The organism is Psychromonas ingrahamii 37 (assembly GCF_000015285.1).
Classification (GTDB): Bacteria; Pseudomonadota; Gammaproteobacteria; order Enterobacterales; family Psychromonadaceae; genus Psychromonas; species Psychromonas ingrahamii.
Genome location: NC_008709.1, coordinates 922,741 through 1,038,083, shown reverse-complemented (window position 1 = coordinate 1,038,083; position 115,343 = coordinate 922,741). Strand labels below are relative to the sequence as shown.

The window sequence follows — 115,343 nt, the reverse complement described above, 5'->3', positions numbered from 1 at the left end:
TGATTAGCCAACCTTCGTACTCCTCCGTTACTCTTTAGGAGGAGACCGCCCCAGTCAAACTACCCACCAAACAGTGTCCCAAACCCCGATTCAGGGGCCATGGTTAGAACTCAAAACATACAAGGGTGGTATTTCAAGGTTGGCTCCACGTCATCTAGCGACAACGCTTCAAAGCCTCCCACCTATCCTACACATGTAGGCTCTAAGTTCACTGCTAAGCTGTAGTAAAGGTTCACGGGGTCTTTCCGTCTAGCCGCGGGGACGCAGCATCTTCACTGCGATTTCAACTTCACTGAGTCTCGGGTGGAGACAGCATGGCCATCATTACGCCATTCGTGCAGGTCGGAACTTACCCGACAAGGAATTTCGCTACCTTAGGACCGTTATAGTTACGGCCGCCGTTTACCGGGGCTTCGATCAAAAGCTTCGACCTGAGTCTAACCTCATCAATTAACCTTCCGGCACCGGGCAGGCGTCACACCCTATACGTCATCTTACGATTTAGCAGAGTGCTGTGTTTTTAATAAACAGTTGCAGCCATCTGGTATCTTCGGCCTCCAACAGCTTAGAGAGCAAGTCTCGTCACCGTCGGAGGCGTACCTTCTCCCGAAGTTACGGTACCATTTTGCCTAGTTCCTTCACCCGAGTTCTCTCAAGCGCCTTAGTATTCTCTACCTGACCACCTGTGTCGGTTTGGGGTACGATCCTCTATTATCTGAAGCTTAGAGACTTTTCCTGGAAGCATGGCATCAATGACTTCATCACCTTGGTGACTCGACATCGTGTCTCAGCGTTAAAAGAAACCCGGATTTACCTAAGTCTCCCGCCTACGCACTTGAACCTGGACAACCATCGCCAGGCCCACCTAGCCTTCTCCGTCCTCCCATCGCAATAATAAAGGGTACGGGAATATTAACCCGTTTCCCATCGACTACGCCTTTCGGCCTCGCCTTAGGGGTCGACTCACCCTGCCCCGATTAACGTTGGACAGGAACCCTTGGTCTTCCGGCGGGGAGGTTTTTCACCTCCCTTATCGTTACTCATGTCAACATTCGCACTTCTGATACCTCCAGGATGGTTTACACCTTTCCCTTCGACGGCTTACAGAACGCTCCTCTACCATGCCTATAAATAAGCATCCGCAGCTTCGGTGATATGTTTAGCCCCGTTAAATCTTCCGCGCAGACCGACTCGACTAGTGAGCTATTACGCTTTCTTTAAAAGATGGCTGCTTCTAAGCCAACTTCCTAGCTGTCTGAGCCTTTCCACATCGTTTCCCACTTAACATATACTTAGGGACCTTAGCTGGCGGTCTGGGTTGTTTCCCTTTCCACGACGGACGTTAGCACCCGCCGTGTGTCTCCCGTGATTGCACTTGTTGGTATTCGGAGTTTGCATGGGGTTGGTAAGTCGGGATGACCCCCTAGCCCAAACAGTGCTCTACCCCCAACAGTGATACACGAGGCGCTACCTAAATAGCTTTCGAGGAGAACCAGCTATCTCTTGGTTTGATTGGCCTTTCACCCCCAGCCACAAGTCATCCCCTAATTTTTCAACATTAGTGGGTTCGGTCCTCCAGTTGATGTTACTCAACCTTCAACCTGCTCATGGCTAGATCACCAAGTTTCGGGTCTAATCCCAGCAACTATTCGCCTAGTTAAGACTCGGTTTCCCTACGGCTCCCCTATTTGGTTAACCTTGCTACTGAAATTAAGTCGTTGACCCATTATACAAAAGGTACGCAGTCACGGAACACAATGTCCGCTCCTACTGCTTGTACGTACACGGTTTCAGGTTCTATTTCACTCCCCTCACAGGGGTTCTTTTCGCCTTTCCCTCACGGTACTGGTTCACTATCGGTCAATTAGGAGTATTTAGCCTTGGAGGATGGTCCCCCCATATTCAGTCAGGATTTCTCGTGTCCCGACCTACTCGCTTTCACTGTAAAGAAGTTTTTGTGTACGGGGCTATCACCCTGTATCGCGGCACTTTCCAGAGCCTTCCACTAACTTTTAAACAGCTTAAGGGCTGTTCCAATTTCGCTCGCCGCTACTATCGGAATCTCGGTTGATTTCTTTTCCTAAGGGTACTTAGATGTTTCAGTTCCCCTCGTTCGCTTCGTTAAGCTATGTATTCACTTAACGATGACACTAAGTGCCGGGTTGCCCCATTCGGAAATTCCAGGATATAACGCTTGTTATCAACTCCCCTGGACTTATCGCAGATTACCACGTCCTTCATCGCCTCTAATTGCCTAGGCATCCACCGTGCACGCTTATTCACTTAACCATACAACACCTAAAAGGTGTCACTTTAAGCGTTTTTATGAATGTTAATAACATTCAAAAAACACATAAGATAACAAAATCTAGATTTTGCATTTATTTGAGTTTCCAAGACGCTTGCGATTTCTCATATTTTACAATACAAAAAACAACATTCGTTTTTCGTGCACCTAAGAATGATTGAATTAACAATCACTCAATAGATACGTATATTATCCAAAGTATCAGTTTGAATAATATTTATTTTTGCTTGATTCATTTACTAACACCTAAGTGTTAATAAACGAGAACTGTTTATATTTCACTATGTCAAATATAAACTTTTCGTTTAATTTATCACACCAATCAACACCTGAGTGTCATTGTTATTGTGTGATAAAAAGAACTTTTATCAGCTTTCCTAATTGTTAAAGAGCAGTGTTAAAAAAACACTTATTAATTATTCTTTATAAAGAACAGTTAATAAGTGCGTCATTATAGGCAGGTTCAATTTCCTTAAATACATAAAATTAATTTGCGGAGCAAATATAACTTTTATTTATTTAAATAAAAAGTGGTATCCCCAAGGGGATTTGAACCCCTGTTACCGCCGTGAAAGGGCGGTGTCCTAGGCCTCTAGACGATGGGGACATAGAAACTACTTGCGCTTTATCATTCTAATCAAACAATCTGTGTGAACACTCAATTATTATTTGCGTAGCAAATAGTGATGCCGGAAGGTGAATTTGCAGAGCAAAATCGCCGAAAGGCTTGTACTGTGAAGCACTTGCAAGCAAGTCTTCAATGTATTAATTCGCAAGCGAATTAACTGATGTGTCTCTTTACGTAAGGAGGTGATCCAGCCCCAGGTTCCCCTAGGGCTACCTTGTTACGACTTCACCCCAGTCATGAACCACACCGTGGTCATCGCCATCCCCGAAAGGTTAAGCTAATGACTTCTGGTGCAGCCCACTCCCATGGTGTGACGGGCGGTGTGTACAAGGCCCGGGAACGTATTCACCGTGGCATTCTGATCCACGATTACTAGCGATTCCAACTTCACGGAGTCGAGTTGCAGACTCCGATCCGGACTACGACAAACTTTATGAGATTCGCATACCTTCGCAGGCTAGCAACCCTTTGTATTTGCCATTGTAGCACGTGTGTAGCCCATCCCGTAAGGGCCATGATGACTTGACGTCGTCCCCACCTTCCTCCGGTTTATCACCGGCAGTCTCCCTAGAGTTCCCACCATTACGTGCTGGCAACTAAGGATAAGGGTTGCGCTCGTTGCGGGACTTAACCCAACATTTCACAACACGAGCTGACGACAGCCATGCAGCACCTGTCTCAGAGTTCCCGAAGGCACTCTACTATCTCTAACAGATTCTCTGGATGTCAAGGGATGGTAAGGTTCTTCGCGTTGCATCGAATTAAACCACATGCTCCACCGCTTGTGCGGGCCCCCGTCAATTCATTTGAGTTTTAACCTTGCGGCCGTACTCCCCAGGCGGTCTATTTAATGCGTTAGCTTTGAAACCCACGGCATATAGCCACAAACTTCTAATAGACATCGTTTACTGCGTGGACTACCGGGGTATCTAATCCCGTTTGCTCCCCACGCCTTCGCGCCTCAGCGTCAGTCTTTGTCCAGGTGGCCGCCTTCGCCACTGGTATTCCTTCAGATCTCTACGCATTTCACCGCTACACCTGAAATTCTACCACCCTCTACAAAACTCTAGTTAACCAGTTTCAAATGCAGTTCCAAGGTTGAGCCCTGGGCTTTCACATCTGACTTAATTAACCGCCTACGCGCGCTTTACGCCCAGTAATTCCGATTAACGCTCGCACCCTCCGTATTACCGCGGCTGCTGGCACGGAGTTAGCCGGTGCTTCTTCTGCGAGTAACGTCACAGATATTGGATATTAACCAATACCCTTTCCTCCTCGCTGAAAGTGCTTTACAACCCGAAAGCCTTCTTCACACACGCGGCATGGCTGCATCAGAGTTTCCTCCATTGTGCAATATTCCCCACTGCTGCCTCCCGTAGGAGTCTGGACCGTGTCTCAGTTCCAGTGTGGCTGGTCATCCTCTAAGACCAGCTAGGGATCGACGCCTTGGTAAGCCATTACCTTACCAACTAGCTAATCCCACTTGGGCTCATCTTGTCGCGATAGCATATAAATAGAGGCCACCTTTGGTCCGGAGACATTATGCGGTATTAGCAGTCGTTTCCAACTGTTGTCCCCCGCAACAAGGCAAATTCCCAAGCATTACTCACCCGTCCGCCACTCGTCAGCAAAATAGCAAGCTATTCTCTGTTACCGTTCGACTTGCATGTGTTAAGCCTGCCGCCAGCGTTCAATCTGAGCCATGATCAAACTCTTCAATTTAAAGTTTAATTTGCAGCTTGCGCTGCGACTCAATATAACTGACTAAAACTAATTACTCTTATATCAATACCTAAGTATAAAAACTTCAGTATATAAATAATGAATAACTTATTATTCTGAATAAATAAATTTATTCGTGTGTCACTTTTATTGATGAGTAAGCTATTTACGAAGTAAAAAGTTACTGCCTTTACAAGAAAGGACTTTGATTTTTTTGAAATCACATCAACAATAAGTGTCCACACAGATTGTTTGATTAAATTGTTAAAGAGCGTGCCTTTCGGCGAGGTGCGTATATTACGCTACCTGTAAACGATGTCAATGATTAATTTATCTTTCTAATCAACGTGATACGTTATTAGAAGCTTAATCTTTTTCGTTCTGAGTAACCGGACTGACTTGCGTCTTTCCCGTTTCTGTGGGGCGCATTATAGAGATTTTATGAACCTTGGCAAGGCCTTTATAAGAAAAAACGCCAACTAATTAAAACCTTTATATTTACGCTTATAAAACAAACAAAAATCATTAGTTTTTGATTTTTGTTATCATTCACACCAGCGTTTACCGATCTTGTGTGCTATTTCCAGATGGTCTAATACTCTCGCGACCATAAAATCCTGTAAATCAGCAATAGTTTTAGGCTGATGATAAAAACCTGGGGCTAATGGCATCACTGTCACCCCTAATTCGGACAGAGTAAGCATGTTTCGTAAATGAAGAGTGGAAAAAGGGGTTTCTCTTGGCATGACAATCAATTTCCCGCGTTCTTTTAAAATAACATCCGCAGAACGTTCGATTAAATTGTTAGATAAACCGTGGGCAATAGAGGCTAATGTTCCACAACTGCATGGACAAACAATCATTTTATTTGGCGCTGATGAGCCCGAGGCGACGGGTGAAAACCAATCTTTTGCAGCTAATACAACTATCTGCTGCTGTTTACTCTGATATTTATCCTGTAAAAAAACATTTAGTTGAGTCACATCTGCAGGCCAATCTTCATTTTCTTCTGTTTTTAATACAATTTTAGCCGCATCAGAAAGTAATAGATATATTTGTATATCTGTATTAACCAATGCCTGTAATAGCCTTAAGAAGTAACCGCTACCCGATGCACCTGTTACCGCTAACGTAATCCTATCTTTAAAAAAAACATCTTTAGACATATTAAACCTTCTTTTTCAGGGCGAGTTGCCCCAGTAACTTGTTATGGATATTACCAAAACCACCATTACTCATAATGAGTATATGAGCGTTTCGCTCTGCTATTGATACTAACTTAGTGCATAACTCATCAATATCATGGGATATATCAACGGCTTTACCTTGCTCTGCAAACAGTTCTTCAATTGACCATTTAATATCTTCTGTTTCAAAACAGTAAACACTGTCAGCGGCGGCTAATGCATTGACTAATGCCTCTTTATGGACACCTAATTTCATCGTATTAGAACGCGGCTCCAGAACAGCAATAATTTTTTCATTGCCTACTTTTGCACGTAACCCCGCTAAGGTTGTTTTAATGGCGGTAGGATGATGAGCAAAATCATCATAAACAGTAATACTATTAACTTTGCCTTTAACTTCCATTCGACGTTTGATATTTTTAAATTCAGCGAGTGCTTCAATCGCAATTTCCGGCGTAACACCAACGTGGCGCGCAGCAGCTATGGCAGCAAGTGCATTATTCACATTATGGTCACCCATCAATGACCAAGCCACCTGCCCCTGTTTTTGCTGATTTAGATAGACGTCAAAAATTGAAGCATCTTCTTTGATTTTTTTGCAAGACCAGTTTTTCCCCAGATATTCAACTTCACTCCAACAGCCCATGCGCTGGACATCGATCAGAGCTTGATCCTGATCGGGTATAAAAATACGCCCTGTTGCAGGAACAGTACGAACTAAATGATGAAATTGTTTTTTAATGGCATTTAAATCTTCAAAAATATCTGCATGGTCAAACTCTAAGTTATTTAAAACCAGCGTTCGAGGGTGATAGTGAACAAATTTGGAACGTTTATCAAAAAAAGCACTGTCATACTCATCTGCCTCTATCACAAAAAATGGGGTTTCACCTAACCTGGCTGACAGACCAAAGTTCTCCGGTACACCACCAATTAAGAAACCCGGTTTCATATTGGCATATTCTAAAATCCAAGCCAACATGCTTGCAGTGGACGTTTTACCGTGTGTCCCGGCAACAGCTAATACCCAACGATCTTTTAAGACATGCTCTAATAACCACTGTGGACCCGAAATATAAGGAATTTGTTTATCCAGAACAGCTTCTACACAAGGATTCCCACGACTCATTGCATTCCCAATAACCACAAGATCAGGATTTGAATCTAATTGGTCTGGATCAAAACCTTGAATTAATTCAATCCCTTGCTCTTCTAATTGGGTACTCATCGGAGGATAAACGTTTTTATCTGATCCTGTGACTTTATAACCCAAGGATTTGGCGAGAATAGCAAGGCCCCCCATAAATGTGCCACAGATGCCAAGAATATGAATATGCATAAAACCTCAATAGGAAAGTGTATTTAATTGTTATACCCAAAATCACCTGAACATGAAAGGTAAGAAAGTGTCTTTAATTGTTAACCCTAAATTACCTGATGATGCAGGAATCAGCAATAAAAAAGGCGAACACCCTTAGATGTTCGCCTTTATAGCATTTAAAATTTTAGATAAATGCTAAAGCAGATGTTTTGGACGCTTATAAAAAAAGGAAGCCGCAGCTTCCTTTTTTTGAGTCAATGACCGCAGTCATTACTTTATTTTTTACCAATCAAGGTATTATTCAGCTGTTGTTTTTTCAGCAGCTTCTTTGATGCTTAAGCGCACACGGCCCTGGCGATCAACTTCTAATACTTTAACTTTCACTTCCTGACCTTCTTTAAGGTGATCAGACACTTTCTGTACACGCTCTTCACAGATTTGCGAGATATGTACTAGACCATCTTTACCGGGAAGGATATTAACAAAGGCACCGAAATCAGCTAAACGTACCACTTTACCTGTGTAGATAGTACCCACTTCAACTTCAGCTGTGAGTGCTTTAATACGGTTAATTGCGTCATCAGCTTGCTCACCAGAGGTCGCTGCAATTTTAACAGTACCGTCATCTTCGATTTCAATTGTAGTACCGGTTTCTTCACATAGAGAGCGGATAACAGCGCCGCCTTTACCAATAACATCACGGATTTTATCAGTGTTGATTTTGATAGTATGAATACGTGGAGCGAATTGAGAAATATCAGCGCGACCTTGTGGAAGTGCTTGGTCCATTACGGTCAAAATGTGCAAACGTGCAGCTTTTGCCTGATTTAAAGCAATCTGCATGATTTCACGCGTGATCCCTTCAATTTTGATATCCATCTGTAGTGCAGTAATACCTTCGGTAGTACCGGCAACTTTAAAGTCCATATCACCAAGATGATCTTCATCACCTAGAATATCAGAAAGCACAACAAACTCTTCGCCTTCTTTTACAAGACCCATCGCGATTCCCGCAACAGAAGCTTTAAGAGGAACACCCGCATCCATTAATGCTAGCGATGCACCACAAACAGAAGCCATTGAAGATGAACCGTTTGATTCAGTGATTTCAGACACAACACGTACTGTGTATGGGAATTCTTCAAGCGAAGGCATAACAGCCAAAACACCACGTTTAGCAAGACGGCCATGGCCAATCTCACGACGTTTAGGAGAGCCAACAAAGCCAGTTTCGCCTACACAATAAGGAGGGAAGTTGTAATGTAATAAGAAGTTATCTTTCTTCTCACCCATTATACTGTCAATGATTTGCGCATCACGCTGAGTACCAAGGGTCGCCGTCACTAATGCTTGAGTTTCACCACGGGTAAACAATGCACTACCGTGAGTACGAGGTAACACGCCAGTACGGACATCTAATGCACGAATACTTTCAGGATCGCGACCATCGATACGCGGCTCACCTTTAATAATGCGCGTACGTACCACTGTTTTTTCTAGATCGTGTAAGTATTCACCGATTTGCTTAGCTTCTAATGTTTCATCAGATGCTAATAATTTTTCTTTAACTTCAGAGGTGATAGCTTTAATCGCATCGTAACGATCGCCTTTATCACTGATCTGGTAAGCTTGTTCAAAACGCGCTTGTGCTTCAGTTGCAATAGCCGCATCTAATGCTTCGTTACGTGCAGGGGCAGCCCAGTTCCATGCTGGACGAGCAACCTCTGCAGCGAACTCTTTGATTGATTCAACAACAATTTGTTGCTGATCGTGACCAAATACAACCGCACCAAGCATAACGTCTTCGCTTAGAATACCGGCTTCAGATTCAACCATTAAGACAGCGTTATCTGTACCAGATACAACAAGGTTAAGATCACTTGTTTCTAATTCAGTTTTGGTTGGGTTAAGCAGGTATTCACCTTCTTTATAACCAACACGTGCACAACCGATAGGCCCCTTGAAAGGCATACCCGAGATAGAAAGCGCCGCAGATGTTGCAATCATTGCAACGACATCCGGGTTAACTTCAGGGTTGATAGAGACAACAGTTGCAATCACTTGTACTTCGTTTTTGAAACCGGCTGGGAATAGAGGACGAACTGGACGGTCAATAAGGCGTGCAATCAGTGTTTCGTCTTCGCTTGGACGGCCTTCACGTTTGAAGAAACCACCTGGGATTTTACCCGCAGCATAGGTTTTTTCCTGGTAGTTTACCGTCAGCGGAAAGAAATCACGCTCTTGGTTGTCAGCATTTTTACCAACAACAGAAACGAATACACAGGTATCATCCATACTACACATTACAGCGGCAGTTGCCTGACGAGCCATTACGCCCGTTTCTAGAGTGACAGTATGTTCGCCATACTGAAAACTTTTAACAATAGGAGTCATTTTTTTTCCTTTAATAAATTTATATTCTTGTGCTTTTGATCGCGCCGCTAGTATACGTCAACCTTTACGTTTTAAACATTTTTTAATCTGCAGAAACAAAAAAAGAGCCCATAGGCTCTTTTTTTAAATTACGTTTAAGTCGAAATTAACGACGTAGACCTAATTCAGCGATTAATGCTGTGTAAGCAGCAACATCTTTACGCTTTAAGTAGTCAAGTAATTTACGACGTTGACTTACCATGCGCAATAGACCACGACGGCTGTGGTGATCATGGATGTGCTCTTTAAAGTGACCTTGAAGGTGGTCTATTTGTGCTGTGTATAAAGCAGCTTGAACTTCTGAAGAACCAGTATCGTTTTCTGAACGACCATATTTAGCTACAATCTCAGCTTTTTGTTCTGCACTTAGTGACATAACATACTCCGATATTTTATGGTTATGTGTATAACCGATTTAAATTAGTACCGCCGATCACTAATTCAGCGGCAAAGTGAACGACGGATCTTACGGAGGATTGAATCATTAAGCAATACTTATTCGGTAAATTTTAATTAAAAGGATTATCCGCCTAATAATAATTTATCGTCGTCTAACTCTGCACCATCGGTGCGTGCTTGAGCAAATAGATTAAGCAAATCTTTAACTTGATAATTAGCACGCTCTTTGCTTGCCAAATCAAAAATAATATTACCTTCATGAAGCATAATAGTACGCGATCCATGATCTAAGGCTTGCCGCATAGAATGAGTCACCATCATCACAGTTAATTGTTTTTCTTTAATAATTTGTGATGATATATCCAAAATTAAAGCGGCTGTTTTTGGATCCAGCGCAGCCGTATGCTCATCCAGCAGTAAAATGCTGCTTGGCTGTAATGCCGACATCAGTAAGCTGACTGATTGGCGTTGCCCACCGGACAAAAGCCCCATTTCACTGTCCAGACGATCTTCCAGACCCAGATTTAATCGGCTTAACTGCTCCTTGAACACCTTGCGCAATTTATTGTTTAGAGCAAACGCCAGTGTCCCGCGCTTCCCCCGCCCATAAGCAAGTGACATATTCTCTTCAACAGTTAAGTTACCACAGGTTCCCGCTAAGGGATCTTGAAAGACACGGGCAATATCCTTAGTACGGCCCGTGGCTGGCAACTTTGTGACATCCCGATCATCAAAATAAATTTTACCTTGAGTTGATTTTATATCACCGGCAATAGTATTGAGTAAGGTAGATTTACCCGCGCCATTAGAACCAATCACTGTTACAAATTCACCCGATGGTATGGTCAGATCAACTCCCTGTAATGCAAGTTTTTCTGTTGGTAAACCATGATTAAAGGTAACGTGTAAATTTTCACAACTGATCATATTTGCTCCTTGATGGCGCGTTTCGCTTTCCATTCATTACGTAATTTAGGAAACACTAATGCAAGAGCCACCAATACAGCGGTAATCAAGTTTAAATCTGAGGCTTGAAAACCTAAAAAGTCAGCATTTAATGCCATTGATACGGCAAAACGATATAAGACGGAACCCACAATACAGCTCATTACAATGACCAGCATCGAACGACTCGCCAGCAGAGATTCACCAATAATAACAGCCGCTAAACCAACCACTATAGTCCCTATTCCCATGGTTGAATCGGCAAAACCATTGGTTTGTGCAAACAGTGCACCGGCAAGTCCGACCAAACCATTAGAGAGTGCTAAACCCACATAAACTTTTTCAGTCACAACGATACCGTTAGCTTGCGCCATGCGTTTATTAGAGCCGACCGCACGCATCGCTAAACCATATTGGGTACGCAAAAACCAGGCGACCAACAGTCCGCCAACAATAGCGCAGACAGCCACAAAGATAACCTTCATGTACATGTCCGGCAAAATCCCTTCGAAAGGAGAAAGGACCGTTGGCTCCATAATTAAGGCAACATTAGGTTTTCCCATCACCCGTAAATTGATGGTATACAGGGCAGTCATAGTCAGGATACTGGCCAGCAAATGCAGAATATTAAAACGCAGATTTAACCATGCGGTAACTAAACCTGCACAAGATGCCGCAAGTGTTCCGCATAAGGTTGCTAAATATGGGTTTTGACCTGCAACAATTAACGTCGCTGCAACAGCTGCGCCAAGTGTAAAACTACCATCAACCGTAAGGTCTGGAAAATCTAAAATTCGAAAAGTAAGATAGACCCCGATAGCAACTAAGCCATAGATAAGGCCTATTTCTAATGTGCCTAAAAAAGCATAAAGTGACATATTAATAACTACTTATTATTTAATGATTTGGGTTGCTCGAGCAAGCACATCAGCTGGCACTTTTACGCCCATTTTAGCGGCCATAGTAGTGTTAACAAAAAGGCTAGTACCATCGGCCATTTTTACGTCGATATCGCCAGGTTTTTCACCTTTTAGAATACGTATCACGATCTCACCGGTTTGACGGCCTAAATCGCCATAATCATAACCAACGGCAGCAACAGCACCACGTTCAACTGAACCTGTATCAGCAGCAAAAACCGGGACTTGAGCATCGATTCCGACTTTTACAACGGCTTCAAAAGCACTGATAATAGTATTATCTGTTGGGCAGTAAATAGCATCGACTTTACCTATCAGTTGCTTGCTGGCAATCATTACATCGGATGATTTAGGTGCTGGAGACTCAACAATAGTAATCCCCATCTCAACAGCGGCTTCTTTTAAAGCATTAACTATTGCTACCGAGTTAGCTTCACCCGGATTATACGGCACACCCACTGTTTTTAGATTGGGAACAAATTCTTTAATCAAAGCAAGGTGTTGTTTCACGTTAACCATATCTGACAGGCCAGTAACATTGCCACCAGGTTGAATTAAGCGCGGCACAAGCTTGGCACCAACAGGATCCGTGACAGCAGAAAATACCACTGGAATATCGCGACTGGCGCTGACTGCCGCTTGGGCTGAAGGCGTCGCAATAGCCACAATAACATCGGGAGCATCACCGACCATTTTACGTGCAATTTGAGCCGCGATAGCAGGTTGTCCTTGCGCACTCTCATAGGTAAATTTCAGTTGATCACCTGTATATCCATTTTCATTGAGGACCGCTTTAATACCATCGCGAACAGCATCAAGTGCAGGGTGCTCGACAATCGCAGTGGTCGCAACATAAACGGGTTTAGCGTACAGGCTAGTACACAAAACAACTGTTGATAATGCGATTACTTTTAATACCGAATTTAGATTCATGTTAAGATCCTTTGTAATAAATTTACTATTATTTTGTTTTCATAGTAAAACGATTGATGGGTATAGACAGTCTGTCTCTTAGATAACGGCTGACTTTATCAGCAAAATTCAATAAAGTAAAAACACTATTTCTAAAATGTATTACCGGTAACTTTGTGCCTTCTCAGACCGCTTTCAGTGTGGTGATTATCGACATTTTACCGGGGGAGTGATGGCTTTTGACAGTTAACAACGGTCATTTTTTTGAGATCAGCGCCTTACACTAGGGTTTGCAAAGCAGACTGTATTGCCGGGTAATTTAGACCACATTACTTGCTTAAAAAGAAAAATAAATAGTGAGTGCTCACATTAAAAAACAGGCGTAAACAATCAATTTATTGATGTAAATTGGTATGACTACCTTTTCATATGGGTAGCATCTTTTTTTTGCGATATATTGTCAGCTCAAAACCGCTGTACAATTTCAGTTGTATAGCAGCTTATTATCTATATTCAGATTGCTATTACAGTTCTAATTCCAAGGTTATGTTTGTACACCCTTTCTCACAACTAAGACCACTTTTTCCTAACAGCGAAACACTTAATTTAAAAGGTTGTTGGCAGGTTGGACAAAGCACAGTCTCACCTCGGCCTATTTTTTTAATAATATTACGTTGCTCATTAAATGAGTTAGCTGCTGATTTATTGATTGCTGAGAAGTCTAGTTTTGTCATGATTGTTATCTCACTCTGACAGCTACGAAGTTCGCAGCTTTCTTTTACTTACAAGTTCGCCAAACGGGTTGGGGCAATTAAACCTGCCTCGTTCATTTTACCAACACCAATAAAAGTATGAGCCTCACCAACGGTGATCCTAAGGACGGTATTATCAGGCGCACCAAAAACTTGTACCGGTTGACCATGCAAGACATACTCGCCCATCTCATCTGAGATATTAACTTCCGGGTATTTTTTTACTGCAGTATCCATATCAAGTAACAGCGGATCTAATAAATCATAGGGGCTGACATCAGATTCTTTTGCTTGCTCAATCAATGCTTCTAATTGTTCAATAGTGACCATTTTATCGTATGGATAATCGGCAACCTGCGTACGGCGTAACACAGACACATGCGCGCCACAGCCTAATAACTCACCAAGATCATCAACGATAGTGCGGATATAAGTCCCTTTACTAACGTGAATATCTAACTCTACTTCATTACCTTCAAAGCGTAATTGGTTAATTTCATAGACAGTAATAGGTCGTGCTTCACGCTCAATAGTAATACCTTCACGGGCATATTTATAAAGGGGCTGGCCTTTATGTTTTAAGGCAGAAAACATCGACGGTACCTGCATAATATCACCGCGGAAAGTGTCCAGTGCCTGATCAAGCTGCGTTTGAGTAACCTCAACCGGACGCTCGCTAACCACATCACCCTGTGAATCACTGGTGGTTGTGCGCACACCTAAGGTTGCAGTGACAATATAACGTTTATCGGAATCGAGCAAAAACTGAGAAAATTTGGTTGCTTCCCCTAAACAAACCGGCAGCATTCCCGTAGCAAGTGGATCTAACGCACCCGTATGCCCCGCTTTATTAGCAAAGAAAATACGCTTAACACGTTGTAATGCATGGTTTGAGCTGATGTCTGTGGGTTTATCCAGTAAAATGATACCGTTTATTGAACGCCCCTTTCCCCGTCTTGCCATTAGTCCTCGTCCTCTTCCGTTCTGCCTGACGCAGCTAATTTAGTCTTATCAGCTTTTACTGCTCCGCTCACTAATTCTGAAATACGTAAACCTTCGGTTAACGTACTGTCAAAACAGAAGCGTACTTCAGGTACAATACGTAAACGCATCGCTTTACCTAACAGACGGCGAATATATCCCGCTGCCGCGTTCAATCCCTCAAGAGACTCATCATTGGTTTGGTCACCAACGGTTAAAAAGGTCACAAATACTTTTGCGTAAGCAAGATCTCGCGTGACATCTACGCCAGAGATAGTGACCATTCCAATGCGCGGATCTTTCACTTCCTGCTGTAATATACGCGCAAGTTCTTTTTGAACCTGCTGAGATACTCGGGAAGTTCGGCTGTATTCTTTTGCCATTTTTTACTCCTTCATCAGCACACTGATGATTATTCGTTAGAAATAAGAATGGAGGCCTAAGGCCTCCATTCTTTACGTTAAGGCCACTTTGAGATTATAACGTTCGTTTAATCTCAATAGTTTCAAATACTTCTATTTGATCACCGACACGTACATCATTATAGTTCTTAACACCGATACCACATTCCATACCATTACGCACTTCGCTTAAGTCGTCTCTGAAACGACGTAGAGACTCAAGAACACCTTCGTAAATCACTATATTCTCACGTAAAACACGAATTGGATTATTACGTTTGATAGTACCTTCAGTCACCATACAACCGGCAATTGCGCCAATTTTAGGCGATTTAAAGACTTCACGAACGTCTGCAATACCCGTAATTTCTTGTCTATATTCAGGTGCTAATAAACCACTCATCGCTGCACGTACTTCATCAATTAGACCATAAATGATGCTGTAGTAATGCAGATCAACGCCTTCATTCTCGATAAGTTTACGAGCTGATGCATCCGCACGGACGTTAAAGCCAATAACAATGGCACCGGAAGCTGAAGCTAAAGACGCATCTGTTTCAGTAATACCACCAACACCACGACCGATGATGTTAACTTTAACTTCATCCGTTGATAGTTTGTTTAATGACTCGCAGATAGCTTCGAGTGAACCTTGAACATCCGCTTTAAGCACGATATTCAATTCTGAAACTTCACCGGCTTCCATATTGGCAAACATGTTATCAAGTTTCGCTTTTTGTTGACGTGCGAGTTTAATATCACGGAATTTACCCTGACGATATAACGCAACTTCACGCGCTTTTTTCTCATCTTTAACAACAGTTGCTTCATCACCTGCCATTGGCACGCCCGATAGACCTAATACTTCTACAGGAATAGATGGACCCGCCACTTCAATAGGTTTACCGTTCTCATCACGCATGGCACGAACACGGCCGTATTCAAGACCACACAGTAGAATATCGCCAAGCTTCAATTCACCGTGCTGAACAAGGATAGAAGCAACCGGACCGCGACCTTTATCAAGACGAGATTCAATTACCACACCGGCTGCAGGACCTTTCGCCACTGCTGACAAATCTAACATTTCAGCTTGTAGAAGAATACTCTCCAGTAGCCCATCAACACCAGTACCCACTTTCGCAGAAACGTAAGTGAAAATGTTTTCGCCACCCCATTCTTCAGAAATAATATTGTGCTGAGAAAGTTCACTTTTAACTCGGTCGAAATCAGCGCCTTCTTTATCAATTTTGTTAACAGCCACAATCAGCGGCACTTTAGCGGCTTTAGCATGTTGAATTGCTTCAATCGTTTGTGGCATAACACCATCATCGGCAGCAACAACTAAGATAACGATATCCGTTGCTTTAGCACCACGAGAACGCATTGAGGTAAAGGCAGCATGTCCTGGCGTGTCTAAAAAGGAGATCATTCCTTTATCTGTTTCTACATGGTAAGCACCAATATGCTGGGTAATACCACCGGCTTCTCCGTCAGCCACTTTGGCACGACGAATGTAATCAAGTAATGATGTTTTACCGTGATCGACGTGACCCATGATAGTCACAACAGGTGCGCGAGATGTGCGGTCACCACCTTGTTGCGCTTCAGCCATTACCGCTTCTTCTAACTCATTTTCTTTGGTTAGAATAACTTTATGGCCCATTTCTTCAGCAACAATAGTGGCTGTTTCCTGGTCAATTACCTGGTTAATGGTGGCCATTGCCCCCATTTTCATCATCGCTTTAATAACTTCGGTAGCTTTAACGGCCATTTTATTAGCAAGTTCTGCAACCGTAATAGTTTCACCAATTCTCACATTTCGCTCTACAGGCGCAGCAGGTTTTTCAAATGCCTGTTGCAAAGCGGAAGGTGTGGCAGGACGTTGTTTTTTACCACGACGTGTGCGGCGACCTTGAAATTTTTCTTCTACAGGTGCTTTTTTCTTCTTCTTGCGACGAGAAGGTCCCTCAGCTTTAGAATCTAATACATCTTCCGCTGCTTGGGCTTCTTTTGATGAGGTTATATGATAATCCCCACCTTCCGCTGCTTTTTTACGTGCAGTTTCTTCTTCAGCCCAGCGTGCAGAGTTTTCTTCAACGAGTTTTTTCGCATCTGCAGCCTGTTGCGCAGTTTCTTTCTCAGCTTTAGCCGATGCTTCTTGATCAGCTTTTTTCAATAATGCAGCAGATTCTTTTTCTGACGCTATCTGCTCTGCTGTTTTTTCAGATTTAACGGCAGTTTGTTTTTCTTTATTAGCAGCTGCTGCCTTTTTAGCTTTTTCGTCAGCTTCTTTTTTAGCAGCCAGTTTTTCTGCTAGTGCTTTTTCAACGAGTAATTTTTTAGCTTCAATTTCTGCTTGTAATTTATCGTTTGCAGCTTGTTGGTCTGCTAACTCAGCGGCTTGAGTTTCTTGAGTTTCGCTGTCGCTGCGTTTCACGTAAGTACGTTTCTTACGCACCTCAACTTGTACGGCTTTAGCCTGTCCCGTAGAACCTTTTACATTTAGCGTGCTTTTGGTTTTACGTTGTAAGGTCATTTTAGTTTTCGATTCACCGCCATGTTGCTTTTGCAAAAAGGAAGTTAACGTTTGTTTTTCTGCTAGGCTCACTTTATCTGATGCTGATTTTTTAATACCTGCATCGGCGAACTGTTTAACTAAAATTTCTTCTGATTTATTTAAATCTTTGGCAAGATCTTTAAGTGACATATCTGACATTATTATTTCTCCTATCTGATGCTTATTCAGCGTCTTCGCTGAACCAACAGATGTTACGAGCAGCCATGATCAGCTCCCCTGCTTTTGCTTCGTTTAGTTCTTCAATTTCAAGTAAATCATCAACAGCTTGCTCGGCAAGATTTTCAAGGGTAATAATACCTTTGCTTGCTAGCACATATGCTAAATGACCCTCTAAACCCTCAAGCGCTAGAAGATCATCTGCTGGTTTTGTATCTTCTAGGCCTTCTTCATCTACCAGTGCTTTAGTGGCTAAAAAGTCTTTCGCACGGACACGTAACTCATCAATAAGCGCTTCATCTAAACCATCAATAGCCAATAATTCATTCAGTGGAACATAAGCAATTTCTTCTAATGAACTGAAACCCTCTTCCACCAAAACAGCAGCGAACTCTTCATCAATCTCAAGTGCTTCAGTAAAGACACTGATCACGCTCGCAGCCTCAGCTTGATGTTTTTCGCGCAATTGTACCACGGTCATTACATTCAGTTCCCAACCCGTAAGTTGAGATGCCAGACGCACATTTTGACCATTACGCCCAATCGCTTGTGCTAAATTATCTTCTTCAACAGCAATGTCCATGCTGTGAGCATCTTCATCAATCACAACCGAAACAACATCGGCAGGCGACATTGCGTTGATGGCATATTGCGCAGGATTTTCATCCCACAAAATGATATCAACACGCTCGCCACCTAATTCGCTTGAAACAGCTTGTACACGCGCACCGCGCATACCAACACAAGCACCAACAGGATCAATACGTTTATCATTTGATTTCACAGCAATTTTTGCACGCGAACCAGGATCTCGGGCAGCACCCATAAGATCAATCATCTCTTCTGCGATTTCAGGCACTTCTAACCGGAAAAGTTCAATCAGCATTTCAGGTTGTGTACGGGTCACGAAAAGTTGTGCGCCTCGCGCCTCAGGTCGAACTGCAAATAAAAGGCCGCGCAGACGATCGCCCGGACGGAAATTTTCGCGGGGTAACATTTCATCACGGAAGATAACGGCTTCAGCGTTACCGCCTAAGTCCAATAAAATATTATCGCGATTCATACGCTTAACAATACCGGTGATTAGCTCGCCTTCTTGCTCGGCGTACTGCGCGACAACTTGAGCACGTTCAGCTTCGCGTACTTTTTGTACAATCACTTGTTTGGCAGTTTGTGTGGTGATCCGATCAAAGGTTACCGACTCAATTTCATCTTCTATATAGTCGCCAACTTTAATTTCCGGCGTTTCATATTCAGCCGCCTCAAAAGTCATTTCTTTACACGGGTTTTCCATCTTAGCATCGGGTTCTAGCACTAACCAACGACGAAAAGTATCAAATTTACCCGATTCACGGTCGATTTCAACACGTACTTCGATATCGTTTTCATATTTCTTTTTAGTTGCGATCGCTAGTGCGCTTTCTAAAGCTTGAAAAATAGCTTCACGTGGAAGTCCTTTTTCATTAGAGACCGCCTCTACTACAAGTAAAATTTCTTTATTCATCTGTAATCGCCTTAATTATCAAATTTTGGAACAATATTCGCCTTTTGAATATTGCTCAATGAAAAACGCTCTTCTCTGCCTTCTATATTGAGACAAATTATTTCATCTTCGGCAGAAACAATGACACCTTTCCACCTGCGACGGTTTTGAATCGGCATTCTTAATTGTATTTTCACCTCTTCTCCGGCAAAAATTTGATAATGCTCCGCTTTAAATAGCGGACGATTCATACCTGGAGATGAAACTTCAAGCGAATATTCATTCGTAATAGGATCTTCTACATCCATAATTGCACTAACCTGCCGGCTTACTGCCGCACAGTCGTCCACTAAAATGCCTTCATCTTGATCAATATAAACACGCAGAGTTGAATGTTTACCTGCTCTAATATATTCGACACCCACTAATTCGTAACCAAGATCTTCAACACTCGGTGCTAACATCTCAGTTAGACGTTCTTCTAAACTTGCCAAACTTATCCCCTTTCAGAAACAAAAAAAGGGCATACAGCCCTAATTAATTAACAACTTATGTTTATTAAAAACAAACATAAGTTGTCACTTCGCGATACAAGAAATTAAATTTCCACTTCGCAAATAACAAAAAAGCCCCAATAAATTGGAGCTTCATTCATTTTGTTCAATAAATTGAACAAGATATTGTTATTAGAAATACAATATCGAATGTAATGCAATTTTAGGATTTACCTAAAATATTGCCTATCTCTACGGGTTATAAGAAAATTTATCACTAATTAAATTTTATTATACCAGTATTTAGGTGCTTTATTATAACGAAAGCGTTATTTATAAGCAATCATTTTACACTGTAAGTAATGACGCATAAGTTTTCAAACATTTAAATCTACGCTGTTTCCATGTATCTGATGATATATAAAAACATTAAATTATAGAGATGTTAGATTGCCTATGTTTACCTACTTAAATTGGTGCGGATAGAGAGACTTGAACTCTCACGACCTAAGTCATAGCCCCCTCAAGGCTACGTGTCTACCAATTCCACCATATCCGCTTATTTTTTATTCTGGGATATCACCCGATGTGTCTTTTTCAACAGGGACATCAATCACTTTTTCAACTTCAAGATTTGAGAATTTTTGGTCTGCAGTCACTTTGTTCGTTGAAAGGTTACCTAATACCAGGCTTAAACCAAAAAAAACAATAGCCAGTATAGCCGTTGTACGAGTCATAAAGTTACCCGCACCACTTGCGCCAAATACTGTATTTGAAGATCCAGAGCCAAATGAAGCTCCCATTCCAGCGCCTTTACCTTGTTGAATCAATACAAATCCAATTAAGATGATGGCAACAATTAAATAAACAACTAACAGTATTTCATACATAAAAACATACCTAATTTCACTATAAAAACATCATTGAGCTCGTTCGCAGAAGCGGTCGAATATTACCGAAAAGAGTCACTAATCACAAGAGAATAAAGAGACTATTTTCTAATTTTAAACGGACCAGCGCTTGACCGCTTAAAATTCAAACAAAGCCTCGCAATTTCCGCAGGTGATATTGGACTTTTTTACTTTATTAAACCTTGACTTTGTCGGCAATTGACTTCGCGTAACCGCGCACCACTTTTTCACTTTCATCCGCTTCAACCATAATACGAAATACCGGTTCAGTACCGGATTTACGCAGTAAAACACGCCCTTTATCACCAAGTAAGGTTTCAATACGTTTTGCTTCAGCCAGTACATCATTATCCTGTAATGGATCGATTTTATTATCAAAACCTAAATTGAGTAAAATCTGCGGGTATTTTTTTATACCCTGGCGTAATTCATATAATTTCATACGACTACTTTGCATGGCACTAATGACTTGTAATCCAGACACAATACCATCGCCCGTTGAGAGATGATCAGAACATATTATATGGCCTGAATTTTCAGCACCAATGCACCAATTATTTTTAATCATCAGCTCCATTACATGGCGGTCTCCCACATCAGAACGCTCAAAGGGGATACCTAATGTTTTCAGTGACTGCTCCAGCCCTAAGTTAGACATTTTAGTCCCGACAGCGCCGCCTTTTAACGTACCAGAGCGTAATTTATCACGCGCAATAATATACAGCAGCTCATCACCATCCAAAACATAACCGGTATGGTCAACCATCATCACCCGGTCACCATCACCATCAAAGGCAATACCAAAGTCTGCATTTTCTTTAACAACCCGCTCAGAAATTGCCTGCATGCTCGTTGCACCACAGTTTAAATTAATATTCAGGCCATCGGGTTCAACCCCCATCGCTATCACATCAGCACCCAGTTCACTAATAACCAGAGGTGCAATATGGTAAGTGGCGCCATTAGCGCAATCAACCACTACTTTTAAACCATTTAAGTTATATTTTGAAGGAAAGGTACTTTTACAAAACTCAATGTATCGCCCCGCAGCATCTTCAATGCGGTATGCTTTACCTAACTCGCTTGAATCGACACATTTTAATTCTTTATCAATTTCCGCTTCTATTTCCAGTTCAATCTCTTCTGACAATTTAGTCCCTTGATCGGAAAAGAATTTGATACCGTTATCGTAATATGGATTGTGCGAGGCACTGATAACTATCCCTGCGGTCGCACGAAAAGTCTGAGTTAAATAGGCAACGGCGGGTGTAGGCATAGGCCCCATTAATACCGGACGTAAACCTGCCGCGGCAAGCCCGGCCTCCAAAGCGGCTTCTAACATATATCCCGAAATACGCGGATCTTTACCGATTAGCACTTTTTTTGAACCCGATTTAGCAAGAACGCGCCCTGCTGCCCAACCAAGTTTTAAAGTAAATTCAGGTGTAATTAAAGAAGCACCTACTTTGCCGCGAATGCCATCGGTACCAAAATATTTTTTTTTCATTATTATCTCATTTTCTTAACGGGTTTATTTCTGAACAAGTTTATTTTTTAAAAGCGTTTACGGTTTGTAATACTTTAATAACATCGGCGGTTTCTGCAACATCATGCACACGAATAATTTGCGACCCTTGCTGCAGAGCGATTAAAGCTCCGGCAAGACTGCCGGCGAGGCGGTGAGTTACATCACGATTCAGCAATTGCCCAAACATGGACTTTCTAGAGAGGCCGGTCAAAATAGGATAATTTAATTTAACAAATTGATCCGTGGCAGCCAGTAACTCATAATTATCGTTGAGTTGCTTACCAAAACCAAAACCCAAATCTAAAATAATATTTTCTTTTTTGATGCCGGCATTAATACAAATTTCAGCACGTTGTAACAAAAAAGTTTTTACCTCTTCAATGACATTTTCATATTCAGGGGCGCTTTGCATGCTTCTTGGCTGACCCTGCATATGCATCAGACACACTGGCACATTAGCGTTAACCGCAACATCCAGCGCATTATCTTCGCGTAGTGCCCTAACATCATTAATCAAGTCTGCACCCGCATTAACGGCTGCCTGCATCACATTAGCTTTGCTTGTATCAATAGAAATCCAACAATCAAACTCTTGATTTATTTGTTCAATGACCGGTATAACACGATCCAGCTCCTGCTGTTCGCTCACATCGATTGCCCCCGGGCGAGTCGACTCACCACCGATATCCAAAATACTGGCCCCCTGCTCAAGCATTTTTTGAGCTTGCTTAAGGGCATTATCGATATTCGAAAAACGCCCCCCATCGGAGAAAGAATCAGGCGTGACATTTAAAATCCCCATTACCTTAGGCTCGCTCAAATCAAGTATTTTACTGCCGCTTATTAACTGCATAATGCTCCGTTATACTCATCATACCAATAAAAAAACCTAAGCAAGCTTAGGTTTTTTATTGATAATTTATAAAATAAATCAGCTTTGATTATTATTTATCTTTATCTTTTTCGTCCTCTGACCTTTTATCAACTGCTTCAGCGGTTGTATCGTCTTTGCTGAGGTCGACTTCAGAGGATTTATCTTCTTTACTGAGATCGATATCAGACGGTTTATCTTTTTTACTCAAATCAATATCAGACGGTTTATCGCTAGCCTCTGCTTTAACAGAATCTTCCTCAGTCCAATCCGACGGTGGACGAACCACAACCCGTGCCATCAAATCATCAACCTGAGTGGTATCAATCGTTTCATATTTCATTAATGCATCTTTCATTGCATGTAATATGTCGATATTGTCGGTTAAGATTTTTTCAGCCCGCTGGTAATTTTTATCAATAAAGAATTTCACTTCGTCATCGATAATTCTTCCGGTTTCAGGAGAAAGAAGATTAGATCGTAACGTATTGGAATCCACCGTTAATAAAATAGGCCCCAATTTTTCTGAGAAACCCCATTCTGTCACCATCGCACGGGCAATAGCAGAAGCTTGTTTTATATCCTGTGATGCACCGGTTGAGACTTTATCAAGACCATAAATAAGCTCTTCAGCGATACGGCCACCGTAAGCCACTGAAATACTGCTTTCAAGCTCAGTACGATTTTGACTGATCTGATCACCCTCGGGTAAAAACTGAGTAACACCTAATGATCGCCCACGGGGGATAATAGTCACTTTATGAATAGGATGATGCTGTGGCACTAATTTAGCGACAATCGCATGACCCGCTTCATGATAAGCGGTTGATTCTTTATCTTTTTCCGTCATCACTAAACTGCGACGTTCAGCACCCATTAAGATCTTATCGCGGGCCTGTTCGAAATCTTCTGCATTAACGGTGCGCTTATTACTGCGTGCCGCAAACAATGCTGCTTCATTCACTAAGTTGGCCAGATCCGCACCAGAAAACCCCGGTGTACCGCGCGCTAAAACATTGGCTTTAACATCATCAGACAGAGGAATTTTCCGCATATGAACATTTAAAATCTGTTCTCTGCCGCGCACATCCGGTAAAGATACAACAACTTGACGATCGAAACGGCCGGGTCTTAATAACGCGGGATCAAGTACATCGGGTCTGTTAGTTGCAGCAACCACAATAATACCTTCATTACCTTCAAAACCATCCAGCTCAACTAACATTTGGTTTAAGGTCTGCTCACGCTCATCATTACCGCCGCCTGTACCTGCGCCACGTTGGCGACCTACGGCATCAATTTCATCAATAAAGATGATACAAGGCGCTGATTTTTTAGCTTGCTCAAACATATCACGTACACGGGATGCACCAACACCGACAAACATTTCCACAAAATCGGAACCAGAAATAGAGAAGAAAGGTACTTTAGCTTCACCAGCAATGGCTTTTGCAAGCAGTGTTTTACCTGTGCCGGGAGGTCCGACAAGTAATACACCCGTTGGAATACGGCCACCTAACTTTTGAAACTTGGTTGAATCTTTTAAGTAATCCACCAATTCTTTAACATCTTCTTTGGCTTCATCACAACCAGCCACATCGGCAAAGGTTGTTTTGATTTGGTCTTCGCCCATCAACTTGGCTTTACTTTTACCAAATGACATTGCGCCGCCTTTACCGCCGCCCTGCATATTACGCATGAAGAAAACCCAGACGCCGATTAATAACAACATCGGGAACCAGGAAACAAAAATAGACGTTAAAAAGCTTGTTTCCTCCGGAGGTGTACCTTCAACCTTTACATTGTTTTTAATTAAATCGTTCAATAAATCAAGATCGGGTGATGGAATATAAGTAACAAAAGGAGTTTGATTATTTCTAATCCCTTTGACCACTTCGCCATCAATTTGAACTTGCTGAACTTGTCCTCCGCTAATTTCTTTTACGAATGTGGTGTAGTCTATTTTCGACCGTTTTGCATCGTCTTTTCCAAAGCCTTGGAATAAAGACATCAATACTACTGCGATGACTAACCACAATATCAGGTTTTTTGCCATATCATTCAAGATGTAAACCTCTTGTTAAGAAATATAAATATTATAATAGATTACTACAGTTTAAAAAGTGTCGCTAGTAATATACTTAGCGCATTCTGTTACTGAGTCTAACCACACAAAATTATTGTTAATAAATACTGAAAATAGCCCTACAAACCAAGCCGTCATCATTATTACTAAATACTGACAGTGACCCTAGAAACCAAGCCGTCATCATTGTTACTAAATACTGACAGTGACTCTAGAAACCAAGCCGCAATCATTGTTAATAAAGAATAACAGTGGCCCTATAATTCAAGCCTTAATAATTGTTGCTAAATACTGATCCAAGCCGTCATCATTGTTACCCCTTATAACCCGTTGCAACAACATACACTTCTCGTGATCTTGAACGAGATGAGTCAGGTTTGCGGGTTTTTACCGATTTAAAGCATTTACGCGCTTCACTCATAAATAGATCAAATTCACTCCCCATAAACACTTTAACAACAAAACTGCCCTCTTTAACTAATACTTCCTTGCACATTTCTAAGGCAAGCTCAACAAGGTACATTGATTTAGGCTGGTCAATACCCACAGTGCCGGTCATATTAGGCGACATATCAGAGAGAACCACATCAACTTTATGACCTGCAATGCGGGCCAGCAAAGCATTTACAACAGCATCTTCTCGAAAATCCCCCTGCAAAAAATCAACGCCTGCAATCGAATCCATGGGCAATATATCACAGGCAATCACTTTTCCCTTTAAGCCAACGGTATCGACAGCCCACTGTGACCAGCTTCCTGGTGCAGCCCCTAAATCAACCACTGTCATGCCGGAACGAATTAATTTGTCTTTTTTATTGATTTCTTCCAGTTTGAAGACAGCACGGGAACGTAATCCCTTTTTAGTGGCCTCTTTAACATAAAAATCATTTACATGCTCATACATCCAACGCTTGGAGCTCGCCGACGCACTTTTTTTAGGTCCGTTCGGATGGTCTTTTTGTGCCATCAATTTATTCCTTAACGTTAGTTATCTCCTGTGCTTAAAACAATAAACAGGTATAAGTAACAATCAAAATAGTAAAGGTTAATATTTAAGGGTAGAATGCTTTGTTTTCAACCCTTAATCAAAGAAATAAGCATGAAATTATCAAATAAACAAAAGCAATACTTAAAAGGCCTTGCCCATAGCTTAAAACCAGTTGTTCTATTAGGGCAAAATGGCTTAACGGAAGGCGTATTAGCTGAAATAGAAAATGCACTTAGCCACCACGAACTCATCAAAATTAAAGTTTCAAGCGATGATCGCGAAACGAAACAGCTTATTATTGATGCGATTGTGCGTGAAACTGAAGCACTTAACATCACTAAAATCGGCCATATTGTGGTTTTATTCCGACCAAGTGAAGATAAAAAAATAGAGCTTCCGCGTAAATAATGATCAAAAGCATTATTAAAAAGCCCATTTTTAATGGGCTTTTTTGTGCTTTTTTATAAAATCAGGCAATATATTGAACGCTGATAATTTCATAATCAATAGTACCACCCGGTGTGACGATGGAGATTTCATCATCTAGCGTTTTGCCAATCAAACCACGAGCAAGCGGAGAACTAACAGAAATCAAATTTATTTTTATATTAGCTTCGTCATCACCAACAATTTTATAAGTCACTTCTGCATCGGTCTCGACATTCACAATAGTGACCGTAGCGCCAAAAATAACCTTGCCATTATTGGTTATATTAGTGATATCAATAATGCGTGCATTGGATAATTTAGCTTCAATATCCTGAATACGTCCTTCACAAAAACCTTGTTGTTCGCGCGCCGCGTGATATTCCGCATTTTCTTTTAAATCGCCGTGCTCACGAGCCTCCGCAATTGCCTTAACAATACGAGGACGAGTGACTGTTTTTAACTGCTTTAATTCACTGCGTAATTTAGCAGCACCATTAGCTGTCATTGGATATTGAACCATTAAAAATTACCTTTTTTGACACAATGTTTGTGTTTGTACTCTCGGGATTAGCGCCCATTTTACGATAATTTTCAGCTTTAGTCATTGTCTAACGAAAATAATGAACGAGTATTGTTATAAAGTTGCGAGGCTAAACATTTTTTTGATTCACCCCGCAAGAGCGCCAGAGATTCAAATATATGCAACAAATTAAGCGGTGTATTGTCAGGCTGATATTGTTGGTAGATAGGCATACCGGGCGCATCGGTTTCTAAGACTAATGACTCAAGCGGTAATCGTGAAATTGTTTCTCTTGTGGTAACCGAATTTGGATAGGTTATCACGCCGCCAACCCCGATTTTAAAGCCTAATTTAATAAACTCTAAAGCCAGCTCGTAACTGCCTGAAAAAGCATGGTAAACCCCGCCCTGGGTAAAGTTTAATTGCCGTAATATTTCCAGCACCCGGCCCTGTTTTTTTACAACGTGTAAAATAACCGGTAATTCAAGTTGTTGTGCTATTTTCAACTGCTCAGTAAAAATAGACTCTTGAACCTCAATCGGGGTTTTAATAAATTTATCTAAACCAATTTCCCCCAGTGCAACACACTGTCTATTTTTATCTTCAAGCAGTGTTTGTAAATACTGCAAATCACCCAGCTTAAAATAATCAAGAAAATGCGGATGGTACCCTAATGCATAATACAAATTAGGATGGTTTTCACATAACCTGCTTATCTCGCCCCAATTCGCCCTATGGGTCGCCGGAATAATAAGTTTAGTAATATTATTTTGTTGTAATTGTTGCAGCAACATTTCGCGTTGACTATCAAAACACGCAAAGTTCAGATGGCAGTGACTATCAATAAACATAAGACCTCGAAGCTTAGCCAAAAGGTTCATTATAAGCTGTAAATAACATTAAAAAAAGGCGAAGAGCGCACCCTGCGAGCTGCGAGCTGCGAGCTTTCGAGTGTCGAGCTTCGAGCTTCGAGTGTCGAGATTTCAGGCTTAGAGCTTCGGGCTGAATAGCTATCGGTAGGGTGCATTTTATGCACCGCAAGCAGGAAATCGGTGCGCACAGCACACCCTACGAACTGCGTGCCCTTTCCAGTGCCATAGCCACCAGCAAAAAGTAAAGGTCTGCAGTACTCTAACTCGCCGAGTAAAGCCGCGCAGAGCTTAGCCTGTTCATGGGACTGAACTGTCGTAAATGACTTCGGGCGTCCTACCCTACGCCTTTCAGGTCGTTGTCATAAATTCCAACGTTCAAATTTGTTCCTGACAAATTTGTCACTCCTCAACAAAACACTTTGAGGATGACGGAATGGAATACTTTGAGGATGACAAAGTGGAAACCACCCGTCGTTCCCGAGTTGTTCTGTCGGGAATCCCGGATCTAGCAGAGCCATAACTCATTGGTTAAGGGCACACAGAGTCACCAGTACACAATAAGAGCATGCAGAGCCATAGCTCATCGAGTAAGGACACGCAGAGCTTAAGACTGAACTGTCGTAAATGACTTCAGCATCCTGCCCTACGCCTTTCAGGTCGTTGTCATAAATTCCAACGTTCAAATTTGTTCCTTACAAATTTGTCACTCCTCAACAAAACACTTTGAGGATGACGGAATAGAATACTTTGAAAATAACGGAGTGGAACACTTTGAAGATGACGGAGTAGAATACTTTGAAAATGACGGAGTGGAATACTTTAAGAATGACGAAGTCGAAACCGCCCCTGTCATTCCCGAGTTGTTCTGTCAGGAAGTGACAAACCACCAACAATTAAAGTTAATCCAAGCCTTTTTATAAATAAGCCAAACTAATGTGGCTACGAAGATTCCCGTACGTTTTTCTTGTGGTGAACGCCTGTTTTAGCAAGGGGGAACATGGAGGTTTCCCCTAAGTTCGGCTCTGCACAGGGATGTGCTGTCCGGACTGGTGCGTTAAAAACGGGTGGGCAGCGCAAGATAAAAAACGGCTAGGCGAATTAAACGACAGTTTAGGTTCATGAGCAGGACAGGCTCTGCCGTCTCTGTATCGGCTTTTCTCTTACTTACTTCTCTTTGACCGTTCAAAGAGAAGTAAAGTCGCCGTCAAAGGCGAAAGACCAACTAGAGAAGTTAAACCAAGCGCTCACAAGCGAAAGCCTACAAAGAAACAATGCAGCATCAGCAAGCGCCGAGCCTAAAGGCTCAGCTCCAAAAACACAGAAAATGATTGGATTGGCAGGTAATCGGTGCTGAAGCGCACCCTACAAGCTTGATTCTGCTTTCTGAGGCAAAGGCTACTTGACAACGCGCTAAGCCCCAAAAATAAACACAAGTAAATTAATGCTCGCGGGTTTTTCTAAAGCGAATATCCGGATAGCGCTCCATAGCAAGATTTAGATTGACCATAGTCGGTGCAATGTAGGCCAGGTTATTACTGCCGTCTAAGGCTAAATTATCGTAAGCTTTTTTCTCAAATTCGGCCATTTTTAACGGGTTATCACTTTCAACCCAGAGAGCCGTTGCAACACTGATCGCCTCATAAATAGCATCCACTTTGTATTCCGATTTTAAACGCTGTACAACCACTTCAAATTGAAGCACACCGACCGCACCAACGATTAAATCATTACTGCGCAGCGGTCTGAAAACTTGTACTGCCCCCTCTTCAGAGAGTTGCATTAAACCTTTCAACAGCTGTTTTTGTTTAAGCGGATCAAGCAAACGAATACGGCGGAACATTTCCGGTGCGAAATTAGGAATACCGGCGAATTTAAGCGTTTCGCCACTAGTAAATGTATCACCAATTTGAATAGTACCGTGGTTGTGTAACCCGATAATATCACCGGGATACGCCTCTTCGGTGGCGGTTCTGTCACCCGCCATAAAGGTAACCGCATCGGAAATACTGACCATTTTACCCGTACGGACATGATGCATTTTCATGCCTTTTTCATATTTCCCTGCACAAACACGCATAAAGGCAATCCTATCACGATGTCTAGGATCCATATTTGCTTGGATTTTAAAAATAAATCCGGAAAAAACATCTTCAAGGGGCTCAACAACACGTTGTTTTGCGGCGCGGGATAAGGGTTTTGGTGCCCACTCAACCAGGCCATCCAGAACATGATCAACACCAAAGTTGCCCAGTGCAGTACCAAAATAAACCGGTGTTAATTGACCTTTTAAAAACAGCTCATGATCAAATTGATGCGAGGCACCAACAACCAATTCTAACTCTTCACGCAGATCATGAATATGGTTAGGCAGCACACTTTCAAGCTCTGGATTATCCAGCCCTTTAATAATACGCACCTCTTGAATGGTATGCCCCTGACCCGATGAATAAAGTATCACTTCATCACGTAACAGATCATAAATCCCTTTAAATTCTTTGCCCATTCCAATAGGCCAAGTAATAGGTGCACAGGCAATATTTAAGATAGCTTCAACTTCATCCATTAAATCAACCGGATCCCGTGTTTCACGATCGCACTTATTCATAAAGGTGATAATCGGCGTATCACGTAAACGGGTTACTTCCATTAATTTAATAGTACGTTGCTCAACACCTTTTGCAGCGTCAATCACCATTAAACAGGAATCAACGGCCGTTAAAGTACGGTAAGTATCTTCCGAGAAATCTTCATGTCCGGGAGTATCTAATAAATTAACTAATCTGTCTTTATAGGGAAACTGCATTACCGAGGTAGTGATAGAGATACCACGATCTTTCTCCATCTCCATCCAATCAGATTTTGCATGCTGACCCGATTTTTTACCCTTAACGGTCCCTGCTTTTTGTAATGCGTTGCCAAATAATAACACTTTTTCAGTGATCGTTGTTTTACCTGCATCGGGGTGAGAGATGATCGCAAATGTTCTTCTCTTCTCTACATTCTCTATAATGTCTTTACTTGTCATTCTTTATTATCTCTAATTTTGTGCACAAGTTGGTACACAATAATTTTTAAAAGGATTCATGAATATATTTTTGCGATTATAGCAAATTCAGCAAAGCAATTCATTGAATATCAGTAATAGCAATTCCACTAATGAGGTAATCTATTTAGACACCGGAAAAGCGCATGAAAGCACGGCATTGATTGCAGTAATCAGGGCAAGATTACGAATACAGACTTTTATTTTGATTATTAATTGCTCTTTATTTTTACCTTTTATTTTTTAATGTTAGCTGTATCTATATATCTGAATTTACAAAAGGATCACGTTGTAGATCAGTTTTGGTTGTGATCATAACCTTCTTTTTATCTTAAATAGAAACTAGATATGTCCCAAATAACCTTGATAAAGCAGCTCTCAATCATCCGTGATACCCGACAACCGAGGAAAGTGCATCACAATTTAGTTGATGTTTTATTTTTGGCAATTACAGCCGTCATATCAGGCTGTGAGGGTTGGGAAGAAATACAAGATTTCGGCAACGATAAGTTAGATTGGCTGAGAAAGTATTTACCCTTTTCAGGCGGAATACCTACGGACGACACAATTTCTCGTGTTTTTCAGTTGATTGACCCAAAAGAATTTCAAAAGTGCTTTGCTACTTGGATGAAAAGTTGCTGTGAAATGAGTCATGGAGATGTCATTGCCATTGATGGAAAAACATTAAGAGGTTCATTTAATAAGAAAGATAAATCAGATACTATTCATATGGTTAGCGCTTTTGCAGCCGCTAATTCGGTTGTGTTAGGGCAAGTTAAGACAAATGCTAAGTCTAATGAAATTACAGCGATTCCTAAGTTATTAGATTTATTGGATGTACGTGGATGCCTCGTAACTATTGATGCAATGGGATGCCAAACTAAAATAGCTAAAAAAATCGTAGATAAAGGTGGTGATTATCTTTTGCCTGTTAAAGATAACCAAGAACGATTACAAACAGCATTAGACGGTATATTTTCAATTCGCCGATTAGAGTTACCAGAAACAGAAGCCTATACGACTAAAGAAAAAGGTCATGGTCGAGAAGATAGCAGGATGTGTATGGTTGCAGATGCTAACGAAATTGGTGACTTAGTTTTTGAATGGCCAGGCTTAAAAACGCTTGGGTATGTTGTCTCGTTTAGAACTGAGAAAGATATGCAAACAACTATAGCAGTTAAGTTTTATATCAGTTCAGCAAAACTAGATGCTAAGTCTCTATTAGAGGCATCAAGAGCGCATTGGACTGTGGAAAATAACTTGCATTGGCAACTTGATATTTCTATGAATGAAGACTCATGTCGTATTCGCCAGCAGAATTCAACAGAAAATATAGCAACTGTGCGACATACAAGCTTGAACTTGTTAAAGAATGAAAAGTCTTTCGATGGTGGTATCAAGAGAAAGCATAAACAAGCAAATCGCAGTGATAGTTACCGAGAACTAGTTGTTTCAGGACTTTCGTTGTTATAAATGAAGGGTAATTTCAATCTATTTAGATTGATTATGTGAACTAAGTCGTTCGTAATTTCCCCCTGTTGCAGTAATAGCAAAATATCTTAAATTGAGATCTTAATTAAGAGGTAGGAATATCAATTTGGATTAAAAGCTTAAGAATTTATTTTTTGGTATTAATGAATATAGCCGAGCGTGACATATTTTTATCAGTGATCTAGAGAGTGCAAACACTCTGATCAAAAGATTGAATCAACGTCGGAAGTTAATTAATGGAATGGGTATTATCTTATTCGTAGGGTGATTTCTAGCTTCGAGCGTCGGGCTTCGAGCTTTCTAGCGTCCAGCTTTCCAGCTTTCCAGCTTCGCGCACCCTACTAGCTACATCCAATTAAAAAGGCTTTGGCATGGTTAAAAGACAATAATTTGGCCAATTTTGTATTAAGATTATTGAGCAGCTTAGCTGAGGATGGGATAACGTTAAGCATCAGCTAGAACAGGTAAAAACACTCTGCAAAAGTAAATGGGAAAATCTGATCACTTAATTATTTTTCGAGATAAAAGCGTTTTAATCACGACATGTGTGACGCTTAGCCATTCTAATCAAATACTCCGCAACAAAGCCTAACAGGTTGTACTAAAATAATAATATGCAATTTTTAATCATGTAATCAGTAATCACCTTAAAGCACACTTACCCGAATGGAGGCACTATGAACAAAGTCATTGCATTTTTTTTTCTACTGATATCTCTAAATACTCAGGCACAGGGAAATTCCGGTTTTAACAGTGAAATAAGCCATTTTGCAGGCGGAGCTGTTTCAACTGCTGCTGCCGTCGTGATAATAGATAAATATTTTCCTGAACAAAACAGCGCCTGGGTGGGATTTGCACTGAGCAGCACAGTAGATGCATTACTTGAATATCGTCAATATCAGTTAGGTGATAACTCCGCAAGTGCAGCCCTGCTCGATGCCTCATCACATGCATTAGGCGCTGCCGTAGGTGCCTATCTTACGGGTAAATACATTATCACCCCCACCGTCGCATTAGATGCGAATAACAATTTTTATACCGGCATTAATATTGCCTTCGATTTTTAAATCAAACCTTAAGTAATAGTCGATCTCATCCCCCGAAAAAATATAAAAGCGAGAGATCTCGTTTTTATGTCCCTTTCATCATCATCCATCGCTTGGCTGTAAAATCTATTTTTATTCACCCCGGTTAATAACAGGCAGAAATAAAGGCAAATACCTGTTAAAATAATTCACTTAAAATTATTTAATGCAAAAATGGTGAACCATGAAAATATTAGTACGTAACCTTGCTGCGGCAACCACTGAAGAAAAATTAAACAGCTTATTTATAGAATATGGCACCGTGCAGTCTTGCAGCTTAGTACTTGATAAAGTAACAGGAAAATCCAAGGGTTTTGGTTTTGTAGAAATGCCAAAAGTTGGCGAAGCAAAAGCGGCGATGAAAACATTAAACGGTTATAAATTAGCCGGTAATTTTATTCGAGTAAAAAAAGCAGAATCTAAAGTCGAAGCGACCGAAGAGATTAAAGAATAAAAATTAAAAGGCGGAAAGGCCAGAGTGCTTTAAGGCGAGAAGGCTAAAAATTTAAAGCTCTAAGGCGTGAAGGCTAGAAGGCGCGAAAGTGCGAAGGCGGAAAGGCCAGAGGGCTTTAAGGCTTTAAGGCGTTCCAGCCTTCAACTCCCAGCCTTCCAGCTTTGTTCTCAGCTTTCCAGCCTGTTTTATCCTTCCAGCCCTCAAGCCTTGTTATCAGCTTTCCAGCCTGTTTTATCCTTCCAGCCTTCAAGCCTTGTTTTCGCTTTCCAGCTTGTCTTATCCTTCCAGCTTTGTTTTTCACCCTCCAGCCTTATAGCCTTGTTTCCTTAAGCTTTATAAAAACCTTCAACTGCATCAATAAACGAACTTAACTTATCCTTAGGCAGTTTATTAATCCCGGCGGCGGCTGCACGTCCGCCTCCCGTGATAAATTGACTGCAGATATCACCCGCTCCCTGCTTATTGCTAAGCGGTGCGCGTAGTGAAACCAAATAACTGCCATCGGCATTTTCAGTTAAGACAGCATGGGCAGAATCCGGCCCTTGGTTTGCGAGTAAATTGCCATATACCCCGCCGATACGCCGCGCCCAGGCGGCATCAGGTAGAAGATAGACCGAAAGCAGTTCACTGCGATAATTCGCCGGAACTGCTAATGCCTCTTCCATATCCGATTGATAGGCCTGCTGCAATTGCCCGAAGGGAGAAGCCTTATCGGCAATAACGTCCAATGGAGACAGGTACTTCAGCAGCGACCCGTACAAATTGGCCGGATGAAAATGAAGATCATCAATCTTCGCACCATAACCATTATAATTAATAAGCGTGCCAAGCTCTTTGAGCTGCTCAGCTTCGGCTTTAGTCAGCCCCGCATCCGCCGCTAATTGATCGGCTTTAGTTATTAAGTTATCCCCGTAAGCGGCGGTAATAGCCCATTCATGAAACTGCCCTTCCAGTAATTGATCAATAATTAATGCGGTACAAGTATTAGCATCTAAATCAATCATTGCCTGCAGGTTTTCATGCACAGGTATTTCGCCCGAGCGGTGATGATCGGCATAAAAAACCTCAGCGCCGTTAGACAAAGCACGCTTTACCCCGTCGATATTTTTTTCCATCGAAATATCAAGCACAGTTAATTTTTCACCAGCAGCCGCATCAACTTGGCCTACCAGGTTGATATCACGCTTAACCCCCGTTATTAATTTATTTTGCTGCGGGGACGCCAGACGCAATTGCAGCAAAGCAATAATGCCATCAGCATCACCATTGAAAATATCGTAATTCATAAATAATCCTTTTTCGAGACAAGCTGACGGATATCAGCTGTCAGATATCAGCTGTCAGATATCAGCTGTCAGATATCAGCTGTCAGATATCAGCTGTCAGATATCAGCTGTCAGATATCAGCTGTCAGATATCAGCTGACGGATATCAGCTGACGGCCGACAGCTGAAAGCAGAAAGCAGCTTTAAATATATTCCTGCTGTTTTAGATACTGTACAACTTGCTGCGCACATTCTTCTACAGATTTATCTGCAGTTTCTACATGAACTTCAGGATTAACCGGTGCTTCATAAGCTGAGTCTATTCCGGTGAAATTTTTAATCTCACCGGCACGCGCTTTTTGATACAGCCCTTTAGGGTCGCGCTGTTCACAAACGGCTAACGGAGTATCGATAAACACTTCAATAAATTCCCCCTCGGCAAGCAAATCACGCACCATTTGGCGATCGGCATTAAAAGGCGAAATAAAGGCACTCGATACCAGCAAACCCGCATCAACAAATAATTTCGACACTTCGCCAATACGGCGAATATTCTCGATACGCCCTGCATCAGAAAAGCCCAAATCACCGTTTAGACCATGACGGACATTATCACCATCTAACACATAGGTTTTCGCGCCCAATTGATGGAGCATATAATCCACCGCATTCGCAACAGTCGATTTACCCGACCCACTTAACCCGGTAAACCATAATACCGCTGGCTTATGACCATTTAATTTAACACGCGCCTCATGGGAAACCGCAGCCTCGTGCCAAACAACATCTGATGACTTATCGCCATTTACTTCTTTATTACTATAGGGGGTAGACATAAAATTCTCTTTCTAGTTATCAGCTATCAGCGGTCGGCTATCAGCTAATGACGGCGATCGGCTAATGACGGCTAGCGGCTGACAGCTGTCGGTTAAAATTCCTAATTCCCACTAAAACACAGCAGGAGCAATACTTACAGCGATCGGCTGACGGTTATCAGCTAACAGCTGAAAGCAAACCGCTGACGGCTATCAGCTGACAGCAGAAAACTGAAAGCTGACGGCAATCGGCTGATCGCCGATTCATAATCCAAAAACCAGCGTAATCGCAGTGACGGCAACAACACCATAAATAATACTGACGGGTAAGCCGATTTTTACAAAATCAATTAACTTGTATTGCCCGGCGTTAAAGACCATCAGGTTAGTTTGATAACCGTAGGGGCTGACAAAACTACCACTGGCACCAAAGGCGACGGCCATAATAAAGGCCATTGGGTTAGCATCCAGGGTGACCGCCAAACCATAGGCGATAGGAAAAATCAGTGCAGCTGCAGCGTTATTGGTTACCAGCTCAGTTAACAACCAGGTCAAAATATAGATAATAACCAGCGCAAATAACGGTGAGATGCCAAGCGCATAATTGTCCATAAAAACCGAGAAGACATCCAGTAATCCACTATTTTTTAATGAATAAGAAAGCGCCAAGGCAGAGGAGATAATTAACCATAGCTCGGCGGGCAACCTGCGTAATAACTCACCCGATGAGACACTGCCGGTCAAAATCAGTAATCCGAGTAAAATAATCAGACCTTTAAACAGAGTAAAAAGACCCAATGCCGAGCCGAGAATAGCCGCAAAAAAACCTAATATAGCGAGTAACGCCTTGCCACCACTAAGCATTGAATCAAGTTCAACACCGCTGACCAAAATGAAGTTTTTACTGATATTACGCCGTGATTTAAAATCGTCACCAACCGCTAAGACCAGATAATCACCCGCGTTTAAAGTCACTTCACCCAGCTTGCCGGATAAATTTTCCCCATCACGCTTAATGGCAACCACGGCCGCATCAAATAAAGCACGAAACCCGGCTTTTTTTAACGTTCTACCCAGTAAGACACTTTCAGGACGAATAACCACTTCAGTTAGATTATCAAGCCGCAAGCCCTGATGATGAGCAAAAATAGACAAACCATCAAATTGATTTAATTGCTGAACTTTGGCCACATCACCACTAAAAATTAAGCGGTCATTTATCTGCAATACCTCGGTAGGCGGCACCGGGCTAAGCAAATGCTCGGCGCGCACAATCTCAACAAGAAATAATGATTCTAACTGGCGAAAACCATTCTCCTCAATGGTTTTACCCACTAAGGTCGATTTTTCGCCCACTTTCGCATCTATAAAGTAAGTTTTCAGCACTTCAGAATTAACATGATGTTCTGGTAAAAAGCGTGATAAAAACCATAACGCGATGCCACAAGTAATAACCAGACAGATGCCAACCAGGGTGAAATCAAAAAAAGAAAGGGGAGGTAATCCTGCGCCTATCACCAAACTGTTCACAATTAAGTTAGTAGAGGTACCAACAAGGGTCAGCGTACCACCGAGAATAGCGGCATAGGACAGCGGCAACAATAATTTACTGCCAGCATGGTGAGGGTTATTGCGGATCGGTGCCAACATAGTGGATACTACGGCGGTATTATTTAATAAGGCGGAAGATAAAACCGTAAAACTGAACAAATGAAAAAAGGTTTTTCCATAGCTTTTATGAATAACCTTAGTTGCAATCATCCGTAAAAATCGGGTTTTTTCAAGGGCAAGTGAACAAACCAGTAACAGTATTAAGGTCAGCAATCCCTGATTAGCAAAACTTGACACAACCTGTTCAGTACTCACCATATTAGAGACAAACAAAATCAGCAGCGTAATACCAAAAACAAAAGCAGGACGCTGTTGAAACTTAATTAAGCCAATAATCGTCCCGACAAAAACAGATAAAACAAAATAGGAGTCAATATTCATAGAAGTCAGCCATCAGTTATCAGTCATCAGCTATCAGTCATCAGCTATCGACTGAAAACAGACAGCCGACAACCGACAGCCATATAATCAGCAGACAGCCTTGTTTTAGCCTTACAGCTTTGTTATATCCTTGGTTTCCCAATGCGGATAATGCTTGCGGACCAGGGCATTAAATTCGACTTCAAAGGCGCTGTATTCAGGGGCTGTTTTAGCAAGGGCTTCAACCGAGCCGCTAATCATGCCTGCGCCTACCGTTGCATTAGTCAGGCGGTCAATCATAATAAAAGCGCCCGTGGCACGATTTTCACTGTAACGGTCAAAATGAAGCGCTTCAGCAACCTCAAAATTGCAACTGCCGATTTCATTTAATACCAGTTGATTCGCCTCACATTTTTCCATGGTATTAACATCAACTTTATTATTGATAGAAATAACCGAACCAAAAGTAGAGTGCGCGCCCGCTTTAATAATGTATTCACGGTCAACATGTAATGCTTCTTCAGTCATCCAGACCAAATCGGCAACAAAGTTTTTGCTCGACGTGGGTTTTTCATGGGGACGAACAATCATATTACCGCGGCTGATATCAATTTCATCTTCCAGCGTCAAAGTAATCGCCATGCCTGCAAAAGCGCTTTCCAGCTCACCATCAAAAGTAACAATAGATTTAACTTTACTCTGTTTACCCGAAGGCAATGCCTGAATAGTATCGCCAACCCGAATTTCACCCGACGCCACCGTACCGCAGAAACCACGGAAATCTAAATTCGGGCGATTCACATACTGCACCGCCAGGCGGAACTTATCGTTGATATCAGTATCAATTTGAATAGTATTCAGCAGACGTAATAAAGGTGAACCCGGGTACCAGGTCATATTCTCACTTTCATTAACAACGTTATCGCCTTTTAATGCCGAAATAGGCACAAAACGGATATCAGCAATATTTAACTGCTTAGCAAATTCACGGTAATCCGCTTTAATTTTTTTATAAACAGCCTGATCATAATCAACGGCATCCATTTTATTGACCGCAACAACCAGATGCTTAATACCCAATAGCGAACAGATATAAGAGTGACGACGCGTTTGCACCTGCACACCGTAACGTGCATCAATCAAAATAATAGCCAAATCACAAGTCGACGCACCTGTTACCATATTACGGGTATATTGCTCATGCCCCGGCGTATCAGCAATAATAAATTTACGCTGTTCCGTGGCAAAGTAACGATAAGCCACATCAATAGTAATACCCTGCTCTCGTTCAGACTGCAGACCATCAACCAGTAACGACAAATCAAAATCGTTATCAGTGGTATTAAACTTTTTAGAATCTTTTTCAATAGCCGCCATATGATCTTCAAAAATCATTTTGCTATCAAATAACAAGCGACCAATTAAAGTAGATTTACCATCATCCACGCTACCACAAGTGATAAAACGCATAAGATCTTTATTTTCATGAACGCGCAGATATTCTTCGATATCAGTCGCAAGTAAGTTTGAATCGTTTGACATAACAAATCCTTTGAGCTTTTAGCTGTCAGCGCTCAGCTGTCAGATAAAGCTATTCGTTTGACTCTACTGCTTTCATCAAACCGGTTATCATCATTGATATATGATGTGTTTGTTCTAACCAATTTTTACCTTCAGTAGAGGATAAATAACCAATATCAATACCAATGTAAATTTGGGTTCTCGCTTCAGCCAATGACGAGCGAGCAATCTCCAAAAAACGGCATTTTTCTTTTTTACTACTGCGCGTCATACCTTCAGCGATATTACTCGGTACAGATAAACCTGAACGAGTAAGCTGATCTCTAAAACCATAATCTCTTAAATCTGCGGTAGCTTTATATAATTCTGCAGATAAACGTGCTGATTTTTTCCATACATCCAGTTTTTCAAAATTCATAAATTATCCTTTATTAAATTTGATCTCTCTATATGGTCTAGCACATATTAATTGATAAGGTTGTTTAAAAACCGACAGCCGACCGCTGAAAGCCGACAGCTATTTCTAGCGCGGAGCGCTAGAAATATCCCTCCATCTTTTTCTTTTCCATAGATCCCGCAGAGTCATTGTCTATCACTCGGCCTTGGCGCTCGGAGGTGGTGGTTAACAGCATTTCCTGGATAATTTCTGGCAGGGTTGTCGCTTGCGATTCAATCGCACCGGTTAACGGGTAACAACCTAGAGTACGGAAACGGACCATTTTCATTTCCGGCACTTCACCTTCTTTTAACGGCATACGTTCATCATCGACCATAATAAGTGCACCATCACGTTCAACGACCGGGCGTTTTTTGGCAAAGTATAAAGGCACCATTTCGATATCTTCCTGATAGATATACTGCCAGATATCAAGCTCTGTCCAGTTCGACAGCGGGAACACACGAATACTTTCACCGCGATCCACTTTAGCGTTATAAATATTCCATAATTCAGGACGCTGGTTTTTTGGATCCCAGCGATGTTTTTTATCACGGAAAGAATAAACACGCTCTTTTGCACGAGATTTCTCTTCATCACGACGTGCGCCGCCGAAGGCCGCATCAAAACCGTATTTATCCAAAGCTTGTTTTAAGCCTTCGGTTTTCATAATGTCCGTATGTTTAGCACTACCGTGTTCAAAAGGACTGATCCCCATCTCCATGCCGCGCGGGTTTTTATGAACCAGCAAATCAAAATCATATTTTTTTGCTATGTTATCGCGAAATGCAATCATCTCTTTGAATTTCCAGTTGGTATCAACATGCAATAACGGAAACGGAATTTTCCCTGGGTAAAATGCTTTGCGTGCCAAATGCAGTAATACTGAAGAATCTTTACCGACAGAATACAGCATCACCGGGTTATCAAATTCAGCCGCGACCTCACGCATAATTTGAATTGATTCAGCCTCAAGCGCCTTGAGGTGAGTTAATCTATTTTTTTTCATGATATTCCTTCGCGTTAACACTATTTAATTTTATGCATCACACATTATGCATCAATATATTCTGATAATTAAGGGATAAAAAGTTATAAGTAATAAGCGAACGACTGGCAGTGAACAGCTATCGGCTGACAGCTGATGACTGACGGCTCAGGGAGATCGGCTAAAGACTTAAAGCTGGCAGATATAACTGGAGGGGAATTTTATTTGAATAAAGAAGAGCTGAGAAGAAGGCGGTGGATAGGTATTAAAAAAAAGTTAAAAAATAATAGACGATAAGAAAAAAGTATAAAAACGGACGGGTGTCAGAGTGTGCTGACGGCTGAAAGCTGACGGCAGACAACCAACAACCGACAACCGACAGCTGAGGTCTGTCAGTATCGATCTGCTTTTAACTTTTTACGTATTTTTTTGAACTTTGCCAGGCGCTTTAAGGCCATTATTTTTCTGAATGTTTTTAGTAAAACCCAGATGTACGCAAGCGAAGTTTGGAAAATACCGAACAGCGTAATAAAAGCCACTAACTGTATCCAATCGGGTATTGAATAAAGAGTAGTGAATACCCCGATCATACTTAACATTAGGGCCAGACAGGTAATAAAAATCAAGGTTTGTCTGGGAGTAAAACCCGCTCGCATAAAGAGATGATGCAGGTGGTCTCGATCTGCCGCAAAAGGTGAATTTCCCTTTTTAATACGTCGTATTATAATGGCCGTCATATCCATTAAAGGTAAGGCAATAAACCAAACTGCCACGACGGGAGAAAAATAAGGCTCGCTGCCCGATGAATCTCCCTGACTGCCAATTGCCAATAACCAAATCACAGTAAAGCCGATAAACATACTACCCGCATCACCCATAAATATTTTTTTACTGCTAAAGCGGGTTAATTGCAGATTGTGAAGCAGATAAGGTGCTAAGACAACAACACATAACAGGCAGAAAAAGGCCACCTCAATATCGCCTGCCATATAAAAGATAATAGTCAGCGGCACAAAAGTAGCGAAACTAACACCGCCAATCAAACCATCAATACCATCGATCATGTTATAAGCGTTAATTGCCCCTAACACTGCAAGAACAGTAAAAGGATAGGCAAAATAGCCAAGAGAGATTTCACCGATCGATAATAAATCACCCAAATTAAAGAGGACACGATCTGCAACAAACATCATGATTGAAGCTATAAGCACTTGGGCTAAAATGCGGATTCGAACACTCAAATCAAAACGGTCATCTAAGGCGCCGGTAACCACCATCAGCAATGACGCAAAGAGATAAGTCAACAGATCAATGTTTACTGGTTCGACAATAAGGAGTAAAAACCCAGAACAAAACAGACCAATATAAACTGAAATCCCCCCCACTAAAGGAATTTCTCCCCGATGATTCTTTCGTGCATTAGGTTTATCCGTCAACCCAAGTTTTACTGCCAATGGTTTTAATACCTTAATCGCAGAAAATGAAGCAACAAAGGCAAAAATAAGAACAGAAAAATAAAACAGCATGGAATAAAACCCCTAAAAATAAAATGATCAACAAACACTATTAATGAAAATTCAAAACAGTGCAAATTATCTGTTCTTCCAGCAAAAAAATCAATATGGCTAGGCGACATATTTTGAAATACTACCATTCGATTAACTATTGGTGCCATTCCCAGATCATTTAATCAGGAAGTGAAAAATTTGTCAGGAACAAATTTGAACGTTCGAATTTACGACAACGACCTGAAAAACGTATGGCAGGAAGCTAAAGTCATTTACGACAGCAATTCAGTGTCATAATCGGGCTAAGCTCTGCGTGCCCTTTTCCATCGCGATAACCACCAGTAAACAGTAAAGTAAAGGCAACGCAGCACCAGCACTCAAGAAGATTCTCAATAGAGTACTTTTAGGATGATGAAGGGGAATCATTGAGGATAGCAAAGTGGAGAAACTTTATTGACTAAACCCAAGGCCCTAGGGCGTGTTGATCTTTCGAGTATGATTTTTAAACAGCATGGTAAAGCGTTATAATTTATTTCGCCAAAAACTAACTACAACACTAAACCATGCCTAGATTAATGTTAACTGATAAACGATGGGAAATGCTACTTCATTTAATGAAAAGCACAGGTCATATTTATAATAAACCAGAGCACAGAAATACTTTTGAGGGAATTCTCTATCAACTTAGAACGGGTATTCCCTGGCGAGATTTGCCCAAAGAGTTTGGTGGCTGGAGTAGTATCTTCAGGCAGGGGGAAATTACGAACGACTTAATTCACATAATCAATCTAAATAGATTGAAATTACCCTTCATTTATAACAACGAAAGTCCTGAAACAACTAGTTCTCGGTAACTATCACTGCGATTTGCTTGTTTATGCTTTCTCTTGATACCACCATCGAAAGACTTTTCATTCTTTAACAAGTTCAAGCTTGTATGTCGCACAGTTGCTAGATTTTCTGTTGAATTCTGCTGGCGAATACGACATGAGTCTTCATTCATAGAAATATCAAGTTGCCAATGCAAGTTATTTTCCACAGTCCAATGCGCTCTTGATGCCTCTAATAGAGACTTAGCATCTAGTTTTGCTGAACTGATATAAAACTTAACTGCTACAGTTGTTTGCATATCTTTCTCAGTTCTAAACGAGACAGCATACCCAAGCGTTTTTAAGCCTGGCCATTCAAAAACTAAGTCACCAATTTCGTTAGCATCTGCAACCATACACATCCTGCTATCTTCTCGACCATGGCCTTTTTCTTTAGTCGTATAGGCTTCTGTTTCTGGTAACTCTAATCGGCGAATTGAAAATATACCGTCTAATGCTGTTTGTAATCGTTCTTGGTTACCTTTAACAGGCAAAAGATAATCACCACCTTTATCTACGATTTTTTTAGCTATTTTAGTTTGGCATCCCATTGCATCAATAGTTACGAGGCATCCACGTACATCCAATAAATCTAATAACTTAGGAATCGCTGTAATTTCATTAGACTTAGCATTTGTCTTAACTTGCCCTAGCACAACCGAATTAGCGGCTGCAAAAGCACTAACCATATGAATAGTATCTGATTTATCTTTCTTATTAAATGAACCTCTTAATGTTTTTCCATCAATAGCAATGACATCTCCATGACTCATTTCACAGCAACTTTTCATCCAAGTAGCAAAGCACTTTTGAAATTCTTTTGGGTCAATCAACTGAAAAATACGAGAAATTGTGTCGTCCGTAGGTATTCCGCCTGAAAATGGTAAATACTTTCTCAGCCAATCTAACTTATCGTTGCCGAAATCTTGTATTTCTTCCCAACCCTCACAGCCCGATATGACGGCTGTAATTGCCAAAAATAAAACATCAACTAAATTGTGATGCACTTTCCTTGGTTGTCGGGTATCACGGATGATTGAGAGCTGGTTTATCAAGGTTATTTGGGACATATCTAGTTTCTATTTAAGATAAAAAGAAGGTTATGATCACAACCAAAACTGATCTACAACGTGATCCTTTTGTAAATTCAGATATATAGATACAGCTAACATTAAAAAATAAAAGGTAAAAATAAAGAGCAATTAATAATCAAAATAAAAGTCTATATTCGTAATCTTGCCCTGTAGCCAGGGCTTTCATGATTTAGGACTGTAAGACTTCTACTCAATGAAAAAAGAAATAACCAATCACAAAACAACCTGATCTACAACACGATCCTTTAGTCATTGAAGCTCAACAGACTCAAGTCTTATTAATCTAGGAAGCAATAAAACAACATTAAATAAGTAAAAATTAAAGTACACCTTCGTAATTTTGCCCTTGGCATGGAATGTTAAAAACAATAAAAAAATGTAAAAATTAAATTTCAGGAGGACTAAAGCACAATTGAGAATACACTTTCTACTTTAACATTTTTTAAGAGTAGAAATAAATTTCAAAGAAAATTTATAGATTTAAAATTAGTTGCTTATTAACCTATCTATGACTAAATATATTAACTATATCTTTAGCGGCAGACTCAACTGTAAATTCTTTATGTAATAATGCAGTCGCATTATTACCTTTGTTATTACGATATTCATCATCTAAATAGGTGATAGCGGCTTCAAACAGATTCTTATCATCACCATTAATAAATATATCACCGGCATCATATTCTCGAACAATATCAAGCAGATCATTACCTGGATTAACACTTCCTAAAATAGGTAATGACTCGACCATATAACCAAGTAATTTTCCAGGGAAGTTATGGGCTGTGTGGCTATGAGCTAAAGAAAACAAGCCCACGTCGACTTCAGATAATAAATGTTTAAATTCTTCCTGATTTACTGAAGGTAAATAAGTGAAATTATCTAATTTCCAGTCCGCAGCAAGTTTATTAATTAACTCAACTTCATCGCCCTGTCCAACAAACAAGAAATGCGCTTGAGCATATGATTGCATGTCACGCGCTAAACGCATTAAATTTTCCATATCTTGGGCATGACCAATATTACCACCATAAAAATAAATGGTTTTATTGTTAATATTTAATTTTTCCCTATAACTAAAATCAGCATCTTGAAAATTAAATGGGGAAAATGCAGCCCAATTTCTTAAAATATTTGTTTGATAAAGATTGTCAGTTCTATTGTTAAACAAGGTAAGGTTATTCTGAGACATTAAGCCAATATGGTTAGCTGCTTTATAATTTAATTTCTCAAAAAAGCGAAAATATTTTTCAATTAAAGAGCCTTCTTTCATTAGCCCTTCATCAACTGCCCACTGTGGAAACAAGTCGCGCAGCACCAAATAAGACGCACAACCACAAGTCTTTTTTAGCTTTGTTACAAGACGGGAAAAGAAAATAGAAGGCGAGTAATACACTATGCCATCAAAAAAACTCGAGTTCAGCTCTGATTTAATTGCATTCCAAGCACGGGTAGAAAGCATCGTTTCATTGATCGCACGCTTTATTTTTCCAATATCTTTTATTGGACCGCTGTTAAATTTCCAGACGGCAACCCCATCAAGGTCACTTTTTTCTAAAGGATTCTTTTGATTAATGCCAGGGGTTATAACAACAACCTCATGTCCACATTTCACAAACTCACAAGCTAACTCATGAAACATTTTAGCCCCTACACGGGTACTATCAGGCATGTAATCATCAATCAATAAAGCTAAGCGCATTTAATAATTTCCAATAAGGAGGAGAAAGTAGATGAAACAAAATAATTTCATCTACTTTAATTGACGTTAATTATTTTTTCCAAACAAATTTATTAACATAGTCCGTATAACTAGTAATAATACGCACCACTTTATCTGACACATTTGGTGCGACGTAATCAGCAACTATATTTAGTGTTCGTTTTTCACCATCACTTTGATCTTCCAATATGTCAATTGCTTGCAATATCCTATCAATTTCCATACCGGTAAACATAACCGCCCCTTCTTCAAAACCTTCTGGTCTTTCTTGAGCTTCGCGAATATTTAACGCTGAAAAATTCATAATTGAAGATTCTTCAGTGATAGTCCCGCTGTCACTTAAAACCAATTTAGAATCACATTGAAGCTTCACATAATCAGAAAATCCTAATGGTTTTAACAGTTGAACTAATGGTGAAAAATGAAGATTTAATGCTTCAATTTTCTTACGAGTCCTCGGGTGTGTTGAAACAATAATTGGCAAACCAAACTTATCTGCAATTGTATTTAACACGTTAACATATTTGTGAATATTGGACTCTGAGTCAACATTTTCTTCTCGGTGAACACTCACGACAAAGTACTTACCAGATTCAATTTCTAAACGAGAAATAACATCAGATGAATCAATACTATCTTTGTAAAATGATAATACTTCAGCCATAGGACTGCCTGTTTTAATAATAAACTCAGGCTTTAATCCCTCGCGTAATAGGTATTCACGCGCAATATCACTGTAGGGCATATTAACATCAGAAATATGGTCAACTATTTTACGATTTATCTCTTCCGGCACTCGCATATCAAAACAACGATTACCTGCTTCCATATGAAAAATTGGAATTTTTCTACGTTTTGCAGAAATAGCAGAAAGTGCACTATTTGTGTCACCTAGAATAAGTAATGCATCCGGCAGGATATCTTCAAAAACTTTATCTGATTTTCTGATAACCTGTGCCATCGTATCTGCTGCGGTTGCACCCGCGCATTCTAAAAAAACATCTGGCGCACGGATACCTAAATCATCAAAAAAAATCTGGTTTAGCTCATAGTCATAATTCTGACCTGTATGAATTAAGGTGTGATCACAATATTTATCTAATTTGGTGATTGTTCTGGATAAACGGATAATCTCTGGGCGAGTACCAACAATAGTGGCTACTTTTAATTTTTGCATCTGTATTTCTCATATCGATTTTCATAGTCATTATGCATTTCAGAAATAAGCGACTTCCAAGAAGGGATTTCTAAGCTTAATGCATCGCGTAATTTTTTCGAGTTTAATGAACGGTCTATTTTTAACTCTTTTGACTCAATTATTTCTATCTTTTTATTATATATATCAGCAACAAGGTTCAATAATGTGAATTTGTCTATAGGGTCAACACTTAATTGATACAATCCAGATAAGTCACTTGCAGGCAGTATTTTTTCAATAAGTAATCGAGCGATAACACAAGTAGGAAGACCAGAGAATATCGCTTTAGAAAATCCTTTTGTACTGTTTTCTTGTGATAAAAACCAATCAACTAAACTCACAGCCGAATCTAACTCATGACCTATGATTGAAGTTCGAAGCGTAAGATGAGGAGAAGAATCAACTTCACCTAAACATTTTGAGCGTCCATATAAGTCTAGCGCATCAGGTGTATCTTCTTCTGTGTAAAAACCTTTTTTCCCATCAAAAATGCAATCAGTAGAAAAATGAATTAATTTGCAAGAATGACTATCGCATAAACTTGCAAGCTGATGAGGCAACAAACTATTAATAGCCACTGCATCAACATGCTGCTTTGAAATGCTATGTTGTTTAATCAAACCAATACAGTTAATAACAACATCAGGTTTGATTTCCTTAATAACCGCCTCTACTGCCGCTAAATCGCTAACATCAACGCCTTTAAAAAGCCGCTCTTCGCAATCACTAAAGAACGGCTCTTTCCCTTTAATGCTGCGAACTGTTCCATAAACATCTAAATGAGCTACATCACAAAGGTTCTGGAATAGGCTATAACCTAGCATACCTGTTGCACCAATAATCAAAACTTTCATTTATACACCTTCTGGAACAGTTAGATTACCACTCTCGATATCACGCATAAAATCGAGTTTACGTAATAAGGTCTTCATTCCCTCAACATCTAAACGTTCTGTATTGTGTGAGTTATAATCTTCTACGGCAGAGAGGTCTTGTTCACCCTCTTCGAAGTATTTTGAATAATTCAAATCACGATTATCAGCTGGAACTCGGTAATATTCACCTTGATCTTGAGCGACAAACATCTCTTCACGGCTGCATAATGCTTCAAATAGCTTTTCACCATGACGTGTACCAATCACATTCACTTTATGATCTGGTTTTTTCATCAACTCTAAGATTGCTTTAGTTAAGACCTCAATCGTAGCTGCGGGCGCTTTCTGCACAAAAATATCCCCATTCACACCATAAGTAAATGCATGCAATACCAAATCAACGGCATCATCCAAGGTCATCATAAAACGTGTCATCGAAGGGTCAGTAAGGGTAAGTGGCATGCCCTCAATAATTTGACGGATAAACAGAGGAATAACAGAACCACGAGAAGCCATGACATTGCCGTAACGCGTACCACAAATAACTGTGTTGGTGCCTGCTAAATTACGGCTTTTAGCAACAATTACTTTTTCCATCATTGCCTTAGATATCCCCATCGCATTGATAGGATACACCGCTTTATCAGTGCTTAAACAAACAACACGACTTACACCGTGAAAAATAGCAGACTCTAAAACATTCTCAGTGCCTAATACATTGGTTTTTACTGCTTCTAATGGGTAAAATTCACAAGATGGTACCTGTTTTAATGCAGCTGCATGGAATACATAATCAACTCCGCGCATCGCAGTTGAAATACTTTGAGGATCCCGCACATCACCAATATAAAACTTTAATTTATCATTGTTAAATGCTTTGCGCATATCATCTTGTTTTTTTTCATCCCGAGAAAAAATACGAATTTCTTTAATATCCGTATCCAAGAAACGCTTCAAGACTGCATTACCAAATGAACCAGTACCGCCAGTTATTAATAAAACTTTATTTTTGAACATATGTCCCCTTAAAACTCCCATCTACCAATTGAGTATTTATCTCTAAAAAATATATTTTCTTTGTTTCTCGTACTTAAAATATGATTATATAGCTCGTCAGAATCTTCATATAAAAATAACCCCTCAATTTCACCAAACGTGCTTTTCAAACCCTTCACATATTCTTTTTCTAATACAAATGCAGGGCGATTTAATTGTAGTGATTCAAATATAGGCAAGCAAAGGGTTTCAAATTCGGAAGATACTAATATTCCATCATTATTATAAATTAACAAAAGAAAGTCGCCTCGTGACAAATGACCCGTTGCTTTAATATTTGCAGGTAAACCTTGTGGAAGAGTTTCAACCGTAACTAGAAAATTGATGTTATATTTTTCTAATACCTTAGCGAATTGAATGATTTTTTTAAAATTTCTATGGCTATGATTTATATTAGTAATTGGAACAACTAGATTGTAAATACTATTGTTTTTTTTTATAAGGCGAGGTGTAATTATATTTCGAAGAACACCTGGCCATAATATTTTATTCTTAGGTTCAAAATGAAATTCCTTTTTAAATTGTTCCTGTACATATGATGTTTGAAATATGTATAAAGGTTCTTTTTGATTGCACCAAGTTATTATAAACTTGATGATGAAATATTTCACCCCTCCCCCTTTTATAATCAAAAGGTTGTGAAAATATGTCACTTTATTTTTCACAGGAAATATCGTATTAACGTTGGAAAAGCTAATTAATTTATTGCATCTAAAAAAAACACAATAAAACCAAGAAAAAAACAAAGAGAAAAAAAGAGTGTTCAGTCCGCGAGTTTCTTTTTTTATCCATTTATAATTTGTGGGACAAACATCTGGTTTTAGAGGAGATAATATATAATAAAAATTTTCAGCATCATCTTTTTTTGACATTGAAAACTGATTGATGATAGTTAAAGCTCCGCCTTCTCTAGCGGCAGTCCCATTCACTAATATTTTATTCATGTAGTTCTTCTTATCATACAGTTACACCGGTCAAGACCGACAGGCCCCTGACTTTGTAAATTTTCATAGTTAATCGGTGTTAAGTCACCGAGTGCTGTATGAAATCGTTCATGATTATAATAACTTATGTATTCTTCAACAGACACCTCCATCGTTTCATGTATTGATGAGCAATATTCAATAATTATTCATTCTTTAAACTGCCAAAAAATCATCCTAGAACAGTATTATCTAAACAAGAGCCGACACTGCTCCTTGAGGCAGCTATTCTTTATTAATAGTTTTAGCTGACAGGGGGAAATTACGAACGACTTAGTTCACATAATCAATCTAAATAGATTGAAATTACCCTTCATTTATAAAAACGAAAGTCCTGAAACAACTAGTTCTCGGTAACTATCACTGCGATTTGCTTGTTTATGCTTTCTCTTGATACCACCATCGAAAGACTTTTCATTCTTTAACAAGTTCAAGCTTGTATGTCGCACAGTTGCTATATTTTCTGTTGAATTCTGCTGGCGAATACGACATGAGTCTTCATTCATAGAAATATCAAGTTGCCAATGCAAGTTATTTTCCACAGTCCAATGCGCTCTTGATGCCTCTAATAGAGACTTAGCATCTAGTTTTGCTGAACTGATATAAAACTTAACTGCTATAGTTGTTTGCATATCTTTCTCAGTTCTAAACGAGACAACATACCCAAGCGTTTTTAAGCCTGGCCATTCAAAAACTAAGTCACCAATTTCGTTAGCATCTGCAACCATACACATCCTGCTATCTTCTCGACCATGACCTTTTTCTTTAGTCGTATAGGCTTCTGTTTCTGGTAACTCTAATCGGCGAATTGAAAATATACCGTCTAATGCTGTTTGTAATCGTTCTTGGTTATCTTTAACAGGCAAAAGATAATCACCACCTTTATCTACGATTTTTTTAGCTATTTTAGTTTGGCATCCCATTGCATCAATAGTTACGAGGCATCCACGTACATCCAATAAATCTAATAACTTAGGAATCGCTGTAATTTCATTAGACTTAGCATTTGTCTTAACTTGCCCTAACACAACCGAATTAGCGGCTGCAAAAGCGCTAACCATATGAATAGTATCTGATTTATCTTTCTTATTAAATGAACCTCTTAATGTTTTTCCATCAATGGCAATGACATCTCCATGACTCATTTCACAGCAACTTTTCATCCAAGTAGCAAAGCACTTTTGAAATTCTTTTGGGTCAATCAACTGAAAAACACGAGAAATTGTGTCATCCGTAGGTATTCCGCCTGAAAAGGGTAAATACTTTCTCAGCCAATCTAACTTATCGTTGCCGAAATCTTGTATTTCTTCCCAACCCTCACAGCCTGATATGACGGCTGTAATTGCCAAAAATAAAACATCAACTAAATTGTGATGCACTTTCCTCGGTTGTCGGGTATCACGGATGATTGAGAGCTGCTTTATCAAGGTTATTTGGGACATATCTAGTTTCTATTTAAGATAAAAAGAAGGTTATGATCACAACCAAAACTGATCTACAACGTGATCCTTTTGTAAATTCAGATATATAGATACAGCTAACATTAAAAAATAAAAGGTAAAAATAAAGAGCAATTAATAATCAAAATAAAAGTCTGTATTCGTAATCTTGCCCTATTTTAGCTGACCGTTCAGCCAGTCATAAAATTCACTATGACTCACTTGTCGTTATTACATAGGAATTTAATGGTATATTTAGAGTGGCACGCTTGAGTAGACTAGGATACACAAGTTGCCACTGAATGTAAGATATTAAATATTACGTATTAAAATACATGGATAAAATTTAAGGCATAACTCTATAATAAGCCATAGATAAAAATCGACGAAGAGTAAATATTATAAATTTAAATGCATACCTATTATTAAATGATTTATTGTACTTTAGATATAATTTTAAATTATCTAAAGTTTGAGATTTAAAATTTATAGGGTTAGAACTAGCACCATGACTTGCCATTGATGCAATATTTTCAATAACTATCTTTGAGTTTATTTTATTTAAAAAACATCTAATCATAAAATCTGCATCCGCAGAAACATGAAATGACTCATTGAACAATCCTACATCCCTATACACAGAAGAATGTACTAAAATACTTTGATGGCATGGCACATAAGGTCTACCAGAATAAAAACCGTTACAAAGTATACCATTTTTACTGAGTCGTGAAAAAACCCCAGTTGGGGTATAAATCATAGCCCTTCCGTAGATAAGTGGAATATCTTTTAAATCAGCATTAGATAAAAAGCTTAAATCATTTTCAAGACAGTCACCTTCGCCTAAAAAAAAAGTATATACATCTAGGTCTATTATATGATCAACTATTGAGTTAAATGCATTATAAATTCCATTGTCTACACCATATATGAACTCTACATTATCAACTTTCAACTCAAGTTCAGGCTTTACTTTTAACTTAACAACTGCTTTCCATGGTTGACTACACTTATTTAAACTATCTAGAGTCTCTACTAATTCTTTTGAATGATACAATGCGGCTATACAAAAAATAACTTTCATTTTAATTTCTCTCGAAGTAGTAAAATAAAGAGTTTAATCAAATTACCACCAATCTCTAGGTGCCTTCTATTAATAATTCCACCAAATTTATCTTGTTCTACATATGTTGTTATTTTATACCTATTGTCTGATAAAAATGTAAAATGAAAATACTCACTAGCACGATTGATTATCTCGTCTGGAGCTCTTCCATAAGGGAATGCAAAATAGAGACATTCCTCATCAAAATTATGCTTATGGTATTCGATCTGCTTTTCAAATAAATTTACAGATTCTTCTAATGTAACATTAGAGTAATTTTCATGGGACATCCCATGAACTCCAATTTTAATGAATGGATACTTTGATTTGATCGATAACAGATTTTTTTTATTACCGGGTTTAATTGGCTTCGAACTATTAATAGATATATAAGATGACATATCATCAACGCTCAATAAATTAGGGCTATAAAAAATATAGATATTTTTTATACCTAATGAGATTAAGCTTTCTAATAGTTTGTTTTCATCAATATAAAAATCATCAAACGTCACATAGATATTATCTTTATGCAAACCAAAAAAAGACAATAAAATATAAAGGTTACGGAACCACTTTTCTAACTCAACCCTATCAGTACTTAAACTGTATAACGAATGTGCATTGATATATATCAATTTATTTTTGTGTTGTATCATAGCTACCTGGTGTTAAATATAAGTTATTTACATCAATATCATCATTTACTTGGAAAAAAGTTATTGGCCTCAAGGTAAACAATGGCGCTTTAACAAAATTCAATTGATGAACTTTACGAAGAGCATTTAAATTACAACCAAAAAAGTGATACTTCGGAACATTAGTACTTATTAATTTATTACCTTTTAGCACTTGAATAGGAAAAAATTTATGAATTCCGTTAGTTAATTTAACACTAGAGTAATCACCTTCTGTATTATTTATCATGTTATTTTCATCGAAAAAAAAATCCCTATAAGTATCGGCAACGGCTATATTTTGCACATTATAAAATACAATCATATAGTCTAATAATTTGAATCCTGATTTGATATATGGTTTGAATGAGACATCATTCGGAAAATTATAAAATAAATCAACATCACTTTTACATTCTTTTAATGCCCGTTCCCAAATTTTACCAAACAAGCCTCTTCCCCGATATTTATCGTCGGTTATAGTTTCACAACACTGTAAACCCATTATTGTTTTTTTACTTACTTTATTGATGAAGGTACTTTTTAAAAACCTCCTAGAAGCAACAGCTTTCCCTTTAGACCAAGCAATAAAAATTGTTGAGCCAGGCTTTGTGAATTCGTCGACTCTAAATTTAAAGCAGTTTTCTTCTCCTAAAAATAATAAACTTTCAATAATCTCATTATTTAAAGGTGTTATATATTTAATTATTTCAACATCCACGCCAGCACTCCTATCAGTATAAATTTAATTTATATATTTTTTATTGCTAATTCAACAAATAATGACACAGACTGAACGAGAACCTATAGCAGGTGTAAAAGAGTCAAACTTCTCATTATATTCGCCAATAAAAGCATCACGTTATAGCGATTTCACTAATGCAAATAATGTACTATTTTTACCATTAACATGTATGAATCCAAATTTATCTCACTGCTACATTAGGGATAAATAATAAAACCAGGACGAAACAATGAATCGCGGAGAGTTGACTAATTAAAGTTGTTTCAGACATAGGGATTTTCTTAATATAAAAAGCAGTATAAGATCACAAAGCAACGTGAACTACAACGAGGACGTTTACTGATTAAAGATCAAGAGAATCGATTCTACATTTTAAGCAAATAAAAAAGAACATTAAAAATGTAAAATCAAAAGTACAATTTCATAATCTTCCCTTTATTATTTTAATAATCGCAAATCAGATCAGTAAATTATAAATTCAAGTTATGCACTTACTATTTGAATCCAAGCATTAATTAAACTGGTTTCCGTTTAATTAATGATATTTCCCGAAAATTCAATATCAAAGCAAAAAATAAAATAAAGATTACGTTTACAGTTGAAAATAAAAGGGTTCCTGAAAACAAGTATAAAAGATAAAAATTTATTAATGAATTAAAATTAAAAAAAGCATAAACAAAAATACTCACTAAAAATATAATTAATCCTTGAAGTCCAAAATACCCCAAAATCAATGACAAATCAGAATCATAAATATCTTTAATCTCCCTTGACTTTAAAACCTCATTGAAAATTGATATTTTAACTTGGAGGGAATTATCATCACCCGAAATATTAAAGGCTCTAGACTCAGAAAAAAGTTCCATATTAAAATAAACAATTGATAGGAAAACAAAAAAAGACAGAACCATTGCTAGTGACTTTATATTAACTTTTATATAACAAAAAGAAGCTAAAAGCACAAAAATAAATATACCAGTTCGAGACCCCGTCATCGCTAATGCGACGAAAACTAAAATAATACTTAATATATCGAGTCTCCTTATTGACAATACCAGTATAAGATTAAAAATTAAAATTCTTGAAGCAATATTAGGGTTATCAAAAATAGAAAAGGCTCTTTTCATTGGATCGAATGCTTCACGAGAAAACAAAAACTCTAAATTGGGACTAAGATGAAAACCAATTAATTGACCGATAATCCTAGGTATAGTAGGTTCAAAATATGAATATATTATCAGTATTGATTGAAACCAAAGAAAGTATTTAAGGTTTAAAAAAGCCGCATCAGCATCAGCATCAGCATCAGCATTAAAAGTCTTATAGTAAAATAAACATATGAGTATCAATGTAGCTTTAATTATCGTTGAAATAAAGTTAGGCTGATAATAATCAGCATTCAATACAAGAATAATTATAAATGATGTAACTAAAAAAAAACTAAAGGTATATGTTTTTTTATTATTAAGTAACACTTTATTGCAACCTCAAAATTAAAAATTAAAAATTAAAAATTAAAAATATAACTTGGCTTAACCTACCTCAGTCATCGCTGATGATTTATTTTATAACTCCTTCAAAACAACAAAGTAAATGGCAGTCTTACTACTTATAGCTTTGAGTTATTGCGATGCCCATTGTTTTTTTGATTAATAATAGAGTTAATACAAAATAGTTTCGCCAAAAAAATTAAAACTTATACATTAGATAAAGAGGAATATATGTGCTCACAAAGGCAAGATTACGAACCGTTTTAGATAACACTTTTCGCCCAGATTGACACATTTATGAAGAAATCAAAGAAAGTCCTGACACAATCGTTTCTCTATAGTCGTCACTTCTATTCGCTTATTTATGCTTTCTTTTAATTCCACCTTTAAAAGAGATTTTGCATCAAGCTCTGCTGAGCTGATATAAAATTTAAAGGCCATGGTTGTTTTCTCCCCCAGGGGGAAATTACGAACGACTTATTTCACATAATCAATCTAAATAGACTGAAATTACCCTTCATTTATAACAACGAAAGTCCTGAAACAACTAGTTCTCGGTAACTATCACTGCGATTTGCTTGTTTATGCTTTCTCTTGATACCACCATCGAAAGACTTTTCATTCTTTAACAAGTTCAAGCTTGTATGTCGCACAGTTGCTAGATTTTCTGTTGAATTCTGCTGGCGAATACGACATGAGTCTTCATTCATAGAAATATCAAGTTGCCAATGCAAGTTATTTTCCACAGTCCAATGCGCTCTTGATGCCTCTAACAGTCCAATACGCTCTTGATGCCTCTAATAGAGACTTAGCATCTAGTTTTGCTGAACTGATATAAAACTTAACTGCTATAGTTGTTTGCATATCTTTCTCAGTTCTAAACGAGACAACATACCCAAGCGTTTTTAAGCCTGGCCATTCAAAAACTAAGTCACCAATTTCGTTAGCATCTGCAACCATACACATCCTGCTATCTTCTCGACCATGACCTTTTTCTTTAGTCGTATAGGCTTCTGTTTCTGGTAACTCTAATCGGCGAATTGAAAATATACCGTCTAATGCTGTTTGTAATCGTTCTTGGTTATCTTTAACAGGCAAAAGATAATCACCACCTTTATCTACGATTTTTTTAGCTATTTTAGTTTGGCATCCCATTGCATCAATAGTTACGAGGCATCCACGTACATCCAATAAATCTAATAACTTAGGAATCGCTGTAATTTCATTAGACTTAGCATTTGTCTTAACTTGCCCTAACACAACCGAATTAGCGGCTGCAAAAGCGCTAACCATATGAATAGTATCTGATTTATCTTTCTTATTAAATGAACCTCTTAATGTTTTTCCATCAATGGCAATGACATCTCCATGACTCATTTCACAGCAACTTTTCATCCAAGTAGCAAAGCACTTTTGAAATTCTTTTGGGTCAATCAACTGAAAAACACGAGAAATTGTGTCGTCCGTAGGTATTCCGCCTGAAAAGGGTAAATACTTTCTCAGCCAATCTAACTTATCGTTGCCGAAATCTTGTATTTCTTCCCAACCCTCACAGCCTGATATGACGGCTGTAATTGCCAAAAATAAAACATCAACTAAATTGTGATGCACTTTCCTCGGTTGTCGGGTATCACGGATGATTGAGAGCTGCTTTATCAAGGTTATTTGGGACATATCTAGTTTCTATTTAAGATAAAAAGAAGGTTATGATCACAACCAAAACTGATCTACAACGTGATCCTTTTGTAAATTCAGATATATAGATACAGCTAACATTAAAAAATAAAAGGTAAAAATAAAGAGCAATTAATAATCAAAATAAAAGTCTATATTCGTAATCTTGCCCTGTTTTCTCCCCTTTTTCAGTTCTAAAAGAGACTACATAACCAAGTGTTTTTAATCTGGTCCACTCAAAAGCCAAATCACCCATTTCGCTTGCATCAGCAACCATACAATGACGAGTTTCTTTTGCTTCTAAACGGCTAATTGAAAATATGTTATTTAATGCTTTTTGTAATCGTTCTTACAGGTAAAAGATAATCACCAGCCTTATCAACTATTTTTTTAGCTATTTTAGTTTGGCATCCCATTGCATCAATAGTTACGAGGCATCCACGTACATCCAATAAATCTAATAAATCTAATAACTTAGGAATCGCTGTAATTTCATTAGACTTAGCATCTGTCTTAACTTGCCCTAACACAACCGAATTAGCGGCTGCAAAAGCGCTAATCATATGAATGGTATCTGATTTATCTTTCTTATTAAATGAACCTCTTAATGTTTTCCATCAATAGCAATGATGTGTTTTTTAAGTACTTCATCACACCTGAGCTATTCTTTAAATTAGTAAATTTTTTAACTATATTCACTTGACTCTACTTATATTTACTGCAGAAAAATCTACCAGCCCAGGGCTAAATCATGAAAAACTAATAAGAATCGAATCGCCATCATTCATTTTCTAATTTATTTAGATTCACCTCTAAATTTCATTACCTGAAATTTAGAGGTGAATTTATAGGCCTCTTTCAACAATAAGTCCAGTAATAATAATGGATTTCATGATTTAAAGCCGAAGGAAAGATGCAAACTTATTTTTAACTTTTATTAGTAGAAAACTATAATCAATTCTAAAATTTTTATTGATGCAATAAAAATCACTAATATTATTCATGCCATATTTATTAACCTTTCTATATCGAAATAGGCAACTTTTAATTAAGACATTAAATTTTTCGATTAAATCCTGCCGTTTATTCTCTAAAAAAAAAGCTGTTGCTAACGCATAATGTAATGGCAACTTACCATCAATAGAATTAACTGAGATTGAGCCATCATGAGATCTAAATTTAGATAACGTTTTATCAACATAAGCAAATTTTGCATAACTGTTTGCCGTTAATAAAAAAATTAGTAAATCGTTTCCAATTGCATGCATAGAAAAATCACTTTCCACAGAATTGGGTATATCAATTAATAAATTAGATCTTAAATCATTTAATCGAAATAATGCACAGCCTGGCGACACGGGAAATTCACCTCCTAAGATTACACCCTCAATATATTTTTCATTATCATATAATCCAGATTTACCAAGATGATAGTGTTCTGACTTAATCTCTGAACCATCAATAAAAATTTCAGCCTTTGTATATACAAACCCTACATCTTCATTCTTCAGATACGGTAGTGTTTCTTCAATGAACTGTTTGTGAATCAAATCATCAGACCAGAGTATTTTCCCATAAGAACCAGTAGCCTCATCAATACAGCGCTTCCAATTTCTAACGGGGCCTACATTAGACTTATTCTGAAAACACTTTATTCTACTATCTTTGCTGGCAACAGCTTGAACAACTTCCCACGTACGATCTGTACTGCAATTATCAACAACCACGACTTCTATATTACCGTATGTTTGATTTAATGCGCTATAAAGTGTTTCCTCTATCAGAGTTTCACGATTAAAAACAGGAATCAGGATACTTACAAGTTCAGTCATTTTTTACCTTATACAATAATTTATATGATTCATATGGGCCAAAAAAAGCAAATATACTCAACGCTAAAATAGTGCCGAGTACAACACCTTCAACTCCCATGTTAAAATATTTCACAAAAAAAACAGACAATGGGATGTTAATAACAGATGCGACAATTGCAGTTCGCATCTGTAATTTAGTTTCATTTATACCATTTAAAAATATAGCAAAAACATTATTCCAAGTTAGAAAAAAAGTAAAAACGGCTAAGAAGTATATTAATTTATTATCTAGATGAGGTATCTCTCCAACCCATATTTCGATAACAAAAGGTGAAATTAAAGAGAGAACAAGTATCCCCAAAAATATTATGCCGAAAGCTTGCAATTGCTTATTCATCATCGTTCTCATCCAAGTGTAATCCCCACGATGAAATGCATCAGAATATGAAGTCCATAATGGCGCAACAATAATCCCATGAATAATGGTAATAACGGTGAATAATTTGAAGACAACATCATAAGACGTAACGTAAGCAGGGCCTAAAAGTTGCGTGATCATCAATTTATCCGTAGTAAATAATACCACAACTGCAATTTGAATAACAAAAAACCTTAACCCTAATGCTAAAGTATCAACTAATCGATTCTTCCGTACAAAGCTAAAACTGGGTGTGAAATCGGGGTTCGATTTGTAGAACCAAATGCTAAAAATAGAGTTTGAAATAAAAATGGAGATGCCATACGAAAAAGCTAAATACTCCATCGAACTTTCAGTATATAGATAAAGGGCATAAACAAATGTTAACGACAAAACATTTGATAAAAACTGATTAAATATCGTCTGTTCCGCTTTTTGTACCGCATTTAAAACTTGATTAATAAGCGAGAGAAGGAAATTTACAAGTACAAAAAACATTGAAATATTTACAACAAATTTCAATTCTTTATTTGTAATAATTTCAGTATTAAAAACACGATTCCAGGGAATATACTCACTTCCTATGAAAAATAGCCCTCCAATGCACACTGCGCCTAAACCAATCGAAACGTAAGCAGTTGAGATATACTTCCTTACGGAAACGAGATCATTTTTTGCTATTGATTCTGATATTCGATTTCTTAAACCGTTTCCAATTCCAAGGTCAAACATCAGCACCCAGGATAGGATGGACAATAAAGTTGACCAGATTCCATATTTTATTGCACCTAGATATTTAATCATTATTGGTATAATAAGAAATGAGGCCATCAATGCCAACATTTTAAAGACAAAAGCCCCTTTAAGCTGCTTTAGATATCTCTTAGACCTTGCACCAGAAACTTGTGACCCCATTACCATTACTGACTCAGCCACTCGATCATTCGCCCAACACCATCTTCTTTGCTTACTTTAGGCTTCCAGCCAGTTAACGACTCTAATTTTGTAGAATCAGCAACAAAGACCCGTTGGTCGCTAGAGCGAACAGGTAGTTTTTCATAACTTAACTTACATCCCGTAATGCTTTCTAATAGGGAGAACAACTCTAATAACGATAAGCTGTTATCAATACCGCCGCCAACGTTAAATGCTTTACCCGATACTTTTTCTTTGTTATCTAATGAAGAATAATAAAGTGAAATCATATCTTCTGCATGCAATACATCACGAACCTGTTTGCCTGTTCCAGAAATCGTGAATGGGGCGACATCTGGATTTGCTTTTGCATCAAGTGCTTTTTGGCAGAACCAGCCTACCCAACCTTGGTCATAGGTAGCAAATTGACGTCCGCCATACATTGATGAATGTCTAAACACAGTAGTGTTCAAACCAAACAATCTTGCATAATCAAGCATGTACTGATCAGCGGAGCCTTTTGAACAGCCGTAAGGAGAGTGAAAATCTAATCCCACTTTCTCATCAAAACCTGCAGGCAAATCCACACACTGATAACGAGTGGCTGTTTCTTCATACTCAAACTGCTCTAAATCGCCATAGACTTTATTCGTTGATGAATAAAAAATTGCAGTCTCAGGTGAATAGAGACGCACTGCTTCAAGTACATTGATTGAACCACCAATATTAACTTCAAAATCCATATATGGATTTTCAAGTGACGTTGTCATCGCGACCTGACCAGCAAGATGAAACATAGCATCCGGTTTTACACGCTCAATTAAGCGGGTTACATCGTTCTTATTACGAATATCACCATGCACAAACTCAAATTCACCAAAGGTTTTTAACCATGCCAGATTGTCTGTCGTACCTAATCGGGATAAATTATCAAAAACCGTCACTTCATAGCCTTTTTTGATACCATGAGAGGCTAAATTACTGCCTAAAAAACCACATCCGCCAGTGATTAATAACTTCATTATACATTTCCTTTTAATGTGGCCTGAATGCCTGACTCTAAAGAGTATGCAGGTTGCCAGCCTAATTGCTTTAATCTACTTGTATCGGCGCAACTGTACATCAGCTCATTTACTCTCATAGCTACTGCTCCGAAATCAAGCATTGATTTTGAATGACTACAAGAATGGATCATTTCAACTAACTCTCTAACGCTAGGTGCTAGACCGGAGCCAACTGGTACTGTCTCGAAAGAGTCTAATTTGTCTATATTTTCAATAAGCACTTTATACGCATCAACAACATCATTAATATAAATGAAATCACGTTGTTGGAGGCCATTCGTTAAAGCAAGTTTGTTACCGGCAAGGCATGCATTGATAACATACGAAGTAAATTTACTACTGTCATCTTCAGGGCCATAAAAATGCTCTAAAGCAACATTCACAAATTTAAGAGGACTTTCTACATTGAATTGGGCAAGCTTAACAAAGGTGTTTTTTGTTAATGCATAAGGTGAAATGTCATCCGGTAAAGAAGTACCAGTATGAATAAATGCTTTACTCTTATATTTATCTGCTAAAGCTAATAATTGAGTTGGAAAATCAATGTTTGCATTAACCAAGGCAGATAAAGATTCCCCTTTTCGACCATAGAGCGCCGCGGTGTTGATAATTACACCGGGCTGATGCAGTGCAAAAGCTTTTTCTAGTACATCACCTTCATCAATATAAATAACATCAACACCTTCAACGCGTGCCCTTGATGATGACCTACGAATAAGTGCGAAAACTCGATTTTCTTTTGATAATGCTTTAACTAAGTGACTACCTAAATAACCCGAAGCACCAGAAATAAATATAACCATAAACAGATCCTCATTTGGAGGCCAAAGCCTCCCACCCTTTTCAGAAGTTCAAACCAAGAAACTCTTCAAATTTTTCAATAACAAAGTCTAAATGATCTGTCGATAAACCAGGGTATACACCAATCCAGAAAGTATGGTTCATGATAATATCGGTATTAGTAAGATCTCCCACTACACGATATTCAACATTCTCAAAATAGGGCTGACGCGTTAAGTTACCCGCGAATAATAAACGTGTCCCAATTTTGTACTGATCCATGAATTTAAGCAGTTCAACGCGGTCTATACCACTTTCTGGTTTGATTGTAATGGGAAAGCCAAACCATGATGGATCTGAATTTTCAGTCGCTTCGGGTAGAATTAAGAACTCTTCACAAGAGGCCAAGCCTTTTACTAGATATTTAAAGTTATCTTTGCGCGCTTGCACTAACTCTTCAACACGATCCATTTGCGCTAAACCACAAGCGGCCTGCATATCTGTTATTTTAAGGTTGTAACCTAAATGCGAATAGGTGTACTTATGGTCGTAACCTTGTGGCAGTGAGCCTAATTGTTGGTCAAATCGCTTACCACAAGTATTATCACAGCCTGGCGGGCAATAACAATCACGCCCCCAGTCGCGGAATGATTCAAGCAGTTTACGAAGCTCTTTATCTTTAGTAAATACGGCACCACCTTCACCCATAGTAATATGGTGAGCGGGGTAAAAACTTACCGTTGCTATATCACCAAAAGTTCCAACCATTTGTCCATTATAAGTAGAGCCTAACGCATCACAGGAATCTTCAATTAACCAAAGGTTATGTTTATCAGTAACACGTTTCACTTCTGTTAAATCAAATGTATTACCCAAGGTATGCGCAATCATAATCGCTTTAGTTTTATCAGTTACAGCTGCTTCAATTAATTTAGCATTTATGTTGTAAGTTGGAATATCAACATCAACAAATACCGGAATTAGACCATTTTGGATAATTGGGTTTACCGTTGTCGGGAAACCAGCAGCAACGGTAATGACTTCATCACCCGGTTTTAATTGACGATCGCCAAGCTTAGGGGATGTAAGCGCGGTAAGCGCAAGTAAATTTGCTGAAGAGCCTGATGTTGTCGTCATGACATAAGGGACACCCAAGTATTCACCTAAACGCTTCTCAAATGCATCATTAAAACGTCCAGCGGTTAACCAACCGTCTAATGATGCTTCGACCATCATTTTAAGTTCATTAGCACCCAATACTTTACCTGAAGGTGGTACTACTGTTTCTCCACCAACAAACTCTTTTGGTGCATATTCAATTGCCGCGTATTGATCTACTAATTCTGCGATCTGCTTTCTAATTAATTCTTTAGACATTTTTATTTCCCGCTCTTATTGCCATATATTGTTTAATTTCGTTTAATGTATGCTGCTTGATATCTTTACCTTCAAGCCAAGCTTTCTGCCATGTTACGATACGACTTAGTGTTTCTTCTAGATTCCAGACTGGCTGCCAATCCAAGCGTACTTTTGCTTTTGAGCAATCCAATTTCAGATAATGCGCTTCATGTGGATGCTCACCGTCACTTAAATACCAACTCGCCTTATCACCCCATTGTTCAACTAACTTTTCAACAATCCACTGAACAGGTTTTGCATCTTCTTCACGGGGGCCAAAATTCCAAGCTTCCGCAAAATCAGGACCTTGTTCATAAAGATGCTCTGCAATTGTGATATAACCTGATAATGGTTCAAGAACATGCTGCCATGGACGAATCGCATGCGGGCTGCGAATTTCAACCGACTTGTTAGTTGAAAAAGCATTGAGCATATCAGGAATTAATCGGTCAGCAGCCCAATCGCCACCGCCAATCACGTTACCAGCTCTTACAGACGCAAGTGCACAACCATGCTCTTGGTATTTGTCTTTATGAAAGAAAGACTGGCGGTAAGATGAAGCAACCAGCTCGGCGCAGCCTTTGCTGTTACTATAAGGATCATATCCCCCCATCGCTTCATCTTCACGATAACCCCATATCCACTCGCGGTTTTCATAACATTTATCACTAGTGATGTTCACTACAGCTTTTACACCACCGACTTGCTTAACAGCTTCGAGCAGGTAAACTGTGCCCATTACATTAGTTGAATAGGTTTCCATCGGCTCATCATAGGACAAGCGTACCAATGGCTGAGCAGCCATATGAAAAACAATTTCAGGCTTAAATAAACTAATGCTTTCTCGCAAATGCAAAAAGTCTCGTATATCACCTTCTTCGGATAGCATTCCAAAACTTACATTGGCCTCTTCGAATAAGCTTGGTGTTGTGGGCACAGACAAAGAATAACCTTTAACAATAGCGCCCATCTCCTGAAGCCATAATGACAACCAGCTTCCTTTAAAACCAGTATGCCCTGTAATAAATACTCTTTTATCTTTCCAAAAACTAGGATTCATCATTTACTCCCAAATTTTCCAAGGTGCATTGCCTGCTTGCCATAACTCTTCAAGATGCACTTTATCACGCAGTGTATCCATCGGCTGCCAGAAACCTTGATGCTCATAAGACATTAACTCATTTTCTTGTGCTAATGTTTTTAATGGCTCTTGTTCCCATGTGCAGCTATCCCCATCGATGAGTTTTAATACTTCAGGGGAAAGCACAAAAAATCCACCATTAATCAGTGCTCCATCACCTCTCGGCTTTTCCTTGAAGCTATTCACTTTACCCGCAGTAATATCTAACGCACCAAAACGCCCCGGTGGAAATGTAGCTGTAAGAGTTGCTTTTTTGCCGTGCGATTTATGGAATTCGATAGTTTTTGTGATATCAACATCACTTACACCATCGCCATAGGTAAAACAAAAAGCTTCTTCGTCTTTTATGTGATCTGCGACTCGAGCTAAGCGACCACCAGTCATAGAAGCATCCCCTGTATCAATCAATGTCACAGTCCAAGGTTCTGCCCGCTCACAGTGCACTTTCATCTCATTATTTTTCATATCAAAAGTAACATCGGACATATGTAGGAAATAGTTAGCAAAATATTCTTTGATGACATAACCTTTATAACCACAGCAAATAATAAAATCATTGATACCATGAGCTGAATATTGTTTCATAATGTGCCATAAAATGGGCTTACCACCAATTTCAACCATAGGCTTTGGCTTTAAGGAGGTTTCTTCGCTGAGACGAGTGCCTAAACCACCGGCTAAAATGACTGCTTTCATGGATACTCCAAATAGAAATTAAAATTATTTTGCAGGTGTAAATGCATCGGAGAAAAACTGTTCTTTTGATAACTGCTTTTCAATAAAAGATATTTTGGCGGCATTAATCATCAATGGTGAACCGCAAGCATAAACTTGATATTCATTTAGAGACTCAAAATCATCACATACAGCCTGATGTACAAATCCCATTCGCCCATCCCATTGCTCCTCACCAGATAAAACGGGAGTGTAATAAATGTTTGAATTTTCTTCAGCAAACTGCTGTAACTTATCTAAATAGAAAGCACTTGGATTATTCATTCCCCAATAAATATGAATTTCACGCTTACTTTCATTAGCAACAAGATCTTCGATCATTGCTTTAACAGGAGCAATACCCGTTCCTCCTGCGAGGAAAATAATCGGCTTATTTGATTCGCGCACAAAAAAAGTTCCCTTAGGACCTTCTAATCGCATCAGTAAACCTTCTTTTAAACCAGAGAATACAGCCTCTGACATTTTACCTTCTGCTACCTTACGAATATGCAACTCAATACCGTCTGAAACTTGTTTGGCATTAGCAATAGAATAACTGCGCTTGATGCCTTTAAAATTCAAATCAACATATTGTCCAGGCAGAAAATCAAATTTAGCTGTCGGTGGAAATCTCAGTTTAATAACTATAATGTCAGCAGTTACATAATCAAAGCTTGCTACTTTGCTGGGTAATGTTTGTATTTGTTGTGATGCAAGCTCAGGATAATATTTAGCTTTTAATATGGCGTCAGATAATGCTCTAGATTGACAAGTCAGAATAGCCCCTTGACTAACTATTTCATCATTCTCATTTTCAATATCACCAAAAATCACTTCTGCCGAACAGGTGCCACATTCTCCTGTTTTGCAACTATGCTCTAATGGGATTGACTGGTCTAGCGCATCATCTAAAAGATTATTTTCACTTTGAAAGTGAACACCTGATGGTTGAATTTCGATTCTGTAGGCCATGTTTATCTAACCTCTGAACTTATCTTGATTATCAACAAACCACTGGTAGGCCAACGTCAAACCATCTTCCAAAGAAACTGAATATTCCCAACCTAATGATTCCAATCTTTCTACATTCATCAATTTGCGTGGCGCCCCATCTGGTTTCGTTGCATCAAATTTGATTTCACCTTCAAATCCAACAACCTTAGCGACCGTTTCAACTAAGTCTTTGATCGTGCAATCAACACCCGTGCCAACATTAATATGACTCAACATAGGCTCTGTATTGGAGTTATAGAGTTCTTTGCCTAAATTCATAACATAAATAGAGGCTGCTGCCATATCATCAACATATAAAAACTCCCGCATCGGTTTGCCACTGCCCCATGCAATCACTTCTTTATCACCATTCAGCTTAGCTTCATGAAAACGGCGCAGCAACGCTGGAATAACATGACTGTTTTCAGGATGGAAGTTATCACGTACACCATAAAGATTGGTTGGCATAACACTGCGATAATCTCGTCCATACTGGCGATTATAACTTTCACACAATTTGATGCCTGCTATTTTTGCAATAGCATAAGGCTCATTGGTTTCTTCTAATGTTCCCGTTAATAACGCTGATTCAGACATAGGCTGCTCCGCCAATTTCGGATAAATACAGGAAGAGCCTAAGAATAACAACCGCTGAATACCGGCTAAATGGGCGCTATTAATAATATTACATTCAATTATTAAGTTTTCGTAAATGAAATCAGCAGGGTAAGTATTGTTGGCAACAATCCCCCCTACTTTAGCCGCAGCCAGATAAACTTGATCTATTTTTTCGGTTTGAAAAAAATCAGAGACAGCTTGCTGATTGGTTAGATCCAATTCTTTGCGTGAGCGTACTACAATCTCAATATTTTCGTTGTTTTCTAGCTGACAGACAATAGCAGAGCCAACCATGCCATTATGCCCCGCAACAAAAATACGTTTTTTATTATTCATAAATACCTTTTAATCTTAAAATCTATTTACCACAGAGGTCCCTGAGGCGCTTCGCTACACAGAGGAAAGATTTAAAGTTAAGATAATATCTGAATGCTTTAAAAGACAAAACATTAAAGCTAACTTTTTTCTCTGCGTTATTGGTGGCCTCAGTTGTGCTCTCTCTATATCTTTATAAAACAATTCACCACCGAGGACACCGAGAACACAAAGGAAATACTTAAGGTTAAAATAATATTCAATCCTTTAACTACCGAAATTTTAAAATAGATAATCATATTTTCTCTGTGCTCTCGGTGTCCTCGGTGGTTAAATTCTTGTGCTCTATATATCTAAGATTCTACGGATACATTCACTTTGAAACCATGTGCTTGCAAAATCGCATGCTGCTTCGCTTTTTGTAAGTCGTTAGTGACCATTTCAGCGCACATCTCTTCAACCGTAATTTCTGGCGTCCAACCCAATTTTTCTTTTGCTTTTGACGGATCACCTAGTAGCGTTTCAACTTCAGCGGGACGGAAATAACGTGGATCAACTTTCACTATCACATCACCTACTTTTAGAGCGGGTGCGTTATCACCAGTAATAGATTTCACCGTTGCAATTTCATCAAGTCCCTTACCTGTGAATTCAAGTTCAATACCCGCCTCGATCGCTGATAATGTCACAAATTCACGCACACTGATTTGTTTGCCCGTTGCAATAACAAAATCATCAGCTGTTTCTTGCTGTAACATCATCCACTGCATACGCACGTAATCTTTTGCATGCCCCCAATCGCGCAGTGCATCCATATTTCCAAGATATAAACATTTTTCAAAACCTTGAGAAATATTAGCAATAGCACGGGTTATTTTACGGGTAACAAAAGTCTCACCACGACGAGGTGACTCATGGTTAAATAAAATACCGTTACAGGCATACATACCATAAGATTCACGGTAATTAACCACTATCCAATAAGCGTACATTTTAGCGACACCATAAGGTGAACGAGGGTGAAATGGGGTTGTTTCTTTTTGCGGAATTTCTTGTACTTCGCCAAACAGCTCTGAAGTTGATGCCTGATAGAATTTTGTTTTCTTTTCCAGCCCTAAAAAGCGAATTGCCTCTAATAAACGTAATGTTCCCATCGCATCAACGTCAGCCGTATATTCAGGACATTCAAAAGAAACGGCAACGTGAGATTGTGCACCAAGATTGTACAGTTCATCTGGTTGTACATCGTTAATAATACGCGTTAAATTAGATGAATCGGTTAAATCGCCATAATGCAGAAAGAATTTTTGATTTTGTTCATGGTTATCTTCATAAATATGGTCAACACGTTCGGTATTTAATGATGAAGAACGGCGTTTGATACCGTGCACTTCATAGCCCTTTTCTAATAACAATTCAGCAAGGTAAGAGCCATCTTGGCCGGTAACACCTGTAATTAATGCAACTTTATTTTGTGTCATGAACTTTCCTAAATATTTTTAAAACTAAGACCTAAAGATTAAAGGCTATCAGCTAATTTAAAATAAAAACCAGCCTAAAACATTATTTACAAAGAGAGATGAATGAGCAAAGAAGGAGGAAACCACAACAACACCTTTAAACATGTAAAGACCTCATTTCTTTCTCTTTGTGAGTTTAAATTTTTTGTATGTTTATTAAAGAGTTATTTACTAACTCATGCGCTTTTGAGTAACTATCAGCTTCTGCATAACAACGCAGTTCCGGGGCATTACCTGACGGTCGCAGATGAATAATTCGCTCGTCTGTTAATGTTATTCTTAAACCATCTGTTTCATCAACATTTTTAATTTCAACATTATCAAAACCCAACTGCATTAATAAATTTGCCGGATCATTTTTGCCTTGTGCAATAATCGTCTGACTTTTTTCAGTCGCAAAATTTTGAATGCGATCACTGTAGGTAAAACGTTGCGGTAATGCATTTACTAATGTTGAAATAACTCCTTCGCCTGCTGCAGCTAGCAACATAATTGCAGGCAGAACAGCATCACGCGTCGGCAATGCTTTTAATATTTGACCGTTTAATTGCACATCACTGCCCAGCAGAAAACCTCCATTGGCTTCAAAGCCTGCGACTGCATTAAATTTAGCCGCTAAGTTAGCAAACTCAGCAATCACATAAGGAGATCCAATTTTGGTTCGCTCTACATGTTTAAATTTATTACAGCTTTCAATCGCTGTATTACAGCTGACAGGGACAGCTAACGCCTCAATATTTAATGCTTCAGCACTTAATAAACCGAGAATATCCCCACGCAGCCAGTTCCCATTTTCATCGGATACTAATGGGCGGTCGCCATCACCATCGGTTGAAAAAACAACATCTAAATTATATTCTTTAGACCAGTTAATTGCTTTTAATGTATCTTCAACAGAAACAGCTTCAGTATCAATAGGCACAAACTTATCACTACGCTCTAGCGCAATCACTTCCGCACCCAGTTTTTCAAAAATACGGTAGTAAAGATCGCGACCGGCACTGGAATGCTCATAAATACCAATGCGTTTGCCAGTAAGCCAAGGGCTAGTAAATAAAGAGGTATAACGGGTAATGTATTCTTCAGCAGCGCGATGATTAATAACTAATTCAGGTAGCTCAGCAAGCGCTGCAAACTCAACTTGCTCAGTCAGAATAGCTTGCTCGTCAACTTTACTGATTTCGCCATCAGGACGGTAAAATTTAAGCCCGTTACGATCAAAAGGAATATGGCTGCCGGTAACCATAATGGCTGGAATAACATATTCTTGAGCCACGTAAGCTAACGCAGGCGTTGGAATAACACCATAATAGACAACATCAATCTCTAACTGTTGCAAAGCAGCGGCACAAGCTTTTGCCATCGCATAACTGCTCGGGCGGTTGTCAATTGCAATCGCAACTTGCTTAAAATTAAAGTTGCGCGTCATACCCGCAATAAATGCAACGGCAAAGGCGGCACAGACATCAGGGGTGAGTTGAGTCACTAAACCACGTGCACCACTAGTGCCAAATGCAATACCACTTTCTGCGATAACCGTTGCGCTAATTAATTTTTTGTTCATAATATTTCCAAATTATTCAGGGTCTGGTAAAAACAATTCACCACCGAGAACACAGAGGCTTCGCACACGGAGAAAAATGACAATACTTGTTAAGCTTTCCCCAGGCCCTCGGTGGTTAAACAGTATTTTTATACACTTACTCTTTTTAAACCATCCATTAACTTTTTCTCATTAAAATTAATTAACAAGCCTGTTTTTATCCCACTTAATTTCAAATAAGTTATGAGCTGTGCCGTATGGATTGGCGCAAGCTTATCCACCGACTTCAATTCTATTATTAACTTTTCTGGTAATAATATATCAAGCCTATAACCAGCATCGATAACAACACTCTTATATGCGATAGGTAATAAAACCTGATTTTCTGCAATAATCCCTACTTGATTTAACTCATACATCAAACATTGTTCATAACTTGATTCTAATAATCCTAGCCCAAGCGTTTTATGAACTTCAATAGCACAACAGGGGGAAATTACGAACGACTTAGTTCACATAATCAATCTAAATAGATTGAAATTACCCTTCATTTATAACAACGAAAGTCCTGAAACAACTAGTTCTCGGTAACTATCACTGCGATTTGCTTGTTTATGCTTTCTCTTGATACCACCATCGAAAGACTTTTCATTCTTTAACAAGTTCAAGCTTGTATGTCGCACAGTTGCTAGATTTTCTGTTGAATTCTGCTGGCGAATACGACATGAGTCATCATTCATAGAAATATCAAGTTGCCAATGCAAGTTATTTTCCACAGTCCAATGCGCTCTTGATGCCTCTAATAGAGACTTAGCATCTAGTTTTGCTGAACTGATATAAAACTTAACTGCTACAGTTGTTTGCATATCTTTCTCAGTTCTAAACGAGACAACATACCCAAGCGTTTTTAAGCCTGGCCATTCAAAAACTAAGTCACCAATTTCGTTAGCATCTGCAACCATACACATCCTGCTATCTTCTCGACCATGACCTTTTTCTTTAGTCGTATAGGCTTCTGTTTCTGGTAACTCTAATCGGCGAATTGAAAATATACCGTCTAATGCTGTTTGTAATCGTTCTTGGTTATCTTTAACAGGCAAAAGATAATCACCACCTTTATCTACGATTTTTTTAGCTATTTTAGTTTGGCATCCCATTGCATCAATAGTTACGAGGCATCCACGTACATCCAATAAATCTAATAACTTAGGAATCGCTGTAATTTCATTAGACTTAGCATTTGTCTTAACTTGCCCTAACACAACCGAATTAGCGGCTGCAAAAGCGCTAACCATATGAATAGTATCTGATTTATCTTTCTTATTAAATGAACCTCTTAATGTTTTTCCATCAATGGCAATGACATCTCCATGACTCATTTCACAGCAACTTTTCATCCAAGTAGCAAAGCACTTTTGAAATTCTTTTGGGTCAATCAACTGAAAAACACGAGAAATTGTGTCGTCCGTAGGTATTCCGCCTGAAAAGGGTAAATACTTTCTCAGCCAATCTAACTTATCGTTGCCGAAATCTTGTATTTCTTCCCAACCCTCACAGCCTGATATGACGGCTGTAATTGCCAAAAATAAAACATCAACTAAATTGTGATGCACTTTCCTCGGTTGTCGGGTATCACGGATGATTGAGAGCTGCTTTATCAAGGTTATTTGGGACATATCTAGTTTCTATTTAAGATAAAAAGAAGGTTATGATCACAACCAAAACTGATCTACAACGTGATCCTTTTGTAAATTCAGATATATAGATACAGCTAACATTAAAAAATAAAAGGTAAAAATAAAAAGCAATTAATAATCAAAATAAAAGTCTATATTCGTAATCTTGCCCTGAACTTTATCTTTAACCATTTTCTCTATAGTTAAGCTTTTACTTATTAGACTCGGCCGTAGCGATCTTCGAAGCGCACTATATCATCTTCACCAAGATAACTGCCTGTCTGCACTTCAATCATCTCTAACAGGATTTTGCCGGGATTTTCCAACGCATGAATGGTACCTAACGGGATGTAGGTTGATTCATTTTCAGTGACTAAAATAGTTTTATCACCATTTAACACGCTTGCGGTGCCAGATACCACAATCCAATGCTCCGAGCGGTGGTGATGTTTTTGAATTGAAAGTTTTTCACCCGGTTTAACGGTAATTCGTTTTACATGATCCCTTTTACCAAAATCGATAGAGTCGTATTTACCCCAGGGACGATATACTTCACGGTGTAGTTTATGTTCAGTTCGGCCTGCTTCTTTTAGCTGGTTAACAATCGTTTTAACATCTTGCACTTTATCTTTGCTTGCCACTAAAATGGCATCTTTAGTTTCAATAATCACTAAGTTATCAACACCGACCGTAGAGACCAATTTATGTTCTGCATAGATATAATTGTTGGTTGAATCAACGACCATTACATCACCTTTTATGGCATTTTGGTTATCATCTTTAGCTGAGACTTCCCATAACGCAGAAAAAGAGCCCACATCGCTCCAACCAGCATCCATAGGCACAACCATCACCGAATTGCTTCCCTGTGCACAAAGAGGCTCCATCACCGAATAATCGATAGAGTCATTTGGACAGGTTGCAAAGATAGCTTTGTCAACACGAATAAAATCTAAGTCTTGTGATGGTGCAGCAATAGCACGCTTGCACACGTCCAATATAATGGGTGAAAATTTGGCTAATTCTTCAAGGTAACGACTTGCTTTGAACAGGAACATACCTGAGTTCCAGTAGTAGTTCCCACTTGCCAAATACTCTTCTGCAGTAGCCAAGTCTGGTTTTTCTACAAATTCACTAACAGAGAAAGCATCATGACTGCCATTCGTATCTAGCCCCTCGCAGTTCGTCCCTCTTTTTATATAACCATAACCCGTTTCAGGCGCAGTAGGAACGATACCAAAAGTAACCAGTTGGCCATTTTCTGCAAGAAGTAATGCTTTTGCTACTGAAGTTTTAAAAGCCTCTTCATTTTCAATGATATGATCAGCAGCAAGTATTAATAAAACAGGCTCTTCGCCATCAACTGCATTGTTAACCGCTCGTAGCGCAGCCAATGCAATAGCAGGCGCTGTATTTCTGCCAACAGGCTCCAAGATAATACCGCTATGATCATAACCGCCTAAACGCATTTGCTCAGCAGCAATAAAACGGTGATCTTCATTACAAATTAATACAGGTGCGGCATGCTCCATACCAGATAAACGCGCAACGGTCTGCTGCAACATTGATTGCTCACCTGTTACGGTTAAAAACTGTTTTGGGTAAAGCTCACGAGAAAGTGGCCATAATCGACTACCAGTACCACCGGCCAGAATAACAGGAGAGATCATAAATTATTTTCCAGTTTCAGTTTCAAGTTCCGAGTCAATAATGAAGCTCAAAGCATTAAGAACTCATTAATTATTTAAATAGTAAATCTGCTTGTTTATCTTTTTGAAAATACCATTTGCTGTGAGCGTGAACCTTTTCATCTACCAATAAATCAGTTTCAGAAAACCACTTATAACAGGAGTGCTGTTCAACCGGCAGCAATGATAACTTACCATTAAAGGTAATTTCATAAGCTAAAACAACATAGTGCGTTGTAAATTTATCTTCTGAAAAATTATCTTTATAAAAATGCTGATAAACCCCTTTAAATTTTGACACTACTTCTGTTAAATCTAATTCTGCTTTTATTAAGCGTTTAAATGCACGCTCAAAGGATTCATCTTTTAATATTCGCCCACCAGGAACAAACCAATCTCTTTTTGCAGGACGGTTGGTGCGTTTACCAAGCAAAATTTGGCCGTTGTTATTGCGTACAATAAGGTCAATAGATACAAGTGGCGTCGATTTAATCACAGTCTTAAATGTTACTAATGGGAGCATAATGTTGATTTTCCATTAAACTTTATTCAATAATTTCAACACGTAACGTTTTAAACTGAGACATTTATTGTAATTTTAAAGGCGAATAAAACTTACCAAAAATAAAATTAATCATTAACTTTCAATTACTTAAAAACAAACCGTCAATTGGTAGTGTTTGTTTGTTTTTTTACTTTTTAGAACTTCTGATAGCATTAGCAATCAACACCATCGCTAGGCTCAACATACCACCTAATAATGTACCCATAACAACAATCAACGCACGCTTAGGTTTACTTTTTTCTTCGGCGACAACGGCGGGATCAATGGTTTTAAATGCATATTCTATTTGTACTTGTGATAGCATTTTTGTTTTTAACTGCTCTTCAATCAACTTATAAAAAACCGTACGCATATCAGCAAGATTGGTTACTTCTAAATTGGATTTAAGGTATTTAATATTTCGGTCAACTTCTGCAGAATCTTTTTCTCTCATCTCTTTATTTAAATCAAGAATCAATAACTCAACCCACTGCTTAGCTAAGATGGGTGATATAAATTCAATACTAAGGGTAACCATGCCTGTTTCTTTATTAGAGCTAATAACCACAAGCTCACTGAATAACTCATAAACCTCCCAATCGCTAGGTTCAGCAGATTTACCGGCTTTCACCTCACGTATCCAAGCTTTGCTTTGGGTGTCATAGATTTCTTTATCTAATAATAAATCACCTGTTGAGGCATTCCATTTGTCACCTGCAAACAAGGGTATTTTCAAATCATGGCGATTTACAAAGGCCGTTAAAAATTTTCGCGATTTTAATACCGCTATCGCCAGATCAGTTGAACTAGCGGCCCCAGATCCAAGGTTAACGCCGGCTAATGAAGCTAAACCGCCAAACTGTGACGCTAATGCGCCCATTTTATTACTGTCTTCTGACACTGGTGCTAATAATACTAATGATTTGTAGATATTTGGTTTGGATAGAGCAAAAACCACTGCGCCCGCCGCAAAAATCACTGTTATTAAAATAATTAACCATTTTCCTTTCCATACAACAGAAAAAAGTTCACCCAAATCAATCACATCACTAGGGTTAGCGGGTTTCTGCATTTGAAATGACTCACTAGTGGTTACCCTGTTTTGTTGCTTATTTTGCATTTATTTACATCTCGTGTATTAGGAATGAAATAGTTTATCTGTTTAAGCTTTCGATGTGCTTAACTTATTCGTCGAGCTCCCGGCCAAAGCAATGCTGGGATGACGGTTATATACGCTACCGGATCACAGTTGTTTTTCACTAATTACTTATCGCGCTCCAAGCTACACCTAACTGGTACATTATCTGTGTTGATGAGGTAAGGGTTGACAATCTATCCATGTAATCAGTATCCATCGGCATGACAATAGTATCACCCGGCATTAACTGCTGTTCTTCACGGCTAAACCAGAATGACTGATTGGGAATAAAGACACTGCCGTTTGCACGGATAACATAAACTCGGTCTGTATCTGCTTGTTTTTTAGCACCACCCGATAGCGCTAAGTAGGCATCAACGCTTTTATTTTCTTCAAAAATATGAGCCGTTGGAAACTGTACATGTCCAATGACTGATATTACTTTACGTAATGGTGGAATATGTAAAAAATCCTGATTCTCTAAATTAATATTTTGTGCTTCGTCGTGCTGCAGCATTTTTTTAAGATTAATGGACATACGGCCAACGGCTTCAGCGACTCCAAGCTTCTCAACGGTATCCATCGCACTCTGGGTATTATTACTTTGTACTGGATTGCTGCTGGACTGGCGGCGAAATGCTAACGAACTGACTTCTTCTTTTAAGCGCCTATGTAAAAATGCGAGTTGTTTTTCTTCTATTTTACGCAGGCTTTCTCTCGCAAATACAGCACCTTCTGGATAAGCGTATTCAGTCAGACCGCCTGCTCGTTGAATCACATCATATAATGTTTCACCACGATTAAAGCGGTAAGTCCCCGGAAACCGCACTTCGCCCGACAAAGTTGCTTTGTAATCTTCCCGCCATTCGGGCTTAGTAAAGACATGCACTCTATCTTTACTTTTAAGCTTAATATTTCCATTTTTAGTGTCTTTCATCGCACTGGCAATATCAATTGTTTGATAATGAATACGCTCTTTACCGTCAATCAACTTAATACGGCTTAATTCACCGGCCGTCAAATACGATGCCTCTTTTAAACCGCCAGCGAGATTGATCAGCGTTTTTAAATCGGCATGTTCAAATAAGGGGTAAACACCGGGGAACTTAACTGCGCCACGAATATCAACAATTTGCACTGCATTTTCAAAATTAGACTGCGCTTTTAACTGCGCAATGACAGGTTTTAGCAGGTCCGCTCTAAAGGCTTGTGCACTGCTCTGCTGTTTTGATTTATCACCTAAATCCGAGATGACGAATTGATCATTAACCTCTTGATTATCAATCTGTTTGGATAAATTACTTTTCTTACCCAGTTTTTCAGCAATTCCGGTCTCTTTATTTAAAATTAGGAGCTGATCTTGCGCCTGTAACTTCAGATCTAAGTCACTTTTAGGGTTAGATATGGCAGCCAGCAGATCAAAATACAGCACTTTAATATTATGCTCAAGACCCACTTCTCGCACCAGTAACGCGTTGTGTAAATCAGCATCTTTATTCAAATCGAATTTGATTGATGTAATTAAATCACTGACGGTTAAGTCTGCATTCCACTGATAGGCTCCTTCATAACTAACAGCACCAGAAACACTGACCGCATTATGGTAAAGATCAGTCACGCCACCAACATTCAACTGATCGCCATTTTCGACTATAAATGTTTGACTACTCTGCTTATCTTCCAAGTTGAAATTATATAAATCTCGGCCAATTTGAGTTCTTCTTGTTACTTGCACGCCAGGGTATGCTTTTGCGTTTAAACCGCCCGCAAGTTTAAGGATGCTATCAATATCTTTTTCATTTTTTAATTCATAAATCGCCGGCCGTTTTACAAAACCATCAATACTGACGGTTTTCTTTTTGATTGGGATAAAAACAACATCACCTTGTTTGAGTGAAATATCTGAGGATGTATCACCCGAAATTAACAGATCATAGAGATCGATTTTTTTGATGATTTTATTATTACGCTTTACCTGGATCTCACGTAAAGAGCCTAATCTCTCTATACCGCCAGCAGCTTTTATTGCCTGAGTGACCGAAGATAATGAGCTAATGACGTAACTGCCAGGTTTATAAGCCGCCCCCAACACAAAAACTTCCATTGTTTTTAATTTACCTAAGCTGATACTGGTTTCGACACCAATCATGCGGCGGTTTATTAACGCTGTAAATTCTGTTTTAAGCTGCTGATAAGTTAAGCCCCTGGCCTGAAAAGGTCCCAAGTCTGGAATATGGATAGAGCCTTCGCGGTTAATCACTAAATTGTAGCTTTCTGTCTTTGTACCAAACACTTTGATTTGCAGCTCATCGCCAACCCCCAACAAATAATCATTCGGGACAGGAAGATCGCTTAAGGGTGCCAATGACATGGGTTCGCCGGCAAACAGATCATAACCAAACATCTTCAAACCCCTTGGTGTTTTTTGGGCCGTTGTTGTAGGATCTTCTGTTGTACGATCTTCTATTGTCGGCTCTGCATCTGGCGTTGCGCTATTTTCAGCAGGAGGCGCGGTGACAGCATCTATATTGACGCCGTATTGCGAGGCCAGTGCATTTTGTTGCGCGCTTGGCAGTGCTTTAAACTGTTGAATCTGCGCAGACGTTGGCGTAGCAGCCAGCGCATTAAAAGACCCAACAAGCAGCATTAAAGCTGAAAATAATAGACATAAATTAAACATTTTTCACTCGTTACCTATATGTAAAAAAAATTAAAGCCACTTTGGCCCAAAAAATAAACTCTTAAACAAGTCCGTCCAATTAAAAATGCAATTCCCACGACAGCCCGGCATTTACTTTGTCACTGTTTTCTTGTGTATCCGATGATGAAAGCGACAAAGATAGCATACCTTTATAAATCAGAAAGCGATAAGAACCCACTAACTGATTTCCAGGGTTATTTATGCTGCTATCTATGCTGTTATCACTGCTGTTATGGTGCAAAAACAACTGCCATTGATGATCATTGGCCATCTGTACAACACTTCCCACTGAATAACGTTTTTTATCTAACGTTTCACCTAAATAATCATCTTTCGTATTACGATACTCAAAGACAAAGCGCATCTGCATACCCGCAGCCAGCACACTATAATCACTTCCTATTAAGAAGGCTGAAAAATCCGGCTGCGAATCATCAATAATATGCTGCATATAAACAGCCAGCGGAATATCTATCATTGACTGTAGACTTAAGCGTCCATCCATACTTAATTGCTGATAGTTATCCTGAGCATCTTTGTTTTGCGCTTCTTGAAAATCAAAGTAACTGAATGACAGTTCAAGTGCATTTACCGGCCGTAGTGATAAACGAGAGCGCCATGAATATTTCCAGTCATCGCTGGATCGCAATTGATTTAAGCCGGTTTTAAAATAAACACTGCCTAATAAAGGCAAATCAACAAAGGTTCTTTCTAGCCCTAATTCATAAGCAGGATGAACACGCTGCTCTGCACTTATCGACTCCAGCCAGCTTGGACTCCACCACTGTGCTTGGGTATTAATAAAGAAGTTTGTTTTACCTGTAGTGACCGCAAAATAGCTGTTATCGAAATTAAATTGCGCCTCTTCTTTATCATGATACTGCGCGTAATTTGCACTGATCCGCATTGAGAAACGGGATTCATCAATGCCAACATTTGAAAAAGCGCCCCACTTAACGTCGTTATTTTGACCAAAACTGCTTGGCAACCCTTTTTGCGCGGTTTTCAGTTTTAGAAAACGATTACCATAGCCTTTTTTAGCCGCGTTAATTTTGTAAGATATATGGTAATAAGCCTGACGGGTATTTTCAGCAAGCGCCGATGGTGAAGTATTTTTTATTTGTACCGATATTTCCCGCCACGGCAAAGGAAAGCTGTTAACAGGCACAGTAACAATGCCGGCATCGGCTAATAATTGTAAATCGCTACGCAGATAAACATCATCGGTTTCCATCCATGGGCTTGCTTGAACTTGCAGACAAATGAATAATAAAACGCTGAAAAAAGCGGTGCGCGAGATGCTTTGATTAAAATTACACACTGGCTATAACCATCTACTTTAATTACCTGATTTGAAGATTCTATTTGCAGGAGTCAAATTCACATCATAAAAATGAATTTATACACAATCAATCACATGTTTTAGTTGAATAATAATTTATTTTTAAGCACGCTACCGCCCCTAAATCACAAGAATTTAGCAAGAAAAGATGAAAAATTTGCCGCATTATGCATATTTTCTTGAAGCAGGTCAACTTAATGTTTTTGCATTTTTGTTTTTTTGTACTAAGAATAGTATTTTTCAATCGGAGTTATAAGTTGAACGATAGTTCAATTTTATCAACAAGTTCCCGTCGTGTGCGCTTTTTTTTAATGTGACAATCAACCGATTCCTAGTAAAGACAGTATACCAATTGGTAGTGTATGCACACATTGTTGGTGCTGAGACTTGTAAGCGAAGTTTGCCAGAAGGCTGGATGCTAGATGCTGACCCCTTAACGTTGAGATTCCGGTATTTTTTCTATTGCATTGATCAAGCTGTTTTTTTAATGCAACAGTTGATAACGCCTCGTTTTTTGTAGTTTGTAGGGTGCGCTCGGCGCACCGATTGCCGCCTAGGCCATTTTTAATGCATCAGGTGAGACATATTGGTTCTTTGTAGTTTGTAAGGTGCGCTCGGCGCACCGATTACCACTGTTTTTAACGCATTGGTTTTTTGTAGGCTTTCGCTTGTTAGCGTCTGGTGTAACTTTTATTGTTGGAATTTCGCCCTTGACGGCGACTTTACTTCTCTTTGAACGGCCAAAGAGAAGTAAGCAAGAGAAAAGCCGCCCGGGCCATTTTTTGATCTTGCACTGCCCGCCTGTTTTTAACGCACCAGTTCGGATAGCACATCCCTGTGCAGAGCCAAACTTAATGGAATCAAAGGGCACGCAGAGCTTAGCCCGCTCATAACCCTGAACTGGCGTTCAATTCGCTCCATTTCCCCCTTGCTAAAACAGTCGTTCATTGCAAGAAAAATGGACGGGGAATTCGTAGCCACATTGGCTTGGTATTCTAGCGCGATGGAGGAAGGTTGCGCAGAGCTTAGCCCGTTCATGACACTGAACTGACGTTCAACTCACTTCCCGACAGAACAACTCGGGAACGACGGAGGGCGGGTTCCACTCCGTCATTTCAAAGTGCTCCACTTCGTCATCCTCAAAGTGTTTTGTTGAGGAGTGAATTGAACGACAGTTCAGTCTCATGAACTGTCGTAAATGACTTCAGCTTCCTGCCCTACGCCTTTCAGGTCGTTGTCGTAAATTCCAACGTTCAAATTTTTCACTCCAGTTTCCCCTTGCTAAAACAGTCGTTCATTGCAAGAAAAATGGACGGGGAATTTGTAGCCGTATTGGTTCTTTGTAGGCTTTCGCTTGTTAGTGCTTGGTTTAACTTTTGTTGTTGGAGTTTCGGCCTTGACGGAGACTAGATGATAAGAAACCGAAACACAGTTTTGCAGTTCGAGGGTGTCATGTTCTTTCAACAGCAAGGGTAATAAGGTAAAGAGGGTTTTGTCCGTGACACTATGCTCAGTGCCGCATTATCTGTCATCTCCAAGGTCTTTTAATTGGAGATCTGGTTGTGTACGCATCACCTAAGCCCGCTTGAAGGCGGGATTCCAATTTGAAGTGTTAGACGTCAGCTTTTTGCAAAATATCAACCGCTTTGCTGCTAAACACATCTAGTTGTAAATATTGTCTTTGTCTAATAATATGTTCGATGATAAGCAAATCGATATTTAAGTAGTCATGCACTAAACCATTTCGCAATCCAATGATCTTTTTCCATTGCATCAATTGATCGCTGCTTATCAAACCATGCTCTTTTAACAGGCTAAATGTCTGGTAGGCGTCCGTAGCTGAATGACCTTGTGCCTTCTTTAAACAGTGTTTTGCCAGGCCAATACATAGCTCGGTAAAAATTTGCAACAAGCGCTCTGTAGCAAGGTAATCTCGGCTTTTAAAGTTATCAGCTAAAAGATCCTCTCTTAATTCATCTAGCTCTGTTAAGTATTTTTTTTTGTGCTTCAGTACTTCTGCTAAGTAAAGCTGCAGGCCTTCATTTTTCATTTTTGGCATTCTCTATTATTTGATGCTCGTATTGGCTGTATATTCTGTTTCTTTCTCTATAAACCCGAGATGTTTGTGTTTCGTATATGACTTGCCCGTCTTCTATTATGTTATAAGCTAAGTATATGGGCGCTTGGTTTATATCAACAATACTTAACATCTCTGACGGCAATCCAAGTTCAATAGCCCAGTCAATTGCCAGTTCATTTGGCCTTAAATATTTGTCTATCACTGATAACTTAAAATTTTTAAATGCGATAGCAATATCAAAATCACTGTGTGATTTAAAATTATCTGCTGCTCGTGAGCCGTATAACCAGACGACAGAAATATCCTGATTATTTGCTGCGAGCCTTTGAATTGCTGCGAGTAGATCAGCTTGATTTGGCATACATAATCCAATGAAAAAAACACTAGGGAGTTAGGCCTTTCATTTTACATTCCCCTCACCCCAGCTTCCTATACTTATTTTTTATTTCCTTTCACTATACGGCTCACCAATCAATAATGCACTTTAAAATACTCTCCTATTTGCTGCATTGTTTAACTGTTCACCTGAATGCAGGATTCCAATTTTTTTTGGAACTGAGCCTTTAGTTTGTAGGGTGTGCTCGGCGCACCGATTGCCACTGTTTTTAACGCATTGGTTCTTTGTAAGCTTTCGCTCAAGAGTGCTTGATTTAACTTTTGTTGTTGGGGTTACACCCTTGACTGCATGTCATTCGTAGGGTGCGCTCGGCGCACCGATTACCACTGTTTTTTAACGCATTGGTTTTTTGTAGGCTTTCGCTTGTGAGCGCTTGGTTTAGCTTTTATTGTTGGTCTTTCGCCTTTGACGGCGACTTTACTTCTCTTTGGACGGCCAAAGAGAAGTAAACAAGAGAAAAGCCGATACAGGGACGGCTGAGCCTGTCCCGCTCATGAACCTAAACTGTCGTTTAATTCGCCTAGCCATTTTTTGATCTTGCACTGCCCTCCTGTTTTTAACGCACCAGTTCGGACAGCACATCCCTGTGCAGAGCCGAACTTAATGAAATCTTCCATGATTTCATTTGCTAAAACAGTCGTTCATTGCAAGAAAAATGGACGGGGAATTCGTAGCCACATTGGCTTGGTATATTTATAAAAAGGCTTGGTTTAACTTTTGCTGTTGGAGTTTCGCCTTTGACGGCGAGGTTATGACGCATTGGTTCTTTGCAGACTTTCGCTTGTTAGCGTCTGGTGTAACTTTTGTTGTTGGTCTTTCGCCTTTGACGGCGACTAGACGATGAGAAACCGAAACGTAGTTTCGCAGTTCGAGGGAGTCATGTTCTTTGAACGGCCAAAGAGAACAGGTCACGCAGAGCTTAGCCCGCTCGTGACACTATGCTGTTGCATAACTCGCCAAGAGAAAAGCCGATACAGGGACGGCAGAGCCTGTCACGCTCATGAACCTAAACTGTCGTTTAATTCGCCTAGCCATTTTTTGATCTTGCGCTGCCCAACTCCTTTTAAACGCACCGGCTTGGACAGCACATCCCTGTGCAGAGCCGAACTTAGGGGAATCAAAGGGCAAGCAGAGCTTAGCCCGCTCATACCGCTGAACTGGCGTAAATAACTCCAGGCTTCCTGCCTTACGCCTTTCAGGTCGTTGTCGTAAATTCCAACGTTCAAATTTGTTCCTGACAAATTTGTCACCCCATTTCCCCTTTGCTAAAACAGTCGTTCATTGCAAGAAAAATGGACGGGGAATTCGTAGCCGCATTGGCTTGGTATTCTAACGCATTGGGATTCCCGACTAAGTGATCTTGGGAATGACAGGGTCGGGAACTGTGCCTTTAAGCTCGGCTTATTTAGATTATTAATTAAAAAATTAGGAATGACACTGCTATTATTCACACCTCAGAGATATTTTTATCGGAGGTCTGAATTGAACTGGCTAAGCGCTGCGTGCTGTTCACCATTTCTCGGTCATTATCTATTAAATATTTTTTCAAGTTGATTTAAACCACTTTCAGCAAAATCAAATAGCGCTGAGTAGGTGGCTTTTTTTATCACTGCTCGGATAATTTCAGGCTCGATATTCAAGTAGTCATGTACCAGTGCATTTCTCATCCCAATTATTTTACGCCAAGGCACTTCATTAACGGATTCAACACCTTGCTGCGATAACTTTTCAAAAGCAGAATAAGCATCTGCGGGAGCCACTTTATTTAGGGCATAACACCAATGCTTGGCGATGCCGATACAAGCCTCTATAAGTACTTGCAGTGTCCGCTCCGATGCGCGATATTCATAACGGCTTAATACTCGTTCTTCTGTAATTTCAGTTAAGCCTTGTAATTCACTTTTTAATCCTGCGAGGTGCTCCCGCAGTGAAAAGATATAGGTATCATCCATAAATAACCTTCATGTTTTTGTAGTGATATAAATGATCTATTTCCCATTTCGACATGATGCGTTGCTGTTCTTGAAGCTGTCTGGAAATATTTTTACTTAATAATAACTGACCACTTTTAAGCACTGACATTGCGATTGGAATAGGTGCATTATTCATATCTAAGATACTTAAATCACCTTCCTGCAAATTTAGTTTTTTTTGCCATTCGATACCTAACAACTCAGGACGTATTCTGCGCTCAATGACATCATCAACCCATGTTTTAAACACAACCGCTAAATCGATATCGCTATGCTCATGCGCACACCCTTTTGCGTAAGAGCCATAAAGCCACAGTACTTCAATATCATCATATTCTTGAGCAAGTTTTAATATTTGCGGTTTTAATTTTTTGAAATTCATCACTGCACCTGAAAAAACTTGGGGGATAACTCTTTTATTTTGCCGTTCTTTTTTATTTACTTTTTACTAGCAGTAACTATACGGCTAACCAGTGAATAATGCACTTTAATATGCACGCCTATTTGCTGCATTGTTTAACTGCGAGCCTGAAGACAGGATTCCGATTTTTTTTGGAACTGAGTCTTCAGTTCGTAGAGTGCGCTCCGCGCACCGATTGTTTGTCCAGACCATCTTTTTATTTTGCACTGCCTAGCCGCTTTTTAACGCATCAAGTGATGACACATTGGTTTTTTGTAATTCGTAGGGTGCGCTCCCCGCACCGATTGCTAATGCTTTTAACGCATGAGGTAATTTTTAGGCCTTCGCTTGAGGCGTCTGGTGTAACTTTTATTGTTGGAATTCCGCCTTTGACGGCGAGGTTATGACGCATTGGTTCTTTGCAGGCTTTCGCTTGCGGTGTTTTTCAAGAGAGTTAGCGTCTGGTTTAACTTTTGCTGTTGGAGCTTCGCCCTTGACGGCGACTAGACGATGAGAAACCAAAACGCAGTTTCGCAGTTCGAGGGAGTCATGCTCTTTCAACAGCCAAAGAAAAGTAAGCAAGAGAAAAGCCGATACAGGGACGGCAGAGCCTGTCCCGCTCATGAACCTAAACTGTCGTTTAATTCGCCTAGCCATTTTTTGATCTTGCACTGCCCACCTGTTTTTAACGCACCAGTTCGGACAGCACATCCCTGTGCAGAGCCAAACTTAAGGAATCAAAGGGCACGTAGAGCTTAGCTTGTTCATGACACTGAACTAACGTTCAACTCACTTCCCGACAGAACAACTCGGAAATGACGGGCGTATTAGCTAACCCGGCCCACCTTAAGTTGTGCTTTTTAAATCAGGCAGCAATTTCAGATAACGCTTAAGCCAATGCCTGCTCGAAATCAGCTATTAAGTCGGCGGTATTTTCGATACCGATTGAACAACGTACCATAGTCTCACTGATGCCCATTTTCTGGCGGGTCTCAAGTCCCATCTCATGGTAGATGGTTGGTGCAACGGGTAATGCGAGGGTACGGTTATCACCGAGGTGGGTTGCGCTGATCACCAATTTTAGTTTATTTAATAACTCACAACAGTCTTCGCCTTCAATAAGATCAAAACTTAACATGGCGCCAAAGTGTTTAAATAAACGTTTCGCTCTTTGGTGTTGAGGGTGATCTTTTAGTCCCGGATAATAGACTTTGGCAACTTTCGGGTGCTGCGCTAAGAATTCAGCTAATATACCTGCGTTTTTACACTGGCGCTGCATACGCAGTTCCATTGTTTCGCTGCCGACTGAAATAAGGTGCGCGGTTTGTGAACTGATACAAGCTCCCATATCCCTTAAGCCTTTTTTCTTTATTTGGCCTATGCCCCACATTTTACTGTCGCCCGTGCGGTAAGCTTCGAAGATATTTGGGTAAGTTTGCCAATCAAATAATCCCGTATCGGTGACTGAGCCACCCAACGCATTACCATGTCCGGCAACGTATTTAGAAAGAGATGTGATAATCAGGCTGGCTTTGACTTTTATTGCATCAAATAGGTAACTGGAGGTCAATGTATTATCAACAATATAGACTAAACCCTGCGCTTCACAAAAATCACCAATTTCATCTAAGGCGCTAATTTGAGTGGCGGGATTAGCGATGGTTTCGACAAAAAGCATCCGGGTATTGGGTTGCTGTGCGGCTTTTACTTGTTCAATATCAGTTGAATCTACAAAAGTAACTTCAATACCGTAACCTTGAAGTGTGCCGATCATGCTTCTGGTATTGCCAAAAAGATAATGGCTGCAGATAAGGTGATCACCGGTTTTTAACAGGGTTAAAAACGTGGTGACTATTGCGGACATGCCGCATGAAAAAACCAGCGTCGCGATGCCATTGTCCATCTGTTTTATTTTATGCTGCAATGCATCAATAGTGGGTGTGGATGAGCGCGCATAAGCATGACCTGGCTTTGTACCTTGGAAAACATCAATTAAACCCTGCACGTCTTGGAAACCGTAGGGGACAGAATTATGGATGGGAGCATGTATTGCACCATATTCTAACTCCAGAAGATGGTCTGAATGCACTATTTTTGTTGTAAATCCTTGTTCTGACATCAAAATTCCTTGGTAATCTAATTAAATTCAGCGATGGGGGTATTATACAGAGATAGGCAACTAAGTTAAAATCCACCTATATAGCATTTTGGTCTTTTTTAGTCATTTATACTAAACGCATTAATTAAGTTTATTCAATAGTCATCATTACTGCTTTATGAGTTTCAATTTTTACTTTGAAGGCATTGATCATAAATTTAATGCGTTTGGTATTAATAACACTCTCTGACACTCGTGGCTTATTTGGTCAGCTCGTAGGATGCGCTCCGGTTACCGGGATTTGCAGTGCATAGAATGCACCCTATCGCTAATATAATACCAAACGTGTTAATAAAGTGATCAGGTTTATTATTCAATAATCGTCACTACTGCTTTATGAGTGTCAATTTTTCCTTTGAAGGCATTGATCATAAATTTAATGCGTTTAGTATTAAGAACACTCTCTGACACTCGCGGCTTATTTGGTCAGCTCGTAGGGTGCGCTCCGCGTACCGATTACCGATTACCGATTACCACTATTTGTGGTCCATAGAATGCACCCTATCGCTAATATAATACCAAACGTATTAATAAAGTGATCAGGTTTATTATTTAAAATCATCACTACGGCTTCATGAGTGTCAATTTTTCCTTTGAAGGCATTGATCATAAATTTAATGCGTTTGGTATTAATAACACTCTCTGACACTCGCAGCTTATTTGGTCAGCTCGTAGGGTGCGCTTCGCGCACCGATTACGGCTATTTGCGGTGCATAGAATGCACCCTACCACTAATATAATACCAAACGTATTAATAAAGTGAGCAGATTTATTATTCAATAATTGTCACTACGGCTTTATGAGTGTCAATTTTTCCTTTGAAGGCATTGATCATAAATTTAATGCGTTTGGTATTATTCGGGAAGGACAACACCGATTATTAAATTAATCGGTGTTTGGCAAGACAGCTGTTAAGCGGACGGATTATTAACTTGATTGGTTAATACAACTGATGATTAGTTGTCTTGGTTGATACGGCTGGCGACGGCACCCTGCTGAACCTGGTATTTGGCATCAACACGTTTGTTATAGGGTCTGGCGGCGGGCGCGGATAAGACTTCAAAATTTAAAGCGGCGATAGTCATTTCAGGTCGCAAAGCCAGAGGTATTTTACCACTGTTATAAAACTCTAAAACGATTTTTCCTGACCAGCCCGGATCAATTCGATGCGCTGTAACATGTACCATCAGCCCTAAACGCGCCAGTGAAGAACGGCCATCCAACCAGCCCACAATATCGTCCGGTAAAGTGACATTTTCATAGGTCACAGCCAGTGCCAGTTCCCCTGGATGGAGGAAAAATGATTCGTTTTTGGCAATAATAATAGGTTCGCTCATGACTTTATCAAGTGCGGAAGATACTTCTTCTTTCGGTCCGGAAAGGTCAATATACGGGGTTGTATGTTCGCTAAAGACTCTGAATTCATTACCTAAACGAATGTCGACGCTGACGCCTGAAATTGCAGATTTTGGTGGTCTTGGCGTGATCACAATTTTTCCAGCATCTAAATATTCTTCAATATGAGTATCACACAAACGCATTTCATTTATTCCTTAGCGGGTCAGTGTTGAGCACTTTACATACTCTGGGAAACAGATAATATTTTATTATGGGCATAAAAAAAGGCAAGTCAATGACTTACCTTTTTATTCAAATAGAAAGAACTAATTAAAGTTCAATCGAAGCAATATTAAAGCGCTACGATATTTTCTGCTTGTGGGCCTTTTTGACCTTGAGTAACAGTAAACTGTACTTTTTGACCTTCAGTTAAAGTTTTGAAACCTGTGCTTGAGATAGCGCTGAAATGAGCAAAAACGTCAGGACCGCTTTCTTGCTCGATAAAACCAAAACCTTTAGACTCGTTGAACCATTTTACTGTACCAGTAGTTGTAGACATAATTGTAACCTATTTAATTTAGAGTAATTTAACCTTGTGTTTAAGGTAGTTTGCTAGAAGTTTTGCTATTACTTATGAAGTATAGGAGTCGGTACATAATACGGAACATCGAACATAAATATAAAACGAACTTACAAGCTACATCAATTATATATGTCTTCTAATGGTAGTCAACAGCTATTTAACAAAACATATAAACATAATAAAATAGTCAACAACAAAGCAACCTTAACTCATTGTGTTGTTTGCTTTTTTATTAATTTAATTAAAGTGATATTTTTTGTTTTTGTTATACCAAAAGAATTAATGAAGTGATCAATGATTGCGAAGGAAAAATCAGCACTTAAGTTGCATTCGATCATTGCTCTCCTTTCACAAAATCGTATGGAACGATTTTGAACAGCTTTAGCTGACCACGAAGTAGTGAAGAACAGGACGTTCTGAATAAAACTCACAATGCAGTTAGGGATGATTTTAACCAGCAAGGGTGAGCATCTTTTTAGTTCTTTTGGTATTATAGTCGCTGACTTTTCAATAAGGATTATTAATGACAATATGGATTGATGCTGATGCTTGCCCGGTACCGGTAAGAGAGATGGTATTACGAGCAGGTCAGCGCACTGCCACTGCATTGGTTTTTGTGGCTAATTCGCCTTTACCTGTTCCCAGACGCGCATTGGTTAAAACCGTGCAGGTGGCTCAGGGCTTTGATGTGGCAGATAATTATATTAGCCAACATGCAGTGATCAATGATCTGGTGATAACGCAAGATATACCGCTGGCGGCTGAAATTGTCGAGAAAGGCATAACAGCACTTAATCCAAGGGGAGAGCTTTATACTGAGGCGAACATCCGCCAGCGTCTGGCAATGCGTAATTTATCGGAAGAGCTAAGAAGCATGGGGCAAATCAGTGGCGGCCCAAATAAATTTGGAGATAAAGAAAAACAAAACTTTGCTAATGCGTTAGATCGTTGGCTGCAAAAAGCTAAAAAAACGACCTAAGCTGTGGGTTATCAGCTATCGGCTGTCAGTAAAGGACGAGACCGGCTATCAGTAAAGAGCGAGATCGGCTATCGGCTGTCGGCTATAAGCGCTTTATATAATACGCGGTGCGGCCATTAATCTATCGGTTCTAAGCTGCTGCGCTTCTTTCTCTAGGCGTTTATCACAGGGATCAGGGCAGTCACACTCTTTATCTATGCCAACGGAAGCGAGTCCTCCGCAGCTGCCGCCAATGGTTTTTTTATCAAAAATGTAACCAATTGCCATGCCCACCACAACCAGTAAAAAAACCGTAAAGGTTGCCAGAAAATAAATCATTTTTTCTCCTCAATAAAAAAAGGTATAAACTCGGAAGTGTAATATTCGCTGATATTATCACCTTCTTTAACCAGCAAATAAACGGCTAAATTGTATTTTTTTGCAAAGGCTAATCCGGACTCCGGCCCGAGTACTGTTATCGCAGTCGCTAAACCATCTGCTAGCATGCTGCTTTTATTAATCACGGTCACCGATACCAGCTTATGGCTAATAGGTTTGCCGGTTCTTGGATCGATGGAATGAGAATAATGTATGTCATCAGACTCAAAATAATTTCGGTAATTACCCGAGGTTGCTATCGCATTATCACCCACATTTATTATCCGCTGAACACTTTGCTTCTCAGCCGGTCGCTCAATAGCAACTATCCAGGGAGTATTCTGAGGTTTTTCCCCTTTTAAGCGGAGTTCACCACCAATATCAACCAGGTAATTATTAATACCCACTTCCTGCAGATAATCGGCAATAACATCCACCCCGTAACCTTTGGCAATGGCTGACAAGTCGACATACAGCTCAGGAATTGCTTTACTGATGGTCTTGCCGTTAACACTCAAATACTGGCTTCCCACGATTTTTTGTTTTTCAGCAATCAACTCTTCAGAGGGCACTTTATTGGCTTTTTTATTTGGGCCAAAGCCCCACAAATTCACCAGTGGACCAACGGTCACATCAAATGCCCCGTTGCTCTGCTCAAATAAAGTTAAGGACGCTTCAATCACTTGGCGTGTTGCCGCAGACACCTCTAAGGACTTTTCTGCTCGATTAAAACGGGATAATTCAGAGTCCGGGCGATAGGTCGACATTTGATCATTCACTAATTCAAGCCGCTTATCAATATCGGATTGTAGCGCTTTAAGTGCTAATCGGCTGTCGCCCTGCTGCTCCGCACTTAACACATATTTGACCTGATAATATGTGCCCATAGTATTACCGCGCACTTCTACAATCTGCGGGCCAACTTTAGCACATGACGAAATAAAAAAGGCCAGCCCGATTAAGGGCAGCCATTGTGATACAGATTTAAGCATTAAAATAATCCACCAAAATCAAGGCCAGCCAGTGTGATACAGATTTAAGCATCAAAATAATTCACCAAAATCAAGGCCAGCCAGTGTGATACAGATTTAACCATTAAAATTAACCACCAAAATCATCAAGGGCGATATTTTCATCTTCAACACCTAAGTCTTTAAGCATTGCAATAACAGCCGCATTCATCACCGGTGGACCGCACATGTAATACTCACAGTCTTCTGGCGCTTCATGCTCTTTTAAGTAATTTTCCAACAATACATTATGAATAAAACCAGTGTAACCGTCCCAGTTGTCTTCTTTTTGCGGATCACTTAACGCCACATGCCACTCAAAATTCTTATTTTCAGCTGCGATACTGTCAAAATCTTCGACATAAAACATTTCTCGTCTCGAACGTGCGCCGTACCAGAAACTGACTTTACGCTTAGTTTTCAAACGACCGAACTGATCGAAAATATGTGAACGCATTGGCGCCATTCCAGCACCACCACCGATAAAGATCATTTCATTTTCGCTTTCTTTGGCAAAAAACTCACCAAATGGTCCGGAAATAGTCACTTTATCACCCTCTTTTAAGCTGAAAATGTACGATGACATTTTACCACAGGGTAATGACATATCTCTTGGCGGCGGTGTTGCGATACGCACATTAAGCATTATTATGCCGGCTTCCTCGGGATAGTTTGCCATTGAGTATGCGCGAATGGTTTCATCATCAACCTTTGATTCCAGCTTAAAGAAACCAAAATGCTCCCAGTCACCACGATATTCCTTTTCAATATCAAAATCACTGAATTTCACATGGTGTGCTGGAGCTTCAATCTGAATATAACCGCCCGCTTTAAAAGGAACAGTCTCTCCGTCAGGTATTTGTAATTTAAGCTCTTTGATAAAGGTTGCCTGATTATGATTAGAGATAACAGTACATTCCCATTTTTTTACACCAAAGATTTCTTCGGGTAATTCAATGTCCATGTTTTCTTTAACACTGACCTGACAAGCCAGACGCTCACCTTCTTTTGCCTCTAATTTATTAATATGATCTAATTCAGTGGGCAGGATATCTCCCCCACCTGATTTAATTTTAACGCGACACTGACCACATGTACCACCACCACCACAGGCAGAAGAGATAAAGATACCCGAATTTGCCAGAGCACCTAGCAGTTTCCCGCCAGCTTCAGTAATAACCGTTTTATCCGCATCATTATTAATAGATATTTCAATATCGCCTGAACTTACCAATTTTGCTTTAGCCGCCAAAATGATCACAACTAAGGCTAAAATAATAATGGTAAACATGGCTACGCCGAGAAATATTTCCATCGACTTTTTCCTTGTTTTAAGAGGGGCGAACCCCTCGATATGTTAAATAATTACAGTTGGATACCTGAGAAAGACATAAAGGCGATTGCCATTAGTCCTGCCGTTGTAAAGGTAATTCCCAATCCCCGCAATCCTGCTGGTACGTCTGAATATTTCATTTTTTCACGGATACCTGCTAATAAAACAATAGCCAACATCCAACCGACACCACTACCAACGCCATAGACAAGCGATTCCATCAAGTTATATTCGCGTTGTACCATGAAGAGTACACCACCCAAAATGGCACAGTTAACGGTAATAAGCGGCAGGTAAATACCAAGCGCCTGATACAAAGCCGGAAAGTATTTATCCAATACCATTTCCAGAATTTGTACTAATGCAGCGATCACGCCGATAAAGGTAATAAAACCTAAAAAGCTAAGATCAGCGGCTGGAAAACCGGCCCATGCCAGCGCACCAGGCGCAAGCAGATTAAAGTAGATAATCTGGTTAACCGGTACTGAAATACCCAGCACAACAATAACTGCTACGCCCAAGCCCATTGAGGTTTTCACTTTCTTAGAAACCGCAAGGAATGTACACATGCCTAAAAAGAAAGCCAGTGCCATATTTTCCATGAAAATAGAACGCACAAAGATACTAATATAATGTTCCATTTGACTTACTCCTTAGGCTCAACTTGGTCTGGTCTCATCGTCCGGACAGCCCAGATAATTCCACCAACAATAAAGAAAGCACTGGGTGCTAGTAGCAATAAACCATTACTTTGATACCAACCGCCATTCGACGTTAAGGGTAAAATGACGAAACCATATAAAGAACCGGAACCAAACAACTCACGGAAAGCGCCAACGAGAATAAGAATCACGCCATAACCTAGCCCATTTCCGACGCCATCCATAAAGCTTGCGATGGGTTTATTCTTCATCGCAAACGCTTCTGCTCGACCCATTACAATACAGTTAGTGATAATTAAACCAACATATACTGATAATTGCTTAGAGATCGAAAATGCGTATGCTCTCAAGAATTGGTCAACAACAATTACCAAAGACGCAATAATAGCCATCTGTACAATAATGCGGACACTATTGGGAATGTAATTACGAATAGTAGAGATAAAAAAGTTAGAAAATGCAGTTACAAAAAGCACGGCAACCGTCATTACAACGGCGTTTTCTAATTTACTTGTTACGGCTAATGCGGAGCAAATCCCTAAAATCTGTAAGGTAATCGGGTTATTGCTTATTATTGGCGAGGTTAAAACCGCTTTTATTTCATTAGATTTAGCCATTTGTTAGCGCTCCTTGGCGAAATTTTTTAAGAAATGGACCAAAGCCCTGCTCTCCGAACCAAAAAGTAAAAGTATTTTGAACACCAGCACTGGTTAATGTTGCCCCTGACAAAGCATCAATTTTATGCTTGGAATCGGGCGCAACTTCTCCTTTTACCACTTGAATCGCAGGGTTCCACTGAGCATCAAATAGCTCTTTTCCCGGCCAAAGTTTGACCCAGCGCGGATTTTCAACTTCCCCGCCTAATCCCGGCGTTTCACCCTGTTCATAATAAGTGATGCCAGCAATAGTATTACCGTCTGTTTCTACAGCAACAAAGGCATACATGGTTGACCATAAACCTGCACCATGGACAGGCAGAATAACACGCTGCAATTTACCCTGATTATCTGACACAAGGTAGACAGTGGCTAAATTAGCCCGGCGGCCAATGCTTGCAACATTCTCTTTTCCAGTGAGCTTGATACTGCGCTGCAGATCTTTTGATGCTTTACGTTGATCATAATTTTCAGGATCAACACCTTCAGCAAAATTTCCACTGTCTAAATCAACTAAACGCGTCACTATATTAGAAGAAAATATTTCTTTATTGGTTTTATCCGTTTGTAAGCCGGCGACAGCAAGAATATTGTTCTGTTTATCTTTCGCTTTATTTGCTAATTGCAAGTCGCGAAGACCAACAGCAGAGCCTGCAACAATGATTGAACAGACCAGACATACCGCCAGCACAACCCCGATCGTTTTACCGAATGATTCTTTATTAGACATTACGCGCTAACCTCCGTTTGATATTCCCTTGCACTACAAAATAATCGAATAGTGGAGCAAATAAATTGGCGAATAAAATTGCCAGCATAATACCTTCAGGGAAAGCTGGATTGACGACACGAATTAAAACTGTCATCAAACCTATCAATATGCCGTACAACCATTTACCTTTATTGGTAAAGGCGGCAGAAACCGGATCGGTTGCCATAAAGATCATACCAAAAGCAAAACCACCCAGAACAAGGTGCCAGTACCAAGGCATTGCAAACATTGGATTAGTATCACTACCGATAAAATTAAACAATGTTGAAACAGCAACCATACCGATCATTACACCGGTGATAATACGCCATGAAGCAATGCGGGTAATAACAATAAAGGCCCCGCCGATTAAAATCGCCAGCGTAGAGACTTCACCAATACTGCCCTGCATATTACCCATGAAGGCATCCATCCAGGTAAACCCTGATTCTATTACTGAGTCTAAACCACCCTGCGCGGCCATCCCTAAGGGTGTTGCACCAGAGAAACCGTCAACAGCAGTCCAAACCGAATCACCAGAAAGACTAGTCGGGTATGCAAAGTATAAAAAAGCACGGCCCGCCAGAGCGGGATTCATAAAGTTACGACCGGTTCCACCAAAGATTTCTTTCGCTACAACAACACCAAAGGTGATACCTAACGCCACTTCCCAAAGCGGAATAGTTGCAGGAAGAATCAAGGAAAAGAGGACCGATGTCACGAAGAAACCTTCGTTGACTTCGTGTTTACGAACACTTGCAAACAGGACTTCCCAGAAACCACCAACCAAAAAGGTGGTTGCATAAATGGGCAAAAAGTACATTGCACCATAAAGAAGGTTATCAAAAAAACCCGCGCCGGAGCCCATTGTGACCCCCAGCAGATTCAAAATAGCAACACGCCAATCGTCAAAGGCGGAAAATCCATCCACGATAGCTTCATTTGCCTGCACACCGGTATTGTACATCCCGAAAAACATGACCGGAAGAGTGGCTAGCCAGACAAAGATCATAATACGTTTCAGATCGATGCTATCGCGCACATGGGTAATGCCTTTAGTCACATGACCGGGGGTATAGAAAAAAGTGGCGACCGCTTCGTACAGCGCGTACCATTTTGCATGACGCCCTCCCGACTCAAAATGCGGTTCCATTTGTTCAATTATATGCTTCAGATTCATTATCAGCCTTCCTTCTCTATTTTGCTTAGGCTCGCACGCAACACAGAACCATAATCATATTTACCGGGGCAAACATAAGTACATAGTGCTAAATCCTCTTCATCTAACTCTAAACAGCCTAATGCCTGAGCTTCTTCAGTATCACCAACGATCAAGTCACGCAGCAAATTGGTCGGTAAAATATCCAGCGGCATAATGCGCTCATATTGACCGATCGGTACCATTGCACGCTTACTACCGCCTGTGGTGGTTGTAAAAGCAAAAGATTTTGCCCTATTGAACGCAGAGATAAAAGCATTAGAGACAGAATGTTTCTTACTACCGGGGACACCCCAACCAAATAACTCTTTCTCGTAACCTTCAGCTAACACAGAAATTTGATTATGGTAGCGTCCGAGGTATGCATGCGCAGCTGTTGCTGTCACACCGCATAAAACAGAACCCGAAATCACCCGTACTTCGTCATCAATTAATTCATTTTTAGTCAGCTGATTAATTGAGGCACCATAATGGGTACGTAATAAACGCGGTTTTTTCACCGCCGGGCCTGCAAGTGAAATTACTTTATTGGTATAAAGTTCACCTGTGGTAAATAACATACCAAAGGCAATAACATCCTGGTAGTTAATTGACCAAACCTGTTTAACAGCAGATACAGGATCAATAAAATGAATATGCGTTCCCGCTAAACCTGCCGGGTGAACACCAGAAAACAGCTTTTCTTCAACATTTACCGATTCAGATTTGGGCAGGTTAGTTTCACCCTTACAAACATAAACCTTGCCAGCTGTTAATTGTTCTAACAATGCTAAACCGTCAGTAAAAGCCTGCTTATTGGTATTAATAATTAATTCAGCATCAGCTGCCAATGGATTGGTATCCATTGCAGTCACAAAAATTGAAACCGGCTCGGCATCAACTGCAGGTATTTTACTGAAAGGGCGAGTACGCAGTGCCGTCCAGGCACCGGAATCGATTAAATTCTTAACGATTTCAGCACGGCCAACGTTTTTAAGTTCTGTACTTGTATATTTAGGAAAAGAGATACTTTCTTTGCCTTCTATAGCAATAACAACTGACTGCAAAACACGTTGTGCCCCACGATTAATTGCTTTCACTGTACCGGATGCTGGAGAGGTAAAATGCACACCGGAATTCCTTTTATCACTAAAAAGAATTTGACCCTTTTTGACGATATCGCCAACTTTAACTGCCATGAATGGACGCATTCCTACATACTCTTCACCCAGTATCGCAATTTCAGTGATGCTTGGTCCATCATGAATAACCTGTTCTGGTGTGCCGGCAATAGGGAGATCCAGTCCTTTTTTTATAGTAATCATATTCTCTTGCACTATGTATAAGGGATGGGATGTTAGTTGCCTTTCGGCATAAAAACATTACACGTTTCATGATTTTAAAAAAATAACGATCATTAAACGTGAAGACGGAAAAATTCTCGCATATAGTATCACTAGAGGGTAGGCGTTTGCCATCTCAAAGATGAGGTTAGATGCACTGAGTTCAAATTTTTTGTAAAAATATTTTACATAAAAATATTTTTTTTAACATTATTTAAACATTTTTAGATCAGTTTAAAGTAACGTCATTTATTAATAGACTCAAACAGCTTAAAGATGCTGACTTCGACATCTTCAGGTAATTTGGCTAACTGTTATTTACCGCCCCCTAAACAATTGGCAGAATCCGGCGATAGTTGTTTTTTTGCTTTCCACTGAATTGGCGTCATAGTATGCAAAGCAAGCGCATGCACCGGGCCCGCTAATTCATCTTTTAACAGGGCATTGATTAGACGATGACGAGCAATCAAGGGCATTCCTTCGAATTCTTCACTCACTAGCGTTACTTTAAAATGTGTTTCAGAATTAGCAGGTACAGAATGGCGATGACTTTCATTCTCTACCTGTAAAAATTCCAAGCTTATATTATCCCTGATTTTTTTTTCTATTATTGTTTGGACGTTCATATTGAATCTCCTTTTAGCTGTATATTAAAAACATTAATAAGATATATATTGAGAACGATAACAAAGAGAAGGTAAAAAGAGCAGATAATTTAGTAAGAGATTTTAATCCACTCTTTTTTTTGCAGGTGAAACCCGTCGACTACCACTATTTTGTTACCTATTTAGAATCACAAAAGTCTTTCCTTGCGCTTATTCTTAAAACTAAAGAGATCAAATTAAGGCATTGATTGCAGTAATACCGCAAGAGATTAAATCTGCATGGTAAAATGGTTATTTGGTAGCGTGCGCACCGCAAGCTACCAAAATCGGTGCGCAGAGCGCACCCTATAAACTACGAGCTACAACTTATTCGGGATCACAAAAGTCTTTCCTGGCGCTTATTCTTAAAAGCAAAGAGATCAAATCAAGGCATTGATTGCATTAATGCTACAAGAGATTAAATCGACATGGAAAGTTAATTAATGAAATGGGTATTATTATGTTCTCGGTAAGGTGCGCTATGCGCACCGCAAGCAGCGGCAATCGGTGCGCAGAGCGCACCCTACGAACTGCCAAGAAGAAACTATTTTATGATTTTCGTCAAGTGACCGCCCCTTAGACCTAAATTACAGGAAGATGCAGGTTAATATTCAAGTAGTTTGGGTCTGCATTTACCTTTATGGGCTTAATAAATAAACAACAATCCTTTACCATAGGCTATAATTCTGGCATTATGCGCCGATTGAAATTAGCTCTATATAAAATACAAAGGATCCATCGCCAATGGCAAAAGAAGATAGTATTGAAATGCAAGGCACAATTATAGACACCTTGCCTAACACAATGTTCCGTGTAGAGTTAGAAAACGGACATATTGTTACAGCGCATATCTCAGGTAAAATGCGTAAAAACTACATCCGTATTCTGACTGGCGATAAGGTAACAGTTCAACTTACTCCTTACGATTTATCTAAAGGTCGTATTGTATTCCGTGCTCGTTAATATGTTACCTTTTTCAGTAGACAGTTTTTATTTACTGCAAAAAATAAAAAAACCAGCTTTAAGCTGGTTTTTTGTTTTTTGCAGTAAATATTATGTTAGCGCGAGGGTTTGTGCATAACTGAAACTAATGTCCTGACCATCTTTATCTAACGAGACAGTCACGCTTCCACCCTGTTGCAGTTCACCAAATAAAATCTCATTGGCTAATGGTTTTTTCAACTTTTCTTGGATCAAACGCCCCATCGGCCGTGCTCCCATCGTCCTATCATAACCATGATCCGCTATCCATTTTCTAGCACTGTCGCTGACTTCCAATGAAATCTGCTTTTTATCAAGCTGTGCTTGTAACTGCACAATAAATTTATCGACCACTTGATAAATGATCTCTATTTCAAGATGGTTAAACCAAATAATATTATCAAGACGATTTCTAAATTCAGGTGAAAATAATTTATTTATTTCATCCGTCGCTTTGTGCGAATCTTTTTGATCTTTAAACCCGATGCTCTGTTTAGCGGTTTCTCGCGCGCCGGCATTGGTTGTCATCACTAAAATAATATTCCTAAAGTCAGCTTTACGACCATTACTGTCGGTTAACGTCCCGTGATCCATGACTTGTAGTAATATATTGAATATATCACTGTGTGCTTTTTCTATTTCATCGAGCAACAATACTGCATAAGGGTGTTTAACAACCGCATCGGTTAATAACCCCGCCTGTTCATAACCAACATAACCAGGAGGTGCTCCTAACAGGCGCGAAACCGTATGCTTTTCCATGTATTCTGACATATCGAAACGTAAAAGTTCTATTCCCATAGCCTTAGCAAGTTGTTGTGTCACTTCAGTTTTACCGACACCCGTAGGACCTGCAAACAGAAATGAGCCTATTGGTTTTGACTCATCGGATAATCCGGAGCGATTTAAATGAATGGCATCGGTTAATACATCAATCGCCTGATTTTGACCAAACACCGTCATTTTCAAACGTTCTGGTAATTTAGCTAATTGTTCTTTTGCCGAACTGGACACTGATTGTTCCGGAATGCGTGCAATTTTGGCAATCACGCTTTCAATGTCAGTTACACCCACTGTTTTTTTACGTTTACCGGCGGGTAATAAACGCATTTGCGCCCCAGCCTCATCAATTACATCAATGGCTTTATCCGGGAGATGGCGATCATTAATATATTTCGCACTGAGTTCTGCAGCGGCCATCAGCGCTTCATTAGTATAGAGAATATGATGATGTTTCTCGTAACGGGATCTTAATCCGAGTAATATTTGCGCCGTTTCTTGAATAGTAGGCTCGAGTACATCAATTTTTTGAAAACGCCGTGATAATGCATGTTCTTTTTCAAAAATTTGCCCAAACTCTTTATACGTTGTTGATCCCATACAACGAAGTTTGCCACCACTAAGTAAAGGTTTTAACAAATTTGCGGCATCAAGTTGTCCGCCCGTTGCAGCACCGGCACCTATAATAGTATGAATTTCATCGATAAATAAAATAGCCCCTTCCTGGGACTCAAGTTGTGCTAATACTGTTTTAAAACGCAACTCAAACTCGCCCCGGTATTTTGTACCTGCGAGCAAGGCGCCCATGTCTAACGAATAAACAATATTATCGGCAATAACTTCCGGTACCTTTTCATGCACAATGCGGTAAGCGAGTCCTTCAGCAATGGCGGTTTTCCCAACCCCTGCTTCCCCAACCAATAATGGGTTGTTTTTACGGCGGCGGCATAACACTTGTATACAACGTTCAAGCTCTTTATCTCGACCTATTAACGGATCAATTTCCCCCGCTTCAACTTGTTTATTTAAGTTAATCGTATAGGCCATCTTCTCCGGATCTTGCTCTTTTGTATCACCCTGTTCTTCTGCGCGGAAAATAGGAATAATAGACTCCGCGGCGTTAGTGATTCCGTGTGACAGATAATTAACAACATCTAAACGGGACAGGTGGGCTTTTTTTAAAAGATAAACAGCTTGAGATTCTTGTTCACTAAAAATAGCCACTAATACACTGCCAGCTGAAACTTCCTTCGATCCGGAAGATTGCACATGAAAAATAGCCCGCTGCAAGACACGCTCAAAAGCGATGGTTGGCTGAATTTCAACCTCCTGAGTATGCACTTCGGGTATCGCAGGGCTTTTTTCTAAAAACGTAATAATCTCTAAATGCAAAGAGACAATATCCACCGAGCAAGCGGTAAATAAATTTTTAATTTCGTCATTTTCTAATAATGCTAATAATAAATGCTCAACCGTCATAAATTCATGCGATTTTTCAAAGGCAATACGAAAAGCCAAATCTAAACTGTTTTCCAACGCTTTGTCCAACATATAAAGCCCCTTAGGAGTTAATAACAAAAAATCAGAGTCTTATTAACAACTTAAAACTACTAATAATACAGATCACTTAACTTTCTTTTTCCATAGAGCAACGTAACGGGTGCTCATTTTGTCTTGCATAATTCATCACTTGCATCACTTTCGTTTCGGCAATTTCTGCACTAAAAGTACCACAAATACCAACTTCTTTATAATGAACATTAAGCATCACTTCAGTTGCTTTTTGATTATCTAATCGGAAAAATTGTTGCAACACATCAATAACAAAATCCATCGGTGTATAATCATCATTGTGTAGCAACACATTGTACATCGAAGGAGGTCGCAATTTTGTTTCAACCTTTTCGATTGTGTCAGATTTATTCACTGTTTTTGGAGCCTTTTTATCACTCATCTTTAAGTCTAGTCTTATTTAATGAAGTTACGAAAAATTCGCTAGCGGCCCGAAGGCCAATCAGAACCTTAGATTAATCTTTACTTAATGGATGTGCAAATCGAGAGTCAAAATATAAGAGCATGCGCTGAAATAGTGGCTAATTTGACTAAGATGTTGCTTATTACAGGACTACTCACGTATCTATTGTATTGACATCCTCCCCCAGGTGTTTTGTCAGGGAGTGAATTGAACTACAGTTCAATATTATGAACGGGTTAAGCTCTGCGCGCCTAAAAATGCGATGTCGGTTTTTTTTCTGCTCGTAGGGTATGCTTCAGCAGTGATTACCACTGTTTGCGGTTCATAGAATGCACCTTACCGATAACTATTCAGCTCAAAAGCCCAAAGCTCGAAGCCCGAAGGGTGAGCTTTATCTATTAAAGTAATAAATCACTTGATTTGAACTGCCTCGCCATTTTAATGACGGGTCGGCTAACGCCTGTTCAAATTTACCATCAATAAAAACATCGACAAAAGCAATAATCTCTTTCTGTTTAGGACTTAACGCCGCCATTTTATAACCGGACCAAAGCCAAATATCTTTTCCTTCACACTCGGTTTTAACTCTTTTAACCAGCTTGAGAATAGCGAATAAATTGGCTGGATAAAGAGAATCCCCGCCTGACAGAGAGAGACCTTTCCTGCGAATCCGTGGATCATTAAGATCATCAATGATGGCCTTTTCAAGCGCCTCGGTAAAAAAATGTCCCGCATCGCTACGCCATGTTTTTTGATTGTAGCAGCCGCGACATTGATGCTCGCAGCCACTGACAAACAAGGTACAGCGCGTGCCAGTACCATTAACCACATCAACTTGATGATAAGCACTGTAATACATTATAAGTGTTTCACACGGCGTTTAACTTCTTCTTGTTTACCCGTATTAAAGGGCCGAGTGTCCGGGCTGCCTAAATAACCACAGACTCGGCGAATAACAGATATGCTGGCACTGTCATGATTACCGCATTTAGGACAGGCAAAACCTTTACTGGTACAGTTAAACTCGCCACTAAAACCACAGTCATAACATTCATCAATGGGGGTATTAGTCCCATAATAAGGGACTCGCTGATAGGAATAATCCCAAACATTCTCCAGCGCTTCTAAATTGTGCTGCATATTTGGATATTCGCTATAACAAATAAACCCGCCATTGGCGATTTTTGGATAATCCATTTCAAAATCTAATTTATCAAATGGATTAACTTTTTTCTCAACATCTAAGTGGAAGCTGTTGGTATAGTATCCCTTGTCAGTCACTCCTTTTTTAATACCATAAATCTTAGTATCCAGTTTGCAGAATCGAGTACATAAATTTTCACTCGGCGTGCTGTATAAAGAGAAGCCCCAGCCAGACTCTTCCTTCCAGGCATCAACGGCATCCCTTAATTTTTGTACAATTGCCAAACCTTTTTGACGCAATTCGGCACTATCATAAATATCTTTTGTATTATAAAGCGCATTAATCGTTTCATGGATGCCAATGTAACCCAATGAAATAGAAGCACGACCCTGTTTAAAAATATTCAAAATATCATCATCCGCTTTTAAGCGTATACCACATGCCCCTTCCATATAAAGGATTGGCGCAACCCGGGCCTTGACACCACGAAGTCTCTCTATGCGCGTATCAAGCGCTTTACGGCATAACTGTAAGCGCTGCTCAAGGAGATCAAAGAAGACAATTTCATCGCCTTTTGCTGCCATGGCAATACGCGGCAGATTAATACTTACGACACCAAGATTATTACGGCCTTCATGTATTTCTTTGCCATTTTCCTGATAAGGCCCCAGGAATGAACGACAGCCCATAGGCGCTTTAAATGAGCCCGTCACTGCAACTATCTGCTCATAATTTAATATGTCCGGGTACATGCGTTTTGAAGCACACTCTAAAGCCAGCTGTTTGATATCATAGTTTGGATCGCCTTTCTTATGATTCACGCCGTCTTTAATGCTAAACACTAATTTAGGGAAAATAGCGGTCTTTTTACTTTTACCTAACCCCGCCAGGCGGTTCTTTAATATCGCTTTTTGAATTAATCGTTCTTCCCATGACGTGCCAAGGCCAAAACCAATGCTCAAAAACGGTGTCTGCCCGTTACTCGAAAACAAAGTGTTAATTTCATACTCAAGTGACTGAAAAGCATCAAAACATTCTTTTTCTGTGCGCGATTTTGCAAAAGCTTCAGGCGCCGAAATTTGCCACTCCTCAGCTACTTTTAAATGTTTGCAGTAACTTGCTGTTACGTAGGAAGCCAGCACCTGATCAAGGCGATTCAGTGTTGTGCCGCCATAGGTATGACTTGCTACCTGAGCCACGATTTGGGCTGTCACTGCCGTTGCTGTTTGAATTGATTTAGGGGTGTCAATTTCAGCATTACCCATGCGAAAACCTTGGTTTAACATATTATTTAAATCAACAATCATACAGTTAAACATTGGAAAAAAGGGAGCGTAATCTAAATCGTGATAATGAATATCACCCTCGTCATGCGCTTTAACGATGTCACGCGGTAACATATGATTTCGTGCATAATGTCTGGACACAATACCCGCGAGCAGATCACGTTGTGTTGGAATCACTTTACTGTCTTTATTGGCATTTTCATTCAGTAAATCCGCATTGCTTTGTTCAACAAGCCCCTGAATCTCATTATTCAGTAAACTTTTCTTTTCACGCTCAATATCTCTGTCATGTCTGTATTCAATGTATGCTCGCGCAACGCTAGGATCTCTATCCATTAACTCAGACTCAACCATGTGTTGAATTGCTTGAATGCTGACTTCTTTAGCATCTGCCAGTAAATATTCCACTTTTTTGGATATTTCGCTACCAAGATTGGGTTTCTGTACACCTGATTGTTCAACAGCGGCATTGACAGCATTAGCAATAAAAACAGATTTAAAGACAGCTTTAGCACCATCACGCTTTATTACGATTTTTGTCATTTAAAATGTTCCTTTTACAGTCATTAACTTTTTTATATCTTTTGTATCGCTTCAATATAGCTTCAATATAGCTTCAATATGAAAACAGCACTCAATGCTAAAAACTCACCTTTTTCACATCTATTTAAATACCGTTTACGCTGATCAGCAAGTGAGCTATCATGACGATATTTAATATAAATACGTGTTCCACTTTTCATTAAGTATTCTTTTACTGCATTCTGAATATCAACTTCTAGCAGGCTATTAAGTTTGCCTTTGACCTCCTGCGCAATCGTTAATACGTCTACACTTTTACACTGTGCAGCAGCAGAGATTTTCAATATTGCTTGCGCAATATGCTAGGTATTAAAGAGGGCTTGATGCTTGCTAACAACAGCTTTCGTAAAGCAGCAAAAACACAACATCTAGTGGACATGGACTATACATAGCACTATATATGTACATCTTGATATGAATCAATTTTAGCTTAGGGTGGTTATTAAGTGTCTAAAAATATATAATACCGCCAGAAAACATCATAAAAGAATCAGTTTTCTGAATTTTATGAAAATTATCCTGCTTGGCGATAATAATATTCAGGGAGTCAGTAAAAAACTTCCTGAGCTTTTTACCTTTTACACTGATCATTTGCGCTTTTATTGTTATCATACTGGCCTGTTAGAGCCCGCTAAATACACCTATAAAGGTAGTGGAATTAAATTCTTATGAGCGATTATTTTTTACTGTTTATTGGTACTGTGTTAGTTAATAACTTCGTACTGGTCAAATTTTTAGGCTTATGCCCGTTTATGGGTGTTTCTAATAAAATAGAAACAGCTGTTGGCATGTCATTTGCCACAACCTTTGTTTTAACCTTAACCGCTGCGGTTTCATATATTGTCAATAAATATATTTTATTACCCTTAGATCTGGTTTATTTACAAACAATTGGTTTTATTTTGGTGATTGCTGTTGTTGTACAGTTCACGGAAATGGTAATGCACAAAACGAGTCCCACCTTATATCGATTGTTAGGGATCTTTTTACCACTGATAACCACTAACTGCGCGATTTTAGGGTTAGCATTACTGAATATTAATGAAGATCACGATTTTGTTGAGTCCATTATTTACGGATTTAGTGCCGGGGTTGGTTTTTCATTAGTCTTAGTGGTTTTTTCCTCCATGCGTGAACGCTTAGCAGCTTCAGATATACCTTTGCCCTTCAAAGGAGGATCAATCGCGATGATCACCGCAGGATTAATGTCTCTTGCCTTTATGGGCTTCACCGGCCTTATTAAGTAGTGGAATAATTATAAAATGATACTCAGTATAACGATAGCGATTGTAACCTTTGCCGTTTTAGGCATTATTTTTGGATCTTTATTAGGCTACTCGTCAATCCGCTTTAAAGTAAAAACAGATCCTATTGTTGAAGAATTGGATGCTATTTTACCGCAAACCCAATGTGGTCAATGCGGTTATCCCGGCTGTAAACCCTATGCACAAGCGATTGCCAACGGTGATGATATTAATAAATGTCCTCCTGGGGGCGACGCCGTTATGCGCCAACTTGCAGAACGCATGGGTGTCGAACCAAAAGGGCTAGAAACTGAGGAAAAACCGAAATTAGTCGCCTTTATTCGCGAAGATGAATGTATCGGCTGTACAAAATGTATTCAGGCTTGTCCGGTTGATGCCATTTTAGGTGCAACAAGACAAATGCATACGGTGATCACTGATGAGTGCACCGGCTGTGAGCTTTGTGTTGAGCCCTGCCCAACCGATTGTATTGATATGCTTCCAATTGCATTGACCACCCAGAATTGGCAATGGGAATTGAACCGTATACCAACAAAAACCACAACTGAGTAGTAACATGACGACAAAAGCAATAAACCTTCTCAGTGATGCTCAGCTCGCACAAGTTTCATCTGGAAAGCAGTGGTCTTTCCATGGCGGTATTCATCCGGCAGAGAATAAACAAAGTAGCCAAATTGCCATTACTGATGCGGGTATCCCCCCGTATTTAGTTATTTCCATTGATCACAAAGGTTATATTCCTGAATTATTGGTTAAAGTAGGAGACCCTGTCTTAAAGGGTCAGGCATTAACCAAAGTTTATGGAGCGATGGTTGTACAACATGCAAGCAGTTCAGGATTTGTTTACGCAATAGAGAAACGTACCGACCTCCACCCTTCAGGCTTAGCGGTATTATCCATTGTTATTGAAACCGATGGCTTAGACAGAAGTATTGCTTATAAAAAACCACAGGATTATCAAACTCAACCTGCAGCCCTGCTGATCGATTTAATTCAACAATCAGGTATTATCGGAATGGGCGGGGGCGGTTTTCCAAGTCATTTAAAGTTAAGCAATGCACATAATGTTAAACTATTGATTATTAACGCCATTGAATGTGAGCCCTATATCACTGCAGATGACCGATTAATGCAGGAGCATGCTGATCAACTCATTACCGGGATTGAAATCTTACAGCATATTCTAAAACCAACATTAACCATCTTCGCCATTGAAGATAACAAACCGCAAGCCATTGCCGCTATTAATCTAGCGATTAAGCAAGCACCTGAATCGCTGCAGAAAAACTTGAGAGTTAGCATTATCGCAACCCGTTATCCATCAGGTGGTGAAAAACAATTAATTGAAATGATTACCGGACAACAGATCCCCCTTGGTCAACATCCAACTGCTCTGGGTATTGTAATGTACAACGTCGGTACTGTGTTTGCAGTCAAAGAGGCCATTATTGACGGCAAGCCCCTTATCTCGCGCATTGTCACCTTAACAGGTGACGCATTTAAAAAGAAAGGTAATGCTAATGTCAGGATTGGCACACCCATTCAGTACCTGCTAGAGCAGTACGGACTGGAAAAAAAACATGTGCAAAAACTGCTTATTGGGGGTCCTATGATGGGGTTTACTATTACTCATACTGATATTCCAGTGAGTAAAAGCTGTAACTGCATTCTGGTGCCAACGCCTGAAGAAATGCCGGAGCCTCCCGCAGAAATGCCCTGTATCCGTTGTGGTGAGTGTTCAGACGTTTGCCCGGCGGTATTATTACCCCAGCAACTTTTATGGTATTCCAAAAGCCAGGATCATGAAAAATTAGATGAGTATAACCTGCCATCCTGTATTGAATGTGGGGCTTGTGCCTTTGTTTGCCCAAGTAATATTCCACTGGTTGAATATTACAGGGTAGCAAAAGCTGAAATTAGAAATGCCCGGCAGGAAGCTCAAAAAGCTGAAACAGCACGAATTCGTCATGAAAATAGAGCCGTCCGATTAGAACAAGCGAAATTAGAACGCCAGGCTAAGCATCAGGCAGCAGCAGAAAAGCGCAAACAACAGTCAAAAGAAAAAAATGGCGGGCAAGACTTAATTGCAGCCGCACTTGAACGCGCCAAAGCTAAAAAACAGCGCTTAGCCGACACAGCACAGATACCCGAAAGTGAAAGTGAAAGTGAAAATGAAACTAAACCTGCAGATAATAAAAAAGACGCGGTAGCCGCCGCTATTGCACGTGCTAAAGCCAAAAAACAGGCAACAACAGAAACAACGCAGACACCCGAAAGTGAAAGTGAAACTAAACCTGCAGATAATAAAAAAGACGCAGTAGCCGCTGCTATTGCACGTGCTAAAGCCAAAAAACAGGCGGCAGCAGAAACAACGCAGACACCCGAAAGTGAAAGTGAAACTAAACCTGCAGATAATAAAAAAGACGCAGTAGGCGCTGCTATTGCACGTGCTAAAGCCAAAAAACAGGCCGCAGCAGAAACAACCCAGACACCTGAAAGTGAAAGTGAACCAGCAGATAATAAAAAAGATGCCGTCGCCGCCGCTATTGCACGTGCTAAAGCCAAAAAACAGGCGGCAGCAGAAACAACGCAGACAACTGAGGGTGAAAGTAAACAGGCCGCAGAAAAAGCCACACAGGAACCCGAAGGTGACGTTACAGAATCCGATAACAAAAAAAATGCCGTAGCCACTGCTATTGCACGCGCTAAAGCTAAGAAAAAGGCTGCGGCAGAAACCACGCAGGAACCAGAAGGTGACGTTACAGCAGCAGATAACAAAAAAGATGCCGTAGCCACTGCTATTGCACGCGCTAAAGCTAAGAAAAAGGCCGCGGCAGAAACCACGCAGGAACCAGAAGGTGACGTTACAGCAGCAGATAACAAAAAACAGGCGGCGCAAACAGTGCACCAAACAAGTGAGCAGCTGCCGGATAACAGTGAAGCAATACAAGCCCGTAAACTGCGCAAAGAGCAAGTGCGCTTACATAAACAGGAACTAGACAGTCATCAATCAATAACGCCCCAGGAGACCGCCAATAAAAAAAGCAGTCTGCCAGCGGATGACCGAAAAGCAAAAATAGCCGCCGCAATTGCTAAAGCAAAAGCACAAAAAACAGCGCACAAGGATTAATATAAATGGCCTATAAGAATGCAAGCTCACCCCATCAAAAACAGCGGAGAACAACGTCACAGGTGATGGTTTTGGTTATTTTATGCTTAATTCCTGGCGTATTTTTACAAAGTTATTTTTTTGGTTATGCAAATTTAATACAAATATCATTAGCTTGTCTTGCCGCGCTGGCAAGTGAAGCTTTTATTTTAAAAATAAGAAATCGTCCTGTTTTAAACACGCTAAAAGATGCGAGTGCTTTACTGACCGCAATCCTGCTTGCGATTTCCATTCCTCCCCTTGCGCCATGGTGGATTGTGGTAATTGGTACTATTTTTGCAATTATATTTGTTAAGCAAATATATGGCGGACTGGGACAAAATATTTTTAATCCCGCAATGGCCGGTTATGTTTTGCTGTTGATTTCGTTTCCAGTACAAATGACCTCCTGGTTACCAGTACAATCTCTGCAGCCATTTTCTCTGACCTTGATGGATCAGATAAATGCAATCTTCACGGGCTCGACCCTTGACGGGTATTCTGTTGCGCAACTGAGTGTCAGTATTGACGGTTTGTCCATGGCAACCCCGCTGAACACAGTGCGTGATGCCCTGCATAATGGATTTACAGTCACCGAAATTTTCAATAGCGTGCAGTTTAAAGCTTCTTCCTGGCAACAAATTTATTGGATTAATGGGGCTTTTTTAGCGGGTGGATTAATTTTATTATTTAAACGTATCGTTCATTGGCATATCCCGATGAGTTTCTTATTGGGTATCGGCATCTTCTCTTTTATCGCTTTTGCCTACAGTCCGGATCTTAATGCGCCTCCCCTCTTTCACCTGTTTTCAGGCGCTACAATGTTAGGAGCCTTTTTTATATTAAGCGATCCGGTTAGTGCATCCACAACGGTTAAAGGGCGTATTTTATATGCATTATTAATCGCTTTCATCGTGGTTATTATTCGTAATGTGGGTGGTTACCCTGATGCAGTTGCCTTCGCTGTTCTGCTTGGCAATATGTGTGTTCCTCTGATTGATTATTATACCCAGCCCAAGGTTTATGGGGGAAGAAAATAAAATGTTTTGTATACTTAAAAATGAAAATAAAAATGCCAGTAAAATTAATTATTATAAACAAAAAATAGTATCTGGCGGGGACGTATTTAAGATATTTTTTATGCTTAAAAATGAAAATAAAGGTGCTGGTAAGATTAATTATTATAGGCAAACTAGAGTGTCCGGTGAGGACGTATTTAAGATATTTTTTATGCTTAAAAATGAAAATAAAGGTGCCGGTAAAATTAATTATTATAGGCAAACAATAGTGTCTGAGGGGAGAGTTTAATATGTTTTCAACAATCAGTCGCAATGCGTATTTACTCGCAGCCTTTGCTATCGCCTGTACCGGCAGCATCGCTATTGTAAACGAATTTACACAGCCCATTATTGCCCAGCAAGAGCAACAAGCTTTGTTGAAAATGCTAAACCAGCTTATTCCGGCTGATTTATATGATAATGATATTGTTGCCAGCTGCTTTGCGGTCACGGATAAAAACTTATTAGGCACTGCAGAGCCGCAGCAGGCCTTTATTGCTAAAAAAGACAATCGCCCTATCGCACTAATGTTAAAAACAACCACCATGAGCGGTTATGCCGGTAGAATAGATCTCGTTGTCGGAATTTATGAAGATGCCAGAATTGCCGGTGTCCGTGTACTTCAACATTCTGAAACCCCAGGACTAGGCGATAAAATTCAAACAAATAAATCTGACTGGATTTACTCTTTTAACGATAAAGTTTATCAGGAAGCACAAAAATCACGCTGGGAAGTGAAAAAAAATGGCGGGGATTTTGATGCTTTTACCGGGGCAACCATTACGCCTCGCGCCGTTGTTTTTGCAGTAAAAGATGCGTTAATTTATTTTCAAAAAAACAAAAAAGCACTCTTCAAGCATAAAGCAAATTGTGGAGAAAGTTTATGAGTGAACAAAGCCAGGAAATCCCTGCAGACAAAGATAAGACAGATAGCGCAGATTCCGTTTATAGGAAATTAATGCGTCAGGGTTTATGGGCAAATAATCCCGGTATTGTGCAGTTATTAGGGTTATGCCCTCTGCTGGCCGTCACAAATACAATAACCAATGCGCTGGGGCTTGGTTTGGCCACGCTCTTTGTGGTGGTCGCTTCAAATTCATTGATCTCATTAATCCGTCACCTTGTACCACAAGCCATCCGGATCCCTATTTTTGTGATGATCATCGCCTCACTGGTCAGCTGTATTCAATTATTAATGAATGCCTTTACCTATGAGCTTTATCTGTCTTTAGGTATTTTTATACCCTTGATCGTCACTAACTGTATGATTATTGGCCGTGCGGAAGCTTTTGCGTCTAAAAATAGCATTAAACATTCCGCATTTGATGGTCTGATGATGGGGGTGGGTTTTGGCCTGGTATTAATCATTTTAGGCGCCAGCCGAGAAATATTAGCTCAAGGTACATTATTTGACGGAATAGAAACTATGTTAGGCGATTGGGCTAAGATATTAACCATCACGATCTACCAGGCTGATACAAGTTTTTTACTTGCGGCACTGCCGCCGGGTGCTTTTATTATTATGGGATTAATCATTGCCATTAAAAATGCGATTGATCACCGGATTAAAGAATAATGAACAGGTTTACATATCCCGAAATATTAATGCATTTATCGACTGAAAAGTAATGAGCGATATTAAACGTCGCAAAATATTAATGCATTTATGGGACTGAAAAATAATCAATGATATTAAACGTCGCAAAATATTAATGCATTTATCGACTGAAAAGTAATGAGCGATATTAAACGTCGCAAAATATTAATGCATTTATGGGACTGAAAAATAATGAATGATATTAAACGGCGCGAAATATTAATGCGTCTGCGAGCTGAAAATCCAACACCACAAACTGAACTTAATTACAGCTCTCCCTTTGAATTGTTAATTTCAGTTATCCTGTCTGCACAAGCAACTGACGTCAGTGTTAACAAAGCAACCGCTCTGCTTTATCCCGTTGCCAATACACCAGAGACAATCGCAGCATTAGGCGTCGAGGGCTTAAAGCGCTACATTAAAACCATTGGTTTATTTAACAGTAAAGCCGCCAACGTGATCAAAACCTGTAACCAGTTAATCACATACCATAATAGTGAAGTGCCTGAAAATAGAGAAGCGTTAGAGGCCTTGCCCGGTGTGGGACGTAAAACAGCTAATGTGGTGTTAAATACGGCATTTGGCTGGCCGACAATAGCAGTAGATACGCATATTTTCCGCGTCTCTAATCGCAGCAAATTAGCCATGGGCAAAAGTGTGGAGGAAGTAGAAAAAAAATTGCTAAAAGTGATACCCACTGAATTTAAACTTGATGTGCACCATTGGCTTATTTTACACGGCCGTTATACCTGTGTTGCCCGCAAACCCCACTGTGGTTCCTGCCTGATTGAAGATTTATGCGAGTTTAAAGAAAAAACAGAAGATTAAGTTGTCTCATTAGCTGATCTATTTTAATCAGTGCGCAGATGCGAGCCTGAAGGCTGACAGCTGACGGCTAACAACTGACAGCTAACAGCTGACGGCTAACAACTGACAGCTGACGGCTGACGGCTTCGGGCTTTTTAGTCTTTGCGATCCGAAAGCGATTAATCTTCGCCCTTGTCACCCCGTAAATGAATAGTAATACCGTTTAAGAAGTATCTTAACAGTTGATCACCACATAGCTTGTAGTTACGGTGATCCTGTTTTCTAAATAAGGCTGACAATTCACTTTTAGAAATCGGGAATTCGGCTAGCGCTAACATCTTTAACATATCTTCATCTTTATAATTCAATGCGATACGTAGCTTTCTTAAAATATCATTGTTAGGCAAAAAAACATTTTCTGCTAGTATAACCGGCTTGGAGCCTTCTTTTTTACCGCGTTTTTCATTAATAAGACCATCTAAAAAAAGTGATAACAAGCTATCTTGACACAAAACAAAATTTTCTTCACCTTCTTTAGCTATGATGCTGTGTAGGGTTGTTTCGTCAATTGCATTATCAACCGAGGCAAAAATTTCTAGCATTTTTTTATCGTTCAGTTTGAACGCATAACGTACACGTCGTAAAACATCATTGGTGATCATAATTTCTCAATAGGTTTAGGTTTTTAGAAGGCACACTATACGCAAACAGCGAAAATATGCCAATTTAGAATTATTATGGAAAAAGAAAGCGCGTTAACTTCGCAATAACCTTATAAGATTATGCATTACCTTTTACTGTTAACTGCGCCTCTGCGGCAAAGTTCATCATTCTATCTAAAGAAACTAATGCGCCTTGAGCAACTTTTTCATCAACATAAATTTCATGACCAGTCGCATCATTCAGGGCGTTGTATACGGCCTTAAGACCATTCATTGCCATCCAGGGACAGTGTGCACAACTCCGACAGGTTGCTCCGTCGCCAGAAGTTGGCGCTGCCAGAAACTCTTTGTCTGGACAGGCCTGCTGCATTTTATAGAAAATGCCGGTATCAGTTGCAACGATCAGTGTTTTGTTAGGTAACGTTTGCGCCGCTTTTATTAACTGACTTGTTGAGCCTACCGCATCCGCCAATTTAACCACACTCTCTGGCGACTCCGGATGAACTAAAATAGCGGCATCGGGATAAATCGCTTTCATGTCCCTTAATGAACTGGCTTTAAATTCGTCATGAACAATACAGTCACCTTGCCACATCAGCATATCAGCATTGGTTTTGCGCTGAATGTAATCGCCTAAATGCCTGTCCGGCCCCCAAATTATTTTCTTACCCTGGCTATCAAGGTGATCGACAATTTCTAATGCAATACTTGAAGTCACAACCCAATCAGCACGCGCCTTAACAGCCGCTGAAGTATTTGCATAAACAACCACAGTACGGTCCGGGTGCTGATCACAAAACTCACTGAAGGATTCGATTGGGCAGCCCACATCTAAAGAGCAGGTAGCCTCTAATTCAGGCATTAACACTTGTTTATTGGGTGTTAAAATCTTAGCCGTTTCCCCCATAAAGCGAACGCCAGCAACCACCAGTGTAGTGGCTGGATTATCACGACCAAAACGCGCCATATCTAATGAATCAGAAACATAACCGCCCGTTTCTTCAGCTAATGCCTGAATGTCGGGATCGGTATAATAGTGTGCAATTAAAACAGCATTTTTTTCTTTTAATAGCGTTTTAATTCTAGCCTTATAATTAACCTTTTCAGGTACAGAAAGAACCGCTGGTTTAGCTGGAAAAGGATAGTCTGAACCCACAATTGGAGAGTATTTACTCATCATAGTCTCTTAGATATTAAAAATATGTTGGTCATTGTACCGCGAAGAACAGTAAAAATGATAATAAAAAATGCTTATATCCAATCCATCAATTTTATATTTATTTAAAGGAATTTTAGCAATTAAGTGGTTTGTTTAGTGGGATTGGTGTTGAATTCAGGAATAAAAGAGAGTTTACAGCAATAGATATTTACTTAAATTAATACAAACTTATTAGGATTTTTTATAGAAGTGTATATTGAAGTGGTGGGTGGCAAATATTTAAAATTTTGACAAGTAGATCAAAAGTCCGCTGCTCTGCCAACTGGGCTAACGACCCCAATTTTTTCGGTATGACTATCTAAAAAGTGGTGGGCCGTGAAGGATTTGAACCTTCGACAAACGGATTAAAAGTCCACTGCTCTACCAACTGAGCTAACGGCCCAAATATTTTTCTGTTGTTACTTATTTGGTCTTACTTATCAACTAAAGAGAATTAAAATTTACATTACAATTAACTGAGCTGACTGTCTAAAAATTTGGTGGGCCGTGAAGGATTTGAACCTTCGACAAACGGATTAAAAGTCCACTGCTCTACCAACTGAGCTAACGGCCCAAATATACTTCTTCTTATACTTATTAATCGAAGGTTTCACTTCGACTCTTATCAACTAAAGAGGATTAAAATTCACATTTCAACCAACTGAGCTGACGGTCTAAAAATTTGGTGGGCCGTGAAGGATTTGAACCTTCGACAAACGGATTAAAAGTCCACTGCTCTACCAACTGAGCTAACGGCCCAAATATTTTTCTGTTGTTACTTATTTGGTCTTACTTATCAACTAAAGAGAATTAAAAATTACATTCCGATCAACTGAGCTGACTGTCTAAAAATTTGGTGGGCCGTGAAGGATTTGAACCTTCGACAAACGGATTAAAAGTCCACTGCTCTACCAACTGAGCTAACGGCCCAAATATTTTTTAGGGTTACTTATCAAACAAAGAGTATTAAAGCACTATATCAATAAACTAAGCTGAAGGTCTTAATGTTTTTTTGGTCTTACTTATCAGCGAATCTATATTAAAAATCTTAACTGATACCCCGAATAAAATTCAGAGCTTACTGTCTAAAAACTTGGTGGGCCGTGAAGGATTTGAACCTTCGACAAACGGATTAAAAGTCCACTGCTCTACCAACTGAGCTAACGGCCCTAATAGTTTTTTAGTATTACTTATTAACCGAAGGTCTCACTTCGACTATTGTCAACTAAATAGGATTAAAATTAATATTTTAATCAACTTAGTCAAGCCAGCAGATAAGTAAAAATTTCCGCTATAGTTTAAGAAAATAGAAACATGAAGTAAATCACATCTTGCTCTCAACT

97 protein-coding genes, 7 tRNA genes, 2 rRNA genes and 4 pseudogenes (1 of these 110 running past the window's edge) are annotated in these 115,343 nt (G+C 39.5%); 15 read left to right on the top strand and 95 right to left on the bottom strand.

Going from position 1 to position 115,343, the window contains the following annotated elements:
- The 22 genes from PING_RS04360 to rlmE form a co-directional block, all read right to left on the bottom strand.
- Positions 1–2,289, bottom strand: a 23S ribosomal RNA gene (locus PING_RS04360) (it extends 603 nt beyond the left edge of the window).
- A gap of 550 nt (positions 2,290–2,839) precedes the next feature.
- Positions 2,840–2,915 (bottom strand) — tRNA-Glu (locus tag PING_RS04355).
- Between the two features lie 196 nt (positions 2,916–3,111).
- Positions 3,112–4,658 (bottom strand): 16S ribosomal RNA (locus tag PING_RS04350).
- The 16S and 23S rRNA genes sit together here with 1 tRNA gene alongside, the layout of an rRNA operon.
- A 545-nt stretch (positions 4,659–5,203) precedes the next feature.
- Positions 5,204–5,824, bottom strand: coding sequence for a UbiX family flavin prenyltransferase (locus PING_RS04345; RefSeq protein WP_011769233.1), 621 nt, complete (start codon positions 5,822–5,824; stop codon positions 5,204–5,206).
- Position 5,825: 1 nt separating this feature from the next.
- Positions 5,826–7,184, bottom strand: a complete 1,359-nt coding sequence (gene mpl / locus PING_RS04340; RefSeq protein ID WP_011769232.1) for a UDP-N-acetylmuramate:L-alanyl-gamma-D-glutamyl-meso-diaminopimelate ligase — start codon at positions 7,182–7,184, stop codon at positions 5,826–5,828.
- 279 nt (positions 7,185–7,463) lie between these two features.
- Positions 7,464–9,560 (bottom strand): polyribonucleotide nucleotidyltransferase, encoded by a 2,097-nt coding sequence (pnp, locus tag PING_RS04335; protein WP_011769231.1) that lies wholly within the window; start codon positions 9,558–9,560, stop codon positions 7,464–7,466.
- Between the two features lie 145 nt (positions 9,561–9,705).
- Complete coding sequence (rpsO, locus tag PING_RS04330) at positions 9,706–9,975, bottom strand: 30S ribosomal protein S15 (protein ID WP_011769230.1); 270 nt, start codon at positions 9,973–9,975, stop codon at positions 9,706–9,708.
- 146 nt (positions 9,976–10,121) lie between these two features.
- Positions 10,122–10,925 (bottom strand): ABC transporter ATP-binding protein, encoded by an 804-nt coding sequence (locus PING_RS04325; RefSeq protein ID WP_011769229.1) that lies wholly within the window; start codon positions 10,923–10,925, stop codon positions 10,122–10,124.
- Positions 10,922–11,821 (bottom strand): ABC transporter permease, encoded by a 900-nt coding sequence (locus tag PING_RS04320; protein ID WP_011769228.1) that lies wholly within the window; start codon positions 11,819–11,821, stop codon positions 10,922–10,924. The genes PING_RS04325 and PING_RS04320 overlap by 4 nt, the downstream gene beginning before the upstream one ends.
- Before the next feature lie 15 nt (positions 11,822–11,836).
- Positions 11,837–12,796 (bottom strand): ABC transporter substrate-binding protein, encoded by a 960-nt coding sequence (locus PING_RS04315; protein ID WP_011769227.1) that lies wholly within the window; start codon positions 12,794–12,796, stop codon positions 11,837–11,839.
- A 503-nt stretch (positions 12,797–13,299) separates the two neighbouring features.
- Positions 13,300–13,509 (bottom strand): hypothetical protein, encoded by a 210-nt coding sequence (locus PING_RS04310; RefSeq protein WP_011769226.1) that lies wholly within the window; start codon positions 13,507–13,509, stop codon positions 13,300–13,302.
- A gap of 48 nt (positions 13,510–13,557) precedes the next feature.
- The gene (gene truB, locus PING_RS04305) at positions 13,558–14,490 is read right to left on the bottom strand and encodes a tRNA pseudouridine(55) synthase TruB (protein WP_011769225.1); all 933 of its coding nucleotides are present in this window, start codon (positions 14,488–14,490) and stop codon (positions 13,558–13,560) included.
- The gene (gene rbfA / locus PING_RS04300) at positions 14,490–14,891 is read right to left on the bottom strand and encodes a 30S ribosome-binding factor RbfA (protein ID WP_011769224.1); all 402 of its coding nucleotides are present in this window, start codon (positions 14,889–14,891) and stop codon (positions 14,490–14,492) included. The genes truB and rbfA overlap by 1 nt, the downstream gene beginning before the upstream one ends.
- 94 nt (positions 14,892–14,985) lie before the next feature.
- Entirely contained in the window at positions 14,986–17,628 is a 2,643-nt protein-coding gene (gene infB, locus PING_RS04295) for a translation initiation factor IF-2 (RefSeq protein ID WP_011769223.1), read from the bottom strand.
- A 22-nt stretch (positions 17,629–17,650) separates the two neighbouring features.
- A complete protein-coding gene (gene nusA, locus PING_RS04290) occupies positions 17,651–19,150 on the bottom strand; it encodes a transcription termination factor NusA (protein ID WP_011769222.1) in 1,500 nt (499 codons plus the stop codon).
- Between the two features lie 11 nt (positions 19,151–19,161).
- Positions 19,162–19,623, bottom strand: coding sequence for a ribosome maturation factor RimP (rimP, locus tag PING_RS04285; RefSeq protein ID WP_011769221.1), 462 nt, complete (start codon positions 19,621–19,623; stop codon positions 19,162–19,164).
- A gap of 474 nt (positions 19,624–20,097) precedes the next feature.
- Positions 20,098–20,182: transfer RNA gene (locus PING_RS04280), tRNA-Leu, on the bottom strand.
- A 7-nt stretch (positions 20,183–20,189) separates the two neighbouring features.
- Positions 20,190–20,513 (bottom strand): preprotein translocase subunit SecG, encoded by a 324-nt coding sequence (gene secG, locus PING_RS04275; RefSeq protein WP_011769220.1) that lies wholly within the window; start codon positions 20,511–20,513, stop codon positions 20,190–20,192.
- Between the two features lie 196 nt (positions 20,514–20,709).
- Positions 20,710–22,041 carry a phosphoglucosamine mutase gene (glmM, locus tag PING_RS04270; RefSeq protein WP_011769219.1) on the bottom strand — a complete coding sequence of 444 codons (1,332 nt, stop codon included), beginning with the start codon at positions 22,039–22,041 and terminating at the stop codon, positions 20,710–20,712.
- Between the two features lie 40 nt (positions 22,042–22,081).
- Entirely contained in the window at positions 22,082–22,915 is an 834-nt protein-coding gene (folP, locus tag PING_RS04265) for a dihydropteroate synthase (protein WP_011769218.1), read from the bottom strand.
- Between the two features lie 91 nt (positions 22,916–23,006).
- Positions 23,007–24,989, bottom strand: a complete 1,983-nt coding sequence (gene ftsH / locus PING_RS04260) for an ATP-dependent zinc metalloprotease FtsH (protein ID WP_083761783.1) — start codon at positions 24,987–24,989, stop codon at positions 23,007–23,009.
- Between the two features lie 343 nt (positions 24,990–25,332).
- Positions 25,333–25,986, bottom strand: coding sequence for a 23S rRNA (uridine(2552)-2'-O)-methyltransferase RlmE (gene rlmE, locus PING_RS04255; protein WP_011769216.1), 654 nt, complete (start codon positions 25,984–25,986; stop codon positions 25,333–25,335).
- Positions 25,987–26,118: 132 nt separating this feature from the next.
- On the opposite strand from rlmE, the gene yhbY reads away from it, so the two are divergent.
- Positions 26,119–26,415 (top strand): ribosome assembly RNA-binding protein YhbY, encoded by a 297-nt coding sequence (gene yhbY / locus PING_RS04250; protein WP_041765957.1) that lies wholly within the window; start codon positions 26,119–26,121, stop codon positions 26,413–26,415.
- A gap of 61 nt (positions 26,416–26,476) precedes the next feature.
- Here yhbY and greA read toward each other — a convergent pair whose 3' ends face one another.
- From greA to prfC, 4 genes are all read right to left on the bottom strand, one after another.
- Entirely contained in the window at positions 26,477–26,956 is a 480-nt protein-coding gene (gene greA, locus PING_RS04245) for a transcription elongation factor GreA (RefSeq protein ID WP_011769214.1), read from the bottom strand.
- Between the two features lie 77 nt (positions 26,957–27,033).
- Complete coding sequence (locus PING_RS04240) at positions 27,034–27,807, bottom strand: TatD family hydrolase (RefSeq protein ID WP_041765954.1); 774 nt, start codon at positions 27,805–27,807, stop codon at positions 27,034–27,036.
- Between the two features lie 542 nt (positions 27,808–28,349).
- Positions 28,350–28,511 (bottom strand): hypothetical protein, encoded by a 162-nt coding sequence (locus tag PING_RS20425; protein WP_157035303.1) that lies wholly within the window; start codon positions 28,509–28,511, stop codon positions 28,350–28,352.
- A 755-nt stretch (positions 28,512–29,266) separates the two neighbouring features.
- Complete coding sequence (prfC, locus tag PING_RS04235) at positions 29,267–30,853, bottom strand: peptide chain release factor 3 (protein WP_011769212.1); 1,587 nt, start codon at positions 30,851–30,853, stop codon at positions 29,267–29,269.
- 366 nt (positions 30,854–31,219) lie between these two features.
- On the opposite strand from prfC, the gene PING_RS04230 reads away from it, so the two are divergent.
- From PING_RS04230 to PING_RS04220, 3 genes are all read left to right on the top strand, one after another.
- Positions 31,220–32,344, top strand: coding sequence for an ISAs1-like element ISPin4 family transposase (locus tag PING_RS04230; protein WP_011769211.1), 1,125 nt, complete (start codon positions 31,220–31,222; stop codon positions 32,342–32,344).
- 695 nt (positions 32,345–33,039) lie between these two features.
- Positions 33,040–33,429: a hypothetical protein gene (locus PING_RS04225; RefSeq protein WP_011769210.1), complete on the top strand. Its 390-nt coding sequence runs from the start codon at positions 33,040–33,042 to the stop codon at positions 33,427–33,429.
- Between the two features lie 202 nt (positions 33,430–33,631).
- The gene (locus tag PING_RS04220; RefSeq protein ID WP_011769209.1) at positions 33,632–33,901 is read left to right on the top strand and encodes an RNA recognition motif domain-containing protein; all 270 of its coding nucleotides are present in this window, start codon (positions 33,632–33,634) and stop codon (positions 33,899–33,901) included.
- 115 nt (positions 33,902–34,016) lie between these two features.
- On the opposite strand, the gene PING_RS04215 is transcribed toward PING_RS04220, so the two are convergent.
- From PING_RS04215 to wecA, 8 genes are all read right to left on the bottom strand, one after another.
- Positions 34,017–34,202 (bottom strand): hypothetical protein, encoded by a 186-nt coding sequence (locus tag PING_RS04215; protein ID WP_041765950.1) that lies wholly within the window; start codon positions 34,200–34,202, stop codon positions 34,017–34,019.
- A gap of 25 nt (positions 34,203–34,227) precedes the next feature.
- Positions 34,228–35,187 (bottom strand): hypothetical protein, encoded by a 960-nt coding sequence (locus tag PING_RS04210; protein WP_011769208.1) that lies wholly within the window; start codon positions 35,185–35,187, stop codon positions 34,228–34,230.
- Between the two features lie 182 nt (positions 35,188–35,369).
- A complete protein-coding gene (gene cysC, locus PING_RS04205) occupies positions 35,370–36,002 on the bottom strand; it encodes an adenylyl-sulfate kinase (protein ID WP_011769207.1) in 633 nt (210 codons plus the stop codon).
- 243 nt (positions 36,003–36,245) lie between these two features.
- Positions 36,246–37,973, bottom strand: a complete 1,728-nt coding sequence (locus PING_RS04200) for an SLC13 family permease (protein WP_011769206.1) — start codon at positions 37,971–37,973, stop codon at positions 36,246–36,248.
- 111 nt (positions 37,974–38,084) lie between these two features.
- On the bottom strand, positions 38,085–39,494 hold the full coding sequence (gene cysN, locus PING_RS04195; protein WP_011769205.1) for a sulfate adenylyltransferase subunit CysN: 1,410 nt from the start codon (positions 39,492–39,494) through the stop codon (positions 38,085–38,087).
- Between the two features lie 49 nt (positions 39,495–39,543).
- A complete protein-coding gene (locus PING_RS04190; protein WP_011769204.1) occupies positions 39,544–39,891 on the bottom strand; it encodes a four helix bundle protein in 348 nt (115 codons plus the stop codon).
- Between the two features lie 118 nt (positions 39,892–40,009).
- Positions 40,010–40,918, bottom strand: coding sequence for a sulfate adenylyltransferase subunit CysD (gene cysD, locus PING_RS04185; RefSeq protein ID WP_011769203.1), 909 nt, complete (start codon positions 40,916–40,918; stop codon positions 40,010–40,012).
- Positions 40,919–41,289: 371 nt separating this feature from the next.
- Positions 41,290–42,423, bottom strand: coding sequence for a UDP-N-acetylglucosamine--undecaprenyl-phosphate N-acetylglucosaminephosphotransferase (gene wecA, locus PING_RS04180; RefSeq protein WP_011769202.1), 1,134 nt, complete (start codon positions 42,421–42,423; stop codon positions 41,290–41,292).
- 545 nt (positions 42,424–42,968) lie between these two features.
- Here wecA and PING_RS20420 point away from each other — a divergent pair.
- Positions 42,969–43,157, top strand: a pseudogene (locus PING_RS20420) (transposase); the annotation flags it as partial.
- Positions 43,158–43,219: 62 nt separating this feature from the next.
- On the opposite strand, the gene PING_RS04175 reads toward PING_RS20420, so the two are convergent.
- The 40 genes and pseudogenes from PING_RS04175 to PING_RS03975 form a co-directional block, all read right to left on the bottom strand.
- Entirely contained in the window at positions 43,220–44,344 is a 1,125-nt protein-coding gene (locus tag PING_RS04175) for an ISAs1-like element ISPin4 family transposase (RefSeq protein WP_011769200.1), read from the bottom strand.
- Between the two features lie 526 nt (positions 44,345–44,870).
- Entirely contained in the window at positions 44,871–46,070 is a 1,200-nt protein-coding gene (locus PING_RS04170) for a glycosyltransferase family 4 protein (RefSeq protein ID WP_011769199.1), read from the bottom strand.
- Between the two features lie 70 nt (positions 46,071–46,140).
- Positions 46,141–47,268 carry a non-hydrolyzing UDP-N-acetylglucosamine 2-epimerase gene (wecB, locus tag PING_RS04165; protein WP_011769198.1) on the bottom strand — a complete coding sequence of 376 codons (1,128 nt, stop codon included), beginning with the start codon at positions 47,266–47,268 and terminating at the stop codon, positions 46,141–46,143.
- Positions 47,256–48,143 carry a dTDP-4-dehydrorhamnose reductase family protein gene (locus PING_RS04160; RefSeq protein WP_011769197.1) on the bottom strand — a complete coding sequence of 296 codons (888 nt, stop codon included), beginning with the start codon at positions 48,141–48,143 and terminating at the stop codon, positions 47,256–47,258. Before PING_RS04160 ends, wecB begins: the two co-directional genes overlap by 13 nt.
- A complete protein-coding gene (locus tag PING_RS04155) occupies positions 48,144–49,181 on the bottom strand; it encodes a polysaccharide biosynthesis protein (RefSeq protein ID WP_011769196.1) in 1,038 nt (345 codons plus the stop codon).
- Between the two features lie 8 nt (positions 49,182–49,189).
- Entirely contained in the window at positions 49,190–50,164 is a 975-nt protein-coding gene (locus PING_RS04150; protein ID WP_011769195.1) for a glycosyltransferase, read from the bottom strand.
- A pseudogene (locus PING_RS21755) lies at positions 50,161–50,435 on the bottom strand (IS3 family transposase); the annotation flags it as partial. The gene PING_RS04150 and the pseudogene PING_RS21755, both read right to left, overlap by 4 nt.
- 85 nt (positions 50,436–50,520) lie before the next feature.
- The gene (locus PING_RS04145; RefSeq protein ID WP_011769194.1) at positions 50,521–51,645 is read right to left on the bottom strand and encodes an ISAs1-like element ISPin4 family transposase; all 1,125 of its coding nucleotides are present in this window, start codon (positions 51,643–51,645) and stop codon (positions 50,521–50,523) included.
- 343 nt (positions 51,646–51,988) lie between these two features.
- Positions 51,989–52,726 (bottom strand): glycosyltransferase family protein, encoded by a 738-nt coding sequence (locus tag PING_RS04140; RefSeq protein WP_011769193.1) that lies wholly within the window; start codon positions 52,724–52,726, stop codon positions 51,989–51,991.
- Positions 52,723–53,406: a polysaccharide deacetylase family protein gene (locus tag PING_RS04135; protein ID WP_041765946.1), complete on the bottom strand. Its 684-nt coding sequence runs from the start codon at positions 53,404–53,406 to the stop codon at positions 52,723–52,725. The genes PING_RS04140 and PING_RS04135 overlap by 4 nt, the downstream gene beginning before the upstream one ends.
- Positions 53,387–54,145, bottom strand: coding sequence for a hypothetical protein (locus tag PING_RS04130; RefSeq protein ID WP_011769191.1), 759 nt, complete (start codon positions 54,143–54,145; stop codon positions 53,387–53,389). Before PING_RS04130 ends, PING_RS04135 begins: the two co-directional genes overlap by 20 nt.
- 539 nt (positions 54,146–54,684) lie before the next feature.
- A complete protein-coding gene (locus PING_RS04125; protein ID WP_011769190.1) occupies positions 54,685–55,644 on the bottom strand; it encodes a hypothetical protein in 960 nt (319 codons plus the stop codon).
- 536 nt (positions 55,645–56,180) lie between these two features.
- Positions 56,181–57,333: pseudogene (locus PING_RS19730) on the bottom strand (ISAs1 family transposase).
- 347 nt (positions 57,334–57,680) lie between these two features.
- Positions 57,681–57,947, bottom strand: a pseudogene (locus tag PING_RS20875) (ISAs1 family transposase); the annotation flags it as partial.
- A 282-nt stretch (positions 57,948–58,229) separates the two neighbouring features.
- On the bottom strand, positions 58,230–59,165 hold the full coding sequence (locus PING_RS04110; RefSeq protein ID WP_011769189.1) for a glycosyltransferase family 2 protein: 936 nt from the start codon (positions 59,163–59,165) through the stop codon (positions 58,230–58,232).
- Entirely contained in the window at positions 59,158–60,501 is a 1,344-nt protein-coding gene (locus PING_RS04105; protein WP_157035302.1) for a lipopolysaccharide biosynthesis protein, read from the bottom strand. The genes PING_RS04110 and PING_RS04105 overlap by 8 nt, the downstream gene beginning before the upstream one ends.
- Positions 60,486–61,502 (bottom strand): GDP-mannose 4,6-dehydratase, encoded by a 1,017-nt coding sequence (locus PING_RS04100; RefSeq protein WP_011769187.1) that lies wholly within the window; start codon positions 61,500–61,502, stop codon positions 60,486–60,488. Before PING_RS04100 ends, PING_RS04105 begins: the two co-directional genes overlap by 16 nt.
- Positions 61,502–62,347, bottom strand: coding sequence for an NAD-dependent epimerase/dehydratase family protein (locus PING_RS04095; RefSeq protein ID WP_011769186.1), 846 nt, complete (start codon positions 62,345–62,347; stop codon positions 61,502–61,504). Before PING_RS04095 ends, PING_RS04100 begins: the two co-directional genes overlap by 1 nt.
- A 40-nt stretch (positions 62,348–62,387) precedes the next feature.
- Positions 62,388–63,701, bottom strand: coding sequence for a lipopolysaccharide biosynthesis protein RfbH (gene rfbH / locus PING_RS04090; protein WP_011769185.1), 1,314 nt, complete (start codon positions 63,699–63,701; stop codon positions 62,388–62,390).
- Entirely contained in the window at positions 63,694–64,785 is a 1,092-nt protein-coding gene (rfbG, locus tag PING_RS04085; RefSeq protein WP_041765941.1) for a CDP-glucose 4,6-dehydratase, read from the bottom strand. The genes rfbH and rfbG overlap by 8 nt, the downstream gene beginning before the upstream one ends.
- Positions 64,786–65,559, bottom strand: coding sequence for a glucose-1-phosphate cytidylyltransferase (rfbF, locus tag PING_RS04080; RefSeq protein ID WP_011769183.1), 774 nt, complete (start codon positions 65,557–65,559; stop codon positions 64,786–64,788).
- 24 nt (positions 65,560–65,583) lie between these two features.
- Positions 65,584–66,549 carry a CDP-6-deoxy-delta-3,4-glucoseen reductase gene (locus PING_RS04075; RefSeq protein ID WP_011769182.1) on the bottom strand — a complete coding sequence of 322 codons (966 nt, stop codon included), beginning with the start codon at positions 66,547–66,549 and terminating at the stop codon, positions 65,584–65,586.
- A gap of 6 nt (positions 66,550–66,555) precedes the next feature.
- Positions 66,556–67,524 carry a GDP-L-fucose synthase gene (fcl, locus tag PING_RS04070; protein ID WP_011769181.1) on the bottom strand — a complete coding sequence of 323 codons (969 nt, stop codon included), beginning with the start codon at positions 67,522–67,524 and terminating at the stop codon, positions 66,556–66,558.
- 332 nt (positions 67,525–67,856) lie between these two features.
- Positions 67,857–68,984, bottom strand: a complete 1,128-nt coding sequence (gene gmd, locus PING_RS04065; RefSeq protein WP_011769180.1) for a GDP-mannose 4,6-dehydratase — start codon at positions 68,982–68,984, stop codon at positions 67,857–67,859.
- Between the two features lie 175 nt (positions 68,985–69,159).
- Positions 69,160–70,587: a phosphomannomutase gene (locus tag PING_RS04060; protein WP_011769179.1), complete on the bottom strand. Its 1,428-nt coding sequence runs from the start codon at positions 70,585–70,587 to the stop codon at positions 69,160–69,162.
- A 128-nt stretch (positions 70,588–70,715) separates the two neighbouring features.
- Positions 70,716–71,045 carry a GxxExxY protein gene (locus PING_RS04055; protein WP_332248881.1) on the bottom strand — a complete coding sequence of 110 codons (330 nt, stop codon included), beginning with the start codon at positions 71,043–71,045 and terminating at the stop codon, positions 70,716–70,718.
- A 72-nt stretch (positions 71,046–71,117) separates the two neighbouring features.
- Positions 71,118–72,242, bottom strand: coding sequence for an ISAs1-like element ISPin4 family transposase (locus PING_RS04050; RefSeq protein ID WP_011769178.1), 1,125 nt, complete (start codon positions 72,240–72,242; stop codon positions 71,118–71,120).
- Between the two features lie 218 nt (positions 72,243–72,460).
- Positions 72,461–73,912, bottom strand: coding sequence for a mannose-1-phosphate guanylyltransferase/mannose-6-phosphate isomerase (locus tag PING_RS04045; protein WP_011769177.1), 1,452 nt, complete (start codon positions 73,910–73,912; stop codon positions 72,461–72,463).
- Positions 73,913–73,982: 70 nt separating this feature from the next.
- Complete coding sequence (locus tag PING_RS04040) at positions 73,983–74,453, bottom strand: GDP-mannose mannosyl hydrolase (RefSeq protein WP_011769176.1); 471 nt, start codon at positions 74,451–74,453, stop codon at positions 73,983–73,985.
- 169 nt (positions 74,454–74,622) lie between these two features.
- On the bottom strand, positions 74,623–75,594 hold the full coding sequence (locus tag PING_RS04035; RefSeq protein WP_041765936.1) for a Wzz/FepE/Etk N-terminal domain-containing protein: 972 nt from the start codon (positions 75,592–75,594) through the stop codon (positions 74,623–74,625).
- 139 nt (positions 75,595–75,733) lie between these two features.
- Positions 75,734–78,292 carry an SLBB domain-containing protein gene (locus PING_RS04030; protein ID WP_011769174.1) on the bottom strand — a complete coding sequence of 853 codons (2,559 nt, stop codon included), beginning with the start codon at positions 78,290–78,292 and terminating at the stop codon, positions 75,734–75,736.
- Between the two features lie 79 nt (positions 78,293–78,371).
- Positions 78,372–79,634, bottom strand: coding sequence for a capsule assembly Wzi family protein (locus PING_RS04025; protein ID WP_041765933.1), 1,263 nt, complete (start codon positions 79,632–79,634; stop codon positions 78,372–78,374).
- A gap of 1,633 nt (positions 79,635–81,267) precedes the next feature.
- Complete coding sequence (gene hepT / locus PING_RS04015) at positions 81,268–81,705, bottom strand: type VII toxin-antitoxin system HepT family RNase toxin (RefSeq protein ID WP_011769172.1); 438 nt, start codon at positions 81,703–81,705, stop codon at positions 81,268–81,270.
- Positions 81,695–82,096, bottom strand: a complete 402-nt coding sequence (gene mntA / locus PING_RS04010; protein ID WP_011769171.1) for a type VII toxin-antitoxin system MntA family adenylyltransferase antitoxin — start codon at positions 82,094–82,096, stop codon at positions 81,695–81,697. Before mntA (PING_RS04010) ends, hepT (PING_RS04015) begins: the two co-directional genes overlap by 11 nt.
- Before the next feature lie 1,034 nt (positions 82,097–83,130).
- Positions 83,131–83,358: a hypothetical protein gene (locus PING_RS04005; RefSeq protein ID WP_041765928.1), complete on the bottom strand. Its 228-nt coding sequence runs from the start codon at positions 83,356–83,358 to the stop codon at positions 83,131–83,133.
- 300 nt (positions 83,359–83,658) lie between these two features.
- Positions 83,659–84,084 carry a type VII toxin-antitoxin system HepT family RNase toxin gene (gene hepT, locus PING_RS20870; protein WP_011769170.1) on the bottom strand — a complete coding sequence of 142 codons (426 nt, stop codon included), beginning with the start codon at positions 84,082–84,084 and terminating at the stop codon, positions 83,659–83,661.
- Positions 84,077–84,487: a type VII toxin-antitoxin system MntA family adenylyltransferase antitoxin gene (gene mntA, locus PING_RS20865; protein WP_011769169.1), complete on the bottom strand. Its 411-nt coding sequence runs from the start codon at positions 84,485–84,487 to the stop codon at positions 84,077–84,079. Before mntA (PING_RS20865) ends, hepT (PING_RS20870) begins: the two co-directional genes overlap by 8 nt.
- Positions 84,488–85,394: 907 nt before the next feature.
- Positions 85,395–86,624, bottom strand: a complete 1,230-nt coding sequence (locus PING_RS03985; RefSeq protein WP_011769168.1) for a cystathionine gamma-synthase family protein — start codon at positions 86,622–86,624, stop codon at positions 85,395–85,397.
- A gap of 995 nt (positions 86,625–87,619) precedes the next feature.
- Complete coding sequence (gene dcd / locus PING_RS03980; protein ID WP_011769167.1) at positions 87,620–88,204, bottom strand: dCTP deaminase; 585 nt, start codon at positions 88,202–88,204, stop codon at positions 87,620–87,622.
- Between the two features lie 149 nt (positions 88,205–88,353).
- Complete coding sequence (locus PING_RS03975; RefSeq protein ID WP_011769166.1) at positions 88,354–88,560, bottom strand: cold-shock protein; 207 nt, start codon at positions 88,558–88,560, stop codon at positions 88,354–88,356.
- A 547-nt stretch (positions 88,561–89,107) separates the two neighbouring features.
- Between PING_RS03975 and PING_RS03970 the strand changes: the two genes are divergently transcribed.
- Positions 89,108–89,563, top strand: a complete 456-nt coding sequence (locus PING_RS03970; protein ID WP_011769165.1) for a YaiI/YqxD family protein — start codon at positions 89,108–89,110, stop codon at positions 89,561–89,563.
- Between the two features lie 93 nt (positions 89,564–89,656).
- Here PING_RS03970 and nqrM read toward each other — a convergent pair whose 3' ends face one another.
- From nqrM to PING_RS03925, 9 genes are all read right to left on the bottom strand, one after another.
- Positions 89,657–89,881 carry a (Na+)-NQR maturation NqrM gene (gene nqrM, locus PING_RS03965; protein ID WP_011769164.1) on the bottom strand — a complete coding sequence of 75 codons (225 nt, stop codon included), beginning with the start codon at positions 89,879–89,881 and terminating at the stop codon, positions 89,657–89,659.
- Positions 89,878–90,912 carry an FAD:protein FMN transferase gene (locus PING_RS03960; protein ID WP_011769163.1) on the bottom strand — a complete coding sequence of 345 codons (1,035 nt, stop codon included), beginning with the start codon at positions 90,910–90,912 and terminating at the stop codon, positions 89,878–89,880. Before PING_RS03960 ends, nqrM begins: the two co-directional genes overlap by 4 nt.
- A 109-nt stretch (positions 90,913–91,021) precedes the next feature.
- Positions 91,022–92,245, bottom strand: a complete 1,224-nt coding sequence (nqrF, locus tag PING_RS03955) for an NADH:ubiquinone reductase (Na(+)-transporting) subunit F (RefSeq protein WP_011769162.1) — start codon at positions 92,243–92,245, stop codon at positions 91,022–91,024.
- 50 nt (positions 92,246–92,295) lie between these two features.
- Positions 92,296–92,904 (bottom strand): NADH:ubiquinone reductase (Na(+)-transporting) subunit E, encoded by a 609-nt coding sequence (nqrE, locus tag PING_RS03950; protein ID WP_011769161.1) that lies wholly within the window; start codon positions 92,902–92,904, stop codon positions 92,296–92,298.
- A gap of 5 nt (positions 92,905–92,909) precedes the next feature.
- Positions 92,910–93,542, bottom strand: coding sequence for an NADH:ubiquinone reductase (Na(+)-transporting) subunit D (locus tag PING_RS03945; protein WP_011769160.1), 633 nt, complete (start codon positions 93,540–93,542; stop codon positions 92,910–92,912).
- The gene (locus PING_RS03940) at positions 93,535–94,311 is read right to left on the bottom strand and encodes a Na(+)-translocating NADH-quinone reductase subunit C (RefSeq protein WP_011769159.1); all 777 of its coding nucleotides are present in this window, start codon (positions 94,309–94,311) and stop codon (positions 93,535–93,537) included. The genes PING_RS03945 and PING_RS03940 overlap by 8 nt, the downstream gene beginning before the upstream one ends.
- Positions 94,304–95,512 (bottom strand): NADH:ubiquinone reductase (Na(+)-transporting) subunit B, encoded by a 1,209-nt coding sequence (locus PING_RS03935; RefSeq protein ID WP_011769158.1) that lies wholly within the window; start codon positions 95,510–95,512, stop codon positions 94,304–94,306. Before PING_RS03935 ends, PING_RS03940 begins: the two co-directional genes overlap by 8 nt.
- Before the next feature lie 2 nt (positions 95,513–95,514).
- Positions 95,515–96,855 (bottom strand): Na(+)-translocating NADH-quinone reductase subunit A, encoded by a 1,341-nt coding sequence (locus PING_RS03930; RefSeq protein WP_011769157.1) that lies wholly within the window; start codon positions 96,853–96,855, stop codon positions 95,515–95,517.
- A gap of 332 nt (positions 96,856–97,187) precedes the next feature.
- Positions 97,188–97,499 carry a BolA family protein gene (locus PING_RS03925; protein ID WP_011769156.1) on the bottom strand — a complete coding sequence of 104 codons (312 nt, stop codon included), beginning with the start codon at positions 97,497–97,499 and terminating at the stop codon, positions 97,188–97,190.
- 762 nt (positions 97,500–98,261) lie between these two features.
- On the opposite strand from PING_RS03925, the gene infA reads away from it, so the two are divergent.
- Positions 98,262–98,480, top strand: coding sequence for a translation initiation factor IF-1 (gene infA / locus PING_RS03920; RefSeq protein WP_011769155.1), 219 nt, complete (start codon positions 98,262–98,264; stop codon positions 98,478–98,480).
- Positions 98,481–98,570: 90 nt separating this feature from the next.
- On the opposite strand, the gene clpA is transcribed toward infA, so the two are convergent.
- From clpA to PING_RS03895, 5 genes are all read right to left on the bottom strand, one after another.
- Entirely contained in the window at positions 98,571–100,829 is a 2,259-nt protein-coding gene (gene clpA, locus PING_RS03915) for an ATP-dependent Clp protease ATP-binding subunit ClpA (RefSeq protein WP_011769154.1), read from the bottom strand.
- Positions 100,830–100,905: 76 nt separating this feature from the next.
- Complete coding sequence (gene clpS / locus PING_RS03910; protein ID WP_011769153.1) at positions 100,906–101,232, bottom strand: ATP-dependent Clp protease adapter ClpS; 327 nt, start codon at positions 101,230–101,232, stop codon at positions 100,906–100,908.
- 412 nt (positions 101,233–101,644) lie between these two features.
- Positions 101,645–102,112 (bottom strand): anaerobic ribonucleoside-triphosphate reductase-activating protein, encoded by a 468-nt coding sequence (gene nrdG / locus PING_RS03905; RefSeq protein WP_011769152.1) that lies wholly within the window; start codon positions 102,110–102,112, stop codon positions 101,645–101,647.
- Complete coding sequence (nrdD, locus tag PING_RS03900; RefSeq protein ID WP_011769151.1) at positions 102,112–104,226, bottom strand: anaerobic ribonucleoside-triphosphate reductase; 2,115 nt, start codon at positions 104,224–104,226, stop codon at positions 102,112–102,114. The genes nrdG and nrdD overlap by 1 nt, the downstream gene beginning before the upstream one ends.
- Positions 104,227–104,288: 62 nt before the next feature.
- Entirely contained in the window at positions 104,289–104,549 is a 261-nt protein-coding gene (locus PING_RS03895; protein ID WP_011769150.1) for a hypothetical protein, read from the bottom strand.
- A gap of 384 nt (positions 104,550–104,933) precedes the next feature.
- Here PING_RS03895 and rsxA point away from each other — a divergent pair, with 384 nt between their 5' ends.
- The 8 genes from rsxA to nth all read left to right on the top strand — a co-directional run bounded on the left by rsxA (position 104,934) and on the right by nth (position 112,161).
- Entirely contained in the window at positions 104,934–105,512 is a 579-nt protein-coding gene (gene rsxA, locus PING_RS03890) for an electron transport complex subunit RsxA (RefSeq protein ID WP_011769149.1), read from the top strand.
- 15 nt (positions 105,513–105,527) lie between these two features.
- On the top strand, positions 105,528–106,082 hold the full coding sequence (gene rsxB / locus PING_RS03885) for an electron transport complex subunit RsxB (RefSeq protein ID WP_011769148.1): 555 nt from the start codon (positions 105,528–105,530) through the stop codon (positions 106,080–106,082).
- 4 nt (positions 106,083–106,086) lie between these two features.
- Positions 106,087–108,660 carry an electron transport complex subunit RsxC gene (gene rsxC, locus PING_RS03880; protein WP_011769147.1) on the top strand — a complete coding sequence of 858 codons (2,574 nt, stop codon included), beginning with the start codon at positions 106,087–106,089 and terminating at the stop codon, positions 108,658–108,660.
- A 5-nt stretch (positions 108,661–108,665) separates the two neighbouring features.
- Entirely contained in the window at positions 108,666–109,718 is a 1,053-nt protein-coding gene (rsxD, locus tag PING_RS03875) for an electron transport complex subunit RsxD (RefSeq protein WP_011769146.1), read from the top strand.
- On the top strand, positions 109,702–109,986 hold the full coding sequence (locus tag PING_RS03870; RefSeq protein ID WP_041765922.1) for a hypothetical protein: 285 nt from the start codon (positions 109,702–109,704) through the stop codon (positions 109,984–109,986). Before rsxD ends, PING_RS03870 begins: the two co-directional genes overlap by 17 nt.
- A gap of 1 nt (position 109,987) precedes the next feature.
- A complete protein-coding gene (rsxG, locus tag PING_RS03865) occupies positions 109,988–110,623 on the top strand; it encodes an electron transport complex subunit RsxG (RefSeq protein ID WP_011769145.1) in 636 nt (211 codons plus the stop codon).
- Complete coding sequence (locus tag PING_RS03860) at positions 110,620–111,312, top strand: electron transport complex subunit E (protein ID WP_011769144.1); 693 nt, start codon at positions 110,620–110,622, stop codon at positions 111,310–111,312. Before rsxG ends, PING_RS03860 begins: the two co-directional genes overlap by 4 nt.
- A 213-nt stretch (positions 111,313–111,525) precedes the next feature.
- Positions 111,526–112,161, top strand: coding sequence for an endonuclease III (nth, locus tag PING_RS03855; protein WP_011769143.1), 636 nt, complete (start codon positions 111,526–111,528; stop codon positions 112,159–112,161).
- A gap of 158 nt (positions 112,162–112,319) precedes the next feature.
- Here the strand turns inward: nth and PING_RS03850 are convergent, their stop codons facing one another.
- The 7 genes from PING_RS03850 to PING_RS03820 all read right to left on the bottom strand — a co-directional run bounded on the left by PING_RS03850 (position 112,320) and on the right by PING_RS03820 (position 115,170).
- The gene (locus PING_RS03850) at positions 112,320–112,802 is read right to left on the bottom strand and encodes a YehS family protein (protein WP_011769142.1); all 483 of its coding nucleotides are present in this window, start codon (positions 112,800–112,802) and stop codon (positions 112,320–112,322) included.
- A gap of 118 nt (positions 112,803–112,920) precedes the next feature.
- On the bottom strand, positions 112,921–113,979 hold the full coding sequence (nadA, locus tag PING_RS03845; protein WP_041765918.1) for a quinolinate synthase NadA: 1,059 nt from the start codon (positions 113,977–113,979) through the stop codon (positions 112,921–112,923).
- Between the two features lie 348 nt (positions 113,980–114,327).
- Positions 114,328–114,403: transfer RNA gene (locus PING_RS03840), tRNA-Lys, on the bottom strand.
- A 95-nt stretch (positions 114,404–114,498) separates the two neighbouring features.
- Positions 114,499–114,574: transfer RNA gene (locus PING_RS03835), tRNA-Lys, on the bottom strand.
- Positions 114,575–114,683: 109 nt separating this feature from the next.
- Positions 114,684–114,759 (bottom strand) — tRNA-Lys (locus tag PING_RS03830).
- A 95-nt stretch (positions 114,760–114,854) separates the two neighbouring features.
- Positions 114,855–114,930 (bottom strand) — tRNA-Lys (locus PING_RS03825).
- Positions 114,931–115,094: 164 nt separating this feature from the next.
- Positions 115,095–115,170 (bottom strand) — tRNA-Lys (locus PING_RS03820).
- Positions 115,171–115,343 lie beyond the last annotated feature (173 nt).

Excerpts from the sequence above, each read along its gene's own strand:
- PING_RS04345 (WP_011769233.1), bottom strand. The coding sequence starts at position 5,824 with ATGTCTAAAGATGTTTTTTTTAAAGATAGGATTACGTTAGCGGTAACA.
- mpl (WP_011769232.1), bottom strand. The coding sequence starts at position 7,184 with ATGCATATTCATATTCTTGGCATCTGTGGCACATTTATGGGGGGCCTT.
- pnp (WP_011769231.1), bottom strand. The coding sequence starts at position 9,560 with ATGACTCCTATTGTTAAAAGTTTTCAGTATGGCGAACATACTGTCACT.
- rpsO (WP_011769230.1), bottom strand. The coding sequence starts at position 9,975 with ATGTCACTAAGTGCAGAACAAAAAGCTGAGATTGTAGCTAAATATGGT.
- PING_RS04325 (WP_011769229.1), bottom strand. The coding sequence starts at position 10,925 with ATGATCAGTTGTGAAAATTTACACGTTACCTTTAATCATGGTTTACCA.
- PING_RS04320 (WP_011769228.1), bottom strand. The coding sequence starts at position 11,821 with ATGTCACTTTATGCTTTTTTAGGCACATTAGAAATAGGCCTTATCTAT.
- PING_RS04315 (WP_011769227.1), bottom strand. The coding sequence starts at position 12,796 with ATGAATCTAAATTCGGTATTAAAAGTAATCGCATTATCAACAGTTGTT.
- PING_RS04310 (WP_011769226.1), bottom strand. The coding sequence starts at position 13,509 with ATGACAAAACTAGACTTCTCAGCAATCAATAAATCAGCAGCTAACTCA.
- truB (WP_011769225.1), bottom strand. The coding sequence starts at position 14,490 with ATGGCAAGACGGGGAAAGGGGCGTTCAATAAACGGTATCATTTTACTG.
- rbfA (WP_011769224.1), bottom strand. The coding sequence starts at position 14,891 with ATGGCAAAAGAATACAGCCGAACTTCCCGAGTATCTCAGCAGGTTCAA.
- infB (WP_011769223.1), bottom strand. The coding sequence starts at position 17,628 with ATGTCAGATATGTCACTTAAAGATCTTGCCAAAGATTTAAATAAATCA.
- nusA (WP_011769222.1), bottom strand. The coding sequence starts at position 19,150 with ATGAATAAAGAAATTTTACTTGTAGTAGAGGCGGTCTCTAATGAAAAA.
- secG (WP_011769220.1), bottom strand. The coding sequence starts at position 20,513 with ATGTATGAAATACTGTTAGTTGTTTATTTAATTGTTGCCATCATCTTA.
- glmM (WP_011769219.1), bottom strand. The coding sequence starts at position 22,041 with ATGAAAAAAAAATATTTTGGTACCGATGGCATTCGCGGCAAAGTAGGT.
- folP (WP_011769218.1), bottom strand. The coding sequence starts at position 22,915 with ATGCAGTTAATAAGCGGCAGTAAAATACTTGATTTGAGCGAGCCTAAG.
- ftsH (WP_083761783.1), bottom strand. The coding sequence starts at position 24,989 with ATGGCAAAAAACCTGATATTGTGGTTAGTCATCGCAGTAGTATTGATG.
- rlmE (WP_011769216.1), bottom strand. The coding sequence starts at position 25,986 with ATGGCACAAAAAGACCATCCGAACGGACCTAAAAAAAGTGCGTCGGCG.
- yhbY (WP_041765957.1), top strand. The coding sequence starts at position 26,119 with ATGAAATTATCAAATAAACAAAAGCAATACTTAAAAGGCCTTGCCCAT.
- greA (WP_011769214.1), bottom strand. The coding sequence starts at position 26,956 with ATGGTTCAATATCCAATGACAGCTAATGGTGCTGCTAAATTACGCAGT.
- PING_RS04240 (WP_041765954.1), bottom strand. The coding sequence starts at position 27,807 with ATGTTTATTGATAGTCACTGCCATCTGAACTTTGCGTGTTTTGATAGT.
- prfC (WP_011769212.1), bottom strand. The coding sequence starts at position 30,853 with ATGACAAGTAAAGACATTATAGAGAATGTAGAGAAGAGAAGAACATTT.
- PING_RS04230 (WP_011769211.1), top strand. The coding sequence starts at position 31,220 with ATGTCCCAAATAACCTTGATAAAGCAGCTCTCAATCATCCGTGATACC.
- PING_RS04225 (WP_011769210.1), top strand. The coding sequence starts at position 33,040 with ATGAACAAAGTCATTGCATTTTTTTTTCTACTGATATCTCTAAATACT.
- PING_RS04220 (WP_011769209.1), top strand. The coding sequence starts at position 33,632 with ATGAAAATATTAGTACGTAACCTTGCTGCGGCAACCACTGAAGAAAAA.
- PING_RS04210 (WP_011769208.1), bottom strand. The coding sequence starts at position 35,187 with ATGAATTACGATATTTTCAATGGTGATGCTGATGGCATTATTGCTTTG.
- cysC (WP_011769207.1), bottom strand. The coding sequence starts at position 36,002 with ATGTCTACCCCCTATAGTAATAAAGAAGTAAATGGCGATAAGTCATCA.
- PING_RS04200 (WP_011769206.1), bottom strand. The coding sequence starts at position 37,973 with ATGAATATTGACTCCTATTTTGTTTTATCTGTTTTTGTCGGGACGATT.
- cysN (WP_011769205.1), bottom strand. The coding sequence starts at position 39,494 with ATGTCAAACGATTCAAACTTACTTGCGACTGATATCGAAGAATATCTG.
- PING_RS04190 (WP_011769204.1), bottom strand. The coding sequence starts at position 39,891 with ATGAATTTTGAAAAACTGGATGTATGGAAAAAATCAGCACGTTTATCT.
- cysD (WP_011769203.1), bottom strand. The coding sequence starts at position 40,918 with ATGAAAAAAAATAGATTAACTCACCTCAAGGCGCTTGAGGCTGAATCA.
- wecA (WP_011769202.1), bottom strand. The coding sequence starts at position 42,423 with ATGCTGTTTTATTTTTCTGTTCTTATTTTTGCCTTTGTTGCTTCATTT.
- PING_RS04175 (WP_011769200.1), bottom strand. The coding sequence starts at position 44,344 with ATGTCCCAAATAACCTTGATAAACCAGCTCTCAATCATCCGTGATACC.
- PING_RS04170 (WP_011769199.1), bottom strand. The coding sequence starts at position 46,070 with ATGCGCTTAGCTTTATTGATTGATGATTACATGCCTGATAGTACCCGT.
- wecB (WP_011769198.1), bottom strand. The coding sequence starts at position 47,268 with ATGCAAAAATTAAAAGTAGCCACTATTGTTGGTACTCGCCCAGAGATT.
- PING_RS04160 (WP_011769197.1), bottom strand. The coding sequence starts at position 48,143 with ATGAAAGTTTTGATTATTGGTGCAACAGGTATGCTAGGTTATAGCCTA.
- PING_RS04155 (WP_011769196.1), bottom strand. The coding sequence starts at position 49,181 with ATGTTCAAAAATAAAGTTTTATTAATAACTGGCGGTACTGGTTCATTT.
- PING_RS04150 (WP_011769195.1), bottom strand. The coding sequence starts at position 50,164 with ATGAATAAAATATTAGTGAATGGGACTGCCGCTAGAGAAGGCGGAGCT.
- PING_RS04145 (WP_011769194.1), bottom strand. The coding sequence starts at position 51,645 with ATGTCCCAAATAACCTTGATAAAGCAGCTCTCAATCATCCGTGATACC.
- PING_RS04140 (WP_011769193.1), bottom strand. The coding sequence starts at position 52,726 with ATGAAAGTTATTTTTTGTATAGCCGCATTGTATCATTCAAAAGAATTA.
- PING_RS04135 (WP_041765946.1), bottom strand. The coding sequence starts at position 53,406 with ATGATACAACACAAAAATAAATTGATATATATCAATGCACATTCGTTA.
- PING_RS04110 (WP_011769189.1), bottom strand. The coding sequence starts at position 59,165 with ATGACTGAACTTGTAAGTATCCTGATTCCTGTTTTTAATCGTGAAACT.
- PING_RS04100 (WP_011769187.1), bottom strand. The coding sequence starts at position 61,502 with ATGAAGTTATTAATCACTGGCGGATGTGGTTTTTTAGGCAGTAATTTA.
- PING_RS04095 (WP_011769186.1), bottom strand. The coding sequence starts at position 62,347 with ATGGTTATATTTATTTCTGGTGCTTCGGGTTATTTAGGTAGTCACTTA.
- rfbH (WP_011769185.1), bottom strand. The coding sequence starts at position 63,701 with ATGTCTAAAGAATTAATTAGAAAGCAGATCGCAGAATTAGTAGATCAA.
- rfbG (WP_041765941.1), bottom strand. The coding sequence starts at position 64,785 with ATGATGAATCCTAGTTTTTGGAAAGATAAAAGAGTATTTATTACAGGG.
- rfbF (WP_011769183.1), bottom strand. The coding sequence starts at position 65,559 with ATGAAAGCAGTCATTTTAGCCGGTGGTTTAGGCACTCGTCTCAGCGAA.
- PING_RS04075 (WP_011769182.1), bottom strand. The coding sequence starts at position 66,549 with ATGGCCTACAGAATCGAAATTCAACCATCAGGTGTTCACTTTCAAAGT.
- fcl (WP_011769181.1), bottom strand. The coding sequence starts at position 67,524 with ATGAATAATAAAAAACGTATTTTTGTTGCGGGGCATAATGGCATGGTT.
- gmd (WP_011769180.1), bottom strand. The coding sequence starts at position 68,984 with ATGACACAAAATAAAGTTGCATTAATTACAGGTGTTACCGGCCAAGAT.
- PING_RS04060 (WP_011769179.1), bottom strand. The coding sequence starts at position 70,587 with ATGAACAAAAAATTAATTAGCGCAACGGTTATCGCAGAAAGTGGTATT.
- PING_RS04050 (WP_011769178.1), bottom strand. The coding sequence starts at position 72,242 with ATGTCCCAAATAACCTTGATAAAGCAGCTCTCAATCATCCGTGATACC.
- PING_RS04045 (WP_011769177.1), bottom strand. The coding sequence starts at position 73,912 with ATGATCTCTCCTGTTATTCTGGCCGGTGGTACTGGTAGTCGATTATGG.
- PING_RS04040 (WP_011769176.1), bottom strand. The coding sequence starts at position 74,453 with ATGCTCCCATTAGTAACATTTAAGACTGTGATTAAATCGACGCCACTT.
- PING_RS04035 (WP_041765936.1), bottom strand. The coding sequence starts at position 75,594 with ATGCAAAATAAGCAACAAAACAGGGTAACCACTAGTGAGTCATTTCAA.
- PING_RS04030 (WP_011769174.1), bottom strand. The coding sequence starts at position 78,292 with ATGTTTAATTTATGTCTATTATTTTCAGCTTTAATGCTGCTTGTTGGG.
- hepT (WP_011769172.1), bottom strand. The coding sequence starts at position 81,705 with ATGAAAAATGAAGGCCTGCAGCTTTACTTAGCAGAAGTACTGAAGCAC.
- mntA (WP_011769171.1), bottom strand. The coding sequence starts at position 82,096 with ATGCCAAATCAAGCTGATCTACTCGCAGCAATTCAAAGGCTCGCAGCA.
- hepT (WP_011769170.1), bottom strand. The coding sequence starts at position 84,084 with ATGGATGATACCTATATCTTTTCACTGCGGGAGCACCTCGCAGGATTA.
- mntA (WP_011769169.1), bottom strand. The coding sequence starts at position 84,487 with ATGAATTTCAAAAAATTAAAACCGCAAATATTAAAACTTGCTCAAGAA.
- PING_RS03985 (WP_011769168.1), bottom strand. The coding sequence starts at position 86,624 with ATGTCAGAACAAGGATTTACAACAAAAATAGTGCATTCAGACCATCTT.
- dcd (WP_011769167.1), bottom strand. The coding sequence starts at position 88,204 with ATGCGTTTGTGTGATACTCATATTGAAGAATATTTAGATGCTGGAAAA.
- PING_RS03975 (WP_011769166.1), bottom strand. The coding sequence starts at position 88,560 with ATGTCTACAACTACTGGTACAGTAAAATGGTTCAACGAGTCTAAAGGT.
- PING_RS03970 (WP_011769165.1), top strand. The coding sequence starts at position 89,108 with ATGACAATATGGATTGATGCTGATGCTTGCCCGGTACCGGTAAGAGAG.
- nqrM (WP_011769164.1), bottom strand. The coding sequence starts at position 89,881 with ATGATTTATTTTCTGGCAACCTTTACGGTTTTTTTACTGGTTGTGGTG.
- PING_RS03960 (WP_011769163.1), bottom strand. The coding sequence starts at position 90,912 with ATGCTTAAATCTGTATCACAATGGCTGCCCTTAATCGGGCTGGCCTTT.
- nqrF (WP_011769162.1), bottom strand. The coding sequence starts at position 92,245 with ATGGAAATATTTCTCGGCGTAGCCATGTTTACCATTATTATTTTAGCC.
- nqrE (WP_011769161.1), bottom strand. The coding sequence starts at position 92,904 with ATGGAACATTATATTAGTATCTTTGTGCGTTCTATTTTCATGGAAAAT.
- PING_RS03945 (WP_011769160.1), bottom strand. The coding sequence starts at position 93,542 with ATGGCTAAATCTAATGAAATAAAAGCGGTTTTAACCTCGCCAATAATA.
- PING_RS03940 (WP_011769159.1), bottom strand. The coding sequence starts at position 94,311 with ATGTCTAATAAAGAATCATTCGGTAAAACGATCGGGGTTGTGCTGGCG.
- PING_RS03935 (WP_011769158.1), bottom strand. The coding sequence starts at position 95,512 with ATGAATCTGAAGCATATAATTGAACAAATGGAACCGCATTTTGAGTCG.
- PING_RS03930 (WP_011769157.1), bottom strand. The coding sequence starts at position 96,855 with ATGATTACTATAAAAAAAGGACTGGATCTCCCTATTGCCGGCACACCA.
- PING_RS03925 (WP_011769156.1), bottom strand. The coding sequence starts at position 97,499 with ATGAACGTCCAAACAATAATAGAAAAAAAAATCAGGGATAATATAAGC.
- infA (WP_011769155.1), top strand. The coding sequence starts at position 98,262 with ATGGCAAAAGAAGATAGTATTGAAATGCAAGGCACAATTATAGACACC.
- clpA (WP_011769154.1), bottom strand. The coding sequence starts at position 100,829 with ATGTTGGACAAAGCGTTGGAAAACAGTTTAGATTTGGCTTTTCGTATT.
- clpS (WP_011769153.1), bottom strand. The coding sequence starts at position 101,232 with ATGAGTGATAAAAAGGCTCCAAAAACAGTGAATAAATCTGACACAATC.
- nrdG (WP_011769152.1), bottom strand. The coding sequence starts at position 102,112 with ATGTATTACAGTGCTTATCATCAAGTTGATGTGGTTAATGGTACTGGC.
- nrdD (WP_011769151.1), bottom strand. The coding sequence starts at position 104,226 with ATGACAAAAATCGTAATAAAGCGTGATGGTGCTAAAGCTGTCTTTAAA.
- rsxA (WP_011769149.1), top strand. The coding sequence starts at position 104,934 with ATGAGCGATTATTTTTTACTGTTTATTGGTACTGTGTTAGTTAATAAC.
- rsxB (WP_011769148.1), top strand. The coding sequence starts at position 105,528 with ATGATACTCAGTATAACGATAGCGATTGTAACCTTTGCCGTTTTAGGC.
- rsxC (WP_011769147.1), top strand. The coding sequence starts at position 106,087 with ATGACGACAAAAGCAATAAACCTTCTCAGTGATGCTCAGCTCGCACAA.
- rsxD (WP_011769146.1), top strand. The coding sequence starts at position 108,666 with ATGGCCTATAAGAATGCAAGCTCACCCCATCAAAAACAGCGGAGAACA.
- PING_RS03870 (WP_041765922.1), top strand. The coding sequence starts at position 109,702 with ATGGGGGAAGAAAATAAAATGTTTTGTATACTTAAAAATGAAAATAAA.
- rsxG (WP_011769145.1), top strand. The coding sequence starts at position 109,988 with ATGTTTTCAACAATCAGTCGCAATGCGTATTTACTCGCAGCCTTTGCT.
- PING_RS03860 (WP_011769144.1), top strand. The coding sequence starts at position 110,620 with ATGAGTGAACAAAGCCAGGAAATCCCTGCAGACAAAGATAAGACAGAT.
- nth (WP_011769143.1), top strand. The coding sequence starts at position 111,526 with ATGAATGATATTAAACGGCGCGAAATATTAATGCGTCTGCGAGCTGAA.
- PING_RS03850 (WP_011769142.1), bottom strand. The coding sequence starts at position 112,802 with ATGATCACCAATGATGTTTTACGACGTGTACGTTATGCGTTCAAACTG.
- nadA (WP_041765918.1), bottom strand. The coding sequence starts at position 113,979 with ATGAGTAAATACTCTCCAATTGTGGGTTCAGACTATCCTTTTCCAGCT.